101 protein-coding genes, 1 tRNA gene and 1 other RNA gene (1 of these 103 running past the window's edge) are annotated in these 115,343 nt (G+C 60.4%); 62 read left to right on the forward strand and 41 right to left on the reverse strand.

From position 1 onward, the window contains the following. The 3 genes from ABX75_RS00005 to ABX75_RS00015 form a co-directional block, all read left to right on the forward strand. A partial coding sequence (locus ABX75_RS00005) for an ATP-binding cassette domain-containing protein (RefSeq protein ID WP_047881258.1) occupies nt 1-968 on the forward strand: 968 nt, incomplete at its 5' end. Between the two features lie 9 nt (nt 969-977). Then, nucleotides 978-1,946, forward strand: a complete 969-nt coding sequence (araH, locus tag ABX75_RS00010; RefSeq protein ID WP_034096889.1) for an L-arabinose ABC transporter permease AraH — start codon at nt 978-980, stop codon at nt 1,944-1,946. 437 nt (nt 1,947-2,383) lie between these two features. Next, a complete protein-coding gene (locus ABX75_RS00015; protein WP_034099772.1) occupies nt 2,384-3,187 on the forward strand; it encodes an IclR family transcriptional regulator in 804 nt (267 codons plus the stop codon). On the opposite strand, the gene ABX75_RS00020 is transcribed toward ABX75_RS00015, so the two are convergent. Then, on the reverse strand, nt 3,188-4,240 hold the full coding sequence (locus ABX75_RS00020; protein ID WP_034099771.1) for an NAD(P)-dependent alcohol dehydrogenase: 1,053 nt from the start codon (nt 4,238-4,240) through the stop codon (nt 3,188-3,190). A gap of 222 nt (nt 4,241-4,462) precedes the next feature. Here ABX75_RS00020 and ABX75_RS00025 point away from each other — a divergent pair, with 222 nt between their 5' ends. Further along, nucleotides 4,463-5,356: an AraC family transcriptional regulator gene (locus ABX75_RS00025; RefSeq protein ID WP_034099770.1), complete on the forward strand. Its 894-nt coding sequence runs from the start codon at nt 4,463-4,465 to the stop codon at nt 5,354-5,356. Between the two features lie 108 nt (nt 5,357-5,464). Here ABX75_RS00025 and ABX75_RS00030 read toward each other — a convergent pair whose 3' ends face one another. After that, nucleotides 5,465-7,129 (reverse strand): electron transfer flavoprotein-ubiquinone oxidoreductase, encoded by a 1,665-nt coding sequence (locus ABX75_RS00030; protein ID WP_034099769.1) that lies wholly within the window; start codon nt 7,127-7,129, stop codon nt 5,465-5,467. A 515-nt stretch (nt 7,130-7,644) separates the two neighbouring features. On the opposite strand from ABX75_RS00030, the gene ABX75_RS00035 reads away from it, so the two are divergent. The 14 genes from ABX75_RS00035 to ABX75_RS00100 all read left to right on the forward strand — a co-directional run bounded on the left by ABX75_RS00035 (nt 7,645) and on the right by ABX75_RS00100 (nt 19,182). Further along, a complete protein-coding gene (locus tag ABX75_RS00035) occupies nt 7,645-8,394 on the forward strand; it encodes an electron transfer flavoprotein subunit beta/FixA family protein (protein ID WP_034099768.1) in 750 nt (249 codons plus the stop codon). A gap of 2 nt (nt 8,395-8,396) precedes the next feature. Further along, nucleotides 8,397-9,326 (forward strand): electron transfer flavoprotein subunit alpha/FixB family protein, encoded by a 930-nt coding sequence (locus ABX75_RS00040; RefSeq protein ID WP_047881259.1) that lies wholly within the window; start codon nt 8,397-8,399, stop codon nt 9,324-9,326. A gap of 84 nt (nt 9,327-9,410) precedes the next feature. Further along, nucleotides 9,411-10,229, forward strand: a complete 819-nt coding sequence (locus ABX75_RS00045) for an ABC transporter substrate-binding protein (protein ID WP_047881260.1) — start codon at nt 9,411-9,413, stop codon at nt 10,227-10,229. A 9-nt stretch (nt 10,230-10,238) separates the two neighbouring features. After that, nucleotides 10,239-10,601, forward strand: coding sequence for a DUF4398 domain-containing protein (locus ABX75_RS00050; protein WP_034099765.1), 363 nt, complete (start codon nt 10,239-10,241; stop codon nt 10,599-10,601). Further along, nucleotides 10,598-11,413, forward strand: a complete 816-nt coding sequence (locus ABX75_RS00055) for an OmpA family protein (protein ID WP_034099764.1) — start codon at nt 10,598-10,600, stop codon at nt 11,411-11,413. Before ABX75_RS00050 ends, ABX75_RS00055 begins: the two co-directional genes overlap by 4 nt. A gap of 211 nt (nt 11,414-11,624) precedes the next feature. Then, nucleotides 11,625-13,064: a PLP-dependent aminotransferase family protein gene (locus tag ABX75_RS00060; protein WP_034099763.1), complete on the forward strand. Its 1,440-nt coding sequence runs from the start codon at nt 11,625-11,627 to the stop codon at nt 13,062-13,064. Between the two features lie 115 nt (nt 13,065-13,179). Then, the gene (locus tag ABX75_RS00065; protein WP_047881261.1) at nt 13,180-13,650 is read left to right on the forward strand and encodes a hypothetical protein; all 471 of its coding nucleotides are present in this window, start codon (nt 13,180-13,182) and stop codon (nt 13,648-13,650) included. Nucleotides 13,651-13,810: 160 nt separating this feature from the next. Beyond that, nucleotides 13,811-14,065, forward strand: a complete 255-nt coding sequence (locus ABX75_RS00070; protein ID WP_034099761.1) for a YkgJ family cysteine cluster protein — start codon at nt 13,811-13,813, stop codon at nt 14,063-14,065. 41 nt (nt 14,066-14,106) lie between these two features. Beyond that, the gene (locus ABX75_RS00075) at nt 14,107-14,712 is read left to right on the forward strand and encodes an START domain-containing protein (protein WP_047881262.1); all 606 of its coding nucleotides are present in this window, start codon (nt 14,107-14,109) and stop codon (nt 14,710-14,712) included. A gap of 103 nt (nt 14,713-14,815) precedes the next feature. Beyond that, complete coding sequence (locus tag ABX75_RS00080) at nt 14,816-15,052, forward strand: hypothetical protein (protein ID WP_034099759.1); 237 nt, start codon at nt 14,816-14,818, stop codon at nt 15,050-15,052. Nucleotides 15,053-15,265: 213 nt separating this feature from the next. Continuing rightward, nucleotides 15,266-15,607, forward strand: a complete 342-nt coding sequence (locus ABX75_RS00085; protein WP_034099758.1) for a ribonuclease E inhibitor RraB — start codon at nt 15,266-15,268, stop codon at nt 15,605-15,607. 410 nt (nt 15,608-16,017) lie between these two features. Then, a complete protein-coding gene (locus ABX75_RS00090; protein ID WP_034099757.1) occupies nt 16,018-17,427 on the forward strand; it encodes a circularly permuted type 2 ATP-grasp protein in 1,410 nt (469 codons plus the stop codon). 4 nt (nt 17,428-17,431) lie between these two features. After that, nucleotides 17,432-18,382, forward strand: coding sequence for an alpha-E domain-containing protein (locus ABX75_RS00095; RefSeq protein WP_034099756.1), 951 nt, complete (start codon nt 17,432-17,434; stop codon nt 18,380-18,382). Then, a complete protein-coding gene (locus ABX75_RS00100) occupies nt 18,379-19,182 on the forward strand; it encodes a transglutaminase family protein (protein WP_034099755.1) in 804 nt (267 codons plus the stop codon). The genes ABX75_RS00095 and ABX75_RS00100 overlap by 4 nt, the downstream gene beginning before the upstream one ends. A 50-nt stretch (nt 19,183-19,232) precedes the next feature. Here ABX75_RS00100 and ABX75_RS00105 read toward each other — a convergent pair whose 3' ends face one another. After that, on the reverse strand, nt 19,233-20,036 hold the full coding sequence (locus ABX75_RS00105; RefSeq protein ID WP_034114886.1) for a cytochrome c: 804 nt from the start codon (nt 20,034-20,036) through the stop codon (nt 19,233-19,235). A 651-nt stretch (nt 20,037-20,687) separates the two neighbouring features. Here ABX75_RS00105 and ABX75_RS00110 point away from each other — a divergent pair. The 3 genes from ABX75_RS00110 (at nt 20,688) to ABX75_RS00120 (ending at nt 24,885) form a co-directional block, all read left to right on the forward strand. Next, nucleotides 20,688-21,893: an acetyl-CoA C-acetyltransferase gene (locus ABX75_RS00110; protein WP_047881263.1), complete on the forward strand. Its 1,206-nt coding sequence runs from the start codon at nt 20,688-20,690 to the stop codon at nt 21,891-21,893. A 16-nt stretch (nt 21,894-21,909) separates the two neighbouring features. Further along, a complete protein-coding gene (locus tag ABX75_RS00115; protein ID WP_047881264.1) occupies nt 21,910-24,057 on the forward strand; it encodes a 3-hydroxyacyl-CoA dehydrogenase NAD-binding domain-containing protein in 2,148 nt (715 codons plus the stop codon). A gap of 84 nt (nt 24,058-24,141) precedes the next feature. Beyond that, nucleotides 24,142-24,885 carry an amidotransferase gene (locus ABX75_RS00120; protein ID WP_034099752.1) on the forward strand — a complete coding sequence of 248 codons (744 nt, stop codon included), beginning with the start codon at nt 24,142-24,144 and terminating at the stop codon, nt 24,883-24,885. Here ABX75_RS00120 and ABX75_RS00125 read toward each other — a convergent pair. From ABX75_RS00125 to ABX75_RS00135, 3 genes are all read right to left on the reverse strand, one after another. Beyond that, a complete protein-coding gene (locus ABX75_RS00125; protein ID WP_034099751.1) occupies nt 24,863-25,834 on the reverse strand; it encodes a magnesium and cobalt transport protein CorA in 972 nt (323 codons plus the stop codon). The two genes, ABX75_RS00120 and ABX75_RS00125, sit on opposite strands and share 23 nt — an antisense overlap. A 104-nt stretch (nt 25,835-25,938) precedes the next feature. Continuing rightward, on the reverse strand, nt 25,939-26,661 hold the full coding sequence (locus ABX75_RS00130; RefSeq protein WP_034099750.1) for a 1-acylglycerol-3-phosphate O-acyltransferase: 723 nt from the start codon (nt 26,659-26,661) through the stop codon (nt 25,939-25,941). A 212-nt stretch (nt 26,662-26,873) separates the two neighbouring features. Then, a complete protein-coding gene (locus tag ABX75_RS00135; RefSeq protein WP_034099749.1) occupies nt 26,874-27,566 on the reverse strand; it encodes a crotonase/enoyl-CoA hydratase family protein in 693 nt (230 codons plus the stop codon). Nucleotides 27,567-27,886: 320 nt separating this feature from the next. Here ABX75_RS00135 and ABX75_RS00140 point away from each other — a divergent pair. Next, nucleotides 27,887-27,976: transfer RNA gene (locus ABX75_RS00140), tRNA-Ser, on the forward strand. A 112-nt stretch (nt 27,977-28,088) separates the two neighbouring features. Here ABX75_RS00140 and ABX75_RS00145 read toward each other — a convergent pair. Then, the gene (locus ABX75_RS00145; RefSeq protein WP_047881265.1) at nt 28,089-28,466 is read right to left on the reverse strand and encodes a c-type cytochrome; all 378 of its coding nucleotides are present in this window, start codon (nt 28,464-28,466) and stop codon (nt 28,089-28,091) included. 179 nt (nt 28,467-28,645) lie between these two features. On the opposite strand from ABX75_RS00145, the gene ABX75_RS00150 reads away from it, so the two are divergent. Then, nucleotides 28,646-30,211 (forward strand): sensor domain-containing diguanylate cyclase, encoded by a 1,566-nt coding sequence (locus ABX75_RS00150; protein ID WP_047881266.1) that lies wholly within the window; start codon nt 28,646-28,648, stop codon nt 30,209-30,211. A 30-nt stretch (nt 30,212-30,241) separates the two neighbouring features. On the opposite strand, the gene ABX75_RS00155 is transcribed toward ABX75_RS00150, so the two are convergent. The 3 genes from ABX75_RS00155 to ABX75_RS00165 form a co-directional block, all read right to left on the reverse strand. Continuing rightward, nucleotides 30,242-31,282: a DMT family transporter gene (locus tag ABX75_RS00155; protein ID WP_047881267.1), complete on the reverse strand. Its 1,041-nt coding sequence runs from the start codon at nt 31,280-31,282 to the stop codon at nt 30,242-30,244. Nucleotides 31,283-31,343: 61 nt separating this feature from the next. Further along, nucleotides 31,344-31,679: a hypothetical protein gene (locus ABX75_RS00160; RefSeq protein ID WP_034099746.1), complete on the reverse strand. Its 336-nt coding sequence runs from the start codon at nt 31,677-31,679 to the stop codon at nt 31,344-31,346. A 114-nt stretch (nt 31,680-31,793) separates the two neighbouring features. Beyond that, nucleotides 31,794-32,372 carry a DUF4337 domain-containing protein gene (locus ABX75_RS00165; RefSeq protein WP_034114842.1) on the reverse strand — a complete coding sequence of 193 codons (579 nt, stop codon included), beginning with the start codon at nt 32,370-32,372 and terminating at the stop codon, nt 31,794-31,796. A 164-nt stretch (nt 32,373-32,536) separates the two neighbouring features. Here ABX75_RS00165 and ABX75_RS00170 point away from each other — a divergent pair, with 164 nt between their 5' ends. After that, nucleotides 32,537-33,223, forward strand: a complete 687-nt coding sequence (locus ABX75_RS00170) for an HAD-IA family hydrolase (protein ID WP_034099744.1) — start codon at nt 32,537-32,539, stop codon at nt 33,221-33,223. 48 nt (nt 33,224-33,271) lie between these two features. On the opposite strand, the gene ABX75_RS00175 is transcribed toward ABX75_RS00170, so the two are convergent. Next, the gene (locus tag ABX75_RS00175; protein WP_047881268.1) at nt 33,272-34,018 is read right to left on the reverse strand and encodes a 3-oxoacyl-ACP reductase family protein; all 747 of its coding nucleotides are present in this window, start codon (nt 34,016-34,018) and stop codon (nt 33,272-33,274) included. A gap of 126 nt (nt 34,019-34,144) precedes the next feature. Between ABX75_RS00175 and ABX75_RS00180 the strand changes: the two genes are divergently transcribed. Then, nucleotides 34,145-35,068, forward strand: a complete 924-nt coding sequence (locus tag ABX75_RS00180) for a LysR family transcriptional regulator (protein WP_047881269.1) — start codon at nt 34,145-34,147, stop codon at nt 35,066-35,068. Nucleotides 35,069-35,081: 13 nt separating this feature from the next. Here the strand turns inward: ABX75_RS00180 and ABX75_RS00185 are convergent, their stop codons facing one another. The 3 genes from ABX75_RS00185 to ABX75_RS00195 form a co-directional block, all read right to left on the reverse strand. Further along, the gene (locus ABX75_RS00185) at nt 35,082-35,810 is read right to left on the reverse strand and encodes an aspartate/glutamate racemase family protein (RefSeq protein WP_034114839.1); all 729 of its coding nucleotides are present in this window, start codon (nt 35,808-35,810) and stop codon (nt 35,082-35,084) included. Between the two features lie 13 nt (nt 35,811-35,823). Further along, nucleotides 35,824-37,353, reverse strand: coding sequence for an NCS1 family nucleobase:cation symporter-1 (locus ABX75_RS00190; RefSeq protein WP_047881270.1), 1,530 nt, complete (start codon nt 37,351-37,353; stop codon nt 35,824-35,826). Between the two features lie 468 nt (nt 37,354-37,821). Beyond that, a complete protein-coding gene (locus ABX75_RS00195) occupies nt 37,822-38,556 on the reverse strand; it encodes a phosphoadenylyl-sulfate reductase (protein WP_034099739.1) in 735 nt (244 codons plus the stop codon). 151 nt (nt 38,557-38,707) lie between these two features. On the opposite strand from ABX75_RS00195, the gene thrH reads away from it, so the two are divergent. Beyond that, complete coding sequence (thrH, locus tag ABX75_RS00200) at nt 38,708-39,325, forward strand: bifunctional phosphoserine phosphatase/homoserine phosphotransferase ThrH (protein WP_034114837.1); 618 nt, start codon at nt 38,708-38,710, stop codon at nt 39,323-39,325. A 104-nt stretch (nt 39,326-39,429) separates the two neighbouring features. On the opposite strand, the gene pabB is transcribed toward thrH, so the two are convergent. From pabB to ABX75_RS00220, 4 genes are all read right to left on the reverse strand, one after another. Further along, nucleotides 39,430-40,773: an aminodeoxychorismate synthase component I gene (gene pabB / locus ABX75_RS00205; RefSeq protein ID WP_047881271.1), complete on the reverse strand. Its 1,344-nt coding sequence runs from the start codon at nt 40,771-40,773 to the stop codon at nt 39,430-39,432. A 99-nt stretch (nt 40,774-40,872) separates the two neighbouring features. Then, nucleotides 40,873-41,859, reverse strand: a complete 987-nt coding sequence (locus ABX75_RS00210; protein ID WP_034099736.1) for an alpha-L-glutamate ligase-like protein — start codon at nt 41,857-41,859, stop codon at nt 40,873-40,875. Then, on the reverse strand, nt 41,859-43,391 hold the full coding sequence (locus ABX75_RS00215; RefSeq protein ID WP_034099735.1) for an inactive transglutaminase family protein: 1,533 nt from the start codon (nt 43,389-43,391) through the stop codon (nt 41,859-41,861). Before ABX75_RS00215 ends, ABX75_RS00210 begins: the two co-directional genes overlap by 1 nt. A gap of 5 nt (nt 43,392-43,396) precedes the next feature. Beyond that, the gene (locus ABX75_RS00220; protein WP_034099734.1) at nt 43,397-43,933 is read right to left on the reverse strand and encodes an ATP-dependent zinc protease; all 537 of its coding nucleotides are present in this window, start codon (nt 43,931-43,933) and stop codon (nt 43,397-43,399) included. A 268-nt stretch (nt 43,934-44,201) separates the two neighbouring features. Here ABX75_RS00220 and ABX75_RS00225 point away from each other — a divergent pair, with 268 nt between their 5' ends. The 7 genes from ABX75_RS00225 (at nt 44,202) to ABX75_RS00255 (ending at nt 53,594) form a co-directional block, all read left to right on the forward strand. Further along, nucleotides 44,202-44,924 (forward strand): GntR family transcriptional regulator, encoded by a 723-nt coding sequence (locus ABX75_RS00225; RefSeq protein ID WP_034099733.1) that lies wholly within the window; start codon nt 44,202-44,204, stop codon nt 44,922-44,924. Further along, nucleotides 44,921-45,814, forward strand: coding sequence for a methylisocitrate lyase (gene prpB / locus ABX75_RS00230; RefSeq protein WP_034099732.1), 894 nt, complete (start codon nt 44,921-44,923; stop codon nt 45,812-45,814). Before ABX75_RS00225 ends, prpB begins: the two co-directional genes overlap by 4 nt. 41 nt (nt 45,815-45,855) lie before the next feature. After that, nucleotides 45,856-46,983 (forward strand): 2-methylcitrate synthase, encoded by a 1,128-nt coding sequence (gene prpC, locus ABX75_RS00235; protein ID WP_047881272.1) that lies wholly within the window; start codon nt 45,856-45,858, stop codon nt 46,981-46,983. Nucleotides 46,984-47,120: 137 nt separating this feature from the next. Next, complete coding sequence (gene acnD / locus ABX75_RS00240) at nt 47,121-49,715, forward strand: Fe/S-dependent 2-methylisocitrate dehydratase AcnD (protein ID WP_034099730.1); 2,595 nt, start codon at nt 47,121-47,123, stop codon at nt 49,713-49,715. Between the two features lie 11 nt (nt 49,716-49,726). Beyond that, nucleotides 49,727-50,917: a 2-methylaconitate cis-trans isomerase PrpF gene (gene prpF, locus ABX75_RS00245; protein ID WP_034099868.1), complete on the forward strand. Its 1,191-nt coding sequence runs from the start codon at nt 49,727-49,729 to the stop codon at nt 50,915-50,917. Nucleotides 50,918-51,046: 129 nt separating this feature from the next. Next, entirely contained in the window at nt 51,047-52,531 is a 1,485-nt protein-coding gene (gene prpD / locus ABX75_RS00250) for a 2-methylcitrate dehydratase (RefSeq protein ID WP_034099729.1), read from the forward strand. A 148-nt stretch (nt 52,532-52,679) separates the two neighbouring features. Continuing rightward, on the forward strand, nt 52,680-53,594 hold the full coding sequence (locus tag ABX75_RS00255; protein ID WP_144419284.1) for a hypothetical protein: 915 nt from the start codon (nt 52,680-52,682) through the stop codon (nt 53,592-53,594). A gap of 67 nt (nt 53,595-53,661) precedes the next feature. On the opposite strand, the gene ABX75_RS00260 is transcribed toward ABX75_RS00255, so the two are convergent. Genes ABX75_RS00260 through ABX75_RS00280 form a run of 5 tightly spaced genes read right to left on the reverse strand, consistent with a single transcriptional unit; the run spans nt 53,662 to nt 59,156 of the window. Further along, nucleotides 53,662-54,390 carry an alanyl-tRNA editing protein gene (locus ABX75_RS00260; RefSeq protein ID WP_034099727.1) on the reverse strand — a complete coding sequence of 243 codons (729 nt, stop codon included), beginning with the start codon at nt 54,388-54,390 and terminating at the stop codon, nt 53,662-53,664. 2 nt (nt 54,391-54,392) lie between these two features. Continuing rightward, the gene (locus tag ABX75_RS00265; RefSeq protein ID WP_034099726.1) at nt 54,393-55,385 is read right to left on the reverse strand and encodes a serine O-acetyltransferase; all 993 of its coding nucleotides are present in this window, start codon (nt 55,383-55,385) and stop codon (nt 54,393-54,395) included. A 37-nt stretch (nt 55,386-55,422) separates the two neighbouring features. Continuing rightward, nucleotides 55,423-56,337 (reverse strand): PLP-dependent cysteine synthase family protein, encoded by a 915-nt coding sequence (locus ABX75_RS00270; protein ID WP_034099867.1) that lies wholly within the window; start codon nt 56,335-56,337, stop codon nt 55,423-55,425. 24 nt (nt 56,338-56,361) lie between these two features. Beyond that, on the reverse strand, nt 56,362-58,224 hold the full coding sequence (gene moeB / locus ABX75_RS00275; protein ID WP_034099725.1) for a molybdopterin-synthase adenylyltransferase MoeB: 1,863 nt from the start codon (nt 58,222-58,224) through the stop codon (nt 56,362-56,364). 38 nt (nt 58,225-58,262) lie between these two features. Further along, entirely contained in the window at nt 58,263-59,156 is an 894-nt protein-coding gene (locus tag ABX75_RS00280) for a DMT family transporter (RefSeq protein WP_167389909.1), read from the reverse strand. A gap of 160 nt (nt 59,157-59,316) precedes the next feature. Here ABX75_RS00280 and ABX75_RS00285 point away from each other — a divergent pair, with 160 nt between their 5' ends. After that, a complete protein-coding gene (locus ABX75_RS00285; protein ID WP_034114830.1) occupies nt 59,317-60,741 on the forward strand; it encodes a PLP-dependent aminotransferase family protein in 1,425 nt (474 codons plus the stop codon). A 69-nt stretch (nt 60,742-60,810) separates the two neighbouring features. Here ABX75_RS00285 and ABX75_RS00290 read toward each other — a convergent pair whose 3' ends face one another. Further along, on the reverse strand, nt 60,811-61,629 hold the full coding sequence (locus ABX75_RS00290; RefSeq protein ID WP_034099722.1) for a pyruvate, water dikinase regulatory protein: 819 nt from the start codon (nt 61,627-61,629) through the stop codon (nt 60,811-60,813). Nucleotides 61,630-61,806: 177 nt separating this feature from the next. Here ABX75_RS00290 and ppsA point away from each other — a divergent pair, with 177 nt between their 5' ends. From ppsA to ABX75_RS00330, 8 genes are all read left to right on the forward strand, one after another. Further along, on the forward strand, nt 61,807-64,182 hold the full coding sequence (gene ppsA, locus ABX75_RS00295; protein ID WP_034099721.1) for a phosphoenolpyruvate synthase: 2,376 nt from the start codon (nt 61,807-61,809) through the stop codon (nt 64,180-64,182). Nucleotides 64,183-64,287: 105 nt separating this feature from the next. Continuing rightward, on the forward strand, nt 64,288-65,277 hold the full coding sequence (locus ABX75_RS00300; protein ID WP_034114829.1) for an alpha/beta fold hydrolase: 990 nt from the start codon (nt 64,288-64,290) through the stop codon (nt 65,275-65,277). 187 nt (nt 65,278-65,464) lie between these two features. Continuing rightward, a complete protein-coding gene (gene rraA / locus ABX75_RS00305) occupies nt 65,465-65,956 on the forward strand; it encodes a ribonuclease E activity regulator RraA (protein ID WP_034114828.1) in 492 nt (163 codons plus the stop codon). A gap of 25 nt (nt 65,957-65,981) precedes the next feature. After that, entirely contained in the window at nt 65,982-66,977 is a 996-nt protein-coding gene (locus tag ABX75_RS00310; protein ID WP_047881273.1) for a zinc transporter ZntB, read from the forward strand. 86 nt (nt 66,978-67,063) lie between these two features. Beyond that, a complete protein-coding gene (locus ABX75_RS00315) occupies nt 67,064-67,309 on the forward strand; it encodes a hypothetical protein (RefSeq protein WP_005790375.1) in 246 nt (81 codons plus the stop codon). Between the two features lie 2 nt (nt 67,310-67,311). Further along, nucleotides 67,312-68,136, forward strand: coding sequence for a mechanosensitive ion channel domain-containing protein (locus tag ABX75_RS00320; protein WP_034099717.1), 825 nt, complete (start codon nt 67,312-67,314; stop codon nt 68,134-68,136). A gap of 87 nt (nt 68,137-68,223) precedes the next feature. Then, the gene (gene sigX, locus ABX75_RS00325) at nt 68,224-68,814 is read left to right on the forward strand and encodes an RNA polymerase sigma factor SigX (RefSeq protein ID WP_034114827.1); all 591 of its coding nucleotides are present in this window, start codon (nt 68,224-68,226) and stop codon (nt 68,812-68,814) included. Between the two features lie 107 nt (nt 68,815-68,921). After that, entirely contained in the window at nt 68,922-69,902 is a 981-nt protein-coding gene (locus ABX75_RS00330) for an OmpA family protein (RefSeq protein WP_034099715.1), read from the forward strand. 59 nt (nt 69,903-69,961) lie between these two features. On the opposite strand, the gene cobA is transcribed toward ABX75_RS00330, so the two are convergent. From cobA to ABX75_RS00355, 5 genes are all read right to left on the reverse strand, one after another. Continuing rightward, entirely contained in the window at nt 69,962-70,705 is a 744-nt protein-coding gene (gene cobA, locus ABX75_RS00335) for a uroporphyrinogen-III C-methyltransferase (protein WP_034099714.1), read from the reverse strand. 24 nt (nt 70,706-70,729) lie between these two features. Then, on the reverse strand, nt 70,730-72,400 hold the full coding sequence (locus ABX75_RS00340) for a bifunctional protein-serine/threonine kinase/phosphatase (RefSeq protein WP_047881361.1): 1,671 nt from the start codon (nt 72,398-72,400) through the stop codon (nt 70,730-70,732). Further along, nucleotides 72,400-73,611 (reverse strand): NarK/NasA family nitrate transporter, encoded by a 1,212-nt coding sequence (locus ABX75_RS00345; protein WP_047881274.1) that lies wholly within the window; start codon nt 73,609-73,611, stop codon nt 72,400-72,402. The genes ABX75_RS00340 and ABX75_RS00345 overlap by 1 nt, the downstream gene beginning before the upstream one ends. Before the next feature lie 207 nt (nt 73,612-73,818). Further along, nucleotides 73,819-74,394, reverse strand: a complete 576-nt coding sequence (locus ABX75_RS00350; RefSeq protein ID WP_034114824.1) for an ANTAR domain-containing response regulator — start codon at nt 74,392-74,394, stop codon at nt 73,819-73,821. A gap of 13 nt (nt 74,395-74,407) precedes the next feature. Continuing rightward, nucleotides 74,408-75,634, reverse strand: a complete 1,227-nt coding sequence (locus tag ABX75_RS00355) for a CmpA/NrtA family ABC transporter substrate-binding protein (RefSeq protein ID WP_047881275.1) — start codon at nt 75,632-75,634, stop codon at nt 74,408-74,410. Nucleotides 75,635-75,905: 271 nt separating this feature from the next. On the opposite strand from ABX75_RS00355, the gene sctC reads away from it, so the two are divergent. The 5 genes from sctC (at nt 75,906) to ABX75_RS00380 (ending at nt 79,697) form a co-directional block, all read left to right on the forward strand. Then, nucleotides 75,906-77,348 (forward strand): type III secretion system outer membrane ring subunit SctC, encoded by a 1,443-nt coding sequence (gene sctC, locus ABX75_RS00360; protein WP_047881362.1) that lies wholly within the window; start codon nt 75,906-75,908, stop codon nt 77,346-77,348. A gap of 12 nt (nt 77,349-77,360) precedes the next feature. Further along, entirely contained in the window at nt 77,361-77,588 is a 228-nt protein-coding gene (locus ABX75_RS00365) for a FliM/FliN family flagellar motor switch protein (RefSeq protein WP_034099709.1), read from the forward strand. Between the two features lie 152 nt (nt 77,589-77,740). Then, nucleotides 77,741-78,130 (forward strand): winged helix-turn-helix domain-containing protein, encoded by a 390-nt coding sequence (locus ABX75_RS00370; RefSeq protein WP_047881363.1) that lies wholly within the window; start codon nt 77,741-77,743, stop codon nt 78,128-78,130. Further along, a complete protein-coding gene (locus tag ABX75_RS00375) occupies nt 78,123-78,581 on the forward strand; it encodes a transglycosylase SLT domain-containing protein (protein WP_047881276.1) in 459 nt (152 codons plus the stop codon). The genes ABX75_RS00370 and ABX75_RS00375 overlap by 8 nt, the downstream gene beginning before the upstream one ends. Nucleotides 78,582-78,668: 87 nt before the next feature. Continuing rightward, a complete protein-coding gene (locus ABX75_RS00380) occupies nt 78,669-79,697 on the forward strand; it encodes a quinone-dependent dihydroorotate dehydrogenase (RefSeq protein ID WP_034099707.1) in 1,029 nt (342 codons plus the stop codon). 123 nt (nt 79,698-79,820) lie between these two features. Here ABX75_RS00380 and rmf read toward each other — a convergent pair whose 3' ends face one another. Beyond that, the gene (rmf, locus tag ABX75_RS28155; RefSeq protein WP_002553055.1) at nt 79,821-80,036 is read right to left on the reverse strand and encodes a ribosome modulation factor; all 216 of its coding nucleotides are present in this window, start codon (nt 80,034-80,036) and stop codon (nt 79,821-79,823) included. A gap of 532 nt (nt 80,037-80,568) precedes the next feature. On the opposite strand from rmf, the gene rlmKL reads away from it, so the two are divergent. Next, entirely contained in the window at nt 80,569-82,833 is a 2,265-nt protein-coding gene (rlmKL, locus tag ABX75_RS00385) for a bifunctional 23S rRNA (guanine(2069)-N(7))-methyltransferase RlmK/23S rRNA (guanine(2445)-N(2))-methyltransferase RlmL (RefSeq protein ID WP_034099706.1), read from the forward strand. Nucleotides 82,834-82,971: 138 nt separating this feature from the next. Further along, nucleotides 82,972-85,359, forward strand: a complete 2,388-nt coding sequence (locus tag ABX75_RS00390) for a diguanylate cyclase (protein ID WP_034099705.1) — start codon at nt 82,972-82,974, stop codon at nt 85,357-85,359. Between the two features lie 100 nt (nt 85,360-85,459). Here ABX75_RS00390 and dacB read toward each other — a convergent pair whose 3' ends face one another. Next, the gene (gene dacB, locus ABX75_RS00395; RefSeq protein WP_047881277.1) at nt 85,460-86,920 is read right to left on the reverse strand and encodes a D-alanyl-D-alanine carboxypeptidase/D-alanyl-D-alanine-endopeptidase; all 1,461 of its coding nucleotides are present in this window, start codon (nt 86,918-86,920) and stop codon (nt 85,460-85,462) included. A 237-nt stretch (nt 86,921-87,157) separates the two neighbouring features. Between dacB and ABX75_RS00400 the strand changes: the two genes are divergently transcribed. Continuing rightward, nucleotides 87,158-87,502, forward strand: a complete 345-nt coding sequence (locus tag ABX75_RS00400) for a YggL family protein (protein ID WP_034099703.1) — start codon at nt 87,158-87,160, stop codon at nt 87,500-87,502. 54 nt (nt 87,503-87,556) lie between these two features. Here ABX75_RS00400 and ABX75_RS00405 read toward each other — a convergent pair whose 3' ends face one another. Continuing rightward, nucleotides 87,557-88,747 carry a benzoate/H(+) symporter BenE family transporter gene (locus ABX75_RS00405; RefSeq protein WP_034099702.1) on the reverse strand — a complete coding sequence of 397 codons (1,191 nt, stop codon included), beginning with the start codon at nt 88,745-88,747 and terminating at the stop codon, nt 87,557-87,559. 244 nt (nt 88,748-88,991) lie between these two features. Between ABX75_RS00405 and ABX75_RS00410 the strand changes: the two genes are divergently transcribed. Next, entirely contained in the window at nt 88,992-89,756 is a 765-nt protein-coding gene (locus tag ABX75_RS00410) for a GntR family transcriptional regulator (protein ID WP_015885332.1), read from the forward strand. A 139-nt stretch (nt 89,757-89,895) separates the two neighbouring features. On the opposite strand, the gene guaD is transcribed toward ABX75_RS00410, so the two are convergent. The 4 genes from guaD to xdhA all read right to left on the reverse strand — a co-directional run bounded on the left by guaD (nt 89,896) and on the right by xdhA (nt 96,008). Continuing rightward, nucleotides 89,896-91,200, reverse strand: coding sequence for a guanine deaminase (guaD, locus tag ABX75_RS00415; protein WP_040269109.1), 1,305 nt, complete (start codon nt 91,198-91,200; stop codon nt 89,896-89,898). Between the two features lie 7 nt (nt 91,201-91,207). After that, nucleotides 91,208-92,050 (reverse strand): xanthine dehydrogenase accessory protein XdhC, encoded by an 843-nt coding sequence (gene xdhC, locus ABX75_RS00420; protein WP_040269108.1) that lies wholly within the window; start codon nt 92,048-92,050, stop codon nt 91,208-91,210. A 117-nt stretch (nt 92,051-92,167) separates the two neighbouring features. Further along, nucleotides 92,168-94,567 (reverse strand): xanthine dehydrogenase molybdopterin binding subunit, encoded by a 2,400-nt coding sequence (gene xdhB / locus ABX75_RS00425; RefSeq protein ID WP_047881278.1) that lies wholly within the window; start codon nt 94,565-94,567, stop codon nt 92,168-92,170. Next, entirely contained in the window at nt 94,560-96,008 is a 1,449-nt protein-coding gene (gene xdhA, locus ABX75_RS00430) for a xanthine dehydrogenase small subunit (protein WP_047881279.1), read from the reverse strand. The genes xdhB and xdhA overlap by 8 nt, the downstream gene beginning before the upstream one ends. Before the next feature lie 279 nt (nt 96,009-96,287). Here xdhA and ABX75_RS00435 point away from each other — a divergent pair, with 279 nt between their 5' ends. From ABX75_RS00435 to ABX75_RS00465, 8 genes are all read left to right on the forward strand, one after another. Next, a complete protein-coding gene (locus ABX75_RS00435; RefSeq protein WP_047881280.1) occupies nt 96,288-96,947 on the forward strand; it encodes a GntR family transcriptional regulator in 660 nt (219 codons plus the stop codon). 2 nt (nt 96,948-96,949) lie between these two features. Next, nucleotides 96,950-100,438, forward strand: coding sequence for a chromosome segregation protein SMC (gene smc, locus ABX75_RS00440; protein WP_047881281.1), 3,489 nt, complete (start codon nt 96,950-96,952; stop codon nt 100,436-100,438). A gap of 292 nt (nt 100,439-100,730) precedes the next feature. Further along, entirely contained in the window at nt 100,731-101,594 is an 864-nt protein-coding gene (gene zipA / locus ABX75_RS00445; RefSeq protein WP_040269103.1) for a cell division protein ZipA, read from the forward strand. A gap of 86 nt (nt 101,595-101,680) precedes the next feature. Then, on the forward strand, nt 101,681-104,047 hold the full coding sequence (gene ligA, locus ABX75_RS00450; protein WP_047881282.1) for an NAD-dependent DNA ligase LigA: 2,367 nt from the start codon (nt 101,681-101,683) through the stop codon (nt 104,045-104,047). A 119-nt stretch (nt 104,048-104,166) separates the two neighbouring features. After that, nucleotides 104,167-105,333, forward strand: a complete 1,167-nt coding sequence (locus ABX75_RS00455) for a putative zinc-binding metallopeptidase (RefSeq protein ID WP_034099693.1) — start codon at nt 104,167-104,169, stop codon at nt 105,331-105,333. A 147-nt stretch (nt 105,334-105,480) separates the two neighbouring features. Then, nucleotides 105,481-105,577: signal recognition particle sRNA small type (ffs, locus tag ABX75_RS28160), an RNA gene on the forward strand. Nucleotides 105,578-105,751: 174 nt separating this feature from the next. Further along, a complete protein-coding gene (locus ABX75_RS00460) occupies nt 105,752-106,180 on the forward strand; it encodes a hypothetical protein (protein WP_034099692.1) in 429 nt (142 codons plus the stop codon). Nucleotides 106,181-106,239: 59 nt separating this feature from the next. Continuing rightward, complete coding sequence (locus ABX75_RS00465; protein WP_047881283.1) at nt 106,240-108,201, forward strand: hypothetical protein; 1,962 nt, start codon at nt 106,240-106,242, stop codon at nt 108,199-108,201. Between the two features lie 10 nt (nt 108,202-108,211). Here the strand turns inward: ABX75_RS00465 and ABX75_RS00470 are convergent, their stop codons facing one another. Then, nucleotides 108,212-108,934, reverse strand: coding sequence for a retron system putative HNH endonuclease (locus ABX75_RS00470; RefSeq protein WP_082136116.1), 723 nt, complete (start codon nt 108,932-108,934; stop codon nt 108,212-108,214). Next, nucleotides 108,931-110,307: an AAA family ATPase gene (locus ABX75_RS00475; RefSeq protein WP_256203842.1), complete on the reverse strand. Its 1,377-nt coding sequence runs from the start codon at nt 110,305-110,307 to the stop codon at nt 108,931-108,933. Before ABX75_RS00475 ends, ABX75_RS00470 begins: the two co-directional genes overlap by 4 nt. A gap of 338 nt (nt 110,308-110,645) precedes the next feature. Here ABX75_RS00475 and ABX75_RS00480 point away from each other — a divergent pair, with 338 nt between their 5' ends. Further along, nucleotides 110,646-111,692 (forward strand): N-acetylmuramidase family protein, encoded by a 1,047-nt coding sequence (locus tag ABX75_RS00480; protein ID WP_040269099.1) that lies wholly within the window; start codon nt 110,646-110,648, stop codon nt 111,690-111,692. A gap of 1 nt (nt 111,693) precedes the next feature. Further along, nucleotides 111,694-112,290 (forward strand): hypothetical protein, encoded by a 597-nt coding sequence (locus ABX75_RS00485; RefSeq protein WP_034138934.1) that lies wholly within the window; start codon nt 111,694-111,696, stop codon nt 112,288-112,290. Nucleotides 112,291-112,348: 58 nt separating this feature from the next. Here the strand turns inward: ABX75_RS00485 and ABX75_RS00490 are convergent, their stop codons facing one another. Together ABX75_RS00490 and ABX75_RS00495 are read right to left on the reverse strand one after the other, a co-directional pair. Next, on the reverse strand, nt 112,349-113,260 hold the full coding sequence (locus ABX75_RS00490; protein ID WP_034099688.1) for a DUF2167 domain-containing protein: 912 nt from the start codon (nt 113,258-113,260) through the stop codon (nt 112,349-112,351). Nucleotides 113,261-113,334: 74 nt separating this feature from the next. Beyond that, nucleotides 113,335-114,198, reverse strand: coding sequence for a LysR family transcriptional regulator (locus ABX75_RS00495; RefSeq protein ID WP_034099687.1), 864 nt, complete (start codon nt 114,196-114,198; stop codon nt 113,335-113,337). 102 nt (nt 114,199-114,300) lie between these two features. On the opposite strand from ABX75_RS00495, the gene ABX75_RS00500 reads away from it, so the two are divergent. Next, the gene (locus ABX75_RS00500) at nt 114,301-115,260 is read left to right on the forward strand and encodes a DMT family transporter (protein ID WP_047881284.1); all 960 of its coding nucleotides are present in this window, start codon (nt 114,301-114,303) and stop codon (nt 115,258-115,260) included. Here ABX75_RS00500 and ABX75_RS00505 read toward each other — a convergent pair. Beyond that, on the reverse strand, nt 115,174-115,343 hold the end of the coding sequence (locus ABX75_RS00505) for a VOC family protein (RefSeq protein WP_047881285.1). 202 nt of this gene lie beyond the right edge of the window; 170 of the gene's 372 nt are visible here — the last part of the coding sequence; its start codon lies off the right edge, out of view; its stop codon occupies nt 115,174-115,176. The genes ABX75_RS00500 and ABX75_RS00505 overlap by 87 nt on opposite strands.

Below are 115,343 nucleotides of genomic sequence, written 5' to 3' on the forward strand. Positions count from 1 at the left end.
GCTTGATGGCGATCATCACGCGCCTGCGCGACGAGGGCAAAGTGGTGCTCTACGTGTCGCACCGCATGGAAGAAGTGTTCCGTATCTGCGACGCGGTCACGGTGTTCAAGGACGGCCGCTACGTGCGTACGTTCGAGGACATGAGCGCGCTGACCCACGACCAGTTGGTGACCTGCATGGTCGGTCGCGATATTCAGGACATCTACGACTACCGCCCGCGCGCGCACGGCGAGGTGGCGCTCAAGGTCGACGGTCTGCTTGGCCCTGGGCTGCGCGAGCCGGTGAGTTTTCAGGTGCGCAAAGGCGAAATCCTCGGCCTGTTCGGCCTGGTGGGGGCCGGGCGCACGGAGCTGTTCCGTCTGCTCAGCGGTCTGGAGCGTGCCAGCGCCGGCAGCCTGGCGCTGGAGGGTGAGCCATTGCAGTTGCGCTCGCCGCGCGACGCCATCGCCGCCGGGGTGCTGCTGTGCCCCGAAGACCGCAAAAAGGAAGGCATCATCCCGCTGTCCAGCGTGGCCGAGAACATCAACATCAGTGCTCGTGGCGCCCACTCGCGGTTCGGCTGGCTGCTGCGCGAGGGCTGGGAAAAGGGCAACGCCGCGCACCAGATCCAGGCGATGAAAGTCAAAACCCCGAACGCCGCGCAGAAGATCCTGTACCTCTCCGGCGGCAACCAGCAGAAAGCCATTTTGGGCCGCTGGCTGTCGATGCCGATGAAAGTGCTGTTGCTCGACGAACCGACCCGCGGCATCGACATCGGCGCCAAGGCCGAGATCTACCAGATCATCCACAACCTGGCGGCGCAGGGCATCGCGGTGATCGTGGTGTCCAGCGACCTGATGGAAGTGATGGGCATCGCCGACCGCATCCTGGTGCTGTGCGAAGGCGCGCTGCGCGGCGAACACCCGCGCGAACACGCCACTGAATCCAACCTGCTGCAGCTGGCCTTGCCGCGCCGCGTGACGAACTGAGAGAAAACCATGACCACTCAAAACAATGCGCTGCCCACGGCACGCAAACCCCTGGACATGCGCGCCTTGCTCGACAACTGGGCAATGCTGCTGGCGGCCATCGCCATCTTCGTGCTGTGCGCCTTGCTGATCGACAACTTCCTCTCGCCGCTGAACATGCGCGGCCTGGGCCTGGCGATTTCCACCGTGGGCATCGCCGCCTGCACCATGCTGTTCTGCCTGGCCTCGGGGCATTTTGACCTGTCGGTGGGCTCGGTAATCGCCTGCGCCGGGGTGGTCGCGGCCATCGTCATGCGCGACACCGACAGCGTCATGCTGGGCATTGGCGCGGCATTGCTGATGGGCCTGGTGGTGGGGCTGATCAACGGCATCGTGATCGCCAAACTGCGGGTCAACGCGCTGATCACCACGCTGGCGACCATGCAAATCGTGCGCGGCCTGGCCTACATTTTTGCCGACGGCAAAGCGGTGGGGGTGTCCCAGGAGCAGTTCTTTATCTTCGGCAACGGCCAACTGTTCGGCGTGCCGGTGCCGATCCTGATCACCCTGGTGTGCTTCGTGTTTTTCGGCTGGCTGCTCAACTACACCACCTATGGGCGCAACACCATGGCCATCGGCGGCAACCCGGAAGCGGCGCTGCTGGCGGGCGTGAACGTGGACCGCACCAAGATCCTGATCTTCGCCGTACACGGCCTGATCGGTGCCCTGGCCGGCGTGATTTTGGCCTCACGCATGACCTCGGGCCAACCGATGATCGGCCAGGGTTTCGAACTGACCGTCATCTCGGCCTGCGTACTGGGCGGCGTGTCGCTGAGTGGCGGCATCGGCATGATCCGCCACGTGATCGCGGGTGTGCTGATCCTGGCGATCATCGAAAACGCGATGAACCTGAAGAACATCGACACCTTCTACCAGTATGTAATCCGCGGCTCCATCCTGCTGCTGGCCGTGGTTATCGACCGCATGAAACAACGCTGACTCCATGCCCCGTAAGGACTCAATGTGGGAGGGGGCTTGCCCCCGATAGCGGTAGATCAGAAACAAAAATGCAAACTGACACTCCGCAATCGGGGGCAAGCCCCCTCCCACAGTAAGGCTGTTCGATGTTGTTGCTGACAGCGGTGATCGAGCCCATGAAACAGCGATGAGCCCTGGTCATGTGAAATCAAAAGCTGGGAGGGGGATCGATGCTGGTGCTGGCAGCGGTGATCGAGCCCATGAAACAACGCTGAGCCTTGGTCATGTGAAATCAAAAGGTGGGAGGGGGCTTGCCCCCGATAGCGGTGTGTCAGACCCGGATGTTCAAACTGACCCACAGCCATCGGGCAAAGCCCCCTACATAGATATCCGCACTGTGTTGCCCTCGGGTATTTGCCATAATGGCGCCCGTTTTCGTACTTCCCAATAGGCCCGATATGCAGGAAAACGCCCACACCCCCGTCAAAGACGCCGCCCCCACCGGCACCCAGACCCTGTTGCGTGGCCTGGGGGTGGTGCAGGCGGTGGCGGCGGGTGCGCGGGATCTGAAAGAGATCGCCAAGCGCATCGGCACTACCCGCAGCACCACCCACCGCCTGGCCAGTTGCCTGGTGGACGAGCGTTACCTGCGTGTGGTGCCGCAAGTCGGTTACCTGCTGGGGCCGAAGTTGATCGAGTTGGGGTTCCAGGCGCGCGAAGAGTTGCCGCTGGTCACCCTGGCGGTGCCGTACCTGGACGAACTATCGGCGCTGACCGGCGACACCATCCACTTGGCCATCCGCGAACACGATGATGTGCTCTACCTGCACAAGAACCCTGGCCGCTACGGCCCGGAAATGCGCTCGCGGGTCGGCCATCGCATGCCGTTGGCGCGTACCGGGGTGGGCAAGGCGATGTTGCTGGATGATTCGGTACAGGAATGGCAACGCTTGTACGACGCCAGCCTGCCGGCAGGCGGGAAGAATCTGCAGTGGCCCCACCATCCTGAGCAATCCTGGGCGCAGTTCGAGCAACGCATGCACGAGTACGTGGCGGGTGGTTATGCGTTCGATCTGGAAGACAACGAACCGTCGATCCGTTGCGTGGCCGCACCGGTGCGCGATGCCAGCCGGCGGATCGTCGCCGGCATCAGCATCGCCAGTACCGTGCCCTACATGCCGCTGGAAAAAATGGCCGAGCTGATCCCTGTGATCAAACAGGTTGCAGCACGGCTGTCGGCGGAGTTGGGCGCGAAGGCCTGATCAGACCTTGAGGGTCGCCATGTCGATGACAAAGCGGTACTTCACATCGCCGGCGATCATGCGGGTGTAAGCCTCGTTGATCTGGCGGATGTCGAGCATTTCGATATCGCAGGTGATGCCATGCTCGGCACAGAAATCCAGGACTTCCTGGGTTTCGGCAATACCGCCGATCAACGAGCCGGCCAGCACTTTGCGCCCCAGCACCAGTTTGGCGGCATTGACGGGCGGGTCCACCGGCTCGATCAGGCCCACCAGAATATGCACGCCGTCAAAGCGCAGGGTGTCGAGGTAGGGGTTCAGGTCGTGCTGCACCGGGATGGTGTCCAGCAGGAAGTCGAAGTGCCCGGCGGCGGCTTTCATTTGCTCGGCGTCGGTGGACACGATCACATGATCGGCGCCCTGGCGACGGCCTTCTTCGGCCTTGCTCGCGGAACGGGTAAACAGCGTCACTTCCGCGCCCATGGCCTTGGCGAACTTGATGCCCATGTGGCCCAGGCCACCCATGCCGAGAATCCCGACTTTGTCGCCAGCCTTGACCCCGTAGTGTTTGAGCGGTGAGTAGGTGGTGATGCCCGCGCACAGGATCGGCGCAGCGCTGGCCAGGTCGAGCTTGGCCGGGATCTTCACCACAAAATGTTCGCTGACCACGATGCTGTCGGAGTAGCCGCCCATGGTGTTGCTACCGTCCACGCGGTCGGGGGTGGCGTAGGTCATGGTCGGGCCTTCAAGGCAGTATTGCTCCAGGTCCGACTGGCAAGCCTGGCACTGGCGGCACGAATCGACCATGCAGCCCACGCCCACTAGGTCGCCGACTTTGTGCGCGGTGACGCTGGCGCCCACGGCGGTGACTTTGCCGACGATCTCGTGGCCGGGCATCAGCGGGTAGACGGCGATGCCCCACTCGTTGCGCGCCTGGTGAATGTCAGAGTGGCACACGCCGCAGTACAGAATCTCGATGGCCACGTCGTCGGCCCGTGGGCTGCGACGTTGGAAACTCATGGGGGCGAGGGGAGTGGTGGCCGACTGGGCGGCGTAACCGATGGCGGTGTACATGCAGAGAACCTCGCAAAAACAATGACAAGTGAGGCGGGCCATTGTCCCCATCGACTTGGTTGGCGGCCATGGCGATTGCTCCGAGTCTTATGCCTAAAGCTCCGGGGGAGCAGCTAAAAGCAGCAAGCTACAAGCCGCAAGCTATAAACTGCGCGCTCTCTTGCAGCTTGAGGCTTGAAGCTTGCTGATGCTCAGATCTGAAAACTCCCGAGAACTGCTTTTATGCTATTGACCCGCCATCTCGACGCCAACGCCACGTTGGTTTCCTTGATCGAGGGCCTCACGACCCGTGACGGTTTCTCCCCGACCCACTTGCCTGGCGTACAGGTTTTGCGTGCCAGTTGTGATGTGGCACGCGGCCCGCAGATCTACGAGCCGAGCCTGATGTTCGTGGCCCAGGGCAGCAAAGTCGCGTACCTGGGCCCGCGTACGCTGGAGTACGGCGCCGGGCATTACTTGATCCAGGCGATGCCGGTGCCGTTCGAGTGCGAGACCTTTGCCATGGCGCCCGGCGCGCCGTTGCTGGGGGTGACGGTGGGGATCGACCGCGTGGTGCTTGGCGAGCTGGTCATGGCCATGGGTATTCAGGCCGGACCACCGCCCACTGCGCAGACATTGGCGTCGATGAGTTCGGTGGTGCTCGACGACGCGATGCGAGGTTGCGTCGAGCGACTGTTGCAGTGCCTGCACGATCCGCTGGAAAGCCGGATCATCGGCCCGTCGCGGGTGCGCGAATTGCTGTTCACCGCCTTGCGCGGGCCTCAGGCCGATGTGCTGCGCGCATTGGTGGAGCAACAGGGGCAATTCTCGCGCATCGCCACTTCGTTAAATCATCTGCATGCCCATTACGCCGAGCCGCTGAATATCGAGACGTTGGCCGGCTTTGCGCACATGAGCGCGTCGACCTTTCACGAGCACTTCAAGCGCTGCACGTTGTTGTCGCCCGTGCAGTACCTCAAGCGTTTGCGGTTGTTGAAGGCGCAGCAGTTGCTGCTGGTGGACGGCATGGGCGTGGCGCAGGCGGCGCACAGCGTGGGGTATCAGAGTACGTCGCAGTTCAGCCGGGAATATAAGCGCTACTTTTTGCGCAATCCGGGTGAAGAGCGTGCGGCGTAGTGAGTTCAGGCGAAGACACAATCCAAAGGTGGTAGGCGGGCTTGCTCCCTTCCACACAGGACTGATGTTGACTATAAAAAAGGCTCCCATGTGGGAGCCTTCGCTGGCTTACATATTCGGGTAAGTCGGCCCGCCAGCGCCTTCCGGCGTGACCCAGGTGATGTTCTGCGAAGGGTCCTTGATGTCGCAGGTCTTGCAGTGCACGCAGTTCTGGGCGTTGATCTGGAAGCGCTTCTCGCCGTCTTCCTGGGTGATCACTTCATACACGCCGGCCGGGCAGTAGCGTTGCGCCGGTTCATCGTAGAGCGGCAGGTTGGTGCCGATCGGGATGCTTGGGTCTTTGAGCTTCAAGTGGCACGGCTGTTCTTCTTCGTGGTTGGTACCGGAGATGAACACCGAGCTGAGTTTATCGAAGCTCAGTTTGCCGTCGGGCTTGGGGTAGTCGATCTTCTGGCAGTCCTTGGCCAGCTTAAGGCAGGCGTAGTCCGGCTTGGTGTCGTGCAGGGTGAACGGCATTTTGCCGCCCAGGATGTTCTGGTCGAACCAGTTGAAGCCGGCACCGATGATCGGGCCGAACTTGTGCATCGCCGGGCCGAAGTTGCGGCTGGCGAACAGTTCTTCGTACAGCCAGCTGGCTTTGAAACTGTCGACGTAGTTGGTCAACTCGTCACCGCCTTCGGACTCGGCGAACAGACGCTCGGCCACGGCGTCAGCGGCGAGCATGCCGGACTTCATGGCGGTGTGGCTGCCTTTGATCTTGGCCACGTTCATGGTGCCCAGGTCGCAGCCGATCAGCGCGCCACCCTTGAAGACCATTTTCGGCAGCGAATTAATGCCGCCCTTGGCCAGTGCACGAGCACCGTAGCTGATGCGCTTGCCGCCTTCCAGGTACTGGGCCAGCACCGGGTGATGCTTGAGGCGCTGGAACTCATCGAACGGCGACAGGAAGGTGTTGCTGTAGGACAGGTCAACGATCAGGCCGACGACCACCTGGTTGTTTTCCAAGTGATAAAGGAACGAGCCACCGGTGTTCTCGTTGCTCATGATATCCAGCGGCCAACCGGCGGTGTGCACCACAAGGCCTGGCTGATGCTTGGCCGGGTCGATTTCCCAGATTTCCTTGAGACCGATACCGTAGTGCTGGGCGTCGGCATCGCTGTCCAGCTTGAAACGCTGGATCAGTTGCTTGCCGATGTGGCCACGGCAGCCCTCGGCGAACAGCGTGTACTTGCCGCGCAGTTCCATACCGGGGGTATAGACGCCTTCTTTCGGCTTGCCTTCGCGGTCGACGCCGAGGTCGCCGGTGATGATCCCGCGCACCACGCCGTTTTCGTCGAACAGCGCTTCCTGGGCGGCGAAGCCTGGGTAGACTTCCACGCCGAGGTTCTCGGCCTGCTGGGCCAGCCAGCGGCATAGATTGCCCAGGGAAATAATGTAGTTGCCTTCGTTGTGCATGGTCTTGGGCACAAAGAAGTCAGGCACCTTGGTCGAGGTATCGCTGCTGCGCAGTACATAGATGTCGTCGCGCACCACGGGGGTGTTGAGTGGGGCGCCGAGTTCTTTCCAGTCCGGGAACAGTTCGTTCAGGGCGCGTGGTTCGAACACGGCACCGGAGAGGATATGGGCGCCGACTTCAGAGCCTTTCTCGACCACGCAGACGCTGATTTCCTTACCGGCTTCGGCGGCCTTCTGCTTCAGTCGGCAGGCGGCGGACAGGCCAGCCGGGCCAGCGCCGACGATGACCACGTCGAATTCCATGTATTCGCGTTCCACAGGCTATCTCCTACTCAAGGCTCAACAGGCTTTTTTTCTAATGGATGGAGGTTCGGCATCGTCTTACAGCAACGGTAAGACCCACCGTTCTCTCTAGGTGGCGCATTATATATAGACCACTGTCAGCGTCCAATACAAACGTTTGTTTGAATTGCCCGCAGGCTAGGTAAATCAAAGCAACGCGGCTTATGACTGACCATTTTGCCGTATTGACCAGAATAGGCGTTCCGGTCAAGATACGGTCGGTTTTGCGCTTACCGTAGGCAGACAGCGGGTTTCAAGAGCACGTCCAAAAGCAACGCAACGGTATAAACGGCAGGTATGCGTGCAAAGAATGGCACGCAGTCTACACGCCGCGATTAAGAATGACCTCCCAGTCACCCCTGACGAACGGTCGTCACTTGCGTCGGTTTGCCGCTGCTGAGGTTTTTGGAGGTGCCCTTGTGTGCCGATGAGCATCAACCGCCAGGTTCGCCTAGGCGACTTTCTTTTCACCGGAGAGTAACGAGGAATCCATGAAGGTTCTTGTAGCTGTCAAACGCGTTGTCGATTACAACGTGAAAGTTCGCGTCAAGGCGGACAATTCCGGCGTCGATCTTGCTAACGTCAAAATGTCGATGAACCCTTTCTGCGAGATCGCTGTTGAAGAAGCAGTGCGTCTGAAAGAGAAAGGCGTTGCGACTGAAATCGTCGTGGTGTCCATCGGCCCAACCACCGCTCAAGAGCAGTTGCGCACTGCCCTGGCCCTGGGCGCGGACCGCGCCATCCTGGTCGAGTCTGCCGAGGACCTTACCTCCCTGGCCGTGGCCAAGTTGCTCAAAGCCGTTGTCGATAAGGAACAGCCTCAGCTGGTGATCCTCGGCAAACAAGCTATCGACAGCGACAACAACCAGACCGGCCAGATGCTGGCTGCACTGACCGGTTACGGCCAGGGCACCTTCGCTTCCAAGGTCGAAGTAAGCGGCGACAGCGTTGCCGTGACCCGCGAAATCGACGGCGGCGCTCAGACGGTTTCCCTGAAACTGCCGGCCATCGTCACCACCGACCTGCGTTTGAACGAGCCGCGCTACGCGTCCCTGCCAAACATTATGAAAGCCAAGAAAAAGCCGCTTGAGTCGCTGACTCCGGATGCCTTGGGCGTTTCCACCGCCTCCACCAACAAGACCGTTAAAGTCGAAGCGCCGGCTGCACGCAGCGCGGGCATCAAGGTCAAGTCGGTGGCCGAACTGGTCGAGAAACTGAAAAACGAAGCGAAGGTAATCTGAACATGACTATCTTGGTAATCGCCGAACACGACAACAAGGTGCTGGCTCCGGCCACCCTGAACACCGTGGCTGCCGCCGCTAAGATCGGTGGCGACATTCACGTACTGGTCGCCGGCCAGGGCGCGGGCGCCGTGGCTGAATCCGCTGCAAAAATCGCCGGTGTGAGCAAGGTTCTGAACGCTGACAACGCCGCCTACGCGCACCAGCTGCCAGAAAACGTTGCGCCGCTGGTCGCCGAGTTGGGCAAGGGCTACAGCCACATCCTGGCCGCCGCCACCTCCAACGGCAAAAACATCCTGCCACGGGTTGCCGCGCAGCTGGACGTTGACCAGATCTCCGAGATCATCTCGGTCGAAAGCGCTGACACCTTCAAGCGCCCAATCTATGCCGGTAACGCCATTGCCACCGTGCAATCGAGCGCTGCGATCAAAGTGATCACCGTGCGTGCCACCGGTTTCGACCCGGTCGCCGCCGAAGGTGGTTCGGCCGCTGTTGAAGCGGTTGCGGCTGCCCACGACGCCGGCACGTCCAGCTTCGTCAACGAAGAATTGGCCAAGTCCGACCGTCCTGAACTGACCGCTGCCAAGATCGTCGTTTCTGGCGGGCGTGGCATGCAGAACGGGGACAACTTCAAGCACCTGTACGCCCTGGCCGACAAGCTGGGTGCTGCGGTTGGCGCTTCCCGCGCGGCCGTCGACGCAGGTTTCGTACCCAACGACATGCAGGTCGGCCAGACCGGCAAGATCGTTGCGCCACAGCTGTACATCGCCGTCGGTATCTCCGGCGCGATCCAGCATTTGGCCGGTATGAAGGACTCCAAAGTGATCGTCGCGATCAACAAGGACGAAGAAGCACCGATCTTCCAGGTAGCCGATTACGGTCTGGTAGCGGACTTGTTCGAAGCCGTACCTGAGTTGGAGAAGCTGGTCTAATCCAGTCGCTTCACTTATAAAGGGCCCGGTCGTATGACCGGGCTTTTTTATGCCCGGCTTTTTTGAAAATTGGAGAACCGTGCCATGGACCTGCGCCCTTGGACCGCAATGCTGGGTATCACACTGTTGCTGCCGACCCTGTCGCTGGCTGCCGGTAAATGTGATCGTCTGGTGATTACCGGCAGCCCGGATGCACCGCCGCTCTTATGGCGCGACCCGCAGGACCCCACGCACCTGATCGGTGCCACTGCCGATGTGTTGCAGCAAGTCGCCAGTGACCTGGGGCTGAAAATCGACCTGCTCTACGGCGGCAAGCGCACCCTGGCTTCGGATGAAGCACGCAGCGGACGCATGGATATGCTGGCCGATGCACCGCTTAATCTGGCGGAGCTGGACCACTTCGACTATATCCATCCGGCCCTGATGCAGACCGATTATCTGGTCTGGACGCGCAAGGATTCGGCGCTGGCCTATGCCACGGCCGCCGATCTTCACGGTCATAAAGGCGCTATTTCCGAGCGTGCGCGCGTAAGCCGTGAATTTGAAACCTTCGCCAATCAGCAACTGACCCTGCAACGCTTTCCCACGTTGACGCCTGCGTTTCAAAAGTTGTTGCTGGGGGAGGTGGAATATGTGCTGGCCGGTCGCTATTCCGGCACCGCCATGGCGCAGTCGCTGGGTATGAGCAGCGACCTGGTCGCCCGTGATGTGCCCGTCGATCAACCTGGCCTGTACCTGGCGATTTCCCACAACTCGGCCTGCAATGATCCATGGCTGCGCGGACAGCTGGCCAAAAAGATGACAGAATTGGCCGGGTCCGATGGGGTACAAGCCGCTCTGCAGCGCAATATCGAGCGCTGGAAGGCGCAACTGCAACAATCTGTCGGCACCCCAACAAAGTAGGGATTTTCAGTGACTCTTCGACCTCTTTTCGCGGCCCTCGCCGTTGTCGCTCTGGCGGGATGTGCAGCCGATCCTGCGCCGAATGAACAAATACGCCTCACCCAGCAAGCCCTGGAACAGGCCAGTGCCGTCGGCGCCAATGCCGATGAATCCCCCGAGTTGAAGCTGGCCGAGGACAAATTCGCCCAGGCCAAGGCCGATATGGCCGAGCAATCCTTCAAGGATGCGCGCATGCAAGCCGAACAGGCCGAGCTGGATGCGCGGCTGGCCGAAGCCAAAGTGCTGACTCGCAAGAGCCAGGAACAACTGAACGTGCTCAATACCCGTATCACGCGCCTGCGCAAGCAATTGCAATTGGGAGACGCCCAATGAGCCCGATGATCCGAGGTGTGAGCTGCGCAGTGCTGCTAGGCAGCGCGTTGCTGGGCGGATGTGCCAGCCACCCGAGTGGCGAGCAGGCCTTGCAACAGGCGGGGAGCGACTTTCAGAAGGTCAAGGAAGACGCCAATGTGTTGCGCATCGCGCCCAAGGACGTGATTCGCGCGGGTGAATCCCTGGCCCGCGCCGATCGCTTGTCCAGCTACTGGGGCAGCGGCGCCGACGTCGTGCACTACGCCTACTTGAGCCAGCGCTACAGCGCCATCGCCCGCGAACACACCGAACAGGCACTCAATGAAGAACGCGGCGCCAAGCTCGAACTGGAACGTCAGCGCCTGCAACTAGCCCTACGCGAAAGCAAACTGAGCAGCGTGCAGCAACAGGGCAAATGGCTCGAAGAGCAGATCGCCAGCCTGGCTACCACCCAGACCGATCGGGGCCTGGTGATGACCCTGGGCGATGTGCTGTTCGACACCGGCGAGGCGGAACTGAAAAACTCGGCCAACCGCACCGTGCTCAAGATCGTGCAATTTCTGCAACTGAACCCCAAGCGCGTGGTGCGCATCGAGGGTTACACCGACAGTACCGGTGGCGAGCAGGAAAACCTCAAACTGTCCCGTGACCGCGCGCAATCGGTAGCTGATGTGCTGGTAGACCTGGGCATCGACGAAAAGCGCATTCAGGTCGAAGGCTATGGCGACCAGTACCCGGTGGAAGCTAACGCTTCCGAGCGCGGCCGCGCGCAGAACCGTCGCGTAGAAATCGTGTTTTCCGATGCCAAGGGCCAACTGGGCGCCGCCCGCTAAAGCCTTACGCTGGTTAAAAATGTGGGATGGGGGCAAACCCCTACCCACATTTTTTTTGCACGAGCCTGAATATCCTCAGCGCCACCCTTACAGTTTTTGCTATCACTGCCCGTCGTGCTCGACTATTGTGGCAACTGTCCCCGTACACTTCTAAACTGTGCCGGTATGTTTCACACAAAAATAAAATGCCCGTGAAATCGAGTGCTGCGACATGACCAATCTCTTGCTGTACCAACGTATCGCTCAGCAACTGGCTGAGGATATCCGGCGTGGTGTCTATCAACCGGGCGAACGCGTGCCTTCGGTACGTAAGATGAGTTCCCAGCTCAATGTGAGCCACGCCACGGTATTGCAAGCCTATGCCAACCTGGAGGACCAGGGGCTGATCAGGGCGCGACCGCAGTCCGGTTACTACGTGCATCAAACCCCCGCGCTCACCGCGCCCACGCCGGATATCGCACGGGTGGAGCGCCCGGGGCTGGTCACGCGCAGCAGCATTATCCAGCAGGTTTTGGGCGAGTCGCGCCGCGAAGGTGTGTTCCCGTTGGGCGCTGCGGTGCCGAGCGTCGACTACCTGCCGGTGCGCGCCCTGCATCAGCAATTGGCCAAGGTCACGCGTTTCCAGAGCCCGCGGGCATTCAGCTATATGTTCAGCCCCGGCTTCGAGCCGTTGCGCCGCCAGGTGGCGATCCGCATGCGCGATGCCGGCGTGGTGGTAGACCCTTCCGAAGTGGTGATCACCCACGGGTGCGTCGATGCGTTGCAGATGTCACTGCGTGTGCTGACCCGCCCCGGCGACCTGATCGCGGCGGAATCCCCCACTTATTACGGCCTGCTGCAACTGGCGGACCTGCTGGGCCTGAAGGTCATTGAGATCCCCAGCGACCCGGCCACCGGCATGAGCCTGGAAGCCCTGCAACTGGCGGCCAACCAATGGTCGATCAAGGCGCTGGTGCTCACCACGCGGCTGAGTAATCCCTTGGGTGGCACCATGCCTGAGGAGCGGCAGAAACACCTGCTGCGGTTGGCTTCGGATTTCGATATCCAGATCGTCGAGGACGATATCTACGGCGAGCTGATGTTCGAGCTGGGCCGCACCAAGGCCCTCAAAGCCTATGACCGCCTGGACCGGGTGATCTATTGCTCCAGCTTCTCCAAAACCTTATCCCCCGGCGTGCGTATCGGTTGGATGATTGCCGGCAAGTACCAGCAGGAAATCCAACGTTTGCAGATGTTCAGCACCCATTCGGCCTGTAGCGTGACCCAAATGGGCGTGGCGGCATACCTGGAGAACGGCGGTTATGACAGGCATTTGCGCTACATCCGCCAGGAATACCGCAAGAACCTCAGTGCCTTCCAACTGGCGGTGCAGCAGTATTTTCCGGAAGGCACACAGATGACTCGTCCCACCGGCGGTTTTATCCTGTGGGTCAGTTTGCCCGGACGGGTCAATACCCAGGAACTGCATGTGCGTGCCTTGCAGCAGGGCATCAGCATCGCGCCCGGGTTGATCTTCAGTAACACCGAGCAGTTCAACCACTGCATCCGGCTTAACTGCGGTACGCCGTGGAACCGCGAGGCAGAGCGGGCGTTGATGACCTTGGGAATGCTGGCCAGTCAGTTGTGCCAGGAGACCGCCGCCGGATTTTAAGGCACGGCCGACATACACAATGGGCACATTGCCGATAGCTGGCTAATCACCGAGCTTGTCATGTTGCCCTCAACAGGCGAGCATGTGGCCTTCTGCCGTTAATGCTGTAGGCGATATGACCTCGATGTTCCGAGCTGTTTTGGTGATTGGCCTGTTAAGCCTGTGTAACGTCCCCACGCTGCTGGCGGCGACTCCCGTGAGCGAAAGCAAGCCCGCGGCGAGCGCACAGAACACTAAGCCGGCGCCGGCTAAGACGGCCGCTACTGTGAAGAAAAACGCCGCCAAGAAACGCGCGGCGGCCAAAAAGGCCAAGTCTGCCCACGAAGTGGCCGAGACCAAACTGCCGCCGGCCCAGTTGGACCTGTCATTGCCTTCGGACATGGTCAGGCACTTGCAGCCGCTGGGCACCATGCCCCAGCCCAAGAGCGTGCCGTTGCTGCCGCCGATGTTCGCTGAGAAGCCCACCGACAATAGCGCTTTCCAGATTAACGGTCGCCTGCTCAGCAACGAAATGCGCCTGCAATTGCGCAACGAAGAGCGGCGTGATGTTGAGGGCGCGGCGCTGGATTTCGAATTCAAGCAGTAAACTTTTCCTACCAAGTGACTCGACGTTTCGACCATCTGTCGCAGACTGGTCAGTCACTTTCTTTTTGTGTGAAAAACCGCTGTTGGACCATTTTAAAACGGCTGTTTAAGGGCGTACTCTAGCCCGGCCATCCTATTGAGTCGTCGAGGACCTGCTGGTCATGAAATGCCGTGAAGGCTGTGGCGCTTGCTGCATCGCCCCCTCCATCAGTTCGCCGTTGCCCGGCATGCCCAATGGCAAGCCGGCGGGTGAACGCTGTATGCACCTGTCTGTCGAATTGCTGTGTCAACTGTTCGGCCAGCCGGAACGGCCGGCGGTGTGCAGTGATTTCAAGGCTGATATCGAGGTGTGCGGCACCGACCAGGCCGATGCGATCCGTTTGATCGGCTGGTGGGAACATATGACGGCGGCTTGATGGGCTTTACTCTCGGAACTTGAACAATAAGGAATACAACAATGGGTTCGCTGAAACGAATGGCTGTGGTGTGCGGCTTTACCGTGTTATTTGCGGCCACCGCCCAGGCTGAAGAATGGGTGACCGCCAAAGACGACGACGGCATCAAGGTATCCCTGAGCGAAGTTGCAGGCTCCAAATACAAGGCGTATCGCGGTGTAACGGTGATCAAGGCGCCCGTGGCCAAGATCATCGCTATCCAAGAGGACGTGGTTGGCGCATGTGCCTGGATTCATGAGTGCAAGTCGCAAAAGCTGATCGACAGCAAAGGCGACGAGGCCTGGACCTACACCCAGTTCAACACGCCATGGCCTGTGACGCCGCGTGACTCTTATACCCATGTCACCTCCACCAAAGCGGCTGACGGCAGCGTGACCCGCAAGCTGGAAGGCGTGCCGACTTACAAGCCTGAGGAAAAAGGCTTCGTACGTGTGGCCCAGGTCGAAGGTTTCTGGAGACTGGTGCCAAAGGGCGCTAACGAAACCGAAGTGACCTACCAGGTGCACACCGAGCCAGGCGGCAGCGTGCCTTCGTGGCTGGCCAACAAGTTCGTGGTCGACGCGCCGTTCAACACCCTCAAGGCGCTCAAAGCCCGCGCGGAAAAATAAGCGCGATTGATCGGGTGCTTCCTGCCTTGGGTGGAACGTTTGGCGAACCCCCAAGGTCCAGATAAAGGTGAGCCCACACACGGGTTTTATCGAGGAGGCACCGATGCAAACGTGGCAAATTACCTTCGTTGATGATCACGGCGAAAAATCCGTAGAGCAGTTCACCTGCGAACAAAAGCCCAGCCTCGAAGACGCTGCGCATATGATTCGCAGCAAACTGGTGCCGGTCGCCGCCGAACTCGACCTCAATGACCTTGAGGGGCGCAAGCCAGAGCCGACGGTCAAGATCCTCAAAGACCAGAACAGTATCCAGATTCTCGACATTTCTCCCGCCGCCTGAATATTCCCTGTCCTCCACCCAAGCGCCTCTGGTGGAGGCGATTGCTTCGCGCTACTCTGCAAACGAGATCAGCGAATGAATCGCTAAGGTCTGGTCTTGTCAGCTACATGCTTGTTTTCCAGCGGTGAAACCATTGCCGTAGTTCCCGTGCCAGTAAGGCGCGGGCTTCGGGAAGCACGGAAAGTCTATCCATCGTATTGAGGAGCACTTTTCATGAGCACAGCCTATCAAGAAGACATCAGCACCCACGTTCTGCGCCGCATGAAAGAAGGCGGTTTCGATTTTTCACGGTTTCATCCCATTGAGTTCTACGCGATTTTCCCGGACGAAGAACGGGCGCGCAGAGCAGCGGGCGAATTTCGTGGCGAATCCCTGAACGCTCAGGTCAGCGCGCGCGATGATGGCGCCTGGTACTTGGAACTGAGCAAGATCATGTCTGCAACCTACGACGGCATAGGAGACTTCGAGCAAGACTTTGAAGCAGTGGTCGAGCCCTTGGGCGGCATTATCGAGGGCTGGGGCGTCAAGCAGGAGGTGCGGGGCCGGCCGATGTAATTGTGCGTCTTCCACATCGTTAGCAACGCAGCGTATCGGCTGACCTTCGGGTCGGCCGATTTTGTTTGCGCCGGCGCGAACCCCGGCGGAACTTGCGGGCTCTTTTCATGCACCAAAAAAAAGCCACCCGAGTAGGGTGGCCGAAGGGAAGAGCGGAGCGCTGAAGGTCTGTTCAGCAGATGGTGGCGATTATCCGCAGCTATGGCGGGCCAGTGAAATCAACTCTGACTATGCTCTTGATAGTCAAAGCCCGCATTACGATGAAGCGCGCCACGACACACCAGGCATTCGACGCACCAGGAAGGTGCGATTAACTGCCTGGGTCTATTCAACTCACTGATTTTTAAGTGTTTATGCCGATGGCACGGGCCTTGCGATGGTTCTTGCGTCCGGGTGACAAGGAGTACGGCATGATCCGCACTTATTACGACGAAATGTACGACGGGGCAGGGCAGGTCCGCCCCCATTACCGCGAGTTCGCCCGCTGGTTGGCCCAAACCCCTGATGAACTGCTGGCCCAGCGCCGGCGCGAAGCCGATTTGCTGTTTCACCGCGCCGGGATCACCTTCACCCTGTACGGTGACGAACAGGGCACCGAGCGCCTGATCCCTTTCGACACCATCCCCCGCAGCATACCGGCCAGTGAATGGCGGATTATCGAGCGTGGCTGTATTCAGCGGGTCAAGGCGTTGAATATGTTTCTCGCTGACCTTTACCACGAGCAACGCATCATCAAAGCGGGGATCATTCCCGCCGAACAGGTGCTGGCTAACGAGCAATACCAATTGGCAATGCAGGGCCTGAACTTGCACGGCAATCTGTATGCCCACATTGCCGGGGTCGATCTCGTACGCGATGGCGACGGCACGTACTACGTGCTGGAAGATAACCTGCGTACACCCAGCGGTGTCAGCTACATGCTTGAAGACCGCAAGATGATGATGCGCCTGTTCCCCGAACTGTTCGCCGCCCAGCGCATTGCGCCGATCGATCATTACCCCAACCTGCTGCTCGATACCCTAAAAAGCGCCAGCCCCCTGGATAACCCCAGCGTGGTGGTGCTGACCCCGGGCCGATTCAACAGCGCGTTTTTCGAACATGCGTTTCTCGCCCGGGAAATGGGCGTGGAACTGGTTGAAGGCGCCGACCTGTTCGTGCGCGATGACCGTGTATTTATGCGCACCACCGACGGCCCCAAAGCGGTGGATGTGATTTATCGCCGTCTCGACGACGCGTTCCTCGACCCCTTGGCCTTCAACCCGGAGTCCATGCTCGGAGTGCCCGGCCTGTTGGCTGCCTATCGTTCGGGCAATGTGGTGCTGGCCAATGCCATCGGTACAGGCGTCGCGGATGACAAGTCGGTGTACCCCTTCGTCACCGAGATGATCCGCTTTTACCTGGATGAAGAGCCGATCCTGCAGAACGTTCCGACCTTTCAATGCCGTAAGCCTGACGAGTTATCCCACGTACTGGCTAACCTGCCGCAGTTGGTGGTCAAGGAGACCCAAGGCTCCGGCGGCTACGGCATGCTGGTCGGCCCGGCCTCCACGGCGGCGCAAATCGAGGCCTTTCGCGCGCGCATCATGGCCAAGCCCCATGCCTATATCGCCCAGCCGACGCTGTGTCTATCCACGTGCCCGACCTTTGTGGAAAACGGTATTGCCCCGCGCCATATCGACCTGCGCCCGTTTGTGCTGTCCGGCAAGGAGACGCGTGTGGTCCCCGGCGGCCTGACTCGCGTGGCCCTGCGCGAAGGCTCGCTGGTGGTCAACTCGTCCCAGGGCGGCGGCACCAAAGACACCTGGGTGGTGGAGGACTGATGCCATGTTGAGTCGAACTGCTTCGGATCTGTATTGGATGTCGCGCTACCTGGAGCGTGCGGAAAACCTCGCGCGCATGCTCGACGTGAGTTATTCGCTGTCGCTGATGCCCCAGGACGGACGCGGCGATGGCCTGCATGAACTGGCGATGCCGTTGTTGATCACCGGCACCCTGGAGGATTACCACGAGCGCCACGGCCAGTTGCACGCCGAGCGCCTGCTGCACTTCTTTGCCCTGGACGCAGCAAACCCCGCCAGTATCTACAGTTGCCTGGGCGCAGCGCGGGCCAGCGCCCATGCGGTGCGTGGGCGAATCACCGCAGACATGTGGGAAAACATCAATGCCACTTGGCTGGACATTCGCGATATCGCCCAGCAAGGCCTGAGCCGTTATGGCATGAGCCGTTTCTGCGAGTGGGTCAAGGAGCGCTCCCACCTGTTCCGTGGCGCGACCTACGGCACCATCATGCGTAATGACGCATTTCGTTTCATTCGCTTGGGGACCTTTATCGAGCGCGCCGACAACACGCTTCGTCTATTGGATGCGCGCTATGAAATGGCCGGCGACCACGCCGACGCGGTCACCGATGGTACGGCTCACGCCTACTACCAGTGGAGCGCGTTGCTGCGTGCTTTGTCCTCGTTCGAGGCTTACACCGAAATCTATCGCGACGCCCCCGGTGCCCGGCAAGTGGCGCAGTTGCTGCTGTTGCGCGCCGATGTACCGCGCTCGCTGCGTGCGTGCAGCGAAGAGATCGACCAGATCCTCGCCAGCCTACCGGGCCTCAATGGCCGCCCGGCGCAGCGCCTGGCCGCCGAGATGGATGCGCGCCTGCGCTTCACCGCCATCGATGAAATCCTTGAAGAAGGCCTGCATGCCTGGCTGACCGACTTTATCCCCCTGGTCCGCCAATTGGGCGATGCCATCTACCATTCCTACTTGGAGGCGGCATGAGACTTTCCATCAGCCACGAAACCACCTACCACTATGAAGACCAAGTGCGCGCCAGCATCCAGTACCTGCGCCTCACGCCCCACGACAGCGAGCGCCAGCATGTGCTCAGCTGGCAACTGGATCTGCCGCGCCCGGTGCGCGCGCAGGTCGACCCGTTCGGCAATATCCTGCATGTGCTGACCCTGGATGAGCCCCACGACGCCATCATCATCGGCGCCCGTGGTCAGGTGGATATCGATGAGTTGCGCGAGGCCGAGCACGAGCAACAGTCGGCCTATCCATTCCTGCGCGGCACTCGCCTGACCGAGGCCGATGAAGCCCTGCGCGGGTTCGCCCAGCAGCAGTGCGGCCAACGGCGCGACCGCAGCGCCCTGATTGATTTGATGCACGCACTCAACGAAACCATGGTCTACACGCCTGGCGCCACTGAAGTCGACACCTGCGCCGCTCATGCTTTCGCTGGCCGTGCGGGGGTATGCCAGGACCATGCCCATGTGTTCCTGGCTTGCGCGCGCAGCCTGGGGATTCCTGCGCGATATGTGTCGGGGTATTTGTACAGCGAAGACAGCACTCACTTGGCCAGCCACGCCTGGGCCGAAGCCTGGCTTGACGACGCCTGGTACAGCTTCGACGTGACCAACCGTCTGGCACGTCCGGAACGCCACTTGAAACTGGCCGTGGGCCTGGATTATCTCGATGCCTGCCCGGTACGCGGCATGCGCCGGGGTGGCGGGCATGAACAGATGCACGCCAAAGTGTCCGTGGCGCCGATGCCGGTCATTTCAGTCCAGCAGCAATAACCAGCCTCCACCGTGAAGCTCACCCGCCAAACGAAGGTGAGCGCTGAGCTTTACGGCTGCTTACGCCCCGCCATGTGCTTCAGATAGCCCACCAGCAGGTCCAGTTCATGGTCCGGCAACACGCTGGCGGTGAACGCGGGCATTTTTGCCTGTGGCCAATGCCGTAGGCTTTGCGGATCACGGATGTAGCGCTTGAGGAAATCGGCGGCGAAATATTCCGTAGGGTTGAAGGGAATATTCAGGTCCGGTCCCACCTGCGCATCCCCCGCGCCATTGAGGCGATGGCACGCCAGGCAGTTTTTCTGGAACAGTGCAAAACCCTGATTGATCGGGTCATCGGCTGCGAGTTTCGGGTCGGGTAGGAGGGCGGGAAAGCGCTCCGCCACGGTTTTCAACTGTTTGATGCTGGAAATTTGGAATGGCCACTGTTCGGGGCTGATAGGCCCGGCCTGTGGGTCGGTCCACACCAGATAGAACGGACCTGCGCTAGGCTTGCCGTCGGCCAGTGCCGGCCATGGCTGCGCGGGGTCTTCCACGGCCAGCCAGGCGCGGGCACCGTGGGTTTGCAGCAGTGGGCCAGCGCTCAGCTCGGCGGCGAAGCCATCCAGTGCAACGGCTTGCACATGGTGTTCCGGCTTAAGACCCGGCAGGAGTAGCGCCAGCGGCACTGCGCGATACGTCATGGTGCGCTTGTAGGAAACGTCATCAACGATATGCACAGTTTGCGCAGCCGGATGCTTGAGCAGGTCGGCGCTCTGCCAGGTCTTGCTGGCGTGGTCGAGTTCGATGGTCAGGGACGCCGCCGTGACCGGCAGGGCAAACAGCACGAGGAGAAGGGCGAAGATCGGTTTCAAGAGGAAGGCCCGGTAATAAGAAATGGCGAAAGCGCTCACGATACCGGAAAACCGCGCGTAAAAAGACAGCCCCTGCCATAGGATCGCGCACGGCGAAGTCCCGGCAGGTGCTGCCAAAAGCTGCAATCCTGATGCGATAAATGCCCAGAATTCGGGGGCTGAAGGGTCACCCAATCACCTTGGTGAGGTTGGGTAGGATCAGTATCAATGTGGTGGCGAAGAGAATAAGTCCCGCCTGACGTACTTTCGAATGCTTGAACATGGCTGACTGCCTTTTGTTGTTATTCCTGAGCGTCAAATGCGTGCCGTGGTCGTCCAGTATGGCGCTATGACGTGTCGCTTTTCTTACAGCCGCTCCGGCAAAACCCGGCAGCAACGTCTTACTGATTGAACCTTAGAGCCCTCGTTCTTCGTGGCTTAGATCCATTTCGTATCAGCTAATACGAATTCGCGCTTAAAACGACATGAGGCATAACGCCATCTTGGCGCCAATGCCTTGGCTAGACAGCTAAAACGATTAATCCGGCAATTAGCTTAGGCACCTACCGTTCGTCCGAGCATGAGGGTCAAAGGCAATGAGCGCATCCGTCATTGAAACCGTGTCAATCGGGCTTAAGGTAAGGGCACACACGCACGCGGTTCGAGGACGTCATGACCCAAGCTTTGATCTTTGATGCCATACGCACGCCCAGGGGCAAGGGCAAGGCCGACGGTGCCTTGCACAGTGTCAAACCGGTCAACCTGGCCGCCGGGTTGCTTACGGCACTGGCGCAACGCAACGACCTCGACACCCAGCAGGTGGATGACATCGTGCTCGGCTGCGTCACCCCGATCGGCGACCAAGGCGCGGATATCGCCAAGACTGCCGCACTGGTCGCCGACTGGGCCATCAGCGTCGCCGGCGTGCAGATCAACCGCTTCTGCGCCTCGGGCCTGGAGGCGGTCAACCTGGGCGCGATGAAAGTGCGCTCCGGCTTCGAAGACTTGGTGGTGGTGGGCGGCGTCGAGTCCATGTCCCGCGTGCCCATGGGCAGCGACGGCGGCGCCTGGGTTCTGGACCCGCAGACCAATCTGCACAGCCATTTCACCCCCCAGGGTATTGGCGCGGACTTGATCGCAACCTTGGAAGGTTTCACCCGCGAGGACGTCGATACCTTTGCCTTACAATCCCAACAGAAAGCAGCCAGGGCCCGTGCGGACGGTTCCTTCAATAAGTCGTTGATCGCAGTGCAGGACCAAAATGGCATTGTGCTGCTGGATCACGACGAATTTATCCGCGCCGACTCCACCCTCCAAGGGCTCGGCCAGCTCAAGCCCAGTTTCGAGATGATCGGGCAGATGGGCTTCGACGCCACCGCGTTGCGGGTCTACAGCCATGTGGAGCGGATCCAGCATGTGCACACACCGGGCAACAGTTCCGGCATCGTCGACGGTGCCGCGGTGATGCTGATCGGCTCAGAGGCCAAGGGCCGTGAGCTGGGCTTGCACCCACGGGCGCGGATTGTTGCCACTGCGGTGACCAGCACCGACCCCACCATTATGCTCACTGGCCCGGCGCCGGCCACCCGCAAAGCCTTGGTCAAGGCCGGTTTGCGCGTGGAAGACATCGACTTGTTCGAAGTCAACGAAGCCTTCGCCTCGGTGGTGCTCAAGTTCATCAAGGACATGGGTATCGACCCCGCGCGGGTCAACGTCAATGGCGGTTCGATCGCCATGGGCCACCCGTTGGGCGCCACCGGCTGTGCGATTCTCGGTACTTTGCTCGACGAATTAGAGGCACGCCAGCTGCGCTATGGCCTGGCCACCCTGTGTGTCGGCGGTGGCATGGGCATCGCCACTGTGATCGAACGTCTCTGAGCCCAAGGAATTAGTTATGACCGATGCCATTCGTTACGAAAAAGGCCAGGACCAGATCGTGGTGCTGACCCTTGACCTGCCTGGCCAGAGTGCCAACACCATGAATGCCGTATACCGCGAGGCCATGGCCGCCACCGTCGCACGTCTTGAAGAGGAAAAGGACCACATCGCCGGTGTGGTTATCACGTCGGCCAAGAAGACTTTTTTCGCCGGTGCAGACCTCAACGAGTTGATCGCCGTCGACAAGGCCGATGCCAAGGCGTTCTACGACGGCGTGCGAGTGCTCAAGGCGCAGTTGCGTCGCCTGGAGGCCCTTGGCAGGCCGGTGGTGGCCGCCATCAATGGTGCGGCGCTGGGCGGTGGCTGGGAGATTTGCCTGGCCTGCCATTACCGTATCGCGCTGGACGAGCCATCGGTGCAACTGGGGTTGCCGGAAGTCACCTTGGGTCTGCTGCCCGGAGGAGGGGGCGTGGTGCGTATGGTGCGTTTATTGGGCTTGGAAAAAGCCCTGCCGTATTTGCTGGAAGGTAAAAAAGTACGCCCGCAACAAGCATTGCAAGCCGGTTTGATCCATGGGCTGGCCACGGACCGCGACGCGATGCTGGCCCAGGCCCGCGCCTGGATTCTTGCCAACCCCGAGGCCAGACAACCCTGGGACAACAAGGGTTATCAGATCCCCGGCGGCACGCCGTCGCACCCCAAGGTCGCGCAGATGCTGGCGATTGCGCCGTCGATCCTGCGCAGCAAAACCCAGGGCTGTTTCCCGGCGCCGGAGAAAATCCTCTGTGCCGCTGTGGAAGGCGCTCAGGTGGATGTCGACATGGCTCACCTGATCGAAACCCGCTATTTCACTGAATTGGTCACCGGACAAGTGGCCAAGAACATGATCGGCACCTTTTGGTTCCAGCTCAATGACATCAATGCCGGGCGTTCGCGCCCCGCAGGTATTGCACCTTATGTGACACGCAAGCTCGGTGTACTCGGCGCGGGCATGATGGGGGCGGGTATCGCTTATGTCAGCGCCTGCGCGGGGATCGAAGTGGTGCTCAAAGACATCAACCTGGCGGCGGCCGAGAGGGGTAAAGCGCACGCGGCGGCGCTGCTGGACAAAAAGCTTGGCCGTGGGCAAGTGAGCGCCGAACAGCGCGAAAGCATCCTTGCGCGGATTTTTCCCACCCAGGACGACGGCGACCTGGCCGGCTGTGACCTGATCATCGAAGCAGTGTTCGAAGACCGTGAACTCAAGGCCAAGGTGTCGGCCGCCGCCCAGCGCGTGGTGAGTGCCGATGCGGTGATCGCGTCCAATACTTCCACCTTGCCCATCACCGGCCTGGCCACGGCGGTGCCGGACCCCGCCAAATTTATCGGTCTGCATTTCTTCAGCCCGGTGGACAAGATGGCCTTGGTGGAAATCATCAAGGGCGCACATACCTCGGACGAAACCCTGGCCCGTGGTTTCGATTTCGTACTGCAGATCAAGAAAACCCCCATCGTGGTCAACGACAGCCGTGGATTCTTCACCTCACGGGTGTTCGCCACCTTCACCAATGAAGGTATCGCCATGCTTGGCGAGGGCGTGGCCGCGCCGTTGATCGAGACTGAGGCGCGTAAGGCCGGGATGCCGGTGGGGCCGCTGGCTGTGTCCGATGAAGTCTCACTCAGCCTGATGAGCCATATCCGACAGCAAACCGCCAAGGATCTGCTGGCCGAAGGTCAGGCGGTGCTGGCTCATCCAGCCACGGCGGTGATCGAGCGGCTCGTCAATGAATTCAAACGGCTGGGCAAAGCCGCTGGCGGCGGTTTTTATGAGTACCCCAGTGGCGGGCAGAAATATCTGTGGCCAGAGCTGAAACAGCGCTTCGAGCGGCCCGAACAACGGATCTCGGCGCAGGACGTGCGCGACCGGTTGCTGTTTATCCAAGCCATCGAAACCGTGCGCTGTGTGGAGGAGGGGGTGTTGATGTCCACGGCGGACGCCAACGTGGGCTCGATCTTCGGCATCGGTTTTGCGGCATGGAGTGGCGGCGCATTGCAATTTATCAATCAATACGGCCTGAACGACTTTATCGCTCGCGCCCGCTATTTGGCCGAACAGTACGGCGAGCGGTTCACGCCGCCGGCACTGTTGTTGCAAAAAGCCGCGCGAGGGGAGAGTTTCGTATAGGTGTGGCGGGGGCTTGCTTTGCAGGTAGGTTTGCAGGCAGGCTTGAGGTGTTCGATATTCCCATCGCCGTGTCAGGTATTTTTTATGTCGCTACGCGTCTGCATCCTGGAAACCGATATCCTGCGTCCAGGCTTGATCGATCAGTACCAAGGTTACGGGCAGATGTTCAAGCGCCTGTTCGCCAAGCAGCCGATCCCTGCCGAGTTTGTGGTGTACAACGTGGTGAACGGGGAGTACCCGCCGGACGATGAGCAGTTTGACGCCTATCTGGTCACCGGCAGCAAGGCAGACTCCTTCGGCACCGACCCGTGGATCCAGACGCTCAAAACCTACTTGCTCGAACGTTACCAACGCGGCGATAAACTGCTGGGCATCTGCTTTGGCCATCAGTTGCTGGCGCTATTGCTGGGTGGTAAAGCCGAGCGCGCTACTCAAGGTTGGGGCATGGGCATTCATGATTACACACTGGATGCCCAGGCGCCGTGGATGAGCCCCGAGGTGCCTGAACTGACGCTGCTGATCAGTCATCAGGACCAGGTGACCACCTTGCCGGAGGGCGCCAAAGTCATTGCCTCCAGCGAGTTTTGCCCGTTCGCCGCGTACCACATCGGTGATCAGGTACTGTGCTTCCAGGGCCACCCGGAATTTGTTCAGGATTATTCGCGCGAGTTGCTGGAGATTCTTCAGACAACCTTGGGCGAAAAAGTCTACTCAAACGGTGTAGCCAGCCTGGCACGCGAACACCATGGCGTCACCGTAGCGGAATGGATGATGCGCTTTGTGGCGCACAAGCCCGAAGCCGAGGTTAAAGCCATCCCGACCGCTTGAAGCTGGCCCACAGGCTGGTGCACCCCACCGCGATCAGCCCGAGCACCGCAAAATAGCCGTAGTGCCATTGCAGCTCGGGCATGTTCTGGAAGTTCATCCCATAAATCCCCGCCACTGCGGTGGGGAACGCCAGGATCGCTGCCCAGGCGGCGAATTTGCGCTGCACTACACTCTGGCGCGACGCCTCCAGCAACACCCCGATTTCAATGGTCTGGCTGGCAATGTCGCGCAGGGTGGTGAGGTCTTCCATCTGCCGTGTGACGTGGATCTGCACATCGCGGAAATACGGACGCATGTTCTTGTCGATAAACGGAAAGCTCAGTTTCTGCAGCTCCTGGCTGATCTCCACCATTGGCGCCACATGGCGCTTGAGCCGCAACACGTCGCGGCGCAGGCTGTGGAGGTTCTGGATATCGCGTTCGCTCAACGAACTGCACAGCACATTGCGCTCCAGCTCATCGATCTCGGCATGGATTGCCTCACTGACCGGCTGGTAGTTTTCCGTGACGAAATCCAGCAGCGCATAGAGTACGAAATCTTCCCCATGCTCCAATAACAATGGTCGCGCCTCACAGCGCTGACGTACAAAACCGTAGGACGCCGAGTGACCGTTGCGTGCGGTAATCACGTAGCCGTTGCCGGCGAAGATATGGGTTTCGATAAACACCAGTTTGCCGTTCTCGCGCACCGGCGAATACGTGACGATAAACAGCGCGTCGCCAAAGGTTTCCAGCTTGGGGCGGCTGTGTTTTTCCAGGGCGTCTTCGATGGCCAGTTCATGCAGGTTGAACTGGCGTTGCAGGTTGGCCAATTCCAGGGCGTTGGGCTCTTCCAGGCCGATCCACACAAAATGCCCAGGTTTGGCGGCCCAGGCCGCGCCTTCGTCGAGGGTGATATCGGTGACTTTCTTTCCGGCGCTATACACGGCGGCCGCAACAACTCTACCCATGATGCTGATCACTTCTTATAAGAGGAGACAGATGTTGGGCAGCTTAGCGTGAATGGCGTTCCGTTGTAGGAGCGAGCACCCTCGCTCCTATAAGGAAAAGGGAATCAGGCCCTCTTGAGCTGCGCATCCATGGCCTCGATGCAGGCATCCATTTGTGCCTGACATGCCTGCATCAAGGTGGGGATATCATCCGACGTCATGCCGCAGGTAGGAATCGGCGGCAGAGAGCGTATGAGCACATCACCGCTGTTCCAGCGATTGAGCTGCATATGAGTGACGTAATTGCTGACGCACACCTGCACGATGGGCACCCCGGCGGCGATGGCCATATGAAAGGCGCCTTTCTTGAATGGCAGCAGACCCTTGCCCAGGTTGCGCGTGCCTTCGGGGAACACCCAGATCGAGGTGTCTTTATGTTGCAACGTATCGGTGGTCGTAAGCATGGCGCGGCGCGCTTTATGGGCATTGCCGCGGTCGATCAACACATTGCCCGCCAGCCAGAACAACTGGCCGAACAGCGGCACCCACTTGAGGCTCTTCTTGGCGATGCACACGGTGCGGTGGGGCACCACGGTACCGAACACGAACAAGTCATAATTGGACTGATGGTTGGCGATAATCACGCAAGTGCCCGGCTTATGCCGCAGCGAGTCGACATCGGCTTTCACATTCAGCCCCAACAACCACATGGCGGGCACGGCGTATAGGCGGGCGCACAAGCGACTGTTATCCGGGTTGAACGGACGGCAAACGCCAATCAGCACACCCAACACACCAGCCACTATAAAGTGCAGGCCCATCAACACCATACGTAACAGAAAAAGCATCCACCTGGCCTATCGAAACAAAAGGTGGCGCAGTGTACGGTTGTGCACTGTATTCGGCAATTGGCGCTATAGAGGTAGGAGATGGGCGATGTTTAAGCGCATATTTCGGTATTTGCCAGAGCCCCCAGCCTAGAGCGACTAAGGCTTCTTCAGATATGGCTGTAAGAAAAAGCCCGGCGCAAGGTCGGGCTTTGGCACAAGCAAGGTTGGGCTTAACTAAGAATATGGCCCTGATCCTGGATGATTGCCTCGTCCAGAGCTTCCAGCAGCGCTTTGCGCACTTTCAATTTGGTGTGCTTGTGGGCGTTCATATTGATCTTCTTCAATTGCCGCGCCGCCTCCAGAGCTGCTGCGTGCAGTTCTTCGGGGGCGACCACTTTATCGAGGAAGCCGGCCTGCAATGCACCCTGAGGGTCGAACATCTCGGCATTGATCACCGAGCGATGGAACGCCGACTTGCGCAGACGATCCCGTGCCAGCTCGATCCCGGCGTGGTGCATGGTCATGCCGATCATCACTTCGTTCAGGCCGATGCTGAACGGGCCTTCCACCCCGATCCGATAATCCGCCGACAACAACAGAAAGGCGCCCTTAGCCACCGCATGCCCAGGGCACGCCACAATCACCGGGAACGGGTGCGACAACAGCCGCCGCGCCAATGTCGAGCCCGACGTCACCAGGCCGATTGCTTCTTTGGGGCCGGCGGTCATCACCTTCAAATCGTAACCCCCGGACAGAATCCCCGGCGTGCCGGTAATCACTACTACCGCCCGATCCTTCTCGGCCTGGTCCAGCGCTTCGTTAAACGCACTGACCACCGCCGGGGAAATGGCGTTGACCTTGCCGTTGCTCAAGGTCAGGGTGGCGATACCGTCTTCGAGGTGGTAGGCAATCAACTCACTCATGACGCGGTTCCTTGTAGGGCTTGTTATAGAAGAATGCAGCAGACGTTACCCACCACGCCCGGCTCGGTAAAGCGCTATGACTGACTACCCAGTCAGCCTTTTCCTGCATGCCCAAGCCTAGACGGCCTGCGGCGTGGCGCGACAAAGCCTTGAGACAGGCGCCAGCGGTGCCTGAGAATGGCACAATCACCACCCCTCGCCGGACATGCTCAGGCATAACCGGCTAACCGCATGAATATTCTGAAAAAAACCTTTGCCATCAGGAAGGCTTTCGACTACATTAGCGCGCCTCGACAGACTGAACTGGTTTGGCGAGATACGGTGAAGTGTCCGAGTGGCTTAAGGAGCACGCCTGGAAAGTGTGTATACAAGAAATTGTATCGAGAGTTCGAATCTCTCCTTCACCGCCACATTCTACAAACACAAACCCCCGGTTTCTTAACAAGAGCCGGGGGTTTGTGGTTTCTGGCGTTCTTAAATACAGGGTTGGACGCCGTGCGCTGTGCCCCAGCCCCGTCTGCGTCACCGACTTTTTACAATCATCCCGCGCATATAATCATTCAAATCCCGCAGGTCCTGAACGCTCCAAGCGTGCGCTGGCAGCTTTACACCGTTTTCCTGCAAGGTCCGGGGAATCAAGTTGCCGTTTGGGCGAAGGATAACCGACGACACAATAACGCCTGGGTAGTCATTTAAACGTTTCTTGAAAACCGGTGCGGTGAGATCAGGCGTAGGTGGGGTGCTTCTTGTCGCCAAAGGTCCTGTTGCTTTGAGGTCGGGTCCGTGGCATATGGCGCATCGTTGTAAAAAGAGGTTTTTGCCATTGGCAGTGTCCGCAAGGGCGATCGGGGTTTGGGTCAGCGATAGTATCCCCAGCGAAACGATGACGAGCATCTTCATGTTGGCGCAGCCTTGTTATGTCGAAGCAAACCTGAATTCCATTTTCTAACCGTCGGACGAATGCCAGCTTGACTCGAGATGCCCGCATTTTACCGACATTCACTGACAATTCCCCGTAAAGAGCGACTTAAACGTTATCTTGTTCGTTGTACAACCTTCGCCTTGCCCGGATTGTGTAGATGACCACTCGACCGAAGCCCACGCTCAACCTTCGTAGTTTGATTCTTATTTTTGTACTGCTTTCTGCTGTTGCGACCCTGATCAACAGTTTCTGGGTCATGTTCAAGATCCAGAAGCAGGAACTGATTGAAGGGGCGCTGGACGTCAATAAAAACTACGCCGCCCGTATCGCCCGCAGTGTCGAGCAGGTATTGGACGCCGATCTCGATAAATTGAAATATGGTGCAGCGGGTATTGGCAAAGCGTTTGGCGACAAAAGTGCTTTGAGCCGTGAGGCCAAGCGCTTATTTGAGCAGGACGCCAGTTTCAACTCCGTACTGGTCGCCAGCGCGGACGGTACCATCATTGCTTCCGCGCCTGAAAACCTTCAACTCAATGGCCGCACGTTGCAGCACAAAGAACCTTTGACGCTGCGCACGCCGAAAATCAGCAACGCCTTCAGGTCGATCTCCGGCAATTTGGTGGTGTTTATCTCTCAACCCATATTCGGTACGGGCGGAGAGTATCTGGGCTTGATCGGCGGCACTATCCGGTTGGAGCAGAGCAACACCCTTCAAGCCCTCATGGACACGAATGTGCGCAAGGATGGCGCGCATTTCTACTTGGTCGACGCTGCGCGCCAGGTGCTCTATCACAGCGATCCTGCGCAGATAGGCAGTGTCAGGGGCACGGACCTGATCGCCAGCGCATCGCTCCGCGAGGCCTCAGGCACCTTACAGGCTAAGGATGAGCACGATGTGCAAATGCTCGCCGGTTTCGCTCGGGTGCCCAGCAGCGGTTGGGGGGTGATCTCGCAGCAGCCCTTGGAGAATATCCAGGCAGTTCTGCGCCGGACGATGACCAAAGTCGCTCAAGGTATAGCCCCGTTGGCGCTGTTCGGGATCGTTCTGATCTGGTGGTTGGGCGCAAGGATCTCGGCCCCATTATCGCGGCTGGCCGACTGTGCCAAACGGCTGGACATGCCTGACAGCTACGCGCGCATCAGCGCAGTGCCTGCGCGTTATTTCGAAAGTTGGCAGATCCGCCGAGCGCTGTTGCTGGGCGCGACCCTGTTGCAGGAAAAGATCGGCAAGCTCAATCATCAGGCCCATACGGATGCGCTGACGGGGCTGGCCAACCGCCGGGCCATGCAGGACGTTCTGGCGTTGTGGCAGGAGACAGGCAAAGCGTTTGCCGTGGTTTCGGTCGACATCGATCATTTCAAGCACGTCAACGATACGTTCGGCCACGGTGTGGGGGATGAAACGCTGCGCGCCATTGCCGAACTCATGCAGCAGAACTCACGCGCCAACGACATGCCTTGCAGGGTGGGGGGAGAGGAATTCGTCTTGTTATTGCCGGGCAGTTCGCTGCAAATAGCGGCCGATGTCGCTGAGCGGCTGCGCGCCTCAATCGAGGCGGCCAGCATCGAGACGGTCGGGCGTATCACCGTCTCAATGGGGGTGGCGCTGTGGCGTCCTGAGGTCGAGTCGATATCGGCCGTCCTTGAGAGAGCTGATCAACTGCTATACCAAGCCAAGCAAAGCGGCCGCAATCGCGTGGTGGTTGAGCAGGTGCCGGACTGAACTGCGACCAGCCGTCACGCCATTGGGCCCTCAATGCCTGTGGCGATGATGCACATCCGGAAAATGCGCGTGGCTATGCTTGATCGGGCTGTGCACGTGCACATGGCTGTGTGGCTGATTGGGGTCCCAATCAAACGCATGTTCATGCTGATGATGTTCGTCATGCACATGCCGGTGCCCGTGTTGCGTGGCTTCGTGCTGATGTTCATGGGCGTGGCGTTCGGTCAGGTGCAGCCACACGCCTACCGCCATTAACGCCGAGGCCACCCAGAACGCGATCGACACCGACTCGCCCATCGCCAGTACCGCCAGGGCGGCGCCGAGAAAAGGGGCGGTGGAGAAATACGCCCCGGTGCGTGCGCTACCCAGGCCGCGCAGGGCCAGTACAAACAGGACGAGGCTGATGCCGTAGCCGAGGAAGCCCACCAGCAGGATTGGCATCATTTGAACGGTGGCCGGCCATTGCGCGCCGAGGTAAACGGCCAGGCCGGTATTCACCAGCCCGGCGATCAAACCTTTGATGCCGGCGATAAATACTGCGTCCGAAGCGGAAACCTTGCGCGTCAGGTTGTTATCGATGCCCCAGCACAGGCAGGCCAGCGCAACTGCCAGCGGCCCGGTCCAGTCGCGACTGGCGCCGGCGCCGTCCGACCAGGGCAACACCACACCGCCCAGCACAATCGCGATCATCCCCAGGACGATACGGCGGTCGGCGTTTTCTCGGAACACCAGCCAGGCGATCACGGCGGTGAGCACCGATTCCAGGTTGAGCATCAACGAGGCCGTTGCGCCGGCGGTGCGGGTCAGGCCGTACATAAGGGCGACGGGGCCGAGGATGCCGCCGAAGAGAATGGCGCCGAGCAACCAGGGCCATTCATGGGGTGTCAGCCCGCTGTGCTGCCAGCCGCGATCGCGGATCAGGCGCACCACGCCGAGGCCGAGGCCACTGCCGAGGTATAGCAGGCCGGCCAGCAGAATGGGCGAGAGGCCCAGGCCGAAGTGTTTTGCGAGCGGGGTGCTGGCGCCGAACAGGGCGGCGGCGCAGAGGGCATAAACGATGCTGAGGTTCATGGGCCATCCTCGGAGGGTCAGCCCATGATACGTCGCGGGCGCAGGGGAACGCCCGAGGGATTTACTGCGCGGTTTTCAGCTTGACCACATCACCGGAGATCTTGGTGGTGTAACCGCTGAGCACCCAGGCCCAGAACCACTTTTCCTGCACTTGGGTGTTGATCAGAGCGTCGCCGCCTTTTGCCTTGATGGCCGCTTCTTGTGCGCGGACGAAACGGCTGTTCTGACCGATCGGGATCACGCCGAACAGCATGATGCCGGTGGCGCTGGCTTCACTGTGACCCAGCACGGTGTATTGGTTGCTGTCGTACTGTGGGGATTTGATGGCGGTGCCGGTGCAGCCGGCCAGGGCGAAACCGAGTACTGCGGCTGCAACTACTTTGCTGACGTACTTCACTGTGTAACTCCATGGTCTAAAGCCCAAGATTCAATTCCTGGGGGCGCGTACTGTAATCGCTGCATAGACGAATTGAAACGAATCTGAACGATTAGGCTCGTTCACGCCGCGCGGCTAAACATGCAGCCACGCCAGCCCGCCCAGCACCATGGCCACGCCTGCGGCCGTATACGAAAGCCGCTTCAACCACTCCTTCCTCGTCAACAAGGTAATTGCCGCCAACGAAATCGCGATCTGAATCGCAGTCATCGCCTGGGCCCAGCGGTGGTGCCGATGCAGCGCCTGTTCGGATTTTTCATCCCACTCCCGTGAGGTGGCTTCAAGTTTTTCTGCCTGTTGGCGCACGGCCTCCTTCTGGCTTTTGTAGCGTTCGATCTCTTCCCGATAATGCGCAGCATCCACGCCGGGGATATGGGTGGCCAGCTCCGCCAGGTTTTGTCGGCTGGACTTGGCCTGGTAGTAATTCCACTGGTTGGCGGCTTCGGTCTTGATGATCGCGGCGTTGTTCTTGTCCATCGCCGCTTCACTCTCGGTGGAACCGGCCTGGTAGCTGAGCATGGCGCCGAGGGTGGCCATCAACGCGGTCATCACGGCGATGCGACTGGCGAAACTATCCCCTCGGGCGTGGGCATGTTCGGTGGTGTGTTCGATATGTTTTTCGTGGGGGCTGGGGACTTCGAAGGCTTCGGACATGGCGGCCTCTGTGAACGGCGTGAGGGATACTGATTCTTCACCAGCCAAGCTGTCGCGATCCTGTCCGCGACGCAGGATCAACCTCGCCCAAAGGGTTGCCCGCAGGTCAATGTGACCGCTATTGTGCTGAAACCTTTTAGTCCTTCCCCCAAGGATCCGTTGTGATGAATGCACCGCGTACCGCTGTCCCGATCAAGGCTGTGATTTTCGATATGGACGGATTGTTGCTGGACACCGAAGGCATCTACACCGAAGTCACGCAGATCATTGCCGAGCGCTACGGCCGTTCTTATGACTGGGGGATCAAGCAGCACATTATCGGGCGGGGTGCCCAGGACCTGGCCGAGTATGTGGTCAAGGCGCTGGAATTGCCGATCACCCCGGCCGAATTTCTGCGCATCCGCGAACCGTTGATGAGCGAGCGTTTTCCCAAGGCATTGGGCATGCCCGGCGCCGAAGCGCTGGTTCGGCATTTGAAGGCGCACAACATCCCGATTGCCGTGGGCACCAGTTCCTCGCGCAATTCGTTCGGCCACAAGACCACCTTGCACCGCGAGTGGTTTGCGTTGTTCGACACCATCGTTACCGCCGATGACCCGGAAGTCGGTGCCGCTAAGCCCGCGCCGGACATTTTCCTCACCGCCGCACGCCGTCTGGGGGTCGAACCCAAGGATTGCCTGGTGTTCGAAGATTCGCCGTTCGGCGTGACCGCGGCAAAGGCAGCGCAAATGACCGCCATCGCTGTGCCCGATGAAGCCATGGCCGACAGCAAGTACCACCACGCCGACCAGATCATCCGCAAACTCGCGGACTTTGATCTGGCGGCGTATGGCTTACCGCCGATGTCCTGATCACGCACGGCCAAAACAGGGAAGGGGGCTTGCCCCTTCCCTGTTGGCTCAGGCGCTGAAACCACCGTCGATAGTCAGGCTGGCACCGGTGATATATCCGGCCTCTGGCCCCGCCAGATACGCCACAAAACTGGCAATCTCCTCCACATGCCCGTACCGCCCAATGGCCATCAAGCCGACCAAGCTCTCGGCAAAATCGCTGTCGGCTGGGTTCATGTCGGTGTCCACCGGGCCGGGTTGCACGTTGTTGATGGTGATACCGCGTGGCCCCAGGTCCCGTGCCAAACCTTTGGTCAACCCCACCAGCGCGGCCTTGCTCATGGCATACGGTCCGCCGCCGCCGAAGGGCATGCGCTCGGCGTTGGTGCTGCCGATATTGATCACACGGCCGCCTTCGCCCATGTGCTTGGCGGCTTCCTGAGTGGCAATAAATACGCTGCGCACGTTGATCGCCAGGGTCTGGTCGAAGTCCTCCAGCTTGAAGTCTTCCAGCGGCGCAATGGCCAGCACGCCGGCGTTGTTCACCAGGATATCCAGGCGACCGAACGCCTTGACGGTGGCGCTGACGGCGTTGCGGATCGCGGTGGCGTCGGCGCTGTCGGCGTGGATGGCCAAAGCTTGGCCGCCTGCGCTGATCACGCTGTTTTGCAACGCCTCAGCCTTGGTCGCCGAGCTGACGTATGTAAAGGCAACGGCGGCCCCTTGGGCGGCCAGACGCTGGACGATGGCGGCGCCGATGCCGCGGGAACCGCCTTGAATCAAGGCGACTTTGCCGGTCAGGTTTTGTGCAGTCATGTCGATCTCCTGTCTGTTCAAGGCGGTATGCCCTGTTGTTGCAGCCGAGTATCGACCTGCCTCACCCAGGCCGGTAGACCGTGATTGCTATAGTCTGTGTAAACCAAAAGTTTAGGGTGAGGCGGTATGGAAAGCTTTGGCAGTATCGAATGCTTTGTGCGCAGCGCCGAAGGCGGCAGCTTTGCCGAGGCTGCGCGGCACTTGAGCCTGACCCCGGCGGCGGTGGGCAAAAGCGTGGCCAAGCTTGAAGCGCGCCTCGGCGTGCGCCTGTTTCAGCGCAGCACGCGGCGCCTGACCCTCACCGAAGCCGGCAAGCTGTTCCTCGATGAAGTCAGCGCAAGCCTTATCACCATCCAGAACGCCGTGGCCAACCTGGCCAGCGCCGAGGGGCGGCCAGTGGGCACAATCAAGGTGAGCATGGGCACGGTGTTCGGTAATCGTTATGTGATGCCGCTGCTGGGGCAATTCACTGAGCGCTACCCGGATATCAGCCCGGACTGGCACTTCGATAATCGCCAGGTGGACCTGATCGGCCAAGGCTTCGATGCGGCCATCGGTGGTGGCTTCGAACTGCCCCAGGGCGTGGTGGCGCGCAAACTGGCGCCGGCTCATCGGGTGTTGGTGGCGTCGCCGGATTACCTGGCCAAACGCCCGCCGGTGCAGGGGCCCGAAGACCTGGGGCGTTGCTTGGGTATCCTGATCCGCTCGCCGCAAACCGGCCGCGTGCGCACCTGGCAATTGACCGGTCCCGACCGCGAGCAACGCCCCTTGACGCTCAAACCGCGCATGACCTTGAGCGACTCCGAAGCCGCCTGCTGCGCCAGCGCCCAGGGCCTGGGCATTGCGCTGGTGAGCATGCCCATGGCCGTGCCGTTTCTGGACAGTGGCGCGGTGGTACGGGTGCTGCCTGAGTGGTATGTGGACGACGGCAATATTTCCATCTACTACGCCGAGCACAAGCTGCTGCCCGGCAAGACCCGGGCATTTGTGGATTTCATCATCGAGCAGTTTGCCGAGCAGCGCCTGGGGCAGCGCTTTAGCGCGGTTTAATCGAAGCGCGGCCCTAGCGCCCGGACATCCCCGGCCAACCGATCACTTTCTTCGGCCTTGGCGTGGCATAGGTCCTGATCTTCGAGGTCGACAACCCAAGGCGTACCAGCGATTCGGCAATGGTCACGGCCGCCGTTACGCCGTCCACCACCGGCACGCCGGTACGCTGGCGAATCTGCTCATCCAGCCCAGCCATGCCGCCGCAGCCCAGGCAGATCACTTCGGCCTTGTCCTCGTGGATGGCCAGTTCGGCCTGGCGCACGATGGCTTCCATAGCGGCCAACGGGTCTTCTTCCAGTTCCAGCACGGCCATGCCACTGGCGCGTACCGAGGCGCAGCGCGCATAGAGGCCGGCGAGCTTCAGACGGTCTTCGATCAACGGCACGGTGCGATCCAGAGTGGTGACCACCGAGTAGGCATGGCCAAGGAACATCGCGGTGCTGGCGGCCGCTTCGGTGATATCCACCACCGGCACGTCGAGCAACTCCTGCAGGCCTTCGCGCCCATGTTCGCCGTAGCCGGCCTGGATGACCGCATCGAACGGCTGGTCGTATGCCATCACGCGGTCCATCACGGCGATGGCGGCCAGGTAGCTTTCGAAATTGCCTTCCACCGATTCGGCGCCGAAATACGGGGTGAGCCCGACAATCTCAGTGCCCGGTGCGGCCACGGCCCGCGCCTGCTCGGCAATGGTGTCGGTGATGGAAGCGGTGGTGTTGACGTTGACCACGAGGATGCGCATGGGGTGTCCTTGATTAATGACTGACGTTATCGACTGCAATGCTTTCGCCGCTGACATCGGCATAGAAAGGCTGGCGCTTGGCGATCAGCCGGTACAGCAGCCCTGCAATACCGGCGCCAAACAACCAGGAAAAGGGCGAGACACTGGCGAACCCTGGCAGCAGGGCCAGCAGAATGGCGATCACCGCCGCCGGAATAAACGCCGCCACCGCACGCAAATTGACCCCGCGGCTGTAGTAATAAGCGCCTTGCGGGTCTTCGCTGTAGAGCTGCGGTACGTTCACCTGGCTTTTTCGGATCAGCCAGTAATCGACCATGATCACGCCGTACAACGGCCCCAGCAGTGCGCCCAGGCCCGAGAGGAAGTACACGATCACCAGCGGGCTGTTGTAGAGGTTCCACGGCAGGATCAGCACCGCCACGGTGGCGCTGATCAGCCCGGCGCGGCGGAAGTTCAGGTACTTGGGCGCCAGGTTGCTCAGCACAAAGGCCGGCGCCACAAAGTTGGCCATGATATTCACCGCCACGGTCACGATCAGGAACGCCAGGCAACCGAGCACCAGGAACACGGTGTTGGGGATCGCTGCGATGATCTCGGTGGGGCTCTCGATCACGCGCCCATTGAGTTGAAACTGCCCGCCGCACAGCAGCACGGTGATGGCGGCGAACACTAGGATATTTACCGGCAGGCCCCAGAAGTTGCCGACCACGATGGTTTTGCGGCACGGCGAGGAACGGGCGAAGTCGCAGAAGTTGAGGATCAGCGTGCCGTAGATCGCCAGCCACAGTGCGCCGCCGGCAAAGATATTGCGCCACATCTCACCGCCGCTCAGCGGCTCCCGCACCGACCAGGCAATATGGCCGTCCACTTGGAAGTACATCCAACCGGCCAGCGCGGCCATGGTCAGCAAGATCACGGGGCCTGCGAACCCTTCATAGCGCCGCACCATTTCCATGCCGTAGGCCAGGATCACCAGCTGCACGAACCAGATCGCCACGAAACACACCCAGCCCAGGGTCGACAGGCCGAGGATCGAGTTGTGGTCGTAGTCGGCAAAGCCTGGGTGAATCGCCGTAAGCAATACGCGGAAAACCACCGAGGCCAGGTAGGTCTGGATACCGAACCAGGCAATCGCGATCACCGCACGGATCAGCGCTGGGATCTGCGCCCCGTGGATGCCGAAGCTGATGCGGCTGATCACCGGAAACGGCACGCCGGTTTTTTGCCCCATATACCCCGACAGGTTCATAAAGAAGTACACCAGCGCCGCGCCGATCCCCAGGGACAGCAGAATCTGCCAACCGCCCAGGCCCAAGGCGTATAGGCCGATCGCGAATGAATAGTTGGCGATGTTATGCACGTCATTGGTCCACAGCGCAAAGATGCTGTAGCGCCCCCAACGGCGACCTTGCGCCTTGGTCGGCGCCAGGTCCTTGTTATGCAGGCGTGGGCTTAGTACGAGCGGGCCAGGATCTGGGGCCTGGTTATTCAGGGCGGAGGAGGGCAGATCCAGTGCGATGTTATTCGAGAGGCTTGTACGCATTCCGGCAGGCTCCAAGGCATCTGCAGCAACGCCGCGGATGGCAAAGTGTATGTAGGTTTTGTATTTATTGTATACAAAGCACTTTTCAGCTTAAGCCACATGCGTGCCAGTTTTTGGCATATCAAAACTGTAGGTAATTTCGTTTTTAGAGGTGAGGTAAATAACTGGCTGAATTCAAAGCAATATAAATTGACCGTTTGAACAGCTATTTATTTTTCTGTTGAAGAGGGGCTATTCGCCAGTACGCAGGATGATGCGGAGGAGGTGTTACGTTATGGTGCGAATTTATGAGGATTGCACACATAAATGGCACCTATGGTTACAGGTGTGTGTACATCTAGAGGTAAAACTCAAAACAAATGTGGGAGGGGGCTTGCCCCCGATAGCCCAGTGTCAGTCACCACTGAGCTGGCTGATCCACCGTTATCGGGGGCAAGCCCCCTCCCACCTATTTAACTGCGTCAGCCCTTAGGCTTTGCTGATGATATTCCCGGCGTGCAGCCCGCATTCTTTTTGCGTGGCTTCTTCCCACCACCAACGCCCTTCGCGTTCGTGCTGGTTCGGTAGCACCGGGCGGGTGCACGGCTCGCAGCCGATGCTGATAAAACCTCGCTCGTGCAAGCTGTTGTACGGCAGCTCCAGCATGCGGATGTAGCCCCAGATTTCTTCGCTGCTCATCTGCGCCAGCGGGTTGAACTTGTACAAGGTGCGCTCTGGCGTGGAGAACGCTGTGTCGATCTCCATCACCGCTACCTGGCTGCGTGTGCCGGGGCTCTGGTCGCGACGCTGGCCGGTGGCCCAAGCGCTGACACCGGCGAGCTTGCGCCGCAGCGGTTCGATCTTGCGGATGCCGCAGCATTCGCCGTGGCCGTCCTTATAAAAACTGAACAGGCCCTTTTCCTTGACGAAGGGTTCCAGCTTGCTCTGATCCGGCGAGATCAGTTCGATGTCGATCTTGTAGAACTCACGTACCTGCTCGATAAACCGGTAGGTCTCCGGGTGCAGGCGGCCGGTATCGAGGCTGAACACTTTGACGTTCTTGTTCAGCTTCCAGGCCATGTCCACCAGCACCACATCCTCGGCGCCGCTGAAAGAGATCCACAGGTCGTCCCCGAACTGGCTGAATGCCAGTTTGAGGATGTCCTGGGCGGATTTGTTGGCATAGGTCGCGGCGAGTTCAGCGACATCGAAGGCTTGGTTCATCAGCACGGTTCCTGCAGGTCAGTGGCGCTGAGCGCTCTATAGGTGGGCGATGGTATCAAAATCCGCCCTGCGTTGCGGCTTCGGGCTTGAATCGCTAGAGTTCGGCAGGCCTTTTGCTCGCTCAACCAATAACATCCAAATGGAGTGTCTTGTGGAAATTGCCTGTCTTGACCTGGAAGGTGTGCTGGTGCCGGAAATCTGGATCGCCTTCGCCGAAAAAACCGGTATCGAAGCCTTGCGGGCCACCACGCGGGACATTCCCGACTACGACGTGCTGATGAAACAGCGCCTGCGCATCCTTGACGAACACGGCCTGAAGCTTGCCGACATCCAGGCCGTGATCGCCACCCTCAAGCCGCTGGACGGCGCCGTCGAGTTCGTCAACTGGCTGCGCGAGCGCTTCCAGGTGGTGATTCTGTCCGACACCTTCTACGAATTCTCCCAACCGCTGATGCGCCAGCTGGGCTTCCCGACGTTGCTGTGCCACCGCCTCATCACCGACGAGACAGACCGCGTGGTGAGTTACCAACTGCGCCAGAAAGACCCCAAGCGTCAGTCGGTCCTGGCCTTCAAGAGCCTGTACTACCGCGTGATCGCCGCCGGCGATTCCTACAACGACACCAGCATGCTGGGCGAGGCTGACCAGGGGATCTTGTTCCATGCGCCGGACAATGTGATCCGCGAATTCCCGCAGTTTCCGGCGGTGCATACGTTCGAGGCGTTGAAGCAGGAATTTATCAAGGCGTCGAATCGGTCGTTGAGTCTTTAAAGCTTTGCAGCGCGGCTGAAGGCCCAATCGGGGGCAAGCCCCCTCCCACCTGAATGCAGCAGGTCCAGGAGAGAGGGGGCTTGCCCCGATGAACTTTCCAGCACCTACAACCCTTCCAACGTCCGCAACAACACCCGCACCTTGGTCAACGATTCCTGATACTCCGCTTCCCACTGCGAGTCCGCGACGATCCCGCCGCCGCCCCAGCAGCACACTTGCCCGTCCTTGACCAACAGGCTGCGGATGGCAATCGAGCTGTCCATCTCGCCGCGTACGTCCAGGTACATCAGCGAGCCGCAGTACAGGCCGCGCCGGGTCGGTTCCAGTTCGTCGATGATTTGCATCGCGCGGATTTTCGGTGCGCCGGTGATGGAGCCGCCGGGGAAGCTGCCGGCGATCAGGTCCAGGGCGTCCTTGTCGTCGGCGAGGGTGCCGATGACGCTGCTGACCAAGTGATGCACGTTGGGGTAGCTTTCCAGGCTGAACAACTCCGGCACGCTGACCGAGCCGGTGCGGCAGGTACGGCCCAGGTCGTTGCGCAGCAGGTCGACGATCATCAGGTTTTCCGCGCGGTCCTTGGGGCTGCTCAGCAGTTCGGCGGCGTGGGCGGCATCTTCTTCGGGTGTCAGGCCGCGCGGGCGGGTGCCTTTGATCGGGCGGGTTTCGACCCGGCGCGCGCTGATGTGTACGAAACGCTCCGGCGACAGGCTCAGCACCGCGCCGTGGTCGGGCAGGCTCTGGAACCCGGAAAACGGCGTCGGGCAGGCTTCGCGCAGCGCGCAGTAAGCTGCCCAGGGATCGCCGCTGCACGGCGCGCGAAAGCGCTGGGCGAAGTTGACCTGGTAGCAGTCACCGGCCTGGATATAGTCATGGATACGCACGATGGCCTGGCGATAGGCCTCGGCGCTGATGTCCGGTGTCATCGGCCCCTGCAAGGCAAAGGTGGCCGCAGCAGCCTTGGGTAATGAGTTGAACAGCGCGATCAGGCGCTGTCGCTCGCTGTCGGCCAGCGTGGGGTGGAACACCAGTTGGCTGGTCTGCGCCTGGTGATCACTGACCAGCGCCCAGGCGTACAGGCCGAAACGCGCGTCCGGCAGATGCAGATCGTCCACCGCCAGGTGCGGCATTTGCTCCAAATGCCGGCCGAAGTCGTAACTCAGGTAACCGATCAAACCGCCGGCGAACGGCAGCTCATAGTCGACCGGAAGCTCTGCCTTACCCAACAGCGCGAGGTTTTCCCGCAAGCGTTGCAGGAAATCGCTGCCGCTTTCATCAGGCGAAACCGTCAACGTGGCTTGCGGCCAAGCGCTGAGCAGGTCATAGCGGCCGCGGTCCGCAGCCGGGCGGCCGCTGTCGAGCAGTACCGCGCCGGGCGCGTGGCGAATCGCCGCGAAATACTCGGCGGGGTTGGCCCGGTAGGGCAGCGGGTAAACGGTGCAGGTCGACATGCGGGGTGGATCAGCCAGGGCGCGGGGGAGGGGATTGTAGTCCCCCGTAGGATTTGCTCCTAGGGGGGATGTCGGGGATAGACAGATGGAGCGTTCGGATCAGCCTTCCACCGGGGGAATATGCCCGAACATTGCCTGCACGAACTTCACCCGCTCTTCCACGGTTTCTGTCACGCCGGCAGCCTTGAGTTCTTCCAGGCGCGCTTCTACCGCATGGGTGCGCAAGGTCAGGCCACAGTCGTTGGCGATCTGGATGTTCAGCCCCGGCCGCGCGTTCAGCTCCAGGATCAGCGGGCCTTTCTCCTGGTCGAGCACCATGTCGACACCGATATAGCCCAGCCCACACAGTTCGTAGCAGCCCGCTGCGAGCTTCATGAAGCCGTCCCAGTTGGGCAGTTGCACGCCATCCACCGCGTTGGTGGTGTCCGGGTGTTTGGTGATGATGTTGTTCAGCCAGGTGCCACGCAGGGTCAGGCCGGTGGCGAGGTCGACACCCACGCCGATTGCGCCCTGGTGCAGGTTGGCCTTGCCGCCGGACTGCCGGGTCGGCAGCCGTAGCATGGCCATTACCGGGTAACCCATCAGCACGATGATGCGGATATCCGGCACGCCTTCATAGCTGATGCTCTTGAAGATCTGGTCGGGCACCACGCGGTATTCGATCAGCGCGCGGTCGCGGTGGCCGCCCAGGGAGTACAGGCCGGTAAGAATGCTGGAAATCTGATGTTCGATTTCCTCGTGGCTGATGATCTTGCCGGACACCGTGCGGTAGCGCCCTTCAAAGCGGTCGGCCACCACCAGGATGCCGTCACCACCGGCGCCCTGGGCCGGCTTGATTACAAAATCGCTACGCCCGCCGATGATCTCGTCGAGCTTGTCGATTTCCTTCTCGGTGGAGATCACCCCGTACATTTCCGGCACATGAATGCCAGCCGCCAGCGCCCGTTCCTTGGTGATGATCTTGTCATCCACGATGGGGTACAGGCTGCGCTTGTTGTACTTGAGCACGTAGTCGGCGTTACGCCGGTTGATGCCCATGATCCCCCGCGCCTCCAGGGCCTTCCAGGTCTTCCAGAAGCCGAACATTACGAGTCAGCCTTGAGGAAGGCCTTGAACCGCACCAGTTCGGTCAGGCGGTAGCCGCGATAACGACCCATGGCCAGCATGAAGCCCACCAGGATCAGCAGGATCGCCGGGAAGGTAAATACGAAGTAGATCAGCTCCGGCACGCTCATGATGATGTGCGCAAGGGATGCGGCAAACAGCGTACCGATCGCCACTTTCATTGCATGGCTGGCGCCGCGTTCTTCCCAGGTGATCGACAGACGCTCAATGGTCATGGTCAGGATCACCATCGGGAACAGCGCCACCGACAAGCCGCGCTCCAGGCCCAGCTTGTGGCTGAACAGACTGATCGCAGCGATCAACACCACCACGAACGTCAGCACCACCGACAAGCGCGGCAACATCTGCAGTTTCAAGTGTTCCAGGTACGAACGCAGGGACAGCCCCAGCGCCGTGATGATGGTGAACAGCACAATCCCGAAGCCCAGCTGTGTTTCGCGGAACGCCAGGGCGATTAGCACCGGGGTGAAGGTGCCCAGGGTCTGCAGGCCGATCAGGTTGCGCAGGATCAGGATCACCAGCACGCCGATCGGGATCATCACCATGATCATAAAGGTCTGCTGGGTCTGCAGCGGCAGGCCGTACAGCGAGTATTCGAGGAAATTGGCGTCGGTGTTCTCGTCGGTCAGCTTGGCCAGGCGAATGGCGTTCATTTCGCTGTTGTTGAGGCTGAAGGTGACCATGGCTTTCTTGCCGCCATCGACGGTGATCAGGTTTTCATCGCCGGTCCACCACAGCAGGCGGTCGGCGGGCAGGCCCTGTTCGCCGGTTTCCGGGTTGAAGTACAGCCAGTCGTTGCCGTTGAAGCTGCGCAGCCACAGTTCCGGGGTTTGCGGCTGGTCGGCGACCAGGCGGATGGTATGGACCTTTTCCACCGGCACATGGGCGATGGACAGCAACAGTTCGACGATCTTGGCCTTGTGCGGCGTGGACGGGTCGCCAGCCAGCAGCAGTTTCACATTGTCGTCGTTGAGGTTGTTGGTGCGCTTGATGGCTTCGGTGATAAAGGTCTCGACGTCGGCCGAGTGCTGGCGGATCGGCGCCAGCAGGGCTTCGGCGGCGATTTTCTCCGGGCCTTCCACGGCGATGCTGTCACGGAAGGTCGGGCCTTTGATCTTGGTTTTTTCGCCGCTGTAACGCTTGGTCAGCACCAAACGGTAGTAGAGGGTCTGGTTGCCCTTGGCCCGGCGCGCCGACCAGGTGACCTTGCGGTTGCCGTCGATGCGGTTGACGCTGACCCCGTAGTTATTGGAGATGAAACTCTCGTTGAGGCTGACGAAGTCGCGGCTCAGGGGCGGCACGAACATCTGGATCTTGACCGGGTCCTTGGGGCTGGCCACGAACTCTACCTTGGCGTCGATGTTCCACAGGTCGTCCGTGGCGTCTTCTGTCACGGGGATGCCCAGCACGAAGATTTGGTAGGCGGTGACCGAAATGCCCAGCACCACCAAAAGGGTGATGAGGATTTTCAGGTGCAGGGTCAGAGAGCGCATTCGGGTTACTCGGCGGTATGAGCGTCGGCGGCGCAGGCGGGTTTGCCTGCTGCATATTTAAGACTGGGATCGACCAGCGCATCAAAGCGTTTGAGTGCTTCGGAGCCGATCAGCAGCGGGTATTGGAAAGCGCTGCGGTCAGTCAAGTTCACTTCGATGCTGCGTAAAGCGGTGCCCATGCAGATATCCAGGGCAATCACCGGGCGGGCGGTGTAGTTCTTGTCCTCATCGGGGTCGTAGTCACCGGCGCGGCGCTTGATTTTGCTGACCCGGGCCAGGGGGCGTTCGATGGGGTGGGAGTGGGCGGTGTCGATCGCCAGGTAGAAGCGCACCCAAGACTCACCGTTGCGCTTGAAGCGTTTGATATCGCGGGCGCTGAGGGAGGCGGTCTTGGCGCCGGTGTCCAGTTTGGCGGCGACTTCCAGGTCGATGCCGGCCAGTTGGGCGTATTCGTTGAGGCCATACACAGTCTTCTCGGCGGCAGCGCCAAGGCTTGGGATGGCCAGCAGGCAAAACAATAGGGGGAGGGGCTTGAGTGTCATAGATCCTGAGGCAGTGCAGTGCGATGTTCATTCATGGCGACTGGCATGACTGCGCAATCTCTGGTACGCCCTTTCATCAAAAGACGTCAGGCAAAGGCGGCGGGCATTCTAGCATGATGCTTTTCTGACGCCAGCGCTGGCAGCCGGCCATGTTGTGCGCAATCGCAGGGAGGTTATTAGACGATTGTCGACAATGTGCATTTATTCTTTGACTAGCAGCGGTCTATTGGCTAGTTTTTGCCGCATTGGTTTTAAAGGTGTCGACAATATGCGGGTTCAAGCAGAGCTTCCGACGGTGGCGTCGGACGACTCCCAAACAATGTCGGAGAACGTCTTTCGGCGTATCCAGGCCGCCATCGTCAAAGGTGAGATCGCCCCCGGCAGCAAGATCTCCGAGCCGGAACTGGCGCGCACCTATGGCATCAGCCGCGGCCCGCTACGTGAAGCGATCCATCGCCTGGAAGGCCAGCGCCTGCTGGTGCGGGTGCCCCATGTAGGCGCGCGAGTGGTTTCGCTCAGCCATGCCGAGCTGATCGAGCTGTACGAAATCCGCGAATCCCTGGAAGGCATGGCCTGTCGCCTGGCGGCCGAGCGCATGACCGACGCCGAGATCGAAGAGTTGCGCCAGGTGCTGCATACCCATGAGCGGGATGCGGCGTTCCAGGCCGGTGTCGGCTATTACCAGCAGGAAGGCGACTTCGATTTCCATTACCGCATCATTCAAGGCGCGGGCAACCGTACCCTGACCCAGATGCTCTGCGGCGAGCTGTACCAATTGGTGCGCATGTACCGCATCCAGTTTTCCGCCACGCCTAACCGTCCACGCCAGGCGTTTGCCGAGCACCATCGCATTCTGGATGCGATTGCCGACCGCGACGGCGAACTGGCCGAATTATTGATGCGCCGGCATATCGGCGCCTCCAAGCGCAATATCGCCCGTCATTTCCCCGACGGCGCCACCCAGACAGCCACTCAGCGAGGTGAGTCATGAGTTCCAACAATAACAGCACGCCAGGCCAGCGTTTCCGTGATGCGGTGGCCAGTGAGCACCCCTTGCAGGTGGTCGGCACGATCAACGCCAACCATGCGCTGCTGGCCAAGCGCGCGGGGTTCAAGGCCATCTACCTGTCGGGCGGCGGGGTGGCCGCCGGCTCCCTGGGCGTGCCGGACCTGGGCATCACCGGCCTGGATGACGTGCTGACCGACGTGCGCCGCATCACCGACGTGTGTGATTTGCCGCTGCTGGTGGACGTGGACACCGGTTTCGGCTCCTCGGCGTTCAACGTGGCGCGCACCGTCAAGTCGATGATCAAGTTCGGCGCGGCCGCCATCCATATCGAAGACCAGGTTGGGGCCAAGCGCTGCGGCCATCGTCCAAACAAAGAAATCGTGTCCCAGCAGGAAATGGTCGACCGCATCAAGGCTGCCGTGGATGCGCGCACCGATGACAGCTTCGTGATCATGGCGCGCACCGATGCCTTGGCCGTCGAGGGCCTGGAGTCCGCTCTGGAGCGTGCCGCAGCGTGCATCGAAGCCGGCGCTGATATGGTGTTCCCGGAAGCAATCACCGAGCTTGAGATGTACAAACTGTTCGCCGCGCGGGTGAAAGCGCCGATCCTGGCCAATATCACCGAATTCGGCGCGACCCCGCTGTACACCACCGAACAGTTGAAATCTGCGGATGTTTCCCTGGTGCTGTACCCGCTCTCGGCCTTCCGTGCCATGAACAAGGCCGCCGAAAACGTGTACACCGCGATCCGTCGCGACGGCACTCAACAGAATGTGATCGACACCATGCAAACCCGCATGGAGCTTTACGATCGCATCGACTACCACACCTTCGAGCAGAAGCTCGACGCGCTGTTCGCCGCCAAGAAATAAGCGCAGCGCCTCCCAGATAACTACAAAATTGGAGAAGAACCATGGCTGAAGCAAAAGTATTGAGTGGCGCCGGCCTGCGTGGTCAGGTGGCCGGGCAGACTGCACTGTCCACCGTGGGCCAGGCCGGTGCCGGCTTGACCTATCGCGGCTACGACGTGCGTGAACTGGCCGCCGACGCGCAATTCGAAGAGGTCGCCTACCTGCTGCTGTACGGCGAGCTGCCGAGCAAAACCGAATTGGCGGCCTACAGTGCCAAGCTGAGCAAATTGCGCGACCTGCCTCAGGCGCTCAAAGAAGTGCTCGAACGCATACCCGCCGACGCCCATCCGATGGATGTGATGCGCACCGGTTGCTCGTTCCTGGGCAATATCGAGCCGGAAAAAGACTTCAGCGCCCAGCGCGATGTCACCGACCGCCTGCTCGCTGCCTTCCCGGCGATCATGTGCTACTGGTACCGCTTCAGCCACGACGGCCAGCGCATCGACTGCGTGAGCGACGAGCCGAGTATCGGCGGCCACTTCCTGCACCTGCTGCACGGCAAGACGCCGAGCGAGTTGCACGTCAAAGTGATGAACGTGTCGTTGATCCTCTACGCCGAGCATGAATTCAACGCCTCGACCTTCACCGCGCGGGTCTGTGCCTCGACCCTGTCCGACCTGTATTCCTGCGTCACCGCCGCCATCGGTTCCCTGCGCGGCCCGCTGCACGGCGGCGCCAACGAAGCGGCGATGGAAATGATCGAGCGCTTCGCCTCGGCCGAAGAAGCGGTGGAAGGCACCCTTGGCATGCTGGCGCGCAAAGACAAGATCATGGGGTTCGGCCACGCGATCTACAAAGACAGCGACCCGCGTAACGAAGTGATCAAGGGCTGGGCGAAAAAACTCGCCGATGAAGTGGGCGACACCGTGCTGTTCCCGGTGTCCGAAGCCATCGACAAGACCATGTGGGAGCAGAAGAAACTGTTCCCCAACGCCGACTTCTACCATGCCTCGGCGTACCACTTCATGGGCATCCCGACCAAGCTGTTCACGCCGATCTTCGTGTGCTCGCGCCTGACCGGCTGGGCCGCCCATGCGTTCGAACAACGTGCCAACAACCGCATCATCCGTCCGAGCGCCGAGTACATCGGCGTCGAGCAGCGCAAGTTCGTGCCAATCGAACGTCGCTGAATGGGAACACCGACGATCTCGAAGTAGAAACCGGACCCAGTGTGGGAGGGGCAAGCCCCTTCCACATTGAAGTCGCATTTCAATTTTGGATCGGCGCAGGTCTTCCTTTTGCAATCACCGTGACCGAGTCCTGACCGATGAACACTGAATTTCGCAAACCGCTCCCCGGCAGTCGCCTGGATTACTTCGATGCCCGTGCGGCGGTCGATGCCATTCGTCCCGGTGCCTATGCCACGCTGCCTTATACCTCTCGTGTGCTTGCCGAGAACCTGGTGCGTCGCTGCGACCCCGCCACCCTCAACGCCTCCCTGAGCCAACTGATCGAGCGCAAGCGCGACCTGGACTTTCCGTGGTTCCCGGCACGTGTTGTGTGCCATGACATTCTCGGTCAGACCGCCCTGGTGGACCTCGCCGGCCTGCGCGATGCCATCGCCCAACAAGGCGGCGACCCGGCGCAGGTCAATCCGGTGGTGCCGACTCAGTTGATCGTCGACCACTCCCTGGCCGTCGAAGCGGGCGGTGCCGATCCGCAGGCTTTTGAGAAAAACCGCGCCATCGAAGACCGTCGCAACGAAGACCGTTTCCACTTTATCGAGTGGACCAAGAAGGCGTTCAAGAACGTCGACGTGATCCCACCGGGCAACGGCATCATGCACCAGATCAACCTGGAGAAAATGTCTCCGGTGATCCAGGTGCGCGACGGGGTGGCGTTCCCCGATACCTGCGTCGGCACCGACAGCCATACCCCCCATGTGGATGCCCTGGGCGTGATCGCCATCGGCGTCGGCGGCCTGGAAGCCGAGAGCGTGATGCTCGGCCGCGCCTCATGGATGCGCCTGCCGGAAAGCGTGGGCGTGGAGCTGACTGGCAAGCTGCAACCGGGCATCACCGCCACCGATATGGTGCTGGCATTGACCGAGTTCCTGCGCCAACAGAAAGTGGTTGGCGCCTGGCTGGAATTTTTCGGTGAGGGCGCGTCCAAACTGACCCTCGGCGACCGCGCGACCATCTCCAACATGGCTCCGGAGTACGGCGCCACCGCGGCGATGTTCTACATCGATCAACAGACCATCGCTTACCTCAAACTCACCGGGCGTGAAGACCAACAGGTCGCGCTGGTCGAGCAGTACGCGCGTCACACCGGGTTGTGGGCCGACGATCTCAAGGGCGCGCAATACGAGCGCGGCCTGACCTTCGACCTCTCCAGCGTGGTGCGCAATATGGCCGGCCCGAGCAACCCCCACGCTCGCGTCGCCACCCGCGACCTAGCCTCCAAAGGCATCAGCGGCCAATGGGACGAAGTGCCCGGTCAAATGCCCGACGGCGCCGTGATCATTGCCGCCATCACCAGTTGCACCAACACCAGCAACCCGCGCAACGTGATCGCCGCCGGCTTGTTGGCGCGCAATGCCAACAAACTGGGGCTGACACGCAAGCCGTGGGTCAAATCGTCCCTGGCACCGGGTTCGAAAACCGTGGCCATGTACTTGGAAGAAGCCGGCCTGGGCCATGAACTGGAAAAACTCGGTTTTGGCGTGGTGGCGTTTGCCTGCACTACCTGCAATGGCATGTCCGGCGCGCTCGACCCGGTGATCCAGCAGGAAATCATCGACCGCGACCTGTACGCCACCGCCGTGCTGTCGGGCAACCGCAACTTCGATGGGCGTATTCACCCGTACGCCAAGCAGGCGTTCCTCGCGTCGCCGCCGTTGGTGGTGGCCTACGCGATTGCTGGCACCATCCGTTTCGATATCGAAAAGGACGTGCTCGGCCACGACGCCCATGGCAAGGAAATCCGCCTGCAGGACATCTGGCCAAGCGATGAGGAAATCGACGCAGTGGTTCAGGCGTCGGTCAAGCCGGAGCAGTTCCGCGCCGTGTATATCCCGATGTTCGCGGTGCACGAGGACACCGGCCCGAAAGTCGCGCCGCTGTACGACTGGCGCCCGCAAAGTACCTATATCCGCCGTCCGCCGTACTGGGAGGGCGCGCTGGCCGGGGCGCGGCCGCTCAAGGGCATGCGCCCGCTGGCGGTGCTGCCGGACAACATCACCACTGATCACCTTTCGCCTTCCAACGCGATCATGCTCGACAGCGCCGCCGGTGAGTACCTGGCGAAAATGGGCTTGCCGGAAGTGGACTTCAACTCCTACGCCACGCACCGTGGCGACCACCTGACCGCGCAGCGCGCCACTTTCGCCAACCCGAAACTGTTCAACGAAATGGTCGTCGAGAACGGCAAGGTCAAGCAGGGCTCCCTGGCGCGCATCGAACCGGAAGGCAAGGTCACGCGGATGTGGGAAGCCATCGAAACCTACATGGAGCGCAAGCAGCCGTTGATCATCATCGCCGGCGCCGATTACGGTCAGGGCTCGTCCCGTGACTGGGCGGCCAAGGGCGTGCGTCTGGCCGGTGTGGAAGCGATTGCCGCCGAAGGCTTCGAGCGTATTCACCGCACCAACCTGGTGGGCATGGGCGTGTTGCCGCTGGAGTTCCTGCCGGGCACCAACCGCCATACCTTGCAGATCGACGGCAGCGAAACCTATGACGTGGTCGGCGCCCGCACCCCGCGCGCGCAATTGACCCTGGTGATCAATCGCAAGAATGGCGAACGTGTCGAAGTGCCGGTGACCTGCCGCCTGGACACTGCCGAAGAAGTGTCGATCTACGAAGCGGGCGGCGTGTTGCAACGTTTTGCCCAGGACTTCCTGGAATCGGCGGCGACCGCCTGAAGAGGATGAACATGGCACACGCACCGCAAATCAAAATCCCCGCCACCTATATGCGTGGCGGCACCAGCAAGGGCGTTTTTTTCAGCCTCCAGGACCTGCCCGCGTCGGCGCAGGTGCCGGGGGCCGCACGCGACGCCTTGTTGCTGCGGGTGATCGGCAGCCCCGACCCCTATGACAAACAGATCGACGGCATGGGCGGCGCCACGTCGAGCACCAGCAAAACCGTGATCCTGGCCAAAAGCACTCGCCCCGAGCACGACGTGGACTATCTGTTCGGTCAGGTCTCCATCGACAAGCCATTCGTGGACTGGAGCGGTAACTGCGGCAATCTGTCGGCGGCGGTGGGCTCGTTCGCCATCAGCGCCGGCCTGGTGGACCCGGCCCGCGTGCCGCGAGATGGCGTGGCCGTGGTGCGCATCTGGCAGGCCAATATCGGCAAAACCATCATTGCCCATGTGCCGATCACCGACGGCGCGGTCCAGGAAACCGGCGACTTCGAGTTGGACGGCGTGACCTTCCCGGCCGCCGAAGTGCAGTTGGAATTCATGGACCCGGCGGCGGAAGAAGAGGGCGGCGGCGGCTCGATGTTCCCCACCGGCAACCTGGTGGACGAGCTGGAGGTGCCGGGTGTGGGCACGTTCAAGGCCACGCTGATCAACGCCGGTATCCCGACGATTTTTATCAACGCCGAAGACCTCGGCTACACCGGCACCGAACTGCAAGGCGCGATCAACAGCGACCCCAAGGCCCTGGCGATGTTCGAGACCGTGCGCGCCCATGGCGCTTTGCGTATGGGCTTGATCAAGCATCTGGACGAAGCCGCCCAGCGTCAGCACACGCCGAAGGTCGCGTTTGTGGCCAAACCCGCCGATTACGTGGCGTCCAGCGGCAAGGCGATCAAGGCCGGCGATGTGGATTTGCTGGTGCGCGCCCTGTCCATGGGCAAGTTGCACCACGCCATGATGGGCACCGCGGCGGTAGCGATCGGCACTGCGGCGGCAATCTCCGGGACGCTGGTCAACCTGGCGGCCGGGGGTGTCGAGCGCAACGCCGTGCGTTTCGGGCATCCGTCCGGCACCTTGCGCGTTGGCGCCGAGGCCACTCAAGTGAACGGTGAATGGGTGGTGAAGAAAGCCATCATGAGCCGCAGTGCGCGGGTGTTGATGGAAGGTTTCGTACGCATCCCCGGCGACGCTTTCTAAGCCCGGCACCCATCCTCTGTGGGAGGCGGCAAGCCCCTCCCACAGCCATAAGCAGGCACTCAGACCTGCGAAGCGATCAACCCTGACCCTGAGGACGGAGCAACCCCTAACCCACTGTGGAGAACTGCCATGAGCGCCAATGTCGACCAGAATAATCGTCCTGACTATGACCAGGTCTTGCAGGACATCGCCGATTACGTCCTCACCTACCGCATCGAGTCGCAAACCGCGCTGGACACCGCACGCTACTGCCTGATGGACACCCTCGGCTGCGGCCTGCTGGCCTTGCGTTTTCCGGAATGCACCAAGCATCTGGGGCCGATGGTGGAAGGTACGGTGGTGCCGTTCGGCGCGCGGGTGCCGGGTACTTCCTATCGACTGGACCCGGTCAAGGCGGCCTGGGACATCGGCTGCAGCGTGCGCTGGCTCGACTACAACGACACCTGGCTGGCCGCCGAATGGGGCCACCCCTCGGATAACCTGGGCGCCATCCTCGCCGTGGCCGATCACCTGTCGCAAAAGCGCGTGGCCAATGGCGATGCGCCGCTGACGGTACGTGCGGTGCTGGAAGCGATGATCATGGCCCATGAAATCCAGGGCGTAATTGCCCTGGAAAATTCGTTCAACCGTGTCGGCCTCGACCATGTGCTGCTGGTGAAAGTCGCCTCCACCGCCGTCAGCGCCAAACTGATGGGGGCCAATCGCGAGCAGTTGCTGTCGGCGCTGTCCCACGGGTTTGTCGATGGGCAGGCACTGCGCACTTATCGCCATGCGCCGAATGCCGGTTCGCGCAAATCCTGGGCGGCGGGGGATGCTTCCAGCCGCGGCGTGCGCCTGGCGGACATCGCGCTGCGCGGCGAAATGGGCATCCCCGGGGTGTTGAGCGCGCCGCAATGGGGCTTCTATGACGTGCTGTTCAGCCACACCAACCAGGACTTGGCCCTCAAGCCCGAAGACAAGCGGGCGTTCAGCCTGAGTCAGCCTTATGGCACTTACGTGATGGAAAACGTGCTGTTCAAGATCAGCTTCCCCGCCGAGTTTCACGCGCAGACCGCTTGCGAAGCGGCGGTGACGTTACATCCGCAGGTCAAGAACCGTCTGCACGAGATCGAACGCATCGTGATCACCACCCACGAGTCGGCGATTCGCATCATTTCCAAGGTCGGCCCACTGGCCAACGCCGCCGACCGCGATCACTGCTTGCAATACATGACCGCCGTGCCCTTGGCGTTTGGCAACCTGGTGGCCGAGCACTACGAAGATGCGTTCCACGCTGCGCACCCGATCATCGACGAGCTGCGCGACAAGATGGTCATCGTCGAAGACCCGCGCTATAGCCGCGAATACCTGGAGGCCGACAAGCGTTCGATTGCCAATGCGGTGCAGGTGTTCTTCACCGATGGCAGCTGCACCGAAGAGGTAGTGGTGGAGTATCCGATTGGTCATCGTCGCCGTCGGGTACAGGGCATTCCGTTGCTGGAAGACAAGTTCAAGGCCAACCTAGCCACGCGGTTCAGCGCGCAGCGCAGTGCCGAAATTTTTGCGTTGTGTAACGACCAGGCACGGCTTGAGGCGACGCCGGTGAACCGGTTTGTGGACGCATGGGTGATCTGACGGTGACTTTCGAGGCATAGCGAAGACGCTCTTTGAGAGTCATGTTTCCTACTTATGAGGAACCGTTTTCAGGTAGCTGCCAATCAGGTAGTCAGACGGCCCGCCACCGGGCCGTCTTGGATAACTTCTTGAACCTGAGAGATGCCTCATGACCAGTGTAAACACTCAACAGTACGCGCCTTATCACGCAAACTACGAAATGCCTCCTAAGCCATCGTCCGATCGGAATGAGGGCAATGCCGAAGTGCAGGAATCGCCAAGCAGCCATTCCCCTTCAGCGTCACCCCGGCATTCGATGTCGACGCAACAACGCGGGCAGTTTTCTGCACATCGTGGCATCGTCAACTCGACTGCAGCGGCCACACAAGCTGATCCCGCCGCACTGGCGCAGCTGTCTAAAGAAAACCAAGAACTGCGTGCAAAGCTAGAACAAATGAGGACTGAGTTCTCGCCGCAAATTATCAAACTTAGCCAGCAACTGAATAATCTCCAGGAACAATTCGGCAAAAGCGGGGCGCCTGTACAAGAAGGTTCGCCATCGACGCCAGACGCTAGTAGCGGTTCCCGGAGCAGCGCACCGTCTGAAGTAGCAGCCCGGTCGGAAAACCCACCGGTGTCAGAGCAACAGACGCCGCAGAGTTTTCAGCAGCTGACGCTCGAAAATAAGCAACTGAAGGAAGCGGTTGTGCGCATGCAAACTCAATTCGAAGCGATCGTCACGAAGTTTCAAGAGCAAATACAAGCGTTGGCTGAGAGGCTGCACGAGGGCGGGGCTCCATCCAATCAGGTTGCTCCTCAAGGCTCGGACGCTCGGGGCACGACCCCCTCGGATCCTTCCGCGGTCGATGATACGCCAGACACGAATAACGCAGCTCCGTCCACTCAGGCAGCCAACGACACACCGTCCGAGAATCCCGGCGTCAATGATTACCTGCGTGAAAACCAGCAACTTCGTGCCCGTATAGAACAGATGTCCGTTCAGTACGGCAAGGTGCTCGAACATCTGCAGCGGCAAGTAGAGGAGCTCACTAATCTCCTAAAAGCCAAAGCAGCAAAATCTTAAGGCAACAATCAGGTCGATAGAGAGGAGGTCTATCCACCCCTCTATTGACCGCCACCTATGGGGCGTTTCATTCGAACCGCAAAATCACCCGGCGGTTGTGCTTGCTCTTCTTCTCGATCTTCTCGCAGAACACCCGCCCAATTTCCTCGGTGTTGAGCACATGGGTGCCGCCGCAAGGCTGGATATCGATACCGGCAATTTCAATAACTCGCACCGAGCCCTGCATCACCGGCGGTGCGACGGCCTGAGTACGGGTGATCTGCAATAAAGTGCTGTATTCCGACGCGGGCATCGACAGGGTGTTGACCGGGTGCGCCTGTTCGATCAGGGCATTGAGGTCGCGGGTGAGGGTGTCTTTGTCGAGGGTCATTTCCGGCAGGTCGAAATCCAGGCGGCCTTTGTCGGCGCTGATGCTGCATCCGGTCACTGGCGCATCGATAAGCGAGCACAGCAGGTGCAAGCAAGTGTGCATCTTCATGTGCTGGTAGCGCCGCTCCCAGTCCAGGCCGGCATCCACCTGCACGCCGGCGGTCAACTGTTCGGGCCGCTGCTCGACCTGGTGCCAGATAATCGAACGCAAGGCCGGGTCGCGCACGGTGCCGATCACTTCCACCCGGGTGCCGTCCGGCAAGGTGAAGTGCCCGGTGTCGCCTGGTTGGCCGCCACCGGTGGGGTAGAACAAGGTGTGCTCCAGCGCGATTCCGTGTTCGCTGACCGCAATCACCCGGGCGCTGAAGGCGTTCTGATAGGGCGCGCTGTCGAACAGCGCCAGGGTTTCCATGGTATGCACGGACATGTTCATCCTCCGACGATCAGTGGGCTGGCTTGCAATAGATGACGCACCATTGCACTCAAGCCAGGGGGAGAGAGCAGGGTGATCTCGAATTCCGGCCCGCAAACCTTGAGGTTCAGCGGCAGGCGCGGCAGGTGGCTGGCGGGTTCTACGCGGTGCAGACGAAACTGCAGGTGATGGCGCTCCTTGACGGTGGGCTCCAGCATCAATCCCGGCAGCGGGTGGAAATCGGCATCGAGCACGGTGACCTTGTGGCTCGTATTGATCTCGCCGACCACATGCAGGCGCTCGTCCAAGGCGAACGCACCGAGGTACTTGCTGTTGTCCGACTCATCGTGCTTTTGCAGCTGGATCTGGTTGACCACCTTGACCTTGGTGCCGGCCGGCACGTCCTGGGTAATCACACAGGACGGGCTGATAAACACGTTGTCGCCGATCAGCACATAGCCGAGCACGCGGGCCCCGGAGCCGACCTCGACGTTGTTGCCCAGGCGCGGATGGCGCTTGCCGTCGGGGTTGTTGGCAATGCCCCGGGCACCCAGGGTGACGCCGCAGAGGATGTAGCAGTCGTTGCCGATCTCGCAGGTTTCGCCAATCACCGTGCCGTAGCCGTGGTCCAGCACAAAACGCCGGCCGATACGGGCCGCCGGGTGAATTTCGGCACCTGAGAGCACCTTGCCCTGGTTGCTCAGTTTGAGGGCGATGCGCGAGAACATGCCGTTGGGGGTGTCGGGAAAATTCCACACCAGATGGGCCAGGCGGTAGTACAGCACCGCTTTGAACGACGCATAGGACTCCAGAATCAGCTCGCCCCGCCCACGGGATGCCGGGTCGCGATAGGCATAGGCGATCAAATCCTCGGCAATCGCTTGGGCGGCGTTCTGGATCAGCGGCGCCAGATGCGGCTCCAATTGCTTCATCTGCGCGGGCGTCAGGGTCTTGATGAGATGGGTGAGCAACTCATCGTGCAGGTGTTGCATGTCGATAAAGCCGCCCATGGAGGCATCCCCGCATTCTGGAGGGTTGGAAAACCGGTTAGTCGAAACTGGGCAGGTAGCTGTCGGCATTGTCGTAGACCATGGTCAGCACCACCGTTTCGGGCGGTAATTCGGGAGCGAGCCTGGCGATGGCCACCATATTGGCGGCAGATGACAGGCCCAGGCTGATGGCATCGGTGCGCATGATGCGTTTCATCATGTCCTTGCAGTCCTGGTGCGACACCTTGAGCATGCCGTCGATCACATCCACGTTGAGGATGCTGGGGATCAGCCCGATCGACAGACCCTGGATATGGTGCGGTGCGTGTTGGTTTTTCAGCAGGTCGCATTCTTCCGGCTCCACGCCCATCACACGGATGGCGGGCCAGGCGGTCTTCAGGGTTTCGCCGATACCGGTGATATGCCCGCCGGTGCCGATGCCGCTGACGAAGTAGTCCACATGGCGGTCGCCGAAGGCGCGGATGATTTCCCGTGCGGTGGTGTCGCGGTGGGTTTGCGGGTTGGCGCCGTTGCGCTGCTGGTTGAGCATCACGTAGCTGGGGTTTTCCAGCTGTAATTCCATGCACTTTTCGCCATGGGAGTTGTTCCCGAGACGGCTGTCCGACAGCACCACTTTGGCCCCGTAAAGGCGCAGTAATTTTTGTTTTTCCGGGCTGTAATTGTCGGGAATCACCAGCACCACCTTATAGCCGAGCACGTTGCCGGCCATGACCAGGCCGATGCCGGTGTTGCCGCCGCTGGGCTCGATGATGGTTTGCCCGGAGTCCCGGATCAGCACGCCTCGGCGCTCGGCATCGAGGATCATGCCCAGGGCGATGCGCGCCTTGTGACTGCCGCCGGGGTTGAGGGATTCCAGCTTGGCGTAGACCTCGATGCCGAGGTCTTCGGAAAATTGCGCCAGACGCACGATGGGCGTCTGGCCGATGGCGTCGAGAATAGAGTTATGCAGCATGAGGTAGGAACCCATGGCCGGTGGTCAGTACAAAGGCATGTCGGGTTCGACGTCGCGAACCCAGTGCTTCATGCCGCCTTGCAGGACTTTGGTGTTGGCAAAGCCCGCCGCCAGCAACGTGCTGGCGGCCTGCTCGGCGCGGGTGCCGGCATAGCAGATCAGGTAATGGGTGTTGTCGCGGCTGAGGCGATCCAGCTGCCCATCCAGCTCCGCCAGGGGGATATGCACCACTCCCGGCAACTTGCATACCTCCAGTTCACTGGCGTCGCGTACATCCAGCAGTACGTCGGCGCTGCTGGGGTGTTCGATGACCTGTTTGAGCCCTTGGGGCTTGATGTAGCGTTCCTCGGCCAGTGAAGGTGCGCGCGGCATGGCATCGGCGCACACGGCCGGCGCTATTGCTTGGCTGTGACGCAGGTCCGAACAGCACGGGCAGTCGGCGCGGCGCTTGAAGCGGATCTCGCTGAATTTCATCGCCAGGGCGTCGAAGCGCATCAACCGGCCGGACAATGGTTCACCAATGCCGATCAACAGTTTGATGGCCTCGGTGGCCTGGATCATTCCGACCACTCCCGGCAGCACACCGATGACACCGCCGGCGCTGCAATTGGGCGCCAGTTCGGCGGGCGGTGGGCTGGGGAACAGGCAGCGGTAGCACGGCCCGCCCTGGTAGTTGAGCACGCTGATCTGCCCGTCGAAACGGTAGATCGCGCCGTATACCAAGGGCTTGCCCAACTGTACGCACGCGTCGTTGACCAGGTAGCGGGTGTCGAAGTTATCGGTGCCGTCGATCACCAGGTCATAGGCGCCCACCAGGTCCAGGGCGTTGTCGGCATTCAGGGCGGTGTCGTGGGCATTGATCCGGATATGCCGGTTGAGGTCCAGCAAGCGCTGTTTGGCTGATTCGACCTTCGGCAGGCCGAGAGTGCTGTTGCCGTGGACGATCTGGCGTTGCAGGTTGCTGCTTTCCACCACGTCGAAGTCCACCAGCCCCAGGGTGCCCACGCCGGCCGCCGCGAGGTACAGGCTGATGGGCGAGCCGAGGCCGCCGGTGCCGATGATCAGCACCTTGGCTTTCTTGAGGTTCAACTGACCTTCGCGACCCACGCCGGGGAGCGTGATGTGGCGCACGTAGCGCTGTACTTCTTCGTTGCTCAGGGTGTCCACGTCCATCCCACCGGACGTGGCGAGCAGCACTTCGATGCTGGCTTTTTCCGGCAGCGGGTCGTCGGCGCTGATCAGCTCTTGCTCGGCGGTAAACAGGAAGTGTTCCTTGAGCTGGTTGTTCTTTTCGTGGAACAGATGCGGACGCAGTTGCGGGTGGCTGCTGCAGAGGTTTTCAATGACTTCGCGCAATGTCGATCCGGTGCCCTCAAGGGTCGATTCCGGCAGCTTGGCCACGCGGACCAGAATGTCGGGGAAAGAGACAGCGTTCATGGACAACTCCGTGTGCAGGTCGTTGAAAGGGTTAAGAGCGAACTGTTTGCCATCCCAGGCAAACAGCTTGGAACCCAGGGCCTGGCCCTGGCGAACATCGACCACCAGGTAGCTGACCGGGTAGATCGGTTCGCCCATGAACAGTGCCTTGTCCTGGTCTTCGTCGCTGAAATAGGCGCCGACATCCGGGTGTGAGTGGTAGATCACTACCACCGGGTTGTCGCTGCGAAACGCCTTGTTCATCAGCAGGGTGTCGGCTACCGAGAAGGTGTAGCCATTGGCCGCGCTGCGCGGGTACATCTCGGGGTTTTTGCGGTGCAGCTCATTCTGGATATTGCTGCCCTGGTACACACTGCCGTCGGCGAAGACGAAGCCACAGCATTCCTCTGGATAGGTGCGGCTGGCGTGGGTGTAGATCTGTTCCAGGGCGTCGGGGCGGAGCACGTCCATGTTTCTCTCGCGTGGTTGAAGGTGATGGGTCGGGCAGGTCAATTTTTCTTGGCCAGCAATTTTTCGATCGGCAGTTTGGTGATTGCAAAACCGGCCAGCAGGATGGCCGAGTACAGCATCAGGTCGCGGGAAATCGGCACGCCTTCGTACCAGGCGCCGATGATCACTGCGAACACCGGAAAAATGATGAACACAAACGACAGGATGATCGGGCTCAAGCGCTTGAGCAGCATGAAATACACGATGAACCCGCCCACCGAGGCCACCAACCCGAGGTAAACCAGCGCGCTCCATGAACGCAGGGTAATGGCATCGAAAGTCGGCGTTTCAAACAACAAACCGGCGATAAACAGCATCATCCCGGCGATCCCAATGGGCAGGGTGTTGTAGGTGATCACGCTGATAGCGCTGCCTTTTTGCTTGGTAATGACATAGCACAAGGCATGCATGATCGCGGCGGTCAGAATCGCCAACACCCCGAAGAACTCGGCGTGGTCCAGGTGCAAACCCTGACTGCGGATGATCATGTAGAGGCTGCCGAAGCCGATGCCGATGCCGACCACCTGGGAAAAATAGATGCGCTCGCGCAGGAACAGCGCCGAGAAAATCAGTATGAACACTGGCATGCAACTGAACAGCAGGGCGGTGAGGCCGGACGACACATGCATCTCACCGTAATTGAGCAGGTAGTAGGGCACGCTGAAGTAGGACAGGGTCACGAACACAAAGAACCAGCGGCTCTCGCGGGGAAACAGAATCGGCTCGCGACGGGCCATGGCAAAGCATAGGAACAGTGGAAAGGCGATCAGAAAACGCAGGCCCGCCGAGGTCAGTGGCGGCACGCTCTCCACGGCGATCTTGATCCCCAACCAGGTGGTGCCCCAGCTCAGGCAAACGATCAGAAACATGACGCTGGTCACCAGCCCGGCCACCCACTGTTTCTGGGTTTTGGTTTTGGCGGTGTTTTCGAGGACGGCGGACATTGGCATCGTTTATTGCTTCCCTGAGCCGGAATTGAACTCTATATTGAACTTGTAATGAGTGGTTAAATTCGGCGATTGAACCCGTAAAAGCACACTATTAGGGCGAAAGATGGCTGTCAAAACAAATATTGACATGGTGTCAATTATGCGTGAGGGGCTGTCCAGCGGGCAGGGCGTGAAGTACAAGCGCCTATCCGATGTGATGGAGCGAGGCATCCTTGAAGGCTTGATTGAACCGGGGCGAAAACTGCCGCCCCATCGGGTGTTGTCCGATAACCTGGGGGTGACTATCGGCACCATCAGCCGGGCTTACGGTGAACTGGAGCGCCTTGGGTTGGTGGTGGCTCGGGTAGGTGACGGCACTTTCGTGCGCAAGCGTGGGATGGAGCGCCAGCGCGATGAAGGGTTTCGCAACTTCAGTGAGGAACCGCGCCAGTACTTCGACATGAGCCGCAATATGCATATCCCAGGGCAGGAGACCGCCTTCCTGGCCCAGAGCTTTCAGACCCTGTCGACCAACGCCAAGTTCTTGCAGGACATCAGTGCCTACACCCCGGATGCCGGTCTGCCGCGCTACCGCGACGCGGGCGCGCAGTGGCTGGTGCAGCGCGATTTCCATCCGATTCCCGAACAGGTTATCTGCGTCAATGGCGGCCAGCATGGCTTGCTCTGCGCAATGATGGCGCTGTTGCGCGCGGGCGACACCGTGGTCACCGAACAACTGACTTACCCTGGGCTGATCACTGCCGCGCGTATGCTCGGCGTCCGCTTGATCGGCCTGGAAATGGACGACGAAGGGGTACTGCCCAGTGCGCTGGATGAAGTCTGTCGTAATCACCGGATTTCGGCGTTGTACTGCACACCGACGATTCAGAACCCGACCACCGCAGTGCTATCGGTGGCGCGTCGCGAAGCACTGGTCAAGGTGTGCCGCGAACACAACCTGTTGATTCTGGAGGACGAAGCCCATGGTGTGCTGGTGGAAGATCGGCCGCCGCCGCTGAGTTTCTTCGCGCCTGAGCGTACGATTTTGATCAGTAGCCTGAGCAAGGCCGTATCCGCGGGCCTGCGGGTGGGCTATGTGCATGCACCGCCGGCGTTGGTCAGCCGCATTTCGGCAGCGTTGCGTTCGACGTGCTGGATGGCCACGCCGGTTACCCTGGAACTGGCCACGCAGTGGATCGAAAATGGCACGGCGCAATACCTGCTCAGCCAGCAAATCAATGAGATCAGCCGGCGCAAAGCCCTGGTGCGCGACCTTCTGGAGGGGCTGGAGTACCGCACCCATCTCAACAGTCCGCACTTCTGGATTGAAGTCCCTGAGCCGTGGCGTGCTTCGGAAATCGAGGCGGAACTCAAGCAGAATAATTACCTGATCGCCACTGCCGAAGCTTTCGCCGTGGGGCAGACCGCCGTGCCGCAATTTATCCGGGCGAGTATCTGCAACACCTCGGGGGACGATCAGTTGTTGCGCGTGGGGTTCGATGCGTTGGCCACGGCCTTGGGGCAGGGAGGGGGGCGGTTTCAGCTGTAGTTGGGATAGCGACAAGCTGCAAGCTTAGAGCTGAGTGGCCGTGGCTTGCGGCTTCAACTTGCAGCTGCCTCACTTAAACCTACGCTCTACGCCCTTTTCCACCAGAATCTTCGCCGAGATCTCCTCCACCGAAAAATGCGTGGAATTGATGTGCGCAATATTCTCGCGGCGGAACAGATTTTCCACCTCGCGCACTTCAAACTCGCACTGGGCGTAGCTCGAATAGCGGCTGTTGGGCTTGCGTTCGTTGCGGATGGCGGTGAGGCGGTCCGGGTCGATGGTCAGGCCGAACAGTTTGTGCGAATGGGCGCGCAGAGCGGCCGGCAGGGTCAGGTGCTCCATGTCATCCTCGGTCAGCGGGTAGTTGGCCGCGCGGATACCGAATTGCATGGCCATATACAAACAGGTGGGCGTTTTGCCGCAGCGCGACACGCCCACCAGAATCAGATCGGCCTTGTCGTAGTAGTGGGTGCGGGCGCCATCATCGTTGTCGAGGGCAAAGTTCACCGCCTCGATACGCTCCATATAGTTGGAGTTATGCCCAATGGAATGGGACTTTCCGACCGAATAGGAGGAATGTTCGCTCAACTCCTGTTCCAGTGGCGCCAGGAACGTGGAGAAAATGTCGATCATGAAACCATTCGAGGTTGCGAGAATCTCACGAATGTCTTGATTGACGATGGTGTCGAAAATGATCGGCCGAAAACCGTCTTTTTCAGCCGCCAGATTGATTTGTTGTACCATGGCCCGCGCTTTTTCCACGCTGTCGATGTAAGGCCGCGTGAATTTGGCGAAGGTAACGTTTTCGAACTGCGCGAGCAGGCTTTGACCCAGTGTTTCGGCTGTAATGCCGGTGCCGTCGGAAATAAAGAAAGCAGATCGTTTCATTTGAGCCCTGGGCCTTAAGCTGATGACGAATCTTGGATATGATAGGCGCGATTTTGCCGTCCCACAGTGGGCCGCATTCTCACTTATTTTCCAGGTCCAGGCCACAAACGCTGGTGAATGCTCCCACGAGCAGCCGGCGTCCTGAGCTTTTCCAACACAGTTAGTGGAGAGATCACCTTGGTAGAGTACGTAGTTTCCCTCGATAAGCTCGGCGTCCATGATGTAGAGCATGTGGGGGGCAAGAACGCATCCCTCGGCGAGATGATCAGTAATCTTGCGGGCGCCGGTGTCTCGGTGCCGGGTGGTTTCGCCACCACGGCCCAGGCTTACCGCGATTTCCTCGAACTGAGCGGCCTCAATGCTCAGATCCACGCCGCGCTGGATGCCCTGGACGTCGACGACGTCAATGCCCTGGCCAAGACCGGTGCCCAGATCCGCCAATGGATCATGGAAGCCGAGTTCCCCGAGAAGCTCAACGAAGAAATCCGCACCGCGTTCGCCACCTTGTCGGCCGGCAACCCGGACATGGCCGTTGCCGTGCGCTCGTCGGCTACCGCCGAAGACTTGCCCGACGCTTCTTTCGCCGGCCAGCAGGAAACCTTCCTCAACATCCGCGGCGTGGAAAACGTGATCCGCGCGGCCAAGGAAGTATTTGCCTCGCTGTTCAACGATCGCGCGATTTCCTACCGCGTGCACCAGGGCTTCGACCATAAGTTGGTTGCCCTGTCTGCCGGCGTGCAGCGCATGGTCCGTTCCGAAACCGGCACCGCCGGCGTGATGTTTACCCTCGATACCGAATCCGGCTTCCGTGACGTGGTGTTTATCACCGGCGCCTACGGCCTGGGTGAAACCGTCGTACAGGGCGCGGTCAACCCCGACGAATTCTACGTACACAAGGGCACCCTCGAAGCGGGTCGCCCGGCCATCCTGCGCCGTAACCTGGGCAGCAAGGCCATCAAGATGATCTATGGCGACGAGGCCAAGGCCGGTCGTTCGGTAAAAACCGTTGAAGTCGACAAGGCCGAACGCGCGCGTTTCTGCCTGACCGACGCTGAAGTCAGCGAGTTGGCCAAACAAGCGATGATCATCGAAAAGCACTACCAGTGCCCGATGGACATCGAATGGGCCAAGGACGGTGACGACGGCAAGCTGTATATCGTGCAGGCCCGTCCGGAAACCGTGAAGAGCCGCACTTCGGCCAATGTCATGGAGCGCTACCTGCTCAAAGAAACCGGTACCGTATTGGTGGAAGGCCGAGCTATCGGCCAGCGCATTGGCGCCGGCAAGGTTCGCATCATCAAAGACGTCTCCGAGATGGACAAAGTCCAGCCAGGCGACGTGCTGGTCTCCGACATGACCGACCCGGACTGGGAACCGGTGATGAAGCGCGCCAGTGCCATCGTCACCAACCGTGGCGGGCGTACCTGCCACGCGGCGATCATCGCTCGTGAGCTGGGGATTCCTGCGGTAGTGGGTTGCGGCAATGCCACGCAGTTGCTCAAGGATGGCCAGGGCGTGACCGTGTCCTGCGCCGAAGGCGACACCGGTTTCATCTTCGAAGGCGAGCTAGGCTTCGATATCAAGCAAAATTCCATCGACGCCATGCCGGACCTGCCGTTCAAGATCATGATGAACGTCGGTAACCCGGACCGCGCCTTCGACTTCGCGCAGTTGCCGAACGCCGGCGTGGGCCTGGCCCGCCTGGAATTCATCATCAACCGTATGATCGGCGTGCACCCCAAGGCTTTGCTGAACTACGACGGCCTGCCGCTGGATATCAAGGAAAGCGTCGATAAGCGCATCGCCGGTTACAACGACCCAGTGGGTTTCTACGTCGAGAAACTGGTGGAAGGCATCAGCACTCTGGCGGCGGCGTTCTACCCGAAAAAGGTCATCGTGCGTCTGTCGGACTTTAAGTCCAACGAGTACGCCAACCTGATCGGCGGCAAGCTCTACGAGCCGGAAGAAGAAAACCCGATGCTGGGCTTCCGTGGCGCCTCGCGTTACATCAGCGAAACCTTCCGCGACTGCTTCGAGCTTGAGTGCCGCGCGCTCAAACGCGTGCGTAACGAGATGGGCCTGACCAATGTCGAGATCATGGTGCCGTTCGTACGGACCTTGGGCGAGGCGAGCCAGGTGGTTGACCTGCTGGCTGAGAACGGCCTGACCCGCGGCGAGAACGGCCTGCGTGTGATCATGATGTGCGAACTGCCATCCAACGCGATCCTGGCTGAAGAGTTCCTGGAATTCTTCGACGGTTTCTCCATCGGTTCCAACGACCTGACTCAGCTCACCCTGGGCCTGGACCGTGACTCCGGGATCATTGCGCACCTGTTCGACGAGCGTAACCCGGCGGTCAAGAAGCTGCTGGCCAATGCCATCCAGGCCTGTAACAAGGCCGGTAAGTACATCGGCATTTGCGGTCAGGGCCCTTCGGACCACCCTGACTTGGCCAAATGGCTGATGGAGCAGGGTATCGAAAGCGTTTCGCTGAACCCAGACTCGGTGCTGGAAACTTGGTTCTTCCTGGCGGAAGGCCAAGCGTCCGCCTGAGGTCGATCCGTGAAAAGTGCCGGTCAGCCGTGAGGTTGACCGGCATTCTTATCTGTACAGGGCGGGAATCCATGTGGACGCCGCCCTTTTTTGTGCAAGAACATTATGCAAAGCAGCAGCAACCTGTTTCCCGTCGCCTTGATCAGCGCTGAGCGTCGTGGCGACCTGAGTGAAGATGTGTATCGCCTCAAACCCGGCAACAGTCCGGACGGCAGCGTCGAACTGGCGGTGACCCGTTTGGGGCTGGCCGATGTCCCGGAAAACCGGGGCATCCCGGTTATTTTGTTGCACGGCAGTTTTTCCAATCGACGTTTCTGGTACTCGCCCAAGGGCATTGGCCTGGGCGCCTATCTGGCTCGTCGAGGCTTTGACGTGTGGATTGCGGAAATGCGCGGCCATGGTCTGTCCAAGCGCAATCAAGCATATGCGCGTAACCGGGTGGCCGATTATGCGCGTTACGACTTGCCGGCCATCGGCGCGTTCGTGCGTGAGCAAAGCGCGCAGATCCCGCACTGGATCGGCCATTCTCTGGGCGGCACGACCTTGGCGGCGGCCCTGGGCGGTCAGTATCTGGGTGCGCCGGCGGTGGCTTCGGTCGCGTTATTTGGCTGCCAGGTCAGCCGCACCTACTGGCCGTTGAAAATTCCACCAGTGGAGTGGGGCGGGCGCTTTATTCTCAAGCGAATGGCTGAAGTGTCCGGTGCGCGTTTCAAACGCGGGCCCGAAGACGAGCCGGTGGGGGTATTGATTGAAAATATGCGCTGGCACGGGCTGTTCGGGCGTTTCGGCGATGCCGAGCGTGACTGGTGGAAGGGCTTGGCGGACGTCGACGTGCCGTTGTTGGCGGTAAGTGCGGCGGGCGACCATCAGGACCCGGACTGGGCCTGCCGCAAGCTGTTCGAACAAGTCGGCACTGAGCATCGGCAATATGTGTGTCTGGGACGCAAGCACGGGTTTACCGAAGATTTCGGGCACGTCGAGATGCTGGTCAGCAAAGCTGCCCAGGCCGAGGTCTGGCCTCTGGTGGAGCAATGGTTGAAAGACCCTATAACACCTTTGTTCGGCGCCCCGGCGCAGGCTCTCGCCGCTGTTTGACCAAGCGCTCTACCAAGGGCGTTTCACTCCTGCGAGGTTGCGGCTAAGATATGACGCGCCGGACGCTTCTGGTCATATTCAGTCGCGTAGAGGCTATTGCGTTGCAGTGAAACCGATGGGATGTTTCCCACCCGTTTCGCCCGGTACTTCTTTGAAAGACACTTCTCTGGCAGAAAGGATTTTTTCGATGAACCATTACGTGACCCCCGACCTGTGCGACGCCTACCCCGAATTGGTGCAGGTGGTCGAGCCGATGTTCAGCAATTTTGGCGGCAGAGACTCGTTTGGCGGCGAGATTGTTACCATCAAGTGCTTTGAGGATAACTCGCTGGTCAAGGAACAGGCCGACCAACCGGGGACCGGCAAGGTGCTGGTGGTCGACGGTGGTGGTTCCCTGCGCCGCGCGCTGCTGGGCGACATGATCGCCGAGAAAGCTGCGAAAAACGGTTGGGAAGGGCTGGTCATCTACGGTTGCATCCGCGATGTCGACGTCATCGCCCAGACCGACCTGGGCGTACAAGCCTTGGCCAGTCACCCGATGAAAACCGACAAGCGTGGCATTGGTGACCTGAATGTGGCGGTCACGTTTGCCGGCGTCACCTTCCGCCCGGGTGAATACGTGTATGCGGATAACAATGGCGTGATCGTGTCGCCCAGCCCGTTGAAAATGCCTGAGTAAATCGTAAAAGCCGACAGGGGTGAGGATGTTCGAGGAAGAAAACGCGCAATGGGGGCTGGTGCATGCCCTGGTGCTGGACTGTAAAGGCGGTGCGCGTTCGATTGCCCGGACTGAGCTGGATGACCTGCAGTTGCAGCCAGAGGAAAGTCTGTGGCTGCACTGGGATCGCAGCCATCCCCAGACGCAGACCTGGCTGCGCAAATCCAGTGGCTTGAGTGAATTCGCCTGCGACCTGTTGCTGGAGGAAAACACTCGCCCGCGCCTGTTGCCGCTGCCGGATTCGCAGCTGTTGCTGTTTCTGCGAGGGGTCAACCTCAATCCAGGCGCCGAACCGGAAGACATGGTCTCGGTGCGCATTTTCGCGGCGGCCAACCGGGTGATTTCCCTGCGTCTGCGCCCGTTGCGCGCCACCGATGAGTTGCTGGTGCAACTGGCGGACGGCAAGGGGCCGCGTACCGCGTCGGAGCTCATCCTTTATATGGCGCAGTACCTGACCAATAAAGTGCAGGATCTGGTCACGGATTTGTCTGAAATCGTCGATGCCGAGGAAGAAAAACTCGATACCGACGAACGGTATACCCCAGAGCATGGCAGCGTGTTGCAGATCCGCCGGCGAGCGGCCGGGCTCAAGCGATTTCTGGCACCGCAGCGGGATATTTTTGCCCAGCTCACGCGGATCAAACTGCCGTGGTTCTGTGACGACGACGCTGATTACTGGAACGAATTGAACAACAGCCTCACACGCTATCTGGAGGAGCTCGAATTGACCCGGGAGCGCGTGGGGCTTGTGCTGGAGGCCGAAGACCGGCGTTTGAGCGTACGCATGAACCGCACCATGTACCGCTTCGGAATCATCACTGGAATCTTCCTGCCGATGAGTTTCCTGACCGGTTTGCTGGGCATCAATGTGGGCGGCATTCCGTTCTCGGCCAGCCCCTATGGATTCATGCTTGCGTGCCTGCTGATGGTCTCGGTGGCGCTCGGGCAATGGTGGCTGTTTAGACGGTTGCGCTGGGTTTGAGCTGAATATGAGCTGAACGTAGGAAGGGTCTCATGTGACCCCATGAAATTTACCCTCGTCTTTTAAATCACTTGCGAGAGGTCTTTATGCACGATCCGTTCGAACAGTCTTTGCGTGACATGCTCAATGCTTCGCCGTCCAACCGTGATGACGATGCTTGCCTGGGGCGCGTGTTGAAAACCGCCAACCGTCAGGTCGGGGCGGGGGATCTGTTCGGTCTGCTCGGTCGTTGGCTGCCGGCCTTGATGATGGCGCTGAACAATGGTTCTGCCCACGTTTCACCGGTTTCCCGTCGTAAACCTCTTGCTCGCACTGCTGATAAGGCTGATTGAATATGGAACTTGATCTCTGGACCCAGAGCCTGGTCACCGCGATGACCGCATTGTGGACCAAGGTGGCGAACTTCATTCCCAACCTGTTCGGTGCGCTGGTCCTGGTGTTGCTGGGTTTTGTCGTGGCCAAGCTGCTCGACACCCTGCTGTCCAAATTGCTCGCGAAACTGGGCCTTGATCGCTTGATGGCAGGCACCGGCCTGACCAAGCTGCTGGGGCGCGCCGGGTTGCAAGTGCCGATCTCCACACTGGTCGGCAAGATCGTCTACTGGTTCGTGTTGCTGATTTTTCTGGTTTCTGCCGCTCAATCCCTTGGCCTTGAGCGAGTTTCAGCTACGCTCGACATGCTTGCGCTGTATTTGCCGAAGGTTTTCGGCGGCGCGCTGGTGCTGTTGGTAGGTGTTTTACTGGCGCAGTTGGCCAACGGGCTGGTGCGCGGAGCCGCCGAAGGCGTGGGGTTGGACTACGCTGCCGGCCTGGGGCGGATCGCCCAGGGGCTGGTGATCATCATCAGTATTTCGGTCGCGATCAGCCAGTTGGAGGTCAAGACTGACCTGCTCAACCATGTGATTGTGATCGTTTTGATTACCGTTGGTCTGGCCGTTGCGCTGGCCATGGGCTTGGGTAGCCGGGAAATTGCCGGTCAGATTCTTGCAGGAATCTATGTGCGCGAGTTGTACCAGGTGGGCCAACAGGTGCGTGTGGGCGAGGTCGAAGGGCAAATCGAGGAGATCGGCACAGTCAAGACGACCGTGTTGACCGATGACGGCGAGCTGGTGTCGCTGTCCAATCGCATTCTCCTGGAACAGCAGGTCAGTAGCCGCTAAACCGGCAAACCCTGCTAATGTACGCCGCCGCGAACCCGGGTGACCGGGCCGCAGCGGACATTGACCTGACTGTCGGCACGACTTGTTTTGAATAAAGCCCAATCGCTGTCCACGCGCTATGACCCCCGTGAGCTCTCTGATGAGGAGTTGGTCGCGCGCTCGCACACGGAGCTGTTTCACGTAACTCGCGCGTACGAAGAATTGATGCGCAGATATCAACGCACTCTGTTCAACGTTTGTTCAAGGTATTTGGGGAACGATAGAGATGCTGACGATGTCTGTCAGGAAGTGATGCTCAAGGTGTTGTACGGCCTGAAGAACTTCGAGGGCAAATCGAAGTTCAAGACCTGGCTCTACAGCATCACGTACAACGAGTGCATCACGCAGTATCGAAAGGAACGGCGAAAGCGTCGCTTGATGGACGCTTTGAGCCTGGACCCCCTTGAGGAGGCGTCTGAAGAAAAGGCGCCGGCACCCGAGGAAAAGGGCGGGCTCGATCGCTGGTTGGTGCATGTGAATCCGATTGATCGGGAAATTCTGGTGCTACGTTTTGTCGCAGAGCTGGAGTTTCAGGAAATCGCCGACATCATGCACATGGGTTTGAGTGCTACAAAAATGCGTTACAAACGTGCTCTTGATAAATTACGTGAGAAATTTGCGGGCGAGACTGAAACTTAGTGCGTGGCAAATATCTCTTACGTGTAGGCAAGTTCTGTTAGACTTGTCGCCGAGTTGTCCCCCGGTTTGTGGGACTGCTTTACAATCACCAGATGGGGATTTAACGGATGAAACTGAAAAACACCTTGGGCTTGGCCATTGGTTCTCTTATTGCCGCTACTTCTTTCGGCGTTCTGGCACAAGGCCAAGGCGCAGTTGAAGGCGAGCTGTTCTACAAGAAGCAGTACAACGATAGCGTCAAGCACATCGAAGACGGCTTCAATCCTGGCGCTCGCATCGGTTACTTCCTGACCGACGACCTGTCCTTGAACCTGTCCTACGACAAGACCAACCACACCCGTTCGAACGACGGTACTGGTAACCAGAAGATCAAAGGCGATACCGGCAGCCTGGTTGCCCAGTATCACTTCGGTCAAGCTGGCGTAGACTCCCTGCGTCCATACGTAGAAGGCGGTTTCGGTCACCAGAGCCGTACCAACGTACAGGCTGACGGTCACAGCGGTCGCGATCAGACCACTTTCGCCACTGTCGGTACCGGCGTTAAGTACTACTTCACCAACAACCTGTACGCTCGTGCCGGTGTTGAAGCTGACTACGGTCTGGACAACGGCAAGTGGGATTACTCCGCACTGGTCGGCCTGGGCGTGAACTTCGGCGGTAACGCTGGCGCAGCTGCTCCAGCTCCTACCCCAGCACCAGCTCCAGAGCCAACTCCAGAGCCAGAAGCTCCAGTTGCTCAGGTTGTTCGTGTTGAGCTGGACGTTAAGTTCGACTTCGACAAAGCCGTTGTTAAGCCTAACAGCTACGGCGACGTGAAAAACCTGGCCGACTTCATGGCTCAGTACCCATCTACTAACGTAGAAGTAGCTGGTCACACTGACTCCGTAGGTCCAGACGCTTACAACCAGAAGCTGTCCCAGCGTCGTGCTGACGCTGTTAAGCAAGTCCTGGTTAAAGACGGCGTGGCTCCTAGCCGTGTAACTGCTGTAGGTTACGGCGAATCCCGCCCAGTTGCTGACAACGCAACTGAAGCTGGTCGCGCTATCAACCGTCGCGTAGAAGCTTCGGTTGAAGCTACCGCTCAGTAATTACTGAGTTGTAGAAAAAACCCGGCTCAGGCCGGGTTTTTTTTCGCCTGCCATTTGTGTCATGCGCTGGCGGCGGCTGCGACATATGCAGCTTGTTCTCTGGCGGCAACACGGCCAATGACCAGGATCGCCGGGCTTTTAAGGGCGAATGCGTGGGCATCCTTGTGCATGCGCGATAACAGGCTACGGTACTCGCGCTGCTGGGGCAGCGAGGCATTCTCGATCATCGCCACGGGCATATCTGCCGCCATGCCACCCTCCATCAACTGCTGACGAATCTCTTCCAGTTTTGCCACCCCCATGTACACGACCAGGGTAGTCCCGCCCTCGGCCAGGGCGCGCCAGTTCAGTTGGCTGTCATCCTGGGTATGCGCAGTAACCAGCGTTACGCCACGGCTTACACCACGCAATGTCAGAGGAATCCCACAGTTGGTCGCGCCTGCCAGCCCTGAGGTGATGCCATTGACCAGTTCCACCTCAATGCCCCGATCCCGCAGCCACAGCGCCTCTTCGCCGCCTCGTCCGAAAATGCACGGGTCACCGCCCTTGAGGCGTACCACGCATTTGCCCTGGCGTGCGTAGCGCAACATCAGGCGGTGGATAAAGTCCTGAGGGGTGGAGCGGCAGCCACCGCGTTTGCCCACGGTGATCACGCGCGCCGCGGCGCAGTGGTCCAAAACTGCCGGGTTGACCAGATCATCGATCAACACCACGTCGGCTTCACACAGGGCGCGGACCGCCTTGAGGGTCAACAACTCCGGATCGCCGGGACCTGCGCCCACCAACCAGACTTTTGCGTTCATAGGGTTGCCCTCGTGTAGAGATACTCAGTTGTGAAGGAGTGCATACAGCAGCACCAGATTGATCAGCACCGACAGCAGTGCCACGGTTTGCCAGACTTTTAGCGGTTCTCGCTCCAGCAAAGGCCTGGGGCGGACGCTCAGCTCGCGCCGGTCAGCCTGCTCCAGTACCAGTAGCCATTCTTCGGCGGTTTCGTAACGCTGCGACGGCTGGGCGGACACCGCCCGTTCCAGACTCAGCGGCAGCCAGTCCGGTAGGTCGGGGCGATAGCGGCTCGCGCTGACAGGCTGGGTGAATCTGGGCCGTTGGAAGGCTTCGATTTCGCCGTAGGGGTAATGCCCGGTCAGCAGGAAATACAAGGTGACGCCAACGCTGTATAAATCTTGCTGGGCGGTAGGCCCTTCGCCATTGAAGGCTTCGGGCGCGATAAAACTTGGAGTGCCCGGCAGTTGGTGGGCTCGATCTTCCGACAGGCCGGGGCAGTAAGCCAGGCCGAAATCCAGCACGCGCAACTCGCCGTCGTCCCCCAACAACAGGTTTTCCGGTTTGATATCGCGGTGCAGGATTTGCCGCCGGTGCAGCAGGCCCACGGCCCGCAGCAAGCGCTCGGCGACGGACTGCCATTGGGCCAGAGGCAGGGGCCCCTGAAGCTGGAACAGGGTGGCGAGGGTTTGTCCGGGATACTCGCGCATGACGTAATACAAGTGCTGCCGGCTACCGGCGCTGTGCACTTCTGGGAATGCGCGTCCGGCCATGCGCCGCAAAAACCACTCTTCGGCCAGCAAAGCCTGGCCGGCTTGGCTATCGTCGTCATGGCTCAGTGGCAAGGTTTTCAACAGCCAGGGCTGTTGCTGGGTATCGCGAACCCGGTAGAGCAAGGATTGTCGACTTTGCGCCACTAATGCTTCCACCTGCCAGCCTTCGAACGGTTGGCCGGGTTTCAATGGCGGTGGCAGCGGCCATTGCTGCAACTGCCCCAGGGCGTCGCCGAGGGTGGCGGCACCCAAGGCATCAACGCGTACCAGCAACGCGCTGGCATTGTCTTGGCTGCCGGCCAAGTGGGCAGTATTGACCAGGGTGCCCACGGCTACGTCCAGGTCCGCCTGCTCACGCAGGATGGTCTGGATGCTGTGCTCGGCCAAGGTTGCCCATACGCCGTCGCTGAGCAGCAGGAAGCACTCGCCCTCGCGCAAGTGGCCGTCTAGAAAATCCAGCACCACATGTTGATCCAGGCCCAGCGCACGTTTAAGGACGTGCTGCATGCCCGGCTGTTCCCAGACGTGATCCTCGCTGATGCGTTGCAGTTGGCCGTCCAACCAGCGATAGACCCGGCAGTCGCCGACATGGGCCAGGGTAAAGCGCTGGCCCCGAAACACCAGGGCACTTAGAGTCGTTAGCAGCGGCTGGCCACCACCGTTGGCTTGCAACCAGCGATTCTGGGCCAGCAGTAAACGTTCCAGTGCCTGGGCTACGCTCCAGGTTTGCGGCGTGGCGTAGTAGTCCATCGCCAGGGCTTGCAAGGTCGAGCGCGCGGCCAATCCGCCATCGGCACATTGGCTGACGCCGTCGGCCATGGCGCACAAATAGCCTTTGCTGGCCGCCAGTTCCGCCACGGGGGTGACCACCCGCAGCGCATCCTGGTTTTCCGGGCGCGGGCCGATGGCACTGGCCTGGGCGACGCTCAGTTGCAGGCTCATCAGACGCGTGCAGCCGTCACGGCGGCCGAGCCCCAAGTGGTTCTCCAGCGACGCTTGACGCCGTGCAGACCGAACCATGCCAATACGCCCAGGCTGGCGAACAACCACAGGGCCAGTTGATAGCTACCGGTGCTCTGTTTGATCGCGCCCATGCCGGCCGCGAGCGCGAAGCCACCGATGCCGCCGGCCATGCCGATCAACCCGGTCATCACGCCGATTTCAAGGCGAAAGCGCTGCGGAACCAACTGGAACACCGCGCCGTTGCCTGCGCCGAGACCGAGCATGGTGCAGACGAAAAGCGCCAATGCTGCGTACGAACTGGGTAGGTTGAAGCCCACGGCGGCAATGCAGATGGCCGCGATGCTGTACATGCCCAGCAGGGTGCGGATGCCGCCGAATCGGTCCGCCAGAGCCCCCCCCAGCGGACGCATCAGGCTGCCGCCAAACACGCATGCGGCGGTGTAGTAGCCGGCAGTCACCGGGCTGAGGTGGTATTGATCGTTGAAATAGCCGGGCAATGCGCTGGCCAGGCCGATAAAGCCGCCGAACGTTACGCTGTAGAAAAACATGAACCACCAGCTGTCACGGTCGCCCAGGGCCTTGAAGTAGTCGGCCATGGATTTGGCTTTCGGCCGTTCAGGGGCATTGCGCGCCAGCCAGGCGAAGACCACCAGCGTCAAGATCAACGGAATCAGCGCAAACCCGAACACATTGCTCCAGCCAAACGCCGCTGCGAGCACCGGGGCCAGCAAGGCAGCGAATACCGTGCCCGAATTGCCGGCACCGGCAATTCCCATGGCTTTGCCCTGGTGTTCGGCGGGGTACCACTGTGAAGCCAGGGGCAGCGCCACGGCGAAGGACGCGCCGGCCATACCCAGAAACAGCCCCAGCAGCAGGGCCTGTTCGTAACTGTGGATGCCCAGTTTCCAGGCCCCGAACAGCGCGACAATCACGATCACCTGGCCGATCAGCCCGGCGGTCTTGGGCGACAGCCTGTCGGCCAGCATTCCCATCAGAAAACGCAGTACCGCACCGGCCAGGATCGGTGTCGCTACCATCAGGCCGCGTTGCTGGGTGGTCAATTGCAGGTCGGCGGCAATCTGCACCGCCAGCGGGCCCAGCAGATACCAGACCATGAAACTCAGGTCGAAATACAGGAACGCGGCAAACAGGGTCGGGGTGTGCCCGGATTTCCAGAAGCTTGATTTCATCACGCACCTCAACGGTTAGGAGTCTTGTAAGAAGGCCTGGTGATGGAACAGCCACTACGGCTGCCCCACCGGCCCCACACAGGGGCCAAAACAAAAAAACGCCGCCACCGGGTTCGCGAGGGCAAACCGGATGTGCGACGTCTTTGTCGTGGAGGGGCAACCGCCGTTGGTTACCTGTGATGATTCATTAGCAAGAGCTGAGCCAAATCAACCGAGCAGCTCACTCATGGCGATGATCTGCTCCGCCACCTGGATCAATTTCTGCTGACGACTCATGGCTTGGCGGCGCATCAAGGTGTAGGCATCTTCTTCATTGCAGTCCTTCATTTTCATCAGCATGCCCTTGGCCAGCTCGATGCGTTTGCGTTCCGCCAGCTGTTGGTCCCGCGCCTGTAACTGCGCGCGCAAGGCCTGATCGCTCTCGAAGCGGGCCATGGCCACATCGAGGATCGGCTGCAGACGCTGAGCCTGGATGCCTTCCACGATATAGGCGCTGACCCCGGACTTGATGGCCTGGCGCATCACATTCGGGTCATGTTCATCGGTAAACATCACGATGGGGCGTGGCTGGTCGCGACTGACCAGCACCACTTGCTCCATCACATCGCGGCCCGGTGACTCGGTATCGATCAGAATCACGTCCGGACGCACCGTTTCGACGCGCGCCGGCAGGTCGATGGTCAGGCCGGACTCGTCGATTACCTCAAAGCCGGCCTCTATCAGCGCCGTACGCAGGCGCCCGACCTTGCGGGGTGTGTCATTGATCAACAGGATACGCAGCATGGCAGTTCTCCTGTCAGCGCAAGGCTTGGCGGTTGGCGTGATCGGCCAGCGCATGCAAGCGGAAGCTGCGGGCGTAGCCGCTCGGGTCCGAGCCGTCCCAGACTTTGCCGTCGATCAGCTGGCTGCTGCGCAGGTCCTGGTCCCCGGCGTTGAGGCCCAAGGCGGTGGCGGCCTCGCGATACAGCGCCAGTTGCTGCACCTGGCGCGCCACGCCCAGGTAATCCGGGTCGTCGCGCAACAGGCCCCAGCGGCGAAACTGGGTCATGAACCACATGCCGTCGGAGAGGTACGGCAGGTTGACCTGGCCACCCGCAAAAAACCGTAGCGCGTGAGGGTCCTGCCAGTGGTTGCCCAGGCCGTCGTCATAAGCCCCGAGTAAACGTGGCTCAATACAATCGAGTGGCGCGTCGAGGTATTCGCGGCCGCTGAGCAATTGCGCCGTGGAGCGCCGGTTCTCAATGCTCTGTTCAATGAAGCGGCTGGCTTCGAGGATGGCCATCACCAGTACCCGCGCCGTATTGGGGTATTGCTCGACGAACGCGTGGGTACAGCCGAGGACCTTCTCGGGATGGTTTGGCCAGATCGCTTGGCTGGTCGCCAGGGTAAAGCCCTGATCTTGCGCGACCGCGCTGGCGCTCCAGGGCTCGCCCACGCAAAACCCGTCGATCCGGCCGGCTTGCAGATGCGCAAGCATTTGCGGGGGCGGCACCACCACACTGTCAACGTCCTGCAACGGATGAATGTCTTGGCTCGCCAGCCAGTAGTACAGCCACATCGCATGGGTGCCGGTGGGAAATGTCTGAGCGAAGGTCAGTTTTGTTCGGCTTTGGTGCACATGGCGATCCAGTGCCTCAGGAGTGACCACCCCTTGTTGTTGCAGACCACGGGAAAGATTGATGCTCTGACCGTTTTGGTTCAGGCCCATCAACACGGCCATGTCGGTGGGCGCCACGCCACCGATACCCAGGTGTACGGCGTAGATCAGCCCATACAGGCTGTGGGCGGCATCCAACTCCCCACTGACCAGCTTGTCACGCAGGTTGGCCCAGGAAGATTGACGTTTGAGATTCAGGGTCAGGCCGTAGGGTTGTGCGAAGCCCTGGGTCGCCGCCACTACCAGCGAGGCGCAATCGCTCAAGGCCATAAAGCCCAGGTCGAGGCTGCTCTTTTCCGGCGCATCGCTGCCGTTCACCCACGCCAGCGCGTTGCTTATCGGGCCGTTGCCCACCGAATCTTTCATCCGCACCTACCTTTTCATTCAAAAAAAAGCGTCGCCCCCTCAGATGGCGATGCAAGGCCATTGCGGGTAACGACGCCTTTGTCCGTAAGCCCGTTCCGCCGTTGGTACGCGCTTTGATGCAGAGTTCATAGCAAGGCACATGCCACGGGGTAAGCGTGATGGGCGGCCGTTAACTTTCCATCAAGATTGAAAAGAGGCGGCCTCGCAGTATGGCCGCTTCCCTCTGCAGGCCCCAGGAACTTCCACGGTGTACGCTGACTTCCTCGAACGCATGTCCCGCCGCCGCCTTCGCCACTGGTGGCTGTGTGCCCTGCTGTGGCTGGCATGTGCAGTGGCCTGGGGCGAGACCTATCAGGCACAGGAGGAGAGCCTGCACACGGTGTTCACCGCGCTGTCGGTACCCTTGGGGCTGCCGATCGTGGTGAGTCGCGAGGTGGCGCGCAAACGTGTCAGTGGTCTGTTTGATTTGACTGCGCCGCAGCAGACCCTGGAAGAACTGGCGCAGCAGCATGGCTTGATCTGGTACAGCGACGGCCAAGGGTTTTATCTCTATGACGCCAACGAAGCGAAAAGCTCGGCGGTGTCGCTGCGGCATATTTCCATCGATCGGTTTCGCAGCCTCATGCGTCGCGCTGGGTTGCAGGAATCCCACTTTCCCCTGCGTGCCGACGGCCCGCGAACGTTCTATGTGTCCGGCCCGCCGAGCTATGTCGACCGGGTGTTGCGGCTGGCGCAATTGATGGACCGCGAGCGCGCTGAACTGCGTGTGGGGGACCACGCCTTTGGGGTGGTTCAGGTACTCAACACCCATGTGGCGGATCGTGAGTACGCGATGGGTGAGGGCAAGGTCAGGGTCGCGGGGATAGCGTCAATAATCGAAGCGGTACTGGCCAGTGAGCACAAGGGGTTGCTGGCCGACAAAAGCCTTGCAGTCATTGCCTATCCGGATACCAACAGCCTGTTGATCAGAGGCAAACCGGCGCAGGTGCGGTTTATCGAACAACTGGTGGCGGAACTGGATATGCCCAGGCGATCGGTCGAAGTGTCGCTGTGGCTGGTCGACCTGGGCCGCGATGAGCTGAAAAAACTCAACTTGGCTATGGACGAAGATGCCAAAAACTCGACCACTCGTGTCATGGAGCCGCAGGAGGATAACCGCCTGATGGCGCAGATCGCTGCGCTGGAGCGCCGCCGTCGAGCAAAGGTGGTGACGCTGCCGGTGATTCTGACTCAGGAGAACGTGCCGGCGGTGTTTAACGACAACCATACGTTCTATCTGCCAGCCCGTGCGGATGACACCGCCGAGTGGAAGCCTGTGCATTACGCCACCCAGGTCAGTGTGCTGCCGCGTTTTGCTGAGGCGAACGAAATCGAGATGCTCCTGGATATTGAGGATGGTCGCCCCATGAGTGCCAAGGGGCAGCGCGATAAACCGGCAGGGGTCGGGCGGGTAGGGGTCAGCAGCGTGGTGCGCGTCTCACAGGGCAAGCGCCTGTGGCTGGGCGCATTCCCCCGTGACCCGCGCGAGCAGGGCCGTAGCACGGTGCCCGGAGGTTCGGCCGACGTTCGCCTGTTTGTGATTCAGGCCCGCGCTGCCGCAGCAGAGGCGAAAGACGCGGCTGTAGGCAGCGGGCCGCCTCCATTGACCGCGGCGCAATACGAGCGTGTGCAACGTGCGTTCGTGCGGCCAAATCGCGACGGTTCTCGTGAATAAAGGCATTGACCCATGCATTTGGAAATTCTTCTGCAGGAACAACTGATCAGCCGCAAGCGTCTGGCCGCTTTTGCGCCAGGGAAGGTGTTGCCGTTGGCCCCAGCGGTCATCCACTGCGTGGAAGTTCGGGTCAACGGCCAACTGCTGGCGTTGGGCGAGTTGGTGCAACTGGAGGACCGCTTGGGGGTTGAGCTGCATGAGGTTTATCAAGAGTGGGCCCCAGGTGCGTTCACGTTGTGAAACGCCCTACGCAGTGATCCCAAAAAACGCAGGATCTCTGAGCTTTTTCCTAGGGTGGGTTGTCAGGCGGGTTTTTATAGTCGTCGCGTGGGCGCAAGCGCCAGTCAAGGAAATAAGGACTTCAATGTCAGTTGTCGGATACCGAGGTGGATATGGGCGTCGTGAATGATGAATTGACGACGGTTTCCCTGGTTTTTGCCTGTTGGACCTTGCATGGCGATGGGCGCTTGACCGGTGAGGGCGCCGATATTCAATTGCCGCCCAAGGAGTGGCATGTGTTGCGATTGCTGCTGGTGTCGGGTGGTGCGCTGATGACTAAGGATCGCTTGCTGGAGCTGGTTTGGCCCCAAGGCGAGGTCGCCGAAGAATCCCTGACACGGTGCATCTACTCGCTGCGCAAACATTTGGGCGCCGACAAGGGGTTTATCAAGACGATCTACGGTAGGGGTTATCGCTTTAACTGTCCGGTCAAGGTGCGCGGAGACGGGCACACTCAAGGGGGGCAAGTGTGCTCGGCCTGCGGCCAGGTCAGCCATGGATAAACGTTGGAGCAAGGCGCTGCTCTTTGGTTGGTTGATGAGCGCGCATCCGGCGTTGGCCTACTGCTGGGAGGAAATTGCCGGTCGTTACGACATCGAACCGGAGTTGCTGCAAGCCATCGCCGCGGTGGAGTCGGGCTATCGAGCTGACGCGGTGAACACCGTCAACAACAATGGCACCCGGGACATCGGCCTGATGCAGATCAACAGCATGCATTTGCCGCGCCTGCTCAAGTTGGGGATTACCGAGGAGCGATTGTTGAACGAGCCTTGCCTGTCGGTGGAGGTTGGTGCGTCGATACTCGCCGAGTTTATCCAGCGCTTCGGCTACAACTGGACAGCAGTGGGCGCCTACAATGCGGGGCCGGGTTCTGGGCCGGAGCGCGATGTACTACGCCAGCGCTATGCCGAAAAAATCTGGGCGCGTTATGAGGCTCTGGTCATGCAGCGTTAGCGACGTTGGGCGGCACGCCTCGCCTGCGCGCGGTTACCCCGGCTATAATCGCCGCCACCTTCGTCGCCATCCGAGTCTAGCCCGCCCATGTATACCCTGGCCCGCCAGCTGTTGTTCAAACTCTCCCCGGAAACCTCCCACGATCTGTCCCTGGACCTGATCGGTGCCGGTGGCCGCCTGGGACTCAATGGTCTGGTGTGCAAGGCGCCGGCAAAAATGCCGGTATCGGTGATGGGGCTGGACTTCCCGAACCCGGTCGGGCTGGCTGCCGGCCTGGACAAGAACGGTGCGGCCATTGATGGTTTCGCGCAATTGGGCTTTGGCTTTGTTGAGATTGGCACCGTGACGCCGCGACCGCAGCCGGGCAACCCCAAGCCTCGCATCTTCCGCCTGCCGGAAGCCGAGGCGATCATCAATCGCATGGGCTTTAACAACCTGGGCGTCGATCACCTGCTGTCACGGGTCCAGGCCGCGAAGTACAGCGGCATTCTCGGCATCAATATCGGCAAGAATTTCGACACGCCGGTTGAGCGCGCGGTGGACGACTACTTGATCTGCCTGGACAAGGTCTATGCCCACGCCAGCTACGTCACCGTTAACGTCAGTTCGCCGAATACCCCAGGCCTGCGTAGCCTGCAGTTCGGTGATTCCCTCAAGCAATTGCTCGAAGCCCTGCGCCAGCGTCAGGAAGACCTGGCCGTTCGCCATGGCAAGCGCGTGCCGCTGGCGATCAAGATTGCGCCGGACATGAGCGACGAAGAAACGGTGCTGGTAGCCCAGGCCCTGGTGGATTCCGGTATGGACGCAGTGATTGCCACCAATACCACGTTGAGCCGTGTCGGTGTTGAAGGTCTGGCCCATGGTGACGAGGCGGGCGGCCTGTCGGGTGCGCCGGTCCGCGATAAAAGCACTCATATCGTCAAGGTGCTGGCCGCCGAGCTGGCGGGGCGCTTGCCGATCATCGCGGTGGGCGGCATCACTGAAGGCAAGCACGCGGCCGAGAAAATCGCCGCGGGTGCGAGCCTGGTGCAGTTGTATTCTGGCTTTATCTATAAAGGCCCTGCGTTGATTCGTGAGTCGGTGGATGCAATTGCGGCGTTGCCCAGAAAGGCCTGAACGGCGCCCATAAAAAAGGGCTCCATCAAGGAGCCCCCTGGGCCGAAGCCCGCCGCCCGGATGGGGCGCGCATGGTAAGTCGTTACAGCTTCAAAGGTGGTGTGTCGGAATTAAGTGCCCTGATTAGCCGACGGCGTGAAGTTCGTTGAGTCTGTGGATTCCCGCAGTGCCTGTCATACCGTCCCAGTTGTCGCCGCGTCCTTCGCGCCAGCCGTTGATCCAGGCTTGGCGTACCGACGGTAGAGTAAATGGGCAAAGCTCACGGGATTTGCCATGAACGCCATATTGATATCCGCGTAAAAACGCTCTTTCCAACGGATCACGCTTAAGTCTTCTCATAGGGTGTTTCCCTCACTTGTTGACTGTCTTGATATCCTTCGGCCTCGTCTGAGGCCGGGCAGAGTTTTTCTGCCGTTGGTGGGCTCGCTGCCGGCGTGGCGAGCCGATGTGTCGGCGTCGTTACGGCGCCAACCTGTGGTGAGTTCTAACCAATAGGTCACATGGATTCAATGATCGTTTTGTCATAAGCACGTAACTATAACGATGCTATAGCCATAAGCTGGGATGGCTTTACGCCCCATTTGTCTGGCAAAGCCAGCTATGATGCACCCCGCGTAGAGGAATGGTTTGATCCTTAAGTAAGAATGTCCGTCTGATGCAGTCGGTTATTATTCGACGAAGGGTCGGAATATTTCTTTTTGTTGCTGCACATTCTTTATCTGCCCCGTGAATAAAGGCCCAACGGCCTGGCAGCCGGGGTGGAACGGCACATTCGTGCCACGCGAGCACTCTTCAAGAAAAGTGCTTGATTGAAAACCGAGCCGGCGATGCGTCGCCCGTTCACTTATTGCTGAAAAGCCTGGAATGCCCCATGTCGGACCGTTTTGAACTCTTCCTCACCTGCCCCAAGGGCCTCGAAGGCCTGCTGATCGAGGAAGCCGTCGGGCTTGGCCTTGAGGAAGCGCGCGAGCACACTTCGGCCGTGCGCGGCATGGCCGACATGGAGACCGCTTACCGGCTGTGCCTCTGGTCGCGCCTGGCCAACCGCGTGCTGCTGGTACTCAAGCGTTTCCCCATGAAGGACGCCGAAGACCTCTACCACGGCGTGCTGGATATCGACTGGGCCGACCACATGGTCCCCGACGGCACTCTGGCAGTGGAGTTCAGCGGTCACGGCTCCGGTATCGACAACACCCACTTCGGCGCGCTGAAGGTCAAGGATGCGATCGTCGACAAACTGCGCACTCCGTCCGGCGAGCGCCCGTCCATCGACAAGATCAACCCGGACTTGCGTATCCACCTGCGCCTGGACCGTGGCGAAGCCATCCTGTCCCTCGATCTCTCCGGTCATAGCCTGCACCAGCGCGGCTATCGCCTGCAGCAGGGCGCGGCGCCGCTGAAGGAAAACCTGGCGGCCGCGATCCTGATTCGCGCTGGTTGGCCGCGTATCGCCGCCGAAGGCGGTGCGCTGACCGACCCAATGTGCGGCGTGGGGACCTTCCTGGTGGAAGGCGCGATGATTGCGGCCGACATGGCGCCCAACCTCAACCGTGAGCTGTGGGGCTTTACCACTTGGCTCGGTCACGTCCCGGCGCTGTGGAAAAAGCTGCACGCCGAGGCCAGCGAGCGCGCCGCGATTGGCATGAACAAAACGCCGCTGTGGATTCGAGGTTACGAAGCCGACCCGCGCCTGATCCAACCCGCGCGCAACAACATTGAGCGCGCCGGTCTCAGCCATTGGATCAAGGTGTACCAGGGGGAGGTCGGGACCTTCGAGCCGCGCCCGGACCAGAACCAGAAAGGCCTGGTGATCTGCAACCCGCCTTACGGCGAGCGTCTGGGTGATGAAGCCAGCCTGTTGTACCTCTATCAGAACCTCGGCGAACGTCTGCGCCAAGCCTGCATGGGTTGGGAAGCCGCAGTGTTCACCGGCGCGCCCGATCTGGGCAAGCGCATGGGCATCCGCAGCCACAAGCAGTATTCGTTCTGGAACGGCGCCTTGCCGTGCAAATTGCTGCTGATCAAAGTCAATCCCGACCAGTTCGTCACCGGCGAGCGCCGCACCCCGGAACAGCGCCAGGCCGAACGCGAGCAGGCTGCATACGACCAGGCCCCGACCGAGCCGCAAGAACGCCAGTACAACAAGAACGGTAACCCGATCAAACCGGCCCCGGCTCCCGTGGTCGAACAGGCGCGCCTGAGCGAAGGCGGGCAGATGTTCGCCAATCGCCTGCAAAAAAACCTCAAGCTGCTGGGCAAGTGGGCCAAGCGAGAGGGCGTGGATTGCTACCGTGTGTATGACGCCGATATGCCGGAATACTCCATGGCCATCGACCTGTATCACGACTGGGTGCATGTGCAGGAGTACGCCGCTCCCAAGTCCATCGACCCGGAAAAAGCTTCCGCGCGCATGTTCGATGCCCTGGCGGCCATTCCCCAGGCGCTGAACATCGACAAGAGCCGCGTGGTGGTCAAGCGTCGCGAGCGTCAGAGCGGTACCAAGCAGTACGAGCGCCAGAGCGCCCAGGGCAAGTTCACTGAGGTGAGCGAGGGCGGTGTGAAGCTGCTGGTCAACCTCACGGATTACTTGGACACCGGCCTCTTCCTCGACCACCGCCCGATGCGTATGCGCATTCAGAAAGAGGCGGCCGGCAAGCGCTTCCTCAATCTGTATTGCTACACCGCTACTGCCAGTGTGCACGCGGCCAAGGGCGGTGCGCGCAGCACTACAAGTGTCGATCTGTCCAAGACTTACCTGGACTGGGCACGTCGCAACTTCTCCCTCAACGGTTTCTCCGACAAGAACCGCCTGGAGCAGGGCGATGTGATGGCGTGGCTGGAAGCCAGTCGCGATGAGTTCGACCTGATCTTCATCGACCCGCCGACCTTCTCCAACTCCAAGCGCATGGAAGGCATCTTCGACGTGCAGCGCGACCATGTGCAGTTGCTCGACCTGGCCATGGCCCGCCTGGCACCGGGCGGCGTGCTGTACTTCTCCAACAACTTCCGCAAGTTCCAGTTGGAAGACAATCTCAGCGAACGCTATGCGGTCGAGGAAATCAGCGACAAAACCATCGACCCGGATTTCGCGCGCAATGCCAAAATCCACCGCGCGTGGAAAATCACCGCCCGTTGATGACTGCATAAAAGGCCGCAAGCCAGGATATTCCAGGCTTACGGCTTTTTTGCGCTGGTCAAACTACTGGCCGATAGCTATAACTTAAGGCCAAGCCAAAGTGACACCCCCCGCACGCTGGCGTTGTGAGTGTTGCCTATGCCGTTGCAAGCCGTTCGCCCGAAAATCCTAGGCTTCATCAGTGAGCAGGCATCGGCTTGGCTGGTGGCATTGGTGGTGCTGTTGGCCGGTTGTACCTTGACGGGTATCGTCGCCTGGGCCACTCACGATCTGTATCAGCAGCAGGTGCGCCAGCGCTTTCAACTGCTGGTCAACGAGCGCTACACCCGTTTGCAGGAGCGCTTTGAAGATCAGGAACAACGCCTTAACAGCCTGCGGCGTTTTTTTGTCAATTCCTCCGATGTGTCCCGCGAAGAGTTCGATGGGTTTACCCAACCGTTGCTTCTGCGCGCCCGCGCGTACGCCTGGGCGCCACGGGTGCTGCGTCAGCAACGCAGCGAGTTTGAACAGCAAGTGTCCCGTGAAAGGGGCGTGGATTTCGTGATCCGTGAGTTGAACCCGGCGGGTGAACTGGCCCCCGCGCCGGAGCGCGAGGAGTACGTACCAGTGCTCTACAGTCAAACCCAAAGCCTGTTGGGCTCGCCCTTGGGCTTCGATCTATTGGCCCAGCCCTTGCGGCGTTCGGCGCTGGAGCGCGCGCATAAAAGCGGCAAGCTGGCAGTATCTCAACCCATGCAGTTGGTGGGCGTGGAGCCAGCTTATGCAGCCGGCGTATTGCTGGTGGCGCCCGTGAGCCGTGAGGTGGGCGCAGAACAACCTTATGGCTACGTCATGGCGGTGATCAGCATGCGCCAGCTGATGGCCGACGGTTTGCCCAAGCCGGAGCGGGACAACCTGGTGATGCAGATTGTCGACACCTCCGACCAGCAACAACGTGTGCTTTATGAATCCAACAATGCCGTGGCCGACAGCGGCCTCGTTGGGGTGCGGCGCTTGACCCTAGGCGATCATGTCTACGCCTTGACCCTGCGGCCGAGCGAAGTATTCGCCCGGGCCAACCATTCTTCGCTGGCCGCTATCCTGACCATGGGCAGCTTGCTCAGCCTGCTGCTGAGCATCTTGCTGTATATGCTGGTCAGCCAGCGCCAGCGTGCTTTGAAGATGGTCGAGCAGCGTACTCAGCAGTTGCGTCTGCGTGAGCAGGAATTGCGCGGTGCGCACGGTCAATTGCGCAGTGTGCTGAACGCTGCCACCCAGGTTGCGATTATTGCCACTGACCTGCGCGGTGTGATCAACACGTTCAATGCCGGTGCCGAACAGATGCTTGGCTTCACGGCCGATCAAGTGGTGGGCAAGTTGACCCTGGAAAGCCTGCACCTGGCGACGGAGCTGGAAATGCGCTCTGTCAAACTGGGCGTGACCCTGGGTAAGCGCATCCCCGCGAGCCAGGCCATGTTGGTAGAAAGCCCCGACAGCTTGCACGAGGCCCGTGAGTGGACGTTGATTCGAAACGACGGCAGCCCGTTGAACGTCACCATGTTGGCCACCGTTCTGCTCGACGACCACGGCCTTTGGGTCGGGCATTTGGCGATCTACCTGGACGTGACCGAGCAAAAGCGCGCCTACGAAGCCTTGGCCGCGCGCGATCGATTGCTCAAAAAACTCAGCGCCCATGTCCCCGGTGGGATCTTTCAATTCACCCTGGAACCTCAGGACAACTGGCGCTTCCTCTATGCCAGCGACGGCATGCGCGATATCTACGAAATTGAAACGGGGCTGTTGCAGCAGGATGCCAAGCGCGTGTTCGAACGCATCCATCCGCTGGACGCGGAGCGGGTGCGCGCCTCGGTGCGCTTGTCGGCGTTGCAACTGAGCCACTGGCGCGAAGAATATCGCGTGCTGTTACCGCAACGTGGCCTGCGCTGGATTCGTGGCGAAGCAACCCCGGAAGAGTTACCCGGCGGCGGCACACTGTGGCATGGGTATGTGTCGGATATTTCCGATCTCAAGCGGGTAGAGGAGGAGCTGCGCGCCTTGTCCATCACCGACTCGCTGACAGGCATTTATAACCGGCGCTACTTTCAGGATCGCTTGCGCGCCGAAATCGCCAGGCTCAATCGAACCTGCGGAGCGTTGTCGGTGATCATGCTGGATATCGATCATTTCAAGCGCATCAATGACAAGCATGGCCACGCGGTAGGCGATGGCGTGTTGCAGGAGTTGTGCTCGCGTATCAGCCAACGTCTGCGCCGCACCGATGTGTTCTGCCGTTTTGGGGGCGAAGAGTTTATGGTGTTGTGCCCCACCACCGATGGCGAACAGGCCTACAGCCTGGCGCTGGAATTGTGGCAGTCGTTGCGCAGTGCGCCGATGGAGCCGGTGGGGATCGTCACCGCCAGCTTTGGCGTGGCCAGCTGGCGGGGCGATGAAGGCATCGATGGGTTGCTGCTGCGCGCCGACTCGGCGGTGTATGTGGCCAAGCAGGCGGGCAGGGACCGGGTGGAGGCCGAAAGGGTTCAGGCTTGAAAGGCTGGCGGGATACTTAAAGGCTTACGCATGACTCGGTGGTGAGCAGGGCAAGCCTGCTCACCAGTAAATCCCTTCCACAGGTGAACGATGGTGTGTGCTAGAGCACCGGTGCCGCCGCCGTCAGTTTTGGCTGGCGATACAGATCCAGCAGCACCTGGTCCAGTACCGACGACGCGCCCCATGGCTTCGGATCGTTGAGGATCGCCACCACAACCCATGAATTGCCGTTGTTGTCGCGGCTGAACCCGGCGATGGCGCGCACAGTGTTCAAGGTGCCGGTCTTGACGTGGGCTTCGCCGCGCATGGCGGTGGTCTTCAAGCGCTTACGCATAGTGCCGTCGGTGCCGGCGATGGGCATCGAGCTGATGTACTCCGCCGCGTAAGGGCTTCTCCACGCGGCTTGCAGCATGGCCGCCATCTCACGAGCGCTGACCCGTTCGGCGCGGGACAGGCCGGAGCCGTTCTCCATCACCAAGTGCGGCGCGGTGATGCCTTTTTTCGCCAGCCACTGACGCACCACGCGCTGCGCGGCCTTGGCATCGTCGCCGTCGGCATCGTTACGGAACTGCGCGCCCAGGCTCAGGAACAACTGCTGGGCCATGGTGTTGTTACTGTATTTGTTGATGTCGCGGATGATTTCCGCCAGGTCCGGCGAGAACGCGCGTGCCAGGACCTTGGCATCCTTGGGCACCGGCGCCTGGATATCGCGGCCCTGGATGCTGCCGCCCAGTTCCTTCCAGATCGCCCGCACCGCGCCGGCGGTGTAGGTGGCGTGGTCGAGCAGCGACAGGTAGGTCTGTGAACTGCAGCCGTCGGCCAGTTGCCCGCTGACGGTCACCGTCACGCTGCCATCGGCGGCGGTTACCGGGTTGTAACGAACATCGCCGGTGCATTGCTTGGCGTTGGAGACCTTGACCTGATTGTCGATACGAATGCTGGCAATCGGTGGCTCTACCGAAACGAATACCCGTCCGCCATCGTTGCGCGTGACGAAACGCAGGGCCTTGAGGTTGACCAGCAGCGCATCGGGCTTGACCAGGAACGGCTTGTTCTCGTCATTGCCATCGTCGTTGAATTCCGGCAATTGCGGCGGGATAAAGAAGCCGCGATCCAGCACCAGGTCACCAGTGACTTGCTGCACACCGTTGGCGCGCAAATCGCGCATCAGCAGCCAGAGCTTTTCCATATTCAGCTTGGGGTCGCCACCGCCCTTGAGGTACAGGTTGCCATGCAGCACGCCACCGTTGAGGGTGCCGTCGGTATAGAACTCAGTTTTCCACTGGTGGTTGGGGCCGAGCATTTCCAGGGCCGCATAGGTGGTGACCAGTTTCATGGTAGAGGCCGGGTTCACCGAAACGTCGGCGTTGAATACGGTGGGCGTGCCGGGGCCGTTGAGCGGCAGCATGACCAGGGACAACGCAGTATTTTGCAGTTTGGCTTTTTGCAGGGCCTGCGCGACGTTGGGCGGCAGGGTGGTGTTGATCGGAGCGGCGGTGACGGAAAAGGCCAGTGGCAGAAGAAACCCGGCAAGTAACAATGGACGCAAAGATTTGATCATAAAGAATAAGACCCTACTGCTGAGGAGGGTGAAAAAGGCGAGGGGTAAATAGGAAAAATCCCTCAATGGTCAAGAAAGTGTCGGCATTATGCCCCAAGGCGCGGGCTCTTGTAGCTGAACGATAGCTGCTAATGCGCGTTTTTTTCCACACAAACCGCCGCCCGTCCCAGAGAGTCGGGCAATCGCCGTCTTAAACTGCTAAAGTGCCGGCCGTTATTACTTAAGAGGACTGTTCCAATGGCGACTAACCGTTCCCGGCGTCTGCGCAAAAAACTGTGCGTTGATGAATTTCAAGAGCTGGGTTTCGAACTGAACCTGGACTTCAAAGAAGGTTTGGACGATGAAGCGGTTGACGCTTTCCTCGAAGCATTCCTGACTGAAGCGATGGACGGCAATGGCCTGGACTACGTAGGCGGCGACGACTTCGGTCTGGTGTGCTCGGCCAAACGCGGTTCGGTCAGCGAAGAGCAGCGTGCAACCGTCGAGGCGTGGCTCAAGGCCCGCCCAGAGCTGACTCGCGTTGAAGTGAGCCCGCTGTTGGACGCATGGCACCCAGAGACGCCGATCAACCCGGTAGCCTGATGTGCTGAAACAGCGACCCGCCCGGGTCGCTGTTTCGTTTGGGGCTTTGAAAACTCAGGCCTTGCGCCCATTTAGAATCAACAGCGTCAACACCCCCGCCACGATCCCCCAGAACGCCGAGCCGATGGAAAACAACGTCAAGCCTGACGCGGTGACCATAAAGGTGATCAGCGCCGCTTCCCTTTCCTTGGGTTCATTCATGGCAATGCTCAAGCCGTTGATGATCGAGCCAAATAACGCCAACGCCGCAATCGACAGCACCAGCTCCTTGGGCAACGCTGCGAACAATGCCGCCAGTGTCGCGCCGAACACCCCGGCAATGCCGTAGAACACACCGCACCAAACCGCTGCTGTGTAACGCTTGTTACGGTCTTCGTGGGCGTGGGGGCCGGTGCAGATGGCCGCGCTGATCGCCGCCAGGTTGATGCCGTGGGAGCCGAACGGTGACAGCACCAACGAGGCCAGGCCGGTGGCGGTGATCAGCGGCGAGGCCGGCACGTTATAGCCATCGGCGCGTAACACCGCCACGCCCGGCATGTTCTGCGAGGTCATCGCCACCACGAACAGCGGAATGCCGATGCTGATGGTGGCTGCCAGCGAGAAGTGCGGGGTGGTCCACACCGGCGTGGCGACTTCCAGATGAAACCCGCTGAAATCCAGCAACCCCATCGCGCCCGACAACAGGGTGCCGATGATCAGCGCGGCAAGCACGGCATAGCGCGGTGACACGCGCTTGATGATCAGGTAGGTGAAGAACATCCCCAGCACCAGGCCGGTGCGATGCTGCGCCGCGACGAAAATCTCACTGCCGATCTTGAACAGAATGCCAGCCAGTAACGCGGCTGCCAGCGACGCCGGAATGCGCTTGACCAGTTTTTCAAAGCTGCCGGTCAGCCCGCACAGCGTCACCAGCACCGCGCAGGTGATATAGGCGCCGATGGCTTCGCCGTAGGTGACACCGCCCAGGCTGGTGATCAACAGCGCCGCGCCGGGGGTGGACCAGGCGATGGTAATCGGCGTGCGGTAACGCAGGGACAAGCCAATGCTGCACACCGCCATGCCGATGGAAATCGCCCAAATCCATGAGGAGATCTGCGCCGTGGTCAAACCTGCGGCCTGTCCGGCTTGAAACATCAGCACCAAGGAGCTGGTGTAGCCGGTCATCATGGCAATAAAGCCGGCGACAACCGCCGAAGGGGAAGTGTCGGCCAGTGGGCGCAGGGGCGCTTGGGTGGCGTCAGTCATGAACGCTGTTCCTTTTTACCTGGGGTTTGCCGGTGAAGGCGCAGATTCAAGCCTAAACTCAAACGTAACGACGCATTGCAATACAGCCGAGGCCGCAAACAGCCGTACAGTGTGTTGGCCTGTTGGGTTGTGTACAATGTGCGCTGTTTTTAGCGGATACTTGCCAGCGACCCGCTGTTGCCGTATTACCGTAAAGTCGCCGTATCACCGATAATTCGCCGCCGTTCTCCAAACCCGAGTGCCCATGAACGAACAGTTGCAACCTCTCAAGAAACAACCGCGAGCCGGCAAGGCCGGTCGCAGCGGAACCCAGGACGATATTGTCTATGCGCATATCTTCGAGGCCATCCTTGAACAACGCCTGGCGCCCGGAACCAAGTTGAGTGAAGAGGCACTGGGGGAAATCTTTGGCGTGAGCCGCACCATCATTCGTCGCGCCCTGTCGCGCCTGGCCCATGAAGGCGTGGTATTGCTGCGGCCCAATCGCGGCGCGGTGGTGGCCAGCCCGAGCGTCGAAGAAGCGCGTCAGGTGTTCCTGGCCCGTCGCCTGGTAGAGCGGGCGATCACCGAGCTGGCGGTGCAGCACGCCACCGCCGAGCAACTGGCCGAGTTGCGCCAGATGGTCAACGACGAGCGCGACAGTTTTTCCCGTGGTGATCGTGGTGCCGGTATCCGCCTTTCCGGCGAATTCCACCTCAAACTGGCCGAAGCGGCAAAGAATGCACCGCTGATCAGCTTCCAGCGCAGCCTGGTGTCCCAGACCTCGTTGATCATCGCTCAGTACGAAAGCGGTAACCGCTCCCACTGCTCCTACGATGAGCACACCCAGTTGATCGATGCCATCGAAGCCCGCGACGCGGCGTTGGCGGTGAACCTGATGATGCATCACATGGATCACATCGACAGCAAGCTCAACCTCGATGAAGAGAGTGCGTCGGATGATCTGCATGCGGTGTTCTCGCATCTGTTGCAGACCAAGAAGCCTGGGCGTTCCTCGATAAAGCTGTAATTTTCCTGCTTTGCCAAGGACAAAATGTGGGAGGGGGCTTGCCCCCCGATAGCAGTGGAACAGTCACCTCATGCAGTGACTGACACTCTGTTATCGGGGGCAAGCCCCCTCGCTCATTGGTTTTGTGCTGGTGCCAAGATCAGCGTTGGTGCACCCGTTGGCCGGCGGCATAGGTCTGCAGCACGGTGCGGTCATCTCCCAGGGTCATCAATACAAACAACGTTTCGTCGATGCTGTTCGACTGCTTCAGGCGGTAGCTGAGCAGCGGTGTGGCGTTGTAGTCCAGCACCAGGAAGTCCGCATCCGTGCCCGGTTGCAATGTGCCGATCTTGTCTTCCAGGCGCAGCGCCCGCGCGCCGCCCAGGGTCGCCAGGTACAGCGATTTGAACGGGCTCAACCGCGCGCCCTGCAACTGCATGACTTTGTAGGCTTCGTTCAAGGTTTGCAGCAGCGAGAAGCTAGTGCCGCCGCCCACATCGGTGCCTAGGCCAACGTTCAGTTTGTGCTTCTCGGCCATCGGCAAGTTGAACAGGCCGCTGCCCAGGAACAGGTTCGAGGTCGGGCAGAAGGCAACCGCCGAGCCGGTTTGCGCCAAGCGCGCGCATTCGTCGTCGCACAGGTGCACGCCGTGGGCAAACACCGAGCGCTCGCCCAGCAGCTTGTAATGGTCATACACATCCAGGTAGCCGCTGCGCTCCGGGAACAACGCTTTCACCCACTGCACTTCCTGCAGGTTCTCGCTGATGTGGGTCTGCATATACAGATCCGGATATTCCCCCAGCAACTGCCCGGCCAGTGTCAATTGCTCCGGCGTGCTGGTGGGGGCGAAACGTGGCGTGACCGCATAGTGCAGCCGGCCTTTGCCATGCCAGCGCTCGATCAACATCTTACTGTCCTGATAACTGGACTCGGGCGTGTCGGTCAGATAGTCCGGCGCGTTGCGGTCCATCATCACCTTGCCGGCGATCATGCGCAGGTCGAGTTTCTGCGCCGCTTCGAAAAACGCGTTCACCGATTGCGGGTGCACACTGCCGAACACCAATGCGGTGGTGGTGCCGTTGCGCAGCAGTTCCTTGATGAAAATATCCGCCACTTGCTCGGCATGGGCCTTGTCGGCGAACTGGCTTTCGCAGGGGAAGGTGTACGTGTTGAGCCAATCCAGCAACTGTTCGCCATAAGCGCCGATCATCCCGGTTTGCGGCAGGTGGATATGGGTGTCGATCAGGCCGGGGGTGATCAGCGCGTCCTGGTAGTGGGTCACGTCAATATCGGCCGGCAGTGTCGGCAGCAATTCGCTGGCGTGCCCGAGGGCGCTGATCTGGCCGTTATCAATCACCAGCAGGCCGTCTTCGAAATACTCATAGGACGCTTCGATGCCCACCTCGGCGGGGTCGGCAATGCTGTGCAGGATGGCGGCGCGGTAGGCTTTGCGGGTCAAAGGCATGGTCTTCTCAATGGGTCGCTTGGCTGCGGCGTGACACCGGCAGCAGTTTGGCAATCGGTTCGGCGCTGGCGTTGTGCTGGCCGAAATTGGCGTTGTAAGTGGCGATGATTTCGCCCGCGATGGAAATGGCGATCTCCACCGGTAATTTGCCCTTCACCTCGGTGAGGCCCATGGGGCAGCGCATGCGTTGCAACTGGGCGGCGTCGAAGCCGCGATCACGCAGGCGGTGTTCGAACTTGACGCGTTTGGTCTGCGAGCCGATCAGGCCGAAGTAGGCGAAATCGTTGCGTTTGAGCAACGCGGCGCTCAGTTCCAGGTCGAGTGCGTGATTGTGGGTCATGACGATGCAGTAGCTGCCCACCGGCAAGTCGGCGATTTCGTCGACCGGTTCTTCGCTGACGATTTTACGCACGCCCTCGGGGATCTGTTGCGGAAACTCCTGCTCGCGCGAATCGATCCAGCGCACCCGGCACGGCAGGCTCGCCAGCAACGGCACCAGGGCGCGTCCCACATGGCCGGCGCCGAATACCGCAATCTGCGCCTGCACCTGGCCCATGGGTTCGAACAGCAGCACGGTGACACCACCGCAGCACTGGCCCAGGCTCGCGCCCAGGCTGAAGCGCTCCAGATGGGTGTTTTGCTGGCCACGGGCGAGCATCTCGCGGGCGATCTGCATCGCTTTGTATTCCAGGTGCCCACCGCCAATGGTGTCGAAGGTTTGCGACGCACTGATGACCATCTTGGAACCGGCATTGCGTGGCGTGGAGCCGAGTTCTTCGATGATGGTCACCAGGACGCAAGGTTCGCCCTGGTTCTGCAGGTCGGCGAGGGCGCTGATCCAGTTGTTCATAGTCACCTCTAGTGATGTCTTTCAGGCCGCTATCGGGGGCAAGCCCCCTCCCACATTTGAAAGCATTCGCAGATCACTATGTGGGAGGGGGCTTGCCCCCGATGGCAGCACCTCGATCTAGAGCGAAGCCATCTCGGCTTCAGTCTCAACGGCTGTCGCCGCCTGCAACTGGCGCATCTGTTCGCAACCCCACAACACCCGCTCGGGTGTCGCCGGCGCGTCGATCTTCGGCTGATGGCGATAACCTCCAAGGCTCGCCACCGCATCCTTGATCGCGCACCACGAGGCAATGCCGAGCATGAACGGCGGTTCACCCACGGCCTTGGAGTGGAACACCGTGTCTTCCGGGTTCTTGCGGTTTTCCACCAGCTTCACCCGCAGGTCCAGGGGCATGTCGGCGACCGCCGGGATCTTGTAGCTGGCCGGGCCGTTGGTCATCAATTTACCTTTGTCGTTCCACACCAGTTCCTCCATGGTCAGCCAGCCCATGCCCTGGATGAAACCGCCTTCCACCTGGCCGATGTCGATAGCCGGGTTCAGCGAAGCGCCCACATCGTGAAGAATGTCTGTGCGCAGCATCTTGTATTCGCCGGTCAGGGTATCGACGAGCACTTCGCAACACGCCGCGCCGAACGCGTAGTAATAGAACGGCCGGCCACGGGACTGGCTGCGGTCGTAAAAGATTTTCGGGGTCTTGTAGAACCCGGTGCTCGACAGCGAGACCTGGGCGAAATACGCCTGCTGAATCAGCGCCTCGAAGGTCAGGATCTGCTCGCGCACCCGCACATGGCCGTTATGAAACTGCACATCCGCTTCACTGACGTCGTACTTGCGCGCAGCGAATTCCACCAGGCGCTGCTTGATGGTTTCGGCGGCATTCTGCGCGGCCTTGCCGTTCAGGTCGGCACCGCTGGAGGCGGCGGTCGGCGAAGTGTTGGGCACCTTGTCGGTGTTGGTGGCGGTGATCTGCACGCGGTCGATGCTGACCTGGAACACTTCGGCCACCACTTGCGCGACCTTGGTGTTCAAACCCTGGCCCATCTCGGTGCCGCCATGGTTCAGGTGGATGCTGCCGTCGGTGTAGACATGGATCAGCGCGCCGGCCTGGTTGAGGAAACTGGCGGTAAACGAAATGCCGAATTTGACCGGGGTCAGCGCCAGGCCTTTTTTCAGGATCGGGCTATGGGCGTTGTAGCGACGAATGGCTTCGCGGCGTTCGGCATATTGGCTGCTGGCTTCCAGTTCGGCAGTCATCTCTTCGAGCATGTTGTGCTCGACGGTCTGGTAGTAGTGGGTGACGTTGCGCTCGGTCTTGCCATAGTAGTTGGCCTTGCGCACGGCCAGCGGGTCGAGCGCCAGATGGCGGGCGATGGCGTCCATCACTTCTTCGATGGCGACCATGCCTTGCGGGCCGCCGAACCCCCGGTAAGCGGTGTTGGAGGCGGTGTTGGTCTTGCAGCGATGGCCATTGACCGTGGCGTCGCCCAGGTAATACGAGTTGTCGGCGTGGAACATGGCGCGGTCGACAATCGAGTTCGACAGGTCCGGCGAGCAGCCGCAATTGCCGGCAAGCTCCAGATTGATGCCGTGCAGACGACCGGTGTCGTCGAAGCCCACGTCGTATTCGATATAGAAGGGGTGGCGCTTGCCGGTCATCAGCATGTCTTCGACCCGCGGCAGGCGCATCTTGGTCGGCTGGCCGGTCAGGTGGGCAATCACCGCGCACAGGCATGCCGGGCTGGCGGCCTGGGTCTCCTTGCCACCGAACCCGCCGCCCATGCGACGCATGTCCACGACGATTTTATTCATCGAAACGTCTAACACTTCGGCCACCAGCTTCTGTACTTCGGTGGGGTTCTGCGTGGAGCAATAGACGATCATGCCGCCGTCTTCGGTGGGCATCACCGAGGAGATTTGGGTTTCCAGGTAGAAGTGCTCCTGGCCGCCGATATGCAGCGTGCCCTGAATGCGATGTTGAGCCGCGGCCAACGCGCCCGCCGAATCGCCACGCTGGTGGGTGTGGCTGTCGAGCACGAAGTGTTTATTGCGATAGGCCTCGACCACATCCAGCACCGGTTCCAGGTCCTGGTATTCGATCACCGCCGCCATCGCCGCTTTACGCGCGGTCTCCAGGTCGCGGGCGGCGACGGCCAGCACCACCTGGCCGACGAACTGCACAGTGTCGATGGCCAGCAGCGGATCGCCAGGCAACAGCGGGCCGATGTCTTTCAAACCTGGCACGTCTTCATGGGTGATGACGATGCGCACACCATCGAAGGCGTAGCAGGGGGCGGTGTCGATGCTGAGGATGCGGGCGTGGGCGCGGTCGGACAGACGCGCGTACACATGCAACTGGTTGGGGAATTCCAGGCGGTCGTCGATGTACTGCGCCTCCCCCGATACGTGCTTGGCGGCGCTGTCATGCTTGACGCTGCGCCCGACTCCGCTGGTCAAGTCCTGGGCGAACAGTTCGGCCAGCTCGGCCTGGGTTTTTTCCACGGCGTGATGGTTAGACATAAGCGGTCACCCGAGTCTCGATATGCGGCGTTTGCAGCTCGATGAAATATTTGCGCAGCAGGTTCTGCGCGCTGAGCAGGCGGTATTCCTTGCTGGCGCGGAAGTCCGACAGCGGGGTGAAATCCTCGGCGAGGGCGGCGCAGGCTTGCTCGACCGTGGCGGCGTTCCAAGTCGCGCCCACCAGCACGGCCTCGCAGTGCCGCGCGCGTTTGGGTGTGGCGGCCATGCCGCCGAAGGCCACGCGGGCGGCTTGGACCACACCGTTGTCGAGGGTCAGGTTGAACGCGGCGCAGACCGCGGAAATATCGTCATCCAGACGTTTGGAGACTTTGTAGGCACGGAACAGCGTATGGCCCTTGGGCACGATGATTTTCTCGATGAACTCGCTGTCCTGGCGCGCGGTCACGCGGTAATCGATGAAGTAGTCCTCCAGCGCCAGGGTGCGCCGGGTGTTGCCTTTGCACAGCACGATCTGCGCGCCCAGGGCGATCAGCAGCGGCGGCGAATCGCCGATCGGCGAGGCGTTGCCGATATTGCCGCCCAGGGTGCCCTGGTTGCGGATCTGCAGGGAGGCGAAGCGGTGCAGCAGATCGCCGAAGTCCGGATACGCTTGGTGCAACGCGGCGTAGCAGTCGGAGAGCGGGGTGGCGGCGCCGATTTCCAGGCGGTCGTCGAACGACTCGATGCGCTTCATTTCTTCAATGTTGCCGACGTAGATCATCACCGGCAGCGTGCGGTGGAACTGGGTGACCTCGAGCGCCAGATCGGTGCCGCCGGCCAGTAAGCGGGCTTGCGGATAGGCGTCGTAGAGGTCGGCCAGGTCGGCTACCGTCAGGGGCACCAGGCAGCGTTTATCGCCGCTATTGAGTTCGCCGGTCTGGGTCGGGGCGATGGCTTTAAGGCGTGCAATGGTCTGGGCTTGGCGGCTGTCGAACTGGTCTGCGGGCTTGTTGCAGCAGGCCTGTTCGGCGGCGGCGAGAATCGGACGGTAGCCGGTGCAGCGGCACAGGTTGCCGGCCAGGGCCTCATGGGCCTTGGCGCTGTCGGCGGCGTCGCTGTTTTTTTGCAGGGCAAACAACGACATCACGAAACCGGGGGTGCAAAACCCGCATTGCGAGCCGTGGCACTCGACCATCGCCTGTTGCACGCTGTGCAGTTGGCCTTGGTGCTTGAGGTCTTCGACGCTGATCAGTTGTTTGCCGTGCAATGACGAAACGAAGGTCAGGCACGAATTGAGGCTGCGATAGCGAATCTGCTCGACGCCCTGAGCATCGCTGTGCAGCTCGCCGACTACCACGGTGCAGGCACCGCAATCGCCGCTGGCGCAGCCTTCCTTGGTGCCGGATTTGCCCACATGCTCACGTAAATAGTTGAGCACGGTCAGGTTGGGGTCCAAGGCGTGCTCGCTACGGAGTTCCTGGTTGAGTAAAAACTGGATCACGGAAGGCCTCGCAGACTCATTATTGTTGTTAACCGCTGTGGGCCGAATCTAGTCATGTCTGACTTTTCGGTCAATTGTTTTCTGACCTAAGGGTCAAGAAAATGCGGTCACAACCTATTCAATTATGGTTCAGTCTTCTGGAACCGGCGTTTTTGGCGGCGTGTAGACAGGCAGAGCTGCTTATTTCATGCCAATTCGCGACAGTGGGCGTAGCGCCATCAGCGGGCCAATGCGCTACACTGCCGCGCTTGTACCGATAGACGATTTTGAAGGAAACCCATGACGTTCAAGGCGCCGGACAGTCTCGCCGAGCAGATCGCTCACCACCTCGCCGAACGTATCATTCGCGGCGATCTCAAGCCTGGGGAGCGCATCCAGGAACAGAAGGTCACGCTGGCACTCAATGTCAGCCGCGGCTCCGTGCGCGAAGCCTTGCTGATCCTTGAACGCCGGCACCTGATCGCGATCCTGCCGCGCCGTGGCGCCCACGTCACCGAACTCACCGCGCATAAGGTGCAAAGCCTGTGCACGTTGATGGGCGAGCTGTACATCCTGCTCGGCAATGCGGTGGCGCAAGGCTGGCAGACCCAGGCCGATATGGCGCCGTTCGTGCAGATCCAGCAGCGTCTGGTGAGCAATTTCGAACGTCAGGACATCCGCGCGTTCGTCGAAGAAAGCTTCAATGTGATGCGCGCCGCGTACCCCTTCGCTAACAACCCGTACCTGCAGGAAACCGTCGAAAACCTGCAGCCGGCGATGAACCGCGCCTATTACCTGGCCCTGGACCAGCGCAAGGCCGAGATGAGCGAGTACCTGGCGCTGTTCGAGCAACTGCTCGCCGCCGTGCTGGCCCGTGACTTACCGCATATCCGCCAGGTGCTGTCGGCCTACGGTCAGCGCAGTTGCTCGCTGGTTATCGCAGCGTTGGCGGACGTCTAAACGTGCGGCTCAAGTGCATCAAACTGGCGGGGTTCAAATCCTTCGTCGACCCGACCACGGTGAACTTCCCCAGTAATATGGCGGCGGTGGTCGGGCCCAATGGTTGCGGCAAGTCGAACATCATCGACGCCGTCCGCTGGGTGATGGGCGAGAGCTCGGCCAAGAACCTGCGCGGCGAGTCGATGACCGACGTCATCTTCAACGGCTCCACCAGCCGTAAGCCGGTGAGCCAGGCCAGCATCGAGCTGGTGTTCGACAACTCCGACGGCACCCTGATCGGCGAATACGCGGCCTATGCGGAAATCTCCATCCGCCGCAAAGTCACGCGCGACAGCCAGAACAGCTACTTCCTCAACGGCACCAAGTGCCGCCGTCGTGACATTACCGATATCTTCCTCGGCACCGGCCTGGGCCCGCGCAGCTATTCGATCATCGAACAGGGCATGATCTCCAAGCTGATCGAAGCCAAGCCCGAGGACCTGCGCAACTTTATCGAGGAAGCGGCCGGCATCTCCAAGTACAAGGAACGTCGCCGCGAGACCGAAAACCGCATCCGCCGCACCCACGAAAACCTCGCCCGCCTGACCGACCTGCGCGAAGAGCTGGAGCGCCAGTTGGAGCGCCTGCACCGGCAGGCCCAGGCCGCCGAGAAGTATCAGGAATACAAGGGCGAAGAGCGCCAGCTCAAGGCCCAATTGTCGGCCCTGCGCTGGCAAGCCTTGAACGATCAAGTGGGCCAGCGCGAAGCGATCATCGGCACCCAGGAAATCAGCTTCGAAGCGCTGGTGGCCGAGCAGCGCAACGCCGACGCCAGCATCGAACGCCTGCGCGACGGGCACCACGATCTGTCCGAGCGCTTCAATCTGGTGCAGGGCCGCTTCTATTCGGTGGGCGGCGATATCGCCCGGGTCGAGCAGAGCATCCAGCACGGCCAGCAACGTCTGCGCCAATTGCAGGACGATCTGAAGGAAGCCGAGCGCGCGCGCCTGGAGACCGAATCCCACCTGGGCCACGACCGCACCTTGCTGCTGACCCTCGGCGAAGAGCTGGACATGCTCACCCCTGAGCAGGAGATCACCAGCGCCGCCGCCGAAGAAGCCGCCGCCGCCTTGGAAGAAGCCGAAACCACCATGCACGGCTGGCAGGAACAGTGGGATGCCTTCAACCTGCAATCGGCCGAACCGCGCCGCCAGGCCGAAGTGCAGCAGTCGCGCATCCAGCAACTGGAAACCAGTATGGAACGTCTGGCCGAGCGCCAGCGCCGCTTGCAGGAAGAGCGCGTGCTGCTCGCCGCCGACCCGGAAGATGCGGCGATCATGGCGCTCAGCGAGCAACTGGCCGAAAGCGAAATGACCCTGGAAGAACTCGAAGCCAGCGAAGAGCAGCAAGTCGAGCGCCTGGAGCAACTGCGCCAGCAACTGCAACAGGCGACCCAGGCCCAGCAGCAGGCCCAGGGCGACCTGCAACGGCTCAACGGGCGTCTGGCGTCCCTTGAAGCCTTGCAACAAGCCGCGCTGGACCCGGACATCGGCACGGCCGAGTGGCTGCGCGACCAACACCTGGCCGAGCGCCCGCGCCTGGCTGAAGGTTTGAAGGTCGACGCCGGTTGGGAGCTGGCCGTGGAAACCGTGTTGGGCGCCGATCTGCAAGCCGTGTTGGTGGACGATTTTGGCGGCTTCGATCTCTCCGGCTTTGCCCAGGGCGATCTGCGTTTGCTCAGCCCCGCCGCGGATGGTGCGCGGGTGCCGGGCAGCTTGTTGGATAAGGTCGAAGCCGCGATCGATCTGGCGCCGTGGCTGGGCCAGGTGCGGCCGGTGGAGTCCCTGGAGCAGGCCCTGGCCCAGCGCGGTCAACTGGCGGTCGGCGAAAGCCTGATCAGCCGCGACGGTTACTGGGTCGGCCGGCACTTTTTGCGCGTGCGTCGCGCCAGTGAAGCGCAAAGCGGCGTTCTGGCCCGTGGCCAGGAAATCGTCAATCTGAGCGCCGAGCGCGAAGAGCGCGAAGCCACCCTCGAACGCCTGGAAACCGAACTGCAAACCCTGCGCGCCACCCAGCGTCAGCAAGAGACCGGCCGCGAGCACCTGCGTCGGCTTTTGCAGGATGAGGCGCGCCAGCAAGGCGAACTCAAGGCGCAGCTATCGGCAAGCAAGGCCAAGGTCGAGCAACTGAGCCTGCGTCGCACCCGTCTCGACGAAGAAGTCGCCGAGATGGGCGAGCAACGCGCGCTGGAGCACGAACAAATCGGCGAAGCGCGCCTGCACTTGCAGGAAGCCCTCGACAGCATGGCTCAGGACACCGAGCAACGGGAACTGCTGCTGGCCCAGCGCGACAGCCTGCGCGAACGTCTCGACCGCGTGCGCCAGGAAGCGCGCCAGCACAAAGACCACGCCCATCAGTTGGCGGTGCGCCTGGGCTCGCTCAAGGCCCAGCACGCGTCCACGGCCCAGGCCCTTGAGCGCCTGGAGATGCAATCCGAGCGCCTGACCGAAAAGCGCGAACAACTGAGCCTGAATCTGGAAGAGGGCGAAGCGCCGCTGGAAGAGTTGCGCCTCAAGCTCGAAGAGTTGCTCGACAAGCGCATGACCGTCGACGAAGAACTCAAGACCGCACAGATCGCCCTGGAAGACGCCGACCGCGAACTGCGCGACGCGGAAAAACGCCGGACCCAGGCCGAGCAGCAGTCCCAGTTGATTCGCGGCCAGCTCGAACAGCAGCGCATGGAATGGCAAGCCCTGACCGTGCGCCGCAAAACCTTGCAGGACCAATTGCTCGAAGACGGCTACGACCTGCACGGCGTGCTCAATACCCTGACCGCCCAGGCCAACGAGAAAGACGCCGAAGAAGAACTCGAACGCATTGCCGCGCGGATTCAACGCCTCGGCGCAATCAACCTTGCGGCCATCGACGAATACCAGCAGCAATCCGAACGTAAGCGCTACCTGGACGCTCAGGACGCGGATCTGGTGGAGGCGCTCGACACCCTGGAAAACGTAATTCGCAAGATCGACAAGGAAACCCGCAACCGTTTCAAAGATACCTTTGATCAGATTAATGGCGGTTTACAGGCGTTATTCCCAAAAGTTTTCGGTGGCGGCAGCGCTTACTTGGAACTGACGGGCGAAGATCTACTCGATACAGGGGTGACGATCATGGCGCGCCCGCCGGGTAAGAAGAACAGCACCATTCATTTGCTGTCTGGTGGGGAAAAAGCCCTGACCGCCTTGGCGTTGGTGTTTGCGATCTTCAAGCTGAACCCGGCGCCGTTCTGCATGCTCGATGAAGTGGATGCACCGCTGGATGATGCGAACGTTGGACGCTATGCACGGTTGGTCAAAGAGATGTCCCAGACCGTGCAGTTCATCTATATCACCCACAACAAGATCGCCATGGAAATGGCTGATCAACTGATGGGGGTGACGATGCACGAGCCGGGATGTTCGCGCTTGGTGGCGGTGGATGTGGAAGAGGCGATGGCGATGGTGGACGCCTGACGGCAAGCTTCAAGCGGTAAGTGAGTCAGCTCGAAGCTTGTCGCTCAGGGGCTGTGGTTCACAGTTGGCGTCTGCTGTAGGAGATTGCCTGCTACGCCTGAAAGCTGGCAATTCGACACATTTCGCGCCAACTGTGTAAAGTTATCTTTGGTCGTGCTAGTTTAATGTCAATTTTTCGTGTGCGTGGGCAAAACGTCAGTCAGAACATAGAGTTGGCGCCACGTTTTAAAGCGGTTTGCACGATGCTAAACCCCTTATTTTTCAGCATTTTTTATTAGAGGCACGGGATTACATGGAAATCGGTCTGCGCGAGTGGCTGATCGTCATCGGCATTATTGTCATTGCCGGTATTCTTTTTGATGGCTGGCGCCGCATGCGCGGTGGCAAGGGCAAGCTTAAATTCCGTCTGGACCGTAACCTGTCCAACCTGCCCGACGACGACGGCAGCGCCGAGCTGCTGGGGCCGCCCCGTGTGCTGGACACCCATAAAGAGCCGCAATTGGACGAGCACGACCTGCCGTCGATGAGCGCGCCGGTGCGTGAAGCCCGCGAGCCATCGTCCAAACGCGGCAAACGCAGTGGCGTAGCGGTTGCCGAACCCCATCAGGGTGACCTTAACCTTGACGTGGATGAAGGCCCGAGTTTCAGCAGCCGTGACGACGATTTCCCCGATGAGAACGCCGCCAAGAACGCGCCGCGCCAATCGGTCAACGATCAGCCGGCCGCTGAAGAAGTGCTGGTGATCAGCGTAATCTGCCGCGATGCCGCCGGTTTCAAAGGCCCGGCGCTGTTGCAGAACATCCTCGAAAGCGGCCTGCGCTTCGGCGAGATGGATATTTTCCACCGCCACGAAAGCATGGCGGGCAACGGCGAAGTGCTGTTCTCCATGGCCAATGCCGTCAAGCCGGGTACTTTCGATCTGGACGATATCGACTTGTTCAGCACGCCTGCGGTGAGCTTCTTCCTCGGTCTGCCAGGCCCGCGCCACCCGAAACAAGCGTTCGATGTGATGGTGGCCGCAGCACGCAAGCTGTCCCAGGAACTCAACGGCGAGCTGAAGGACGACCAACGCAGCGTCCTGACCGCCCAGACCATCGAACACTACCGTCAGCGCATCGTCGAGTTCGAGCGTCGCGCCCTGACACAGAAACGCTGAGGATTGGCCTCAAGCGTTGTCGATAGAATAAGCGCACCAACATTTGAGCAGCTTCGGCTGCTCTTTTGCTTTATGAGAGAACACCCATGACCGCCGCCCATACCCGCATCCTCGAACTGCGCGCTGAACTGGATCAGCACAACTACCGGTATTACGTCCTCGACGAGCCAAGCATCCCGGACGCCGAATACGACCGACTGTTCCACGAACTCAAGGCTCTCGAAGACGAGCACCCGGAGCTGGTCACGCGGGATTCACCGACGCAGCGGGTCGGTGGCGCGGCGCTGTCGGCGTTCACCCAGGTCAAGCATGAGATTCCGATGCTCAGCCTGGGCAACGCCTTCGATGAAGCCAGCATGCTTGAGTTCGATCGTCGCGTTACTGAAGGTCTCGATCTGCCTGTGGGCGATCTGTTTGGCGGTGGCGCGGCGGTGGAGTACAGCTGCGAGCCGAAACTCGATGGCCTGGCGGTCAGCCTGTTGTATCAAGACGGCGAGCTGGTGCGCGGTGCCACCCGGGGCGACGGCACCACCGGCGAAGACATCAGCGTCAACGTGCGCACCGTGCGCAATATCCCCCTGAAGCTGCATGGCAGCGGCTGGCCGGCGACCCTGGAAGTGCGCGGCGAGGTGTTTATGTCCAAGGCCGGGTTCGAGCGGCTTAACGCTTCGCAACTGGAAGTGGGCGGCAAGACCTTTGCCAACCCGCGCAATGCCGCTGCCGGTAGCCTGCGCCAGTTGGATTCGAGAATCACCGCCAGCCGCCCGCTGGAGTTCTGCTGCTACGGGATCGGTCAGGTCACGGCGGATATCAGCGACACCCATATCGGCAACCTCAAGCAGTTACAGAAGTGGGGACTGCCGATCAGTCACGATCTGAAGCTGGCCAAGGGGATTCAGGAATGCCTCGATTACTACCGTGACATCGGCGAGCGACGTAACAGCCTGCCGTATGAAATCGACGGTGTGGTGTTCAAGGTCAACAGCCTTGCCTCCCAGCGCGAACTGGGCTTTCGCGCCCGCGAGCCGCGCTGGGCCATCGCCCACAAGTTTCCGGCCATGGAAGAACTCACCGAACTGCTCGACGTGGAATTCCAAGTCGGCCGTACCGGCGCCGTGACCCCGGTGGCCCGCCTGAAACCGGTCAAGGTCGCGGGTGTGACCGTGTCCAACGCCACCTTGCACAACATGGACGAAGTGGCGCGCCTGGGCCTGATGATCGGCGACACCGTGATCATCCGCCGTGCCGGTGATGTGATCCCTCAGGTGGTCTCAGTGGTCACCGATCGCCGCCCGGAACATGCGCGTGCGGTGCAGATCCCTGAAAGCTGCCCGGTGTGCGGTTCCCATGTGGAACGCACGCAACTGGTCAAGCGCAGCAAGGGCAAGGAAACCGTCAGCGAAGGCGCGGTGTACCGTTGCGTCGGGCGCCTGGCCTGTGGCGCGCAGCTCAAGCAAGCGATCATCCACTTTGTGTCCCGCCGCGCCATGGACATCGACGGCTTGGGCGACAAAACCATCGAGCAATTGGTGGATGAACATCTCATCGCGTCACCGGCCGACCTGTACAAGCTCACGTACGAGCAGATCATCGACCTGGAAGGCTTTGCCGATATCTCCAGCAAAAAGCTGATCACCGCCATCGAAAACAGCAAATCGCCGACCCTCGCACGCTTTATCTACGCCCTGGGCATTCCCGATGTGGGCGAGGAGACCGCCAAGGTGTTGGCGCGCTCGCTGGCGTCCCTTGCGCGCGTGCAGCAGGCGTTGCCGGAGGTACTGACGTACTTGCCGGACGTGGGTCTGGAAGTGGCGCACGAGATCCACAGTTTCTTTGAGGACAGCCATAACCAGCAGGTGATCGGTGCGTTGCTTTCTCCGGACGAATGCGGCCTGCAATTGCAGGATCAGGGCGACCTGAGCGCGGAATTTGCCGCCAGCGCGACGTTGGGCGGGCTGCTCGACAAGCTCAATATCCCCAGCGTCGGCCCTGGCGCCGCGCAGAAGCTGGCGGACAAGTTCGGCAGCCTTGACGGCGTAATCCAGGCCGACTGGCTGGACATGCGCCAGGCACTGCCTGAAAAGCAGGCCAAGGCCGTGCGCGACTTCTTCGATAATCCGCAGAACGCCCGCCGTGCCCAGGCCATCGAGCAGCAGCTCAAGGATTTCGGCATGCACTGGCACAGCGCGAAGAAGGTCGTCGAAGGCTTGCCGGAAGCCGGCCACACCTGGGTACTGACCGGTTCGTTGGAGCTGATGAGCCGCGATGTGGCCAAGGACAAACTGGAAAGCCTGGGCGCCAAGGTCGCCGGTTCCGTCTCGGCCAAGACCCACTGTGTGGTGGCGGGCCCTGGGGCTGGTTCAAAGCTGGCCAAGGCCACCGAGCTGGGCCTGAAGGTGCTGGATGAAGAGGCGTTTGTTGCCTTTCTTGCCCAGCATAACGTGACTGTCTGATGGCGTGTGCCGGGCGCTGGCTTGCCGCGCGTCGGGCGGCGCTGCAACCCTACAGCAGCGAAGTGGAACGATCCTGAGCCCTGAATGATCTAGTCTGGGTCACCTAGGGAGAGATCGCCATGTTCCGCTATTTCGAGCAACTCAGTTCGCGCATCGCCGCACCGTTCATGGCCGACACTTCGCGTAACAGCAAAGTCTGGCAATGCCGCTGCGGCCAGCCGCTGTTCTTTCGCAATAGTCAGTGCCTGGCTTGCTCGGCGCTGTTGGGGTACCAGCCGCAGCAGAGCCGCTTGGCGTCCCTTCGGCCCGGACCCGTTGCCGGAACGTGGCTGCAGGACGGCAATCTCGACGCCGGGGCCTTCCGCCGTTGCGCCAACCTCGACACCCCGGCGGCCTGCAACTGGCTGATCCCGGCCCACAGCACTGCGCCGTTGTGCGTGGCCTGCAGCCTCAATCGCACCATTCCCGACCTGTCCATCGTGGACAACCATGAACGCTGGCGCAAAGTGGAAACCGCCAAGCGCCGCCTGGTGGCGCAGTTGATCAGCCTGGGCCTGCAGGTGGTGCCCAAGAGCGTCGACGAAGAGACCGGCCTGGCCTTCGACTTTATCGGTGTCGACCTGGAGGGCAACGCGCCCACCACCGGGCATGCCAACGGCCTGATCACCCTCGACATCAAGGAAGCCGACGACGCTCACCGCGAAAAAGTCCGCGTGCAGATGCACGAGCCTTACCGCACCTTGCTCGGCCATTTTCGCCATGAAGTCGGCCACTACTATTGGGATCGCCTGATCGCCGGCAGCCACTGGATCGAACCGTTTCGCCAACTGTTCGGTGACGAACGCGCCAGTTACGCCGAGGCCCTCGACCGGCATTATCAGCACGGCCCGCGACCGGACTGGCAGGAAGCCTGCGTCAGCGCTTACGCCACCATGCACCCCTGGGAAGACTGGGCGGAAACCTGGGCGCATTACCTGCACATGATGGACGCCGTGGATACCGCCCTAGGCTTCGGCATGAGCGCGCGGGAGATGGACCTGGATTACCAACCATTCCCCCTTGCCACCCTCTACGATCCCGCGCACCCCGGCGGTCCGGCGTTTCTGGCGTTCGTCAATGCGTGGATCGAACTGGCCGGCATGCTCAACGAACTGTCGCGCAGCATGGGCCAACCGGATTTCTACCCCTTCGTACTGCCACCGGCGGTGATCGCCAAACTGCACTTTATCCATCTGGTGATCCAGGAAGAGGGCGGCCGTGCGGACGAGGTGCTGCAAGCACAATGATCAACCCATGTGGGAAGGGCATGCTGAGGGCCATGGCAAGTGCTTGAACCTCTTCATATTTTTAATCCGTAACCAACGGTTGTAACTTCCGATGAGATCGGTACAATGGCGCGGCTTGCCGAGAGGCCAGCGTCGTTATGGTGACCCCATCGGTCCCCCCGCAACGATTACCCGTTAACCTGGTCAGGCCCGGAAGGGAGCAGCCACAGCGGGAACATTGTGTGCCGGGGTGTGGCTGGTGGGGTTGCCTCCATAACGCTCTTCTTTAGTTGTTCATCCCAATATCCAAAAAAACTGTTTGCGAACCATCTGCCCTTGAGCAGTCCATGGTGGCATTGTCGCGACGGCCAAAAACTCACGCCAGCTCGGCAGTTTATCGGTGGCATACTTCACTGCCTGGCAACCGGAGGCAGCGCAAGTGGAAAAAGTTGACGACCTCACACGAGAAAAACTGCGGGAATGGCAGATGCGGCGCTTGGAGATCAAGGACCGTATCCAGGCACACCCGGAGCAGACCCTGGCGTTGTCGAAGGTGTTGGACCTTATGGACGAGGAGCACGCCGAGATTATGAGCGGTGCGCAGTTTGTCCGTACTGCCGAGCCGAGCCCTGGGCCGAGCGTCGATCAGCCTCCACCGGTCACCGCTACCTACCAATTGCACTTGGACGTGTCCGCCCACAGCGCCGAAGACCTGCGGCGTTTGCTCGATATGGCCGTTCATGAACTGCAACGGCAGATTGAACTGGCCAGCGCCCCGGCCTCCACCGGGCCACGGCGTTACCCCGGTGGCATGGCGGGTTCTCTGGGTGGCTATCAATTCGAGGTGGGCGTCGGTCAGGATGCCTGACAGGCTTAGCCGCTGAATCCATTTGACTGACCTCATTCGGCCCCTGGCCGCGAGGATGTATGCAACCGGAACACTTCGATTTATCCAGCCCCGTTTTCCTGCCGGTTACCGACGACACCTGCAGCGCCTTGCTCGGTGCCGACGGTGCCACGCACCTGGACACCATGACAGACCCGGAGCTGGCGGCGGTGCTGGTCATTCAGAATCTGGCGCAGGCCGCGCCAGCGGACCTCAACGGTGCCGCCGCCGAGCGTGTGCTGGTCAAGTTGATTGGTTGGGCGCTGAACACGCCGACGTCCGGCACGGCGGCGTTGCTGCCCGAAGCGCGGCGGTTGTTCGATCCGCGCAAGTTGTACTTCGGCATCAATGCGCTCAAAAACCTCAACCTGCGCCTGTTACTGGCCGAAGAGGTCGCGGCGCGTGATTATCTGCTGCCCGACGGCCAGTGGGATGTGACCTACAAAGTCCGCCAGCGGCGCAGCAACGATCCCTTCAGCCAGCAGATGATCACTCCCCGGCACCGCGAGCGTTGGCTCAGCCCGGCGCAGGACAAGCTGGTGCGCACCTTTCGCGCCAATCTCAATGAAGACCTGCACGTGCAAGGCTATGCCGGTATCGGCAAGAGCCACTTGCTGGGCGCGTTGCTGGAATGTCTGCGCCCGGAAAAAACCCTGATCCTGGCACGCACCGGAGCCAAATTGGCCACGTTGCGCGAGCGCATGGGGCTGACGCGGGACAGCAAGGCCGGTTCGACCTTCGCCGCGTTTGCCAAAGCGCTGTTACAGAACGGGCGGCCAACCGCAGACAAATCATCGGCCAGGTTGCCCAGTAAGCAGGCGGTGGCCCAAGCCCTGGATATCCTGGGTTGGCGCGGCCACGATGGTCAGGCGACGTTGAATGTGTGCCTCAAGGTGCTTGAGAACTACTGCGACTCCAGCCATCACAGCCTCTCGGCCCGACACTTTCCTCACTTCAAGCACGCCTTGTCCAGTCTGGATGCACAGGTCTTGCTGGAATACTCAAGCCGCGTGTGGACGTACCTGGAGCGCCATCCGCAGTGGGTCGTCCAGACCGAGTTCGCCACATTGTGGTTGATCAAGCGCGCCAGCCTGGAATGCTGCGAAGTGCCGCCGCGGTTTACCCATGTGCTGATCGATGAAAGCCAGGACATCCCGGCCTCGTTGCTGCAGATCATCGAGCGCGGCCGTCAGGTGCTGATCACCCTGGGCGACGAATATCAGTTGGCCACCGGCGTGATGGTGCGGCGCAAGCGTGAAGTCCGGCACACCGATATCAGCTATTCGGTGCGTTCCGGCCGCAACGTCGAGCGCCTGGTCAACCCCTTGATCAGCGTGCATTCGCAGAAGAGCAAGGTTCCGTTCGAAGGCGCGCGGGACGCCGATGTCGGCATCGAACATTACCCCCAGGGCTTCGTGCCGCCGGAAGGCTGCGTAGTGTTGACCGCGTCCCCTTGGGACACGATGAAGTGGGCGATCCAATTGCAGCAGGCCAATTGCCCGTTCGCCTTGTTCGACAGCGCGGCGCAGCGCGATCTGGAGCGTTTTATGATCAGCGCCATTGCGTTGTTCAAACCGCAGTTCTACAGCACCGAGCACACCGACAAAGGCCCCCACGCCTATTTCAGCGACCTGGCTGACTGGCAGCAAGTGCGCGAGGCCGGGCAGTTCGACGAAGCGTTCCTGTGGGTCGAGCATGAGCTGGAAAAAGGCTTCAATGTGGCCGATGTCACCCGCCTGAACCGCCTGGCCGGCGAGCCCGACAAACGCTGCCGGCTGATGCTGGCGCAAGAGGCCGGCGGCATGGAGTTCGACTGCGTGTTGCTCACCCCGGAATTGCTGAGCAACGTGAAGTTCAAGGATGCGTATGCCTTCGATCAGCGATTGTGCGAGGTGTATATCGCGATTTCACGGGCCAGGCGCCAGCTCTATCTGCCTTACGATGTGGTCGAGTGGATCGATTACCACAAGTATCAGAAGACCCGTGAGACTCATGGCTTTTAACTGAGTTGATTTACGCATCGACGGGGTTCTGTGTCAGTACCTCTTCTGCAATGTCTCCGAAAAAAGTTCGTGTAAGACTGAAAAAAGGGCTTAGCTGCTTGCCGCGAGGAACGAGGTCGATACTTGCCAGGCAGTAAAGGCTCATATCTTGGTCAATGTGATCTTCGAAAAGCACCTGTAACTCGTCCCACCATTGCTGACGCAGGTTCTGAAGGAAGGGGCTGTTCAAGTTAAGTAACCCAATGGTGTACAACGCTCTGTCTTCGTCTTCTATGGACAGCTTATCCGCAGGCACTATGCGGCCGTCAGATAGGTAGGCGAAAAAACGACGGCAATCGGGATGATGGCAGGAGACAAAGCGCTTGATATCGACCGCATCGGATTTTCCGAGTGCATGTCCGCCGAAAACTTCTGACGCTCGGCCTTTGAATGTATGCAAATCGCTTTCGCTATCTAGAGCGGACGCGGCGAGGTTGTGGTAGTCAAAAGTGCGCTGAGGGTTCTGGCTCTTATTTTCGACGTGTTCTATATGAAAGCCTAAACCGATCTGGTCGGGACGAATCTCACTGTAGCAACATAGGCCGTATTGTTCTTCCAGAAGGTAGGCGAGAACTTGCTGTTTGTACTTAAATCCAGACCATCGGCTGTCCGCCGCTTCTGCTGAGATGGGCGGATTGGAATTTGAGTTGTTCAGTTGATAGGGACCGTGGCCACGCTTGCAAACAGCTCTCATTTTTTAAGCGCTCTTTGTCGTTTTATGCTGCGATGCAGGCGCTGAAGCTGGGGGTGCTGATCACCCAATGCTTTTGTAAGTCGCGCCATCAATTCAATGGCTGGCTCTTCATCGTACCGACCCTTGTCGACCCATTCAGTGAGTTGCAACAACTCAGGTTTTTCAATGACCGGTGGCTGCGGGTCAACTTGCATTACGCTATGTAGAACGCTGCTGCTTGGCTCACCGTAAGTCATCGCCAGAGGTGGCGAGGCAACCAGATTGCCTTGTATATCCTTGCCAATCACTCGAATGTTTTCGCGCCGTACGGTGCTTAATACTTGTGGGCTATGCGTGGTGACAATGAATTGCATGGCTGGGAAAGCTCCACGCAATGAGGCCAGAACTGTTTGTTGCCAATGGGGATGGAGAAACATGTCCACCTCATCGATCAACGCAATACCGTGGGTTTTCAACGGTGCCTCAACGCCGAGATGCGGATTTAACTTGCAAGCACGAAAAGCAAGATCCGCGACCATCGCAATTGCATTACGCAAACCATCGCTAAGCATGTCTACAGGCAGTATCCCTTGTTCAGGATGATGCATGATCAGTTGCTGTTGATGGCTCTCGCTGTACTCAAGGCTGTGCCAGCCAGTGGGGGCTTGAATCAATCGGTCAATCGCTTCTTTGATCGATTTGATGATTTGTCCGAATCGAGTTCCAAGCTCAGACAGTTGCGCGTTACGTTCCAGGGCAACGACCTGAGCTTCGCGATAGCTGCGATAGATCCAGCCATACCATGCTGTAAAGGTTTTGAAACTCGACGAGTAAGAAAGACAGTTCAGATAGCCTGAAGTCCTGGAGTATTCGGATTTGTCAAGAGTGGTTTGGGCCGCGGCCGAGGTGAAGCGCCCCTCAAACCAGAGCCGAGACGTTCCCAGGTAAGTGATCAGAGGTAGAACAACAGATTCATCACGACGAACTTTTTCCTGCAGTGATTTGCTGTACCCCGTCAGGGCTTTAGCGCCGGTGTCTGCGAGTGTATTGGTTGATTTTTTCAAGCGCGTACGTTGTTGTAACCAATGGCGTTCCAGTTCGCCGTCATCCCACGGGCCAGACGCTTCAATAATGCTCGGTATCTGAGGTTCCATATTGCCGCTGCTAAGGTGGGCAAGACGTACGTCGTCGATTTGAATTGTCGCGGATTTTCCGGTCTGACTACCGAGGTCAAAACCTTTTACAAACGGCCATAAAGCAACCCGAGCCGCATCCAGGATAGTGGTTTTGCCACCACCGTTGGAGGCAATCAAGACAGTCAGATGAGGATCGAAGTCGATATCGAACTCTCCAAAGCAGCGGTAATTGCGCACGCGCAGTTTGTCGAGCCTCACAGTCGTTCCTCCGGTTTCATCATATGGCCAGGCAAAGGGACATCCCATTGCATTGCTGGGTGTACAGCATACTAGAGCGGACGGCGAAAACGCGAAGTTAAGCCGTGGAGAGTGACTGGTTTGTTGGCGTGTTTCTGAGGCCAACCCGCTCAGCCGTCAGATCTAAAAAAACGACGGCTCCCTGCCTTTAGATAGCTGTCTCACAACTTTCAAGCTCGCGACTGGACAACCCTTGAGCGCCTTGCTAGTTTCCGCCAGCCGCATGTTTCAGAATATGACAACAGTAACGCATTGATATTGAAGTGATATCACTTCTTTAACTAACAAGGATGTCTCTGATGAAAAGCCTGCAAGGGTTGCCCCGTCTGATCAGTGCTTCGGTGGGCGCTCCCGGTAAAGCCCGCAACTTGCCCGCCGATGTGCAGTGCATCCAGTATTTATTCAATCTGATCATTCCCAAAATGGGCTTTCCCCTGCCGGAAAACGGCAAGTGCGACGGCCAGTTGGTGCAGTGCATCAGCCAGTATCAGTTTCGCCACCTCAAGTACGCCCATCCCGACGGCGTGATCGACCCCACCGGTCGTACGTTCAACAGTCTGATCGAAGAGGCCGTCAAGGTGCCGGTCAAGGCCTCTCCGACGCTGCGCATTCCAACCTTCCTGAATGCCTTCGGCAATAACCACGGCGATGCAGTGCAGGCTACGGTGAATGTGTACTTGGACCGCATGCGCGCGATGATCGAGGCGGAGCGCCGCAACCGGCAACTGATGTTGCAGCCCACCTGCGACGGTGGCATGACCCTCTCCGACACTGATTTCCAGAACGCCGCCACCCAGTTGGGCAACGGCATTTCGGTCAATATCATCAAGGCCTTCGCCACCGTGGAATCCGGCGGGCGTTCGGGGTTCGGGCCGGCCAAGTTGCCGGTGATCGCTTTCGAAGGGCACCTGTTTCGCAAGTACACCAAGCGCATCTACGACCAGGCCCACCCGCTGCTGTCTTACCCTTACGTGAAAAAGGCCGGGCCGCAGTGGCAGACCAACAACAAGGACCAGATCAAAGCCTGGGAAACCATGGCTACTGCGTTTGCCTTGGATCAGGAAGCGGCCTTGATGTCGGCGTCCTGGGGCATGTTCCAGATCATGGGCTTCAACTTCGAATCGTGCGGTTACAAGACCGTGTTTGAATTCGCGGCCGCCTTGAAAGTGAATGCTGGCAACCAGCTCAAAGCCTTCCTGGGTTTCTGCAGCAAGAGCCCAGCGTTGATGAAAGCCATGAAGGCCAAGGATTTCACCGGCATGGCGCGTAATTACAACGGTGAGGACTACGGCAACTACGACGTCCTGATGAAGAAAGCCTACGAAAAACTTGAAGGGAAAAAATAGGATGACGCGTTTTCTGACGATGGGTGTGTTGTCGTTGTGCTTTGCAGTGCCTGCATTGGCCGCCAGCAGCGCTTTGCATTCGGGCAAGTATGAAGGCCTGATGCTGGCGGTCACGCCGCAGCAGCAGGTCGAAGGCTACTACGCCGAAGAAATGGGCGAGGGCGTCACCCGCGGCTGCACGTTTTACCTGCAGGGTAAACCGGGCGCGCTGACCACTTGGGGCCAGGAAGCTTATCCCGGCAGCATCGCAGCGTCTGGCGATGGCGTGACCCTGACCGTAGAACAAGGCCGCCAGCACCCCGGTTGCCTGAACGTGTTGATGCCGGAAATCGCCACCGGCCTGGACCTGAGCCAGACCGCCAGCAAAAACTGGATCGGCCTGGTCACGGTGTCCGCCGACAAGGCTTACTTGCAGAAAACCCCGGGTGCCAAGGTCGCTAAGCGCCCGTATATCGTCAAGCGTGACGTGGTCGGTGTGCTGGCGTACAAGGACGGCTGGGCCCAGGTCGAGTTCGTCAACGCCGAAGGCCGCTCGTTCATTGGTTGGATCAGCCAGGACCAGTACAGCCGTCTGGCTGCGCCCACCGCGCAAAACTGAGCCACAAAAAAACGCCGCCGTGTGTCTGGCACACGGCGGCGTTTTTTATGGGCGGGGTTCAGCCCTTATTGCGGCTGAACAACTTGCGGATACCGGCGAGCAACGCCACCACGCCGATGACCAAAAACTTCTTCGCCGCCAGCAGGAAAATGCCGATCTTGGCGAACAACCCGGCCTTGGCGGCAATCCCACCGGCCACCAGTGCCGCTAGGCCATAGGTGGCCATTTTGTCGGTGCTGGGGTTGAAGTCGGTGTACAGGTTGCCATCGGTGAAGTTGGTGAAGGCCAGCACCTTGGGCAGCTCTTGCTTGATGGTCGGCAGGTCGGCCATGGCGGCAACGGCATTGAGTTCCAGCACGCCTTCACGGCCCAGTACGCGGATGCTGTAGTTGAGGGTGTTCTGATCGGCGTCGTCGGCTTTCAGCTCGCGGGCCCAGTACATCTTGTGGGTGGTATCGTCATAGTGCGGCGGCTCGGCCCAGCCCAGCAGATGCAGGCCGGCGTAGCCTTGTTTCTTGCGTTCCTGGTTCTCGGCCTCGTCTTCTTCCTGCATCTGCTTGAGCAGGTCGGCGTAGTCGATTTTTGCCGCGTCCTCGTCGGAAATATGCCCATCGGCCTTGTAGCTGACGATCACGCCCCAGCCACGCTCGGACAGCGGGCTAACGGCTTTGGGTACGATCATGCCCAGGGTCTTGAAGCCCGGTGGGTTGCCCCAGCCGTCGGTCAGCAGGCGTTCGGTATCCGCCGGGTCGAGGTAGTAGAACTCGTCGTTGAGTTTGAGGGTGGCGATGCCGCTGGGCAGGGTGACCGTGCCGGTTTTTTTCTTCAGCGAAGCCAGGAAATGTTCGGCGGTTTCAGCCGGTTCAGCTGCGGCGCTGGCTTCGACCGGTGCAGGTGTGGCGGCGGCGAAGGCGGGTACGACGGGCAGGCTCAGAGCAGCCGCCGCAAGCAACAAGCGGAAGTAATTCACGGTAGTCCCTTACATTTTGAATTAATTTCGCGGGAGGATAACGGAAAAACCTGCTACGGGCATCCAGATATGGCTTAGCCGAAGGTTTCGCGTAGCAAGTCGGCAAAGGCATCCCGCGCCAGGTGCCGCTGCGTGTCGGTGTGCCAGAACAGCAGATTGTCCACGGCCTCAAGCTCCTCGAACCGGTACGAAGCCAACTGACTGGCCTGCTCATAACGCGCCAGAATCCCTTCCGGCGCCAACGCCACGCCGATCCCGGCGCTGACGCAGCCGATGATCGTGCCCCAGCTGGCATAGGTGGCGATGCTCGGTGTGATGTCATGGGGTTTGAGCCAGTTTTCCAGCGCGGCGCGATAGGGGCAGCCACTTGGCCACACCAACAACGTGCGGCCCGCCAGGTCCTGTGCGCCGTGAATGGGCGCGCTGCACGCGCTGGCGATCAGCACCAGGCGTTCGCGGTAGACCACACTGTGTTCGAGTTTGGCCCGCCGGTTACCGGCGGCCACCAGGGCCACGTCCAGGCGATGGTGTTGCAGGTCGTCAAGCAATGGGCTCCAGGCGCCGGTCACCAGTTCCAGGCTGACTTGCGGGTAACGCCGGTGATATTCCGCCAGCAGCGGTGGCAAGCGGCCGCTGGCGCTGGATTCCACCGCGCCGATGCGCAAGGTGCCACGGGGGATGGCAGTGGCATCCACTGCGCGTTTGGACTCATCCACCAGCGCCAGGATGCGCTCGCAGTAGTCGAGAAAAATTTCACCCGCCGCGCTGATCGCCAGCCCGCGCCCGGCACGGATAAATAACGGCGTGCCCAGCTCGCTCTCCAGTTGCTTGATGCGTGTGGTGATGTTGGAGGGCACGCAATGCAGCTGCACGGCCGCCTGGGCCACGCTGCCCGTCTGCGCCACGGCGCGCACCATTTTCAGTTGGGCCAGTTCCATTGCTCAATTCCCGTGATTTCAGAAGTCAGAAACGCTTAATTGTCCTGCGCCGCGTCCGGGCCAAGACTGAAGGCCTTCTTTCGCGGTTTCCGGACGCTCTCGATGAACACACCGTCACGCCTGAAGCTTACGCTAGTCACCGCCAGCGTGATCCTCTGCTGGGCCTATTCGCCGATTGGTGTGCATCTGGGCCTGCACAGCTACAGCCCCGGCCAGCTGGCGTTGTTGCGCTTTTTGATCGCGTCGCTGTTTATGGCCGGGGTGGCGCTGGTACTGGGCATCGGCCGACCGCGCTGGCGGGACGTGCCCTGGCTGCTGGTGCTGGGGTTCTTCGGCGTGTTCCTGCACCACACAGCCCTCAACTATGGACAGCAATGGGTCACGGCGGCGGCCTCCAGTGTGTTGGCGCAGTCGGCCCCGCTGTTCAGTGTGCTGATCGCGTTTTGGGTTTTGAAGGAGCGGGTGAGTGTGTGGCGTTGGGTGTGTGTGTCATTGGGGCTGGTCGGGGTAGGGGTGGTGATCTGCGGTGATCGGGGCATCGGCGAGATCGACCCGCGCGGCGTGCTGATCCTGCTGGCAGCGCTGTCCTGGAGTGTGTATTTCGCCCTTCAGAAACACTACGCCCATCGTTACAGCCCGCTGACCATGGCGTGCTACATGGTGTGGGCGGGCACTCTGATGCTCTGCGTGAACCTGCCGGGCCTGCCCGCGGCGGTGCTGAGGGCGCCGTTGACGGAGAACCTGGCGGTGCTGGTGCTGGGCATTTTTCCCAGCGCTCTGGCCTATCTGGCGTGGGGCTATGTGTTGAAACATGTGGAGGTCAGCCGCGCGTCGGTGGCGATGTACCTGATTCCGCCAGTGGCGATGCTGATGGCCGCCACTCTGCTGGGTGAGCAGGTGACGCCCTGGGTGGTGCTCGGCGCGCTGATCGTGCTGGCCAGCGTGGCGGCCATCAGCCTGGAGGGGCGCTGGCGCTTAGTCGTGCAGGCAGAATGCGCGCAATCGGTGGCCGTCGAGGTCCTCGGCGACGAAGGTATAGCCGAAGTCCAGATCCGTCGGTGACTGAATGATCGTGGCGCCCCGTGCCGACCACTGCGCGTGCAAGGTGTCTAGGGCGGTTTTGTCCGCCAGTGACAGCCCCACTT

Source organism: Pseudomonas sp. ARP3 (genome assembly GCF_001029595.1).
Taxonomy (GTDB): domain Bacteria; phylum Pseudomonadota; class Gammaproteobacteria; order Pseudomonadales; family Pseudomonadaceae; genus Aquipseudomonas; species Aquipseudomonas rhodesiae.

Coding starts and splice junctions, on each gene's coding strand:
- araH (WP_034096889.1), top strand. CDS start 978: ATGACCACTCAAAACAATGCGCTGCCCACGGCACGCAAACCCCTGGAC.
- ABX75_RS00015 (WP_034099772.1), top strand. CDS start 2,384: ATGCAGGAAAACGCCCACACCCCCGTCAAAGACGCCGCCCCCACCGGC.
- ABX75_RS00020 (WP_034099771.1), bottom strand. CDS start 4,240: ATGTACACCGCCATCGGTTACGCCGCCCAGTCGGCCACCACTCCCCTC.
- ABX75_RS00025 (WP_034099770.1), top strand. CDS start 4,463: ATGCTATTGACCCGCCATCTCGACGCCAACGCCACGTTGGTTTCCTTG.
- ABX75_RS00035 (WP_034099768.1), top strand. CDS start 7,645: ATGAAGGTTCTTGTAGCTGTCAAACGCGTTGTCGATTACAACGTGAAA.
- ABX75_RS00040 (WP_047881259.1), top strand. CDS start 8,397: ATGACTATCTTGGTAATCGCCGAACACGACAACAAGGTGCTGGCTCCG.
- ABX75_RS00045 (WP_047881260.1), top strand. CDS start 9,411: ATGGACCTGCGCCCTTGGACCGCAATGCTGGGTATCACACTGTTGCTG.
- ABX75_RS00055 (WP_034099764.1), top strand. CDS start 10,598: ATGAGCCCGATGATCCGAGGTGTGAGCTGCGCAGTGCTGCTAGGCAGC.
- ABX75_RS00060 (WP_034099763.1), top strand. CDS start 11,625: ATGACCAATCTCTTGCTGTACCAACGTATCGCTCAGCAACTGGCTGAG.
- ABX75_RS00065 (WP_047881261.1), top strand. CDS start 13,180: ATGACCTCGATGTTCCGAGCTGTTTTGGTGATTGGCCTGTTAAGCCTG.
- ABX75_RS00070 (WP_034099761.1), top strand. CDS start 13,811: ATGAAATGCCGTGAAGGCTGTGGCGCTTGCTGCATCGCCCCCTCCATC.
- ABX75_RS00075 (WP_047881262.1), top strand. CDS start 14,107: ATGGGTTCGCTGAAACGAATGGCTGTGGTGTGCGGCTTTACCGTGTTA.
- ABX75_RS00080 (WP_034099759.1), top strand. CDS start 14,816: ATGCAAACGTGGCAAATTACCTTCGTTGATGATCACGGCGAAAAATCC.
- ABX75_RS00085 (WP_034099758.1), top strand. CDS start 15,266: ATGAGCACAGCCTATCAAGAAGACATCAGCACCCACGTTCTGCGCCGC.
- ABX75_RS00090 (WP_034099757.1), top strand. CDS start 16,018: ATGATCCGCACTTATTACGACGAAATGTACGACGGGGCAGGGCAGGTC.
- ABX75_RS00095 (WP_034099756.1), top strand. CDS start 17,432: ATGTTGAGTCGAACTGCTTCGGATCTGTATTGGATGTCGCGCTACCTG.
- ABX75_RS00100 (WP_034099755.1), top strand. CDS start 18,379: ATGAGACTTTCCATCAGCCACGAAACCACCTACCACTATGAAGACCAA.
- ABX75_RS00110 (WP_047881263.1), top strand. CDS start 20,688: ATGACCCAAGCTTTGATCTTTGATGCCATACGCACGCCCAGGGGCAAG.
- ABX75_RS00115 (WP_047881264.1), top strand. CDS start 21,910: ATGACCGATGCCATTCGTTACGAAAAAGGCCAGGACCAGATCGTGGTG.
- ABX75_RS00120 (WP_034099752.1), top strand. CDS start 24,142: ATGTCGCTACGCGTCTGCATCCTGGAAACCGATATCCTGCGTCCAGGC.
- ABX75_RS00125 (WP_034099751.1), bottom strand. CDS start 25,834: ATGGGTAGAGTTGTTGCGGCCGCCGTGTATAGCGCCGGAAAGAAAGTC.
- ABX75_RS00130 (WP_034099750.1), bottom strand. CDS start 26,661: ATGCTTTTTCTGTTACGTATGGTGTTGATGGGCCTGCACTTTATAGTG.
- ABX75_RS00135 (WP_034099749.1), bottom strand. CDS start 27,566: ATGAGTGAGTTGATTGCCTACCACCTCGAAGACGGTATCGCCACCCTG.
- ABX75_RS00145 (WP_047881265.1), bottom strand. CDS start 28,466: ATGAAGATGCTCGTCATCGTTTCGCTGGGGATACTATCGCTGACCCAA.
- ABX75_RS00150 (WP_047881266.1), top strand. CDS start 28,646: ATGACCACTCGACCGAAGCCCACGCTCAACCTTCGTAGTTTGATTCTT.
- ABX75_RS00155 (WP_047881267.1), bottom strand. CDS start 31,282: ATGAACCTCAGCATCGTTTATGCCCTCTGCGCCGCCGCCCTGTTCGGC.
- ABX75_RS00165 (WP_034114842.1), bottom strand. CDS start 32,372: ATGTCCGAAGCCTTCGAAGTCCCCAGCCCCCACGAAAAACATATCGAA.
- ABX75_RS00170 (WP_034099744.1), top strand. CDS start 32,537: ATGAATGCACCGCGTACCGCTGTCCCGATCAAGGCTGTGATTTTCGAT.
- ABX75_RS00175 (WP_047881268.1), bottom strand. CDS start 34,018: ATGACTGCACAAAACCTGACCGGCAAAGTCGCCTTGATTCAAGGCGGT.
- ABX75_RS00180 (WP_047881269.1), top strand. CDS start 34,145: ATGGAAAGCTTTGGCAGTATCGAATGCTTTGTGCGCAGCGCCGAAGGC.
- ABX75_RS00185 (WP_034114839.1), bottom strand. CDS start 35,810: ATGCGCATCCTCGTGGTCAACGTCAACACCACCGCTTCCATCACCGAC.
- ABX75_RS00190 (WP_047881270.1), bottom strand. CDS start 37,353: ATGCGTACAAGCCTCTCGAATAACATCGCACTGGATCTGCCCTCCTCC.
- ABX75_RS00195 (WP_034099739.1), bottom strand. CDS start 38,556: ATGAACCAAGCCTTCGATGTCGCTGAACTCGCCGCGACCTATGCCAAC.
- pabB (WP_047881271.1), bottom strand. CDS start 40,773: ATGTCGACCTGCACCGTTTACCCGCTGCCCTACCGGGCCAACCCCGCC.
- ABX75_RS00210 (WP_034099736.1), bottom strand. CDS start 41,859: ATGTTCGGCTTCTGGAAGACCTGGAAGGCCCTGGAGGCGCGGGGGATC.
- ABX75_RS00215 (WP_034099735.1), bottom strand. CDS start 43,391: ATGCGCTCTCTGACCCTGCACCTGAAAATCCTCATCACCCTTTTGGTG.
- ABX75_RS00220 (WP_034099734.1), bottom strand. CDS start 43,933: ATGACACTCAAGCCCCTCCCCCTATTGTTTTGCCTGCTGGCCATCCCA.
- ABX75_RS00225 (WP_034099733.1), top strand. CDS start 44,202: ATGCGGGTTCAAGCAGAGCTTCCGACGGTGGCGTCGGACGACTCCCAA.
- prpB (WP_034099732.1), top strand. CDS start 44,921: ATGAGTTCCAACAATAACAGCACGCCAGGCCAGCGTTTCCGTGATGCG.
- prpC (WP_047881272.1), top strand. CDS start 45,856: ATGGCTGAAGCAAAAGTATTGAGTGGCGCCGGCCTGCGTGGTCAGGTG.
- acnD (WP_034099730.1), top strand. CDS start 47,121: ATGAACACTGAATTTCGCAAACCGCTCCCCGGCAGTCGCCTGGATTAC.
- prpF (WP_034099868.1), top strand. CDS start 49,727: ATGGCACACGCACCGCAAATCAAAATCCCCGCCACCTATATGCGTGGC.
- prpD (WP_034099729.1), top strand. CDS start 51,047: ATGAGCGCCAATGTCGACCAGAATAATCGTCCTGACTATGACCAGGTC.
- ABX75_RS00255 (WP_144419284.1), top strand. CDS start 52,680: ATGACCAGTGTAAACACTCAACAGTACGCGCCTTATCACGCAAACTAC.
- ABX75_RS00260 (WP_034099727.1), bottom strand. CDS start 54,390: ATGTCCGTGCATACCATGGAAACCCTGGCGCTGTTCGACAGCGCGCCC.
- ABX75_RS00265 (WP_034099726.1), bottom strand. CDS start 55,385: ATGGGCGGCTTTATCGACATGCAACACCTGCACGATGAGTTGCTCACC.
- ABX75_RS00270 (WP_034099867.1), bottom strand. CDS start 56,337: ATGCTGCATAACTCTATTCTCGACGCCATCGGCCAGACGCCCATCGTG.
- moeB (WP_034099725.1), bottom strand. CDS start 58,224: ATGGACGTGCTCCGCCCCGACGCCCTGGAACAGATCTACACCCACGCC.
- ABX75_RS00285 (WP_034114830.1), top strand. CDS start 59,317: ATGGCTGTCAAAACAAATATTGACATGGTGTCAATTATGCGTGAGGGG.
- ABX75_RS00290 (WP_034099722.1), bottom strand. CDS start 61,629: ATGAAACGATCTGCTTTCTTTATTTCCGACGGCACCGGCATTACAGCC.
- ABX75_RS00300 (WP_034114829.1), top strand. CDS start 64,288: ATGCAAAGCAGCAGCAACCTGTTTCCCGTCGCCTTGATCAGCGCTGAG.
- rraA (WP_034114828.1), top strand. CDS start 65,465: ATGAACCATTACGTGACCCCCGACCTGTGCGACGCCTACCCCGAATTG.
- ABX75_RS00310 (WP_047881273.1), top strand. CDS start 65,982: ATGTTCGAGGAAGAAAACGCGCAATGGGGGCTGGTGCATGCCCTGGTG.
- ABX75_RS00315 (WP_005790375.1), top strand. CDS start 67,064: ATGCACGATCCGTTCGAACAGTCTTTGCGTGACATGCTCAATGCTTCG.
- ABX75_RS00320 (WP_034099717.1), top strand. CDS start 67,312: ATGGAACTTGATCTCTGGACCCAGAGCCTGGTCACCGCGATGACCGCA.
- ABX75_RS00330 (WP_034099715.1), top strand. CDS start 68,922: ATGAAACTGAAAAACACCTTGGGCTTGGCCATTGGTTCTCTTATTGCC.
- cobA (WP_034099714.1), bottom strand. CDS start 70,705: ATGAACGCAAAAGTCTGGTTGGTGGGCGCAGGTCCCGGCGATCCGGAG.
- ABX75_RS00340 (WP_047881361.1), bottom strand. CDS start 72,400: ATGAGCCTGCAACTGAGCGTCGCCCAGGCCAGTGCCATCGGCCCGCGC.
- ABX75_RS00345 (WP_047881274.1), bottom strand. CDS start 73,611: ATGAAATCAAGCTTCTGGAAATCCGGGCACACCCCGACCCTGTTTGCC.
- ABX75_RS00350 (WP_034114824.1), bottom strand. CDS start 74,394: ATGCTGCGTATCCTGTTGATCAATGACACACCCCGCAAGGTCGGGCGC.
- ABX75_RS00355 (WP_047881275.1), bottom strand. CDS start 75,634: ATGAAAGATTCGGTGGGCAACGGCCCGATAAGCAACGCGCTGGCGTGG.
- sctC (WP_047881362.1), top strand. CDS start 75,906: ATGTCCCGCCGCCGCCTTCGCCACTGGTGGCTGTGTGCCCTGCTGTGG.
- ABX75_RS00365 (WP_034099709.1), top strand. CDS start 77,361: ATGCATTTGGAAATTCTTCTGCAGGAACAACTGATCAGCCGCAAGCGT.
- ABX75_RS00370 (WP_047881363.1), top strand. CDS start 77,741: ATGGGCGTCGTGAATGATGAATTGACGACGGTTTCCCTGGTTTTTGCC.
- ABX75_RS00375 (WP_047881276.1), top strand. CDS start 78,123: ATGGATAAACGTTGGAGCAAGGCGCTGCTCTTTGGTTGGTTGATGAGC.
- ABX75_RS00380 (WP_034099707.1), top strand. CDS start 78,669: ATGTATACCCTGGCCCGCCAGCTGTTGTTCAAACTCTCCCCGGAAACC.
- rmf (WP_002553055.1), bottom strand. CDS start 80,036: ATGAGAAGACTTAAGCGTGATCCGTTGGAAAGAGCGTTTTTACGCGGA.
- rlmKL (WP_034099706.1), top strand. CDS start 80,569: ATGTCGGACCGTTTTGAACTCTTCCTCACCTGCCCCAAGGGCCTCGAA.
- ABX75_RS00390 (WP_034099705.1), top strand. CDS start 82,972: ATGCCGTTGCAAGCCGTTCGCCCGAAAATCCTAGGCTTCATCAGTGAG.
- dacB (WP_047881277.1), bottom strand. CDS start 86,920: ATGATCAAATCTTTGCGTCCATTGTTACTTGCCGGGTTTCTTCTGCCA.
- ABX75_RS00400 (WP_034099703.1), top strand. CDS start 87,158: ATGGCGACTAACCGTTCCCGGCGTCTGCGCAAAAAACTGTGCGTTGAT.
- ABX75_RS00405 (WP_034099702.1), bottom strand. CDS start 88,747: ATGACTGACGCCACCCAAGCGCCCCTGCGCCCACTGGCCGACACTTCC.
- ABX75_RS00410 (WP_015885332.1), top strand. CDS start 88,992: ATGAACGAACAGTTGCAACCTCTCAAGAAACAACCGCGAGCCGGCAAG.
- guaD (WP_040269109.1), bottom strand. CDS start 91,200: ATGCCTTTGACCCGCAAAGCCTACCGCGCCGCCATCCTGCACAGCATT.
- xdhC (WP_040269108.1), bottom strand. CDS start 92,050: ATGAACAACTGGATCAGCGCCCTCGCCGACCTGCAGAACCAGGGCGAA.
- xdhB (WP_047881278.1), bottom strand. CDS start 94,567: ATGTCTAACCATCACGCCGTGGAAAAAACCCAGGCCGAGCTGGCCGAA.
- ABX75_RS00435 (WP_047881280.1), top strand. CDS start 96,288: ATGACGTTCAAGGCGCCGGACAGTCTCGCCGAGCAGATCGCTCACCAC.
- zipA (WP_040269103.1), top strand. CDS start 100,731: ATGGAAATCGGTCTGCGCGAGTGGCTGATCGTCATCGGCATTATTGTC.
- ligA (WP_047881282.1), top strand. CDS start 101,681: ATGACCGCCGCCCATACCCGCATCCTCGAACTGCGCGCTGAACTGGAT.
- ABX75_RS00455 (WP_034099693.1), top strand. CDS start 104,167: ATGTTCCGCTATTTCGAGCAACTCAGTTCGCGCATCGCCGCACCGTTC.
- ABX75_RS00465 (WP_047881283.1), top strand. CDS start 106,240: ATGCAACCGGAACACTTCGATTTATCCAGCCCCGTTTTCCTGCCGGTT.
- ABX75_RS00470 (WP_082136116.1), bottom strand. CDS start 108,934: ATGAGAGCTGTTTGCAAGCGTGGCCACGGTCCCTATCAACTGAACAAC.
- ABX75_RS00480 (WP_040269099.1), top strand. CDS start 110,646: ATGAAAAGCCTGCAAGGGTTGCCCCGTCTGATCAGTGCTTCGGTGGGC.
- ABX75_RS00485 (WP_034138934.1), top strand. CDS start 111,694: ATGACGCGTTTTCTGACGATGGGTGTGTTGTCGTTGTGCTTTGCAGTG.
- ABX75_RS00495 (WP_034099687.1), bottom strand. CDS start 114,198: ATGGAACTGGCCCAACTGAAAATGGTGCGCGCCGTGGCGCAGACGGGC.
- ABX75_RS00500 (WP_047881284.1), top strand. CDS start 114,301: ATGAACACACCGTCACGCCTGAAGCTTACGCTAGTCACCGCCAGCGTG.